This window comes from Empedobacter sp. UBA5924, assembly GCF_002431085.1.
In the GTDB taxonomy this organism is placed as follows: domain Bacteria; phylum Bacteroidota; class Bacteroidia; order Flavobacteriales; family Weeksellaceae; genus Empedobacter; species Empedobacter falsenii_B.
Window position 1 is genome coordinate 1 of sequence record NZ_DJDM01000038.1, and the last position, 115,343, is coordinate 115,343.

A 115,343-nucleotide genomic window follows, 5' to 3' on the forward strand; every position below is an offset into this window, starting at 1 on the left:
TTTTTTAGGGAAGATTACAATTCATTATATTATTTGGATTAATATCTTGTAATAAAAGCAATTATAAAACGATTCAATTTAGAAGTTTTTCTATGGAAATTCCGAAAGATTGGAAAAAAGTGAAATTAGGCGGAATTGATAGTGAAGTTGGAGGAATTATTACTCCAAATAATGATACATTAATTTATGATTATGGTTTACTTGCAGGCGGAGATTTTGATATTAATGCTAAAATTGCAGATAGTATTTTTACAACTATTTTAAATAATAATCCTGATTTAGAATTGGAAAAAATCTCTGAATTATATATCAATAAACTTCATAAAACAAATATTGATTCTATCGTACATTCAAAATACCAGATTTCTTATATTGTTATTGATCATCAAAAAGCAAAACTTATACAATCAAATCATCATAAATTAATTGCAGTTTATATGGATACTATTAAAAACTCAACTTCAAAATTTAATTTTATTGGTTACAATTTAGATGAAAAGTCACAAGAAGAATTTATAAATTCTATTAAAACAATCAAATTCAAAAAATAGATTTAAACTTGCTCAAACGTAGCTAAACAAATATCTTTGCAGCATGCGAATAGATATTATCACTGTTTTACCCGAATTATTAGTTAGTCCATTTTCTGCCTCGATTATGAAACGTGCGCAAGACAAAGGTTTAGCTGAAATTCATGTTCACGATTTGAGAGATTTTGGAAAAGGACGTTATCGTCATGTAGATGATTATCCGTACGGAGGAACTTCTGGAATGGTGATTATGTGCGAGCCTTTGGACAAAATGATTTCGAAATTGAAAGATGAACGAACTTATGATGAAATTATTTATTTGACGCCAGATGGTGAAACGTTGAATCAAACAATTGCGAATGATTTGTCGTTGAAAGGAAATCTTATGATGATTTGTGGACATTACAAGGGAATCGATCAACGTATTCGAGATATGTATGTGACGAGAGAAATTTCGATTGGCGATTATGTGCTTTCTGGTGGAGAATTTGGCGCAATTATTTTGGCTGATTCTATTATTCGTTTATTACCTGGCGTAATTGGTGATGAGACTTCTGCCCTTTCAGATTCGTTTCAAGATGATTTGTTAGCGCCACCAATTTATACGCGTCCTGCCGAATATAAAGGTCTAAAAGTTCCTGATGTTTTACTTTCGGGTAACTTTCCTAAAATTGAAGAATGGTTGCATGAAAAAGCAGTTGAACGTACAAAAGAACGTCGCCCAGATTTGTTAGAAAAAAGATCAAAATAAACTAAAAAAAGCTTNNAAGCTTTTTTTAGTTTATTTTATTTAATTCGATGAATATATTCAATTACTTTATCGTTAAAAATTTGTGGTTGATCGACATTCACAACATGTCCACAATCTTCGATAACAATCAATTCTGAATGTTTGGTATGTGCTTTTATTAATTCCTGAATCGAAGGCAAAAACATATGATCTTCTGCTCCCATCACATATAAAGTCGGAATATTTAATTCAATTTTTCGAAACCATTTTAGCAATGGATTGACATCCGCAGTGAGTTTGAACCATTTCAAAAATTCTTTTTGATACAATTTCTTCGCCTCATTGATAAATAATAGCCTTGACTCTTTGTGCGTATTCTTTGGCATGATAGCGAAAGCAAAAATTCGATACAAGATTAAATAAGGCAACATATGTTTGAATGTATTTCCAACGTTAATCAAAAATTGACATTGAAAATTAATTTTCATAATTGCGCCTCCCATCACCATTGATTTGAATCGCTCCGAATAATCTTCTGCCAATTGTCGAATCACAATCGTTCCCAAAGACATCCCAACAAAATGTGTTTTATCGATATTTAAATGATCTAAAACATCAATCACATCTTTTGAAACTGATTTGAAAGTATAACGTTTTTCGAAAAGCGCTTTCAAGTTTTTCTTAGAACGTCCATGTCCTCTCAAGTCCATTAACAAAACATTGAAATGTTTGCGAAATTCACGCAATTGCTTGAACCAAATCGTAGAACTTCCTCCTGCTCCATGAACAAAAGTCACCCATTCTGTGCTCGTTGGATGATTATATGTAGTGTATGCTAACAATTTTCTAAATAAGTTTTTGCAAAATTAAACTAAAAACTATGCCAAGCATAATAATTTCTAGGTTTTAAGAAATTTTTAATCTTCATCGTCGTCGTCATCTGTAAAAGAACTAGTCTTTTTCAAGTAAAAAACATCGTTCATCACTTCAGCTTTCACGTAATTTAGATTTTCTTGCTCTTTCATTCGATCTGTAAATAACGTTCCTGTTAAATGATCGTATTCGTGCTGAAAAATAACCGCTGTAAAACCTTCAACTGTTTCATCATGAAAATTTCCATCCAAATCATAATATGCCAATCGAAGAACCAAGCTTCTATACACTTTTCCGAAAATATCAGGAATAGACAAACAACCTTCGCGACCGTGACGAACAATGTCCGAATACCACGTGATTTTTGGATTGATAATAAACTCAAAAGGTTCGCCTTCTTTGTCAAAACGTTGCACCCAAACCGCGTTGCGATTAATTCCAATTTGTGGAGCTGCAATACCAACACCTTTACTTGCCTCGTCTTGAACCGTTGCATACATACGATCGGCCAATAATTTGATTAATGGATCTTTTGGATCAATATCAATAGAAGTTGATTTTAAGATTTTTGTATCTGCATCCGAAGTTGTTAATAAAACACGAAAAGGATCATAGGATTTCTTTTCTTTTATTAATGTTAATTCTGCCTTTGCTAATGGCGTATAAACAATGTTTTTCATATTTTTTGATTGAGCAAATAATGCAGAAGAACAAATCAATAAACTATAGGTTAATGTTTTTATCATTTTTTAAGTATCAATTTGTCTAAAGAATATTTTCCTGCGCCTGATAAAAATATAACTAAATAATTGATTAAGTAGAATAATCCCAATTCTTTTTTACCAAAATCATGATCTGCATGCACGATAAATACAGCAACTAACATTGTAATGATTAGTGGAATTACCGCCAAACGAGTAAATAATCCGACCAAAACTAAAAAAGCACAAAGTATTTCCGCAAAAACAGTTAAACCTAAAGAAATTTCTGGTCCAAGTCCAATTGGATCTCCAAATTCGAAATTTCCATTGATTAATTTTTGCAATTTTCCGAATCCGTGTGTAAACATAAATCCACCAGCAGCTAAACGTACTAATAACAATGATAAATCGATAAATGCTGGTTGATTTCCTAAAAGTTTAAATTTTGTGCTCATTTTTTTATTTTTTTTTCAAATATAAGTTCTAGTTTTTACGTTCACCTTTAAATAGATCAAGAAATTTACATTTTTGAATTAATTTTGGTTAATCTTTCTATTCAAGAAAAAAAAAAATACAACATATGTTAAAAAACATTGCTTTAATTACCATATTATTTTCAGGTTTTGCATTTGCTCAAAAATCTGAATTACAACAAAATGATGTTTTAGGAAATCCAACTTTTATCGAAGAATCGATGCAAAAAGCACGTATTCGCATGAAGTTTATTGAAGGTTATGAAACGGAATATTACACAAAATCAACGTATAATAAAGATGGTAATCCGACAAAACGTGATTATTTTGATGAAGCTGGAAATAAAACTTTTGCTGAAATATTTAATTATAATGAATCGAATAAATTGATTTCGAGAGAAATGAAAAACAATGACGAAAGTTTAGTTTTCAATTTTGATTATGAATATACAACAGACGGTTACATTGTCACGAAAAGCGAAAATGATGTCAATGTTTCTAAAACTGAATACAAATTAGACCAAAATCAGAATGTAACTTACGAAAGAGAAACTAATTTATTGGAAGATTCTGATGTTTTTATCGAAAAAACGTTTCAATATCAAAATGGATTTTTAGTCAAAACATTGGTGAAATATAACCAAGGAAATTATACGTTGAATTATAAAAACGACGCGAAAGGCAATCCTATAGAGGAAAATTATGTGGACAAAGACAATAAACAAGTCAATAAATATATTCGCAAATTTGATGAAAACAATAATATTATTGAAGAAACTGTGATTGATGAAGCAGGAAAAGTAAAGAATATTTCCACGATTAAATATCAATATGATAATCATAAAAATTGGGTCAAACGAACACAATTCGTCAAAGATATTGATCAACCAATTTCAAATACAACAAGAACAATACGTTACTAGAAATACAAGAGCCAAGTTAATTTGGCTCTTTTTTATTTGATTATTTAACTAAATGTTTTTAAATTTATTCAAATCAATTATTTAACTTCATCTATTATGATCAATAATGTGCAAGAATTTAATCGACTTTTTCAGTTATACCAAAAAGATAATCGTTTCAATTTGTACATAAATGATTATCCTAAAAATGAATTTTTGTTTCAATTTTATTCAGATGAAATTGAAGATTTAAATTTGGAATATGTTGATATTAATTCAAATTCTATCAAAAAAATGCATGATTATCGTGCAAAATTAAGTGATTTTTTTCAACCCGAAGAACTTCCAACACTAGAGATTAAATCAATTTCAGGTTATTTTAGTCATTTTGATTTTTATTTTATGACAAATGAAAAAACCTTTGTATTTAACTATATTCACCGCGATTTTTTGTCTCAATTAATTGATATTCTTCTTGCTGAATTAGATTGTAATTTTATCAGCCGATTAAAAACTGAACTTTTAATCAATTTGGAGTACGATTAAATTTTTTGTTAAACTTTTTCAGCGATATTTATTCGTTTTGAAAAGATTAATTAAGATTTATTTTTTGCGAAAACTGATCCAAAATATAATGTTTTACCTTTAATTATTATTTTGATGTAAAAGAGAATTTATACCAAGAATTGTGGAAGTCTTATTTTAATTGGACAACAATTGAAACAAGGAAAAATTCGATGTTACTAATCCAAATGATGCCAAAACGCTTTTGGAAACACTTGACAGAGTATAAAATATCAATATTCAGAAAAATATACCTATCAATATAATTATGAGTAAAACTTATTTATCTCCATTTATCCATCTCGAAACGGACTGAGAAAATGTTAGAATATAATCCTAAACCACTGTCTCCAAAGTTTGTCAAAGCATAATCAATCGAGATTCCTTTGTATTTGAAACCTACCCCAACATTTGGCTGAATTTGAGTTTTATCTTTTCCATCAAATTGCGAAATTTTCTGTAAATTATTCAATCCACCACGTACAAAAACCATGTCATCATAACCTAATTCAAGACCAACTTGCGGCGAAATCGAAAATCCTTTTCCAGAAATTGCGGCATTCATTTGTTGAAATTCGATATTCATATCAACCTCTCCCAATAACGAAACTCGTTCATTAAAATCAAAACGTTTTCCAACTCCAAATTGCAATTTAGGCATTGTTAATTCGATATTCTCTCCAGGTAAATCATTCAAAATTGTTGGCTCACCTTCATTATTTGGTTCGTCAATCGTGATTTCTTTTACCTTTTGTTTATTGATACTCCACGCATTGAAAGTTGTTGTAATATCTCGTGCCATCAAACCAAAATACATTTTATTATCGGTACGATATTGCAAACCAAGATCTAAACCGAAACCAAATCCTTGCGCAAATTTCCCAATATGTCGATAAACGATTTTAGCATTTGCACCAAACTGAATATCTTTATTATTAAAGACATTTCCCGCATAAGACATTGTTAAAGCATAGTCTGCTGTAGAAAATTTAGAGATTTTATCGTAATTAATATTTCCTTGATTATCAATCAATTCTGTTGTATTCAAAATATCATCAACACCAAAACGTGTAAACGAAAATGCAATCGTAGAATTACTTTCTCTCAACGGAATTGCAACCGCCGCATAATCAAATTTTGCAATCGACTGAAAATATTCAGCATGCATTGCTGCAGCTTCCCAATCATAGGTAATTTCCGTTAATCCAGCAGGATTCCAATAAGCCGCATTAGCATTTCCAATATTCGCCACAACCGCATTACCCATTGCAAACGAGCGCGCATCTGCACCAATATTCAAAAACTCGTTCGAATATTTGCGTGTGGTTTGAGAAAAAGCAAATTGACTTGCTAGAACAGATAATATAAGGAATGTCTTTTTCAAAATTGATGAATTACGAATATAAAAACTCAAAAATAGTGGTTTTATTGTGTTTAAAAAGGATTCAGATTAATTTTTGTTTGTACTTTTGTGATGAAAAATTCATTTATGAAATTATTTACAATTCCAAATTTTCTAACACTACTTAATCTTTCATGTGGTGTATTATCAGCCATTTTCATGATTTCGAGCAATGCTCAAATCACAACTACCACAGTTACAATTGTGATGGTTTTGATGTTGATTTCATTAGTTGCTGATTTTTTGGACGGAATGGTTGCACGATTAATGAATATTGGTAGCCCGATTGGAAAAGAATTGGATTCTTTGGCAGATTGTATTTCGTTTGGTGTTGTACCAGGATTGATGTTATTTTCGATGTTTAATCATTTTTCAACTGATTTTATTTATGAAAATGAGAATTTAAAAATTGCTGCAATTTCATTATTTGCTTTTTTAGTTCCTGCTTTTTCGGCGTTACGATTAGCAAAATTTAATTTAGATGAAGATCAAGCAACGTATTTCAAAGGTTTGGCAACACCATCAAATACCTTATTTATTTTCTCATTATTTTCTATCTATTACAATAATGGACAAATTATAAATCCATCTGTTGATCCGTATTTATTAATTGCCGTTTCTATTGTATTTAGTGTTTTATTAATTGTCGATTTACCATTATTTGCCTTAAAATTTAAAGGATTGAGTTGGGCAGAAAATTATTATAAATATATTTTCTTAATCATTACATTAGGTTTAGTGGCTTGGTTGCAAGTTGCTGCAATTCCGCTAATCATCTTATTGTACATCCTTATCTCAATCATTTTTAGAAAAGAAATTACAAAATGAAATTAACTAAAAATATCTGTTTCTTTGATTTAGAAACAACTGGAACTAATGTTTCAAAAGACCGTATTGTTGAAATCTCTATCGTGAAAGCTTTGACAGATGGTTCAAAAGAAGTAAAAACTTGGAAAGTTAATCCTGGAATTCCAATTCCACCAGAAACAACTTTAATCCACGGAATTTCTGACGAAGATGTTGCCGATGCGCCTTCTTTCAAAGAACTTGCCCCTGCGATTATGGAAATGATTAAAGATTCTGATTTGGCAGGATATAATTCAAATCGTTTTGATATTCCACTTTTAGCAGAAGAATTATTACGTAATGGTTTTGATTTTGATTTATCAAAACATCGTCCAATTGATGTGCAAGTGATTTATCATAAAATGGAACCTCGCAATTTAAGCGCTGCTTATAAGTATTATTGCGATAAAGATTTGATTGATGCACATTCTGCGGAAGCTGATACAATTGCGACTTACGAAGTTTTGATGGCGCAAATCGAGAAATATGACGAGCTTGAAAATGACAATAAATTTTTGAGCGAATTTTCTTCTCAACGCAAAACGGCTGATTTAGCTGGATTTATTCAGTACAATGATAAAGACCAAGAAATTATTTCGTTTGGCAAGTATAAAGGACAAGTTGTGACGGATATCTTTGCGAAAGATCCAGGTTATTATGCGTGGATTCAGAATGCCGATTTTCCTTTATATACAAAGAAAGTTTTTACTCGAATCAAATTACAAAACGGTTTTTAAGCGATGAAAATTATTTGTGTCGGACGAAATTACGTCGAACATGCAAAAGAATTAGATAATCCAATTCCAGAATCGCCTATGTTTTTTATGAAACCAGATTCGGCCATTTTAAGAAAGGGTTTTCCTTTTGTTATTCCAAGTTTTACGAAAGAAGTTCATTTTGAAACGGAAATTGTAATTAAAATTGATCGAGTTGGAAAAATGATTCAACCTCAATTTGCAGATCGTTATTTTTCAGAAATCGGTTTAGGAATTGATTTTACAGCGCGCGATGTACAACAAGAATTGAAAGAAAAGCGTTTTCCTTGGGAAATTGCGAAAGCTTTTGATGGTTCTGCATTTGCTTCTGATTTTCATCCAAAAGAAAATTTTGATTTAGAAAATCTTACATTCAAATTAGATCGAAATGGAGAAAATGTACAAACAGGAAATTCAAAAGATATGATTTTTCATATCAATACGTTAATTGCGGAATGTTCTAAATATTTTACCTTGAAAAAAGGCGATTTAATTTTTACTGGAACGCCAGCGGGAGTTTCTAAAATCAATTCAAAAGATACGTTAGAAGGTTATTTGAATGATGAAAAAGTATTCGAAATAAAAGTGTTGTAATTCACACAATTATATAAACAACAATTTAAAAGAGCGGAAATTTCGCTCTTTTATTATTTATACCACTACCTTTAATCAGAAATAAAATTAAGAATGGAAAACTATCTGAAAATTGAAGAAAAACTACAAAATGATTTTAATCTTTTAAAGTCAAAAAAGAATAAAATCAGCAATATCAGGCTTGTTGCATTTATTATTTCGGTTGTATTTTTCTTGCTTTACGTCACGTCGAGCAACAATTTATATTTGATTATTTCTTCTATTTTATTTATTGTTTTTATCGTTTTAGTGGTTAAAACTTCTAAAATTTCTTCGCAAATTAATTATTCAATCCAAGCTTTAGAAATTATCAATCAAATAAAATCTGATGATTCTATCGATCCATTTGTTGAAGATAATTCTCAGTTCAATAATGTTTACAACAAAGATTTAGATATTTTGGAAGGAAATTCAATCTTCAATCGGATCAATAAAACGCAAACTCGAATTGGAAATTTACAGTTGAAACATTTTTTATCGAATTTGATTTTAGACAAATCAGAAATTATTGATAGACAAAATGCATTTACAGAATTGGCTGAAAAAAGAAATTGGATAGTGACATTTTTGACATTTACAAAGCGATTAAACATGAATCAATCTTCAATTTTTGTGTTCGAAAATCGTGTATTCAATACTAATTCAATAAAATTACTTCCACTCATCTTTTCTGTTCTGAATATTTTATGTTTTATCGCTTTAGCAATTATTAGTTTTCCGAAAGAAATTGTTTTTTATTGGATTCTAGGCGCAGTTATTATTTCGAATGCAATTTCCATGTTTTATAAACAACAACTTCGACGAATAGCAGCTTATACGACAATGAAAGCAGATGAATTGGATAATTTATATGAAGTTTTTCGACATATTGAAGAAGAAAAATTTGAATCAAAACTAAATGTTGAAATTCAAAATACATTTGTAAATCCTTTCAAATCATCGGATTTAATCAAGACAATTTCTTCAACAAAAGAAACTTTAGATGCAGCAAATTTCCCGATTGTCGGATTTGTGTTGAATACATTTTTCTTGTGGCTATTACATTATTCGATCAAATTTGAAAATGAAGTTCAAAAAACGGTTCATCAAATCAAACCTTGGTTAGATGAATTGGCGAAATTAGAGGCCTTCGTTTCTTTTGCTATTTTCAATGATAAACATACATCATTTACATATCCCGAAATTGTAGATGAACCTTATGCGTTAAAAATTACGAATGGTTTTCACCTTTTATTAGATGAAAAAACAGTTGTGAAAAATGATTTTGAAACCAATCGTCCAAACAATATTGCGATTATTACAGGTGCAAATATGGCTGGAAAAAGTACTTTTTTGAGAACAGTTGGAACAAATTTGGTTTTGGCAATGAATGGCTCAAAAGTGAGTGCAGAAAAAATGTCATTTTATCCAATGGATTTATTTACAAGTATCAGGACAGTCGATAATCTGTCTTCTGGCGATTCTTATTTCAAAAATGAAATTAATAAATTGAAAATTTTGATTGAACGTTTAGAAAATGATCAACCACAAATCATCATTTTAGATGAGATTTTAAAAGGAACAAATTCAGAAGATAAACTAATTGGTTCGCAAAAATTTTTAGAAAAATTGATTAAATCTCCTACAAAATTGATTGGTTTTATCGCGACTCACGATTTAGAATTAACGAAAATGGAAGGTGAAAACCCGGATCATATTATTAATTATTGTTTCGAATTAAAAAACGTGGACAACAATTATTATTCAGATTATAAATTAAGAAAAGGCACAACCAAAATGATGAATGCCATTTTCTTAATGAAACAATTTAAGATTATTGATTAATCTTAAATTGTTAATTCAAATTCTTTAATAAAATTTGCATCAATCGCATTAAAATCATCTACAATACAATTTGCTTTTGAAATATCTTGTTGTTTCGAATTTGCACTTTTGTAACCTAAACAATACAAATTCGCACGGGAAGCCGCTTCCACTCCGTTTTTACTATCTTCGATAACTATACATTCAGCATGTTTAGATTTAGCCAAATCAGCTGCATATAGAAAAATAGCAGGATCTGGTTTTGACTTCGGAAAGTTTTCGCCAGAAATTTTATGTGTAAAATATTGATTCAACTCAAAACGATTAAAAACTCGATCAATTGTCGATTTTGAAGCCGAGGACGCCAAAATCAGTTCGATTCCATTACTGTATAAATCTTTAATCAAACTCTCAACCCCGTCAATCAAATACAAATCAGGTTTTGTGTCAAAAGCTTCATTAAAGATGGTACGTTTTCTCAAAACCAAATCGTTCACTTCTTCTTTCAGATCAAATTTATCTTTCAGAATTTGATAAACATTCTTTGTCGATTGTCCTGTAAATGTAGCAAATAATTCTTCCGTAACTGGAATATTCAGTTCTTTATAATGTTCGAAATAAGCATATTTATGTACTGGTTCTGTATCGACGATTACGCCGTCCATATCGAAAATTACAGTTTTAATCATTATTGTTTTGTTTCTACAAAATTAACTTTTTTAAGAGAATAATGTAAAAGTTTAAACTTTAGAATGATTTTAAATTAACCAAATATCTTACTCATACAAAGCAATATATATAATTATTATTCGATTAAAAATGTTAAAACTTAACATTAAGATAACATTTGCACGCTTTTTGTAAAATAGATGGTATAACAAAGTTAAAAACTGAAAATTTAATAAAAATGAAAAAAGTATTATTAGTTGCTGTAATGGCATTAGGAATTTCTCAAGTAAATGCTCAAAACTATAAAAATGCTTTAGGTGTTGTTGTAGATTTAGGAGATGGAGAAACATTAGTAGGTCCACAATTCAAACACTCTTTTGATGGTAAAAACGCTGGTAATGTACAGGTGATGTTTGGAGATCATGTTACTGTTTTAGGTGCAGATTATACATATAATCAACCTTTTTCTGGTACAAATGGCTTAGGATGGTATGTAGGGGTTGGACCTCAATTAACTTTTGTAGATAAAGGATATTATGAAGATAAAACAATATTTGGTATTCGTCCACAAGCAGGTTTAGAATATAAAATTCCATCTGCTCCTTTGGCTTTACATTTTGATTGGAAGCCTGATTGGAGATTATCAAATGATTCAGATTTTGAAGCTGGTCGTTTTTCTTTAGGATTTAAATATACATTTAACTAATCTAAAGTTAGAAATAATATGAGCCACTCGTTTTGAGTGGCTTTTTTTTATAAGTAAAATCATAAAACATTGGCTTAAATTAATTTTATTCCTATAAATTAATCGCTATTTTTGAAAGATTTTGGATTTTATCTAAGACCAATTATAGATTAGCACTATTATTTGATTATTCAAGATATAATTCCGAATTTTAACTTAGTATTAGATTTAATAACATTTATAAAAGATGAAACAATTAATTGGGACAGGAGTTGCTTTGGTTACGCCTTTTCAACAAGATGGTACCGTAGATTATACTGCATTAGAAAATTTAGTAAACTATAGTATCGATGGCGGTGTTGAGTATTTAGTTATTTTAGGAACTACTGCAGAAGCAGCAACACTTACAAAAGATGAAAAGAAACAGGTAATCGAAACAATAAAGAAGGCGAATGCTAATCGTGTTCCGATGGTTTTGGGTATTGGAGGTAACAATACGGCAGAAGTTATTAATGGATATCAAGAAACAGATTTGAGTGATTATATCGCAGTTCTTACGGTTTCTCCTTATTATAATAAACCAAATCAAGAAGGGATTTATCAACATTATAAAGCGATTGCAGAAAGTACAGACGCCAACATTATTTTGTATAATGTTCCTGGTAGAACGGGTTCTAATATCTCAGCAGATACAACAATTCGTTTAGCAAATGAATTCAAAAATATTGTTGCGATTAAAGAAGCTTCACCAGATTTCTTACAATCAACAGATATTATCCGTAAAAATACACGCGAAGATTTCAATATTATTTCTGGTGATGATGAATTCGCTGTTCCAATGACTTTAGCTGGAGGTTCTGGTGTTATTTCTGTTATTGGACAAGGTGTTCCAACTGTTTTTACAGATATGATTCGCAAAGCAATCAACAAAGAAGTTGTTGCTGCTTACGAAGGTCATTACAAAGTTGTAGAAATTACACGTGCTATCTTCGAGGAAGGAAATCCTTGCGGAATAAAAGCTGTTTTAGATAAAAAAGGAGTTTGTAAACCATTTACAAGATTACCTTTAGTTCCAGCATCAGCTAATTTGACAACAAAAATTAACCAATTATTATCAAACATCTAAAAAAATAAAGCTATGATAAAAGATACAATATTAGACGCATTAAACAAACAAATCAAATTAGAAGGAGATTCTTCTCAATTATATTTAGCTATGGCTTCTTGGGCTGAAGTGAAAGGTTTAGAAGGAACTGCAAATTTCTTGTACTCGCATGCAGACGAAGAACGTATGCATATGTTAAAATTAATTAAATTTATTAACGAAAGAGGCGGAAAAGCGTTTGTTCCACAAATTGAAGAACCAAAACAAGATTTCACAACATTGAAAGAAGTTTTTACTGCAATTTTAAACCACGAATGCTTTGTTTCTGAATCAATTAACGAAATTGTAGGCTTAACATTAGAAGAAAGAGATTATTCAACTCACAATTTCTTGCAATGGTATGTTTCTGAGCAAATTGAAGAAGAAAAATTAGCAAGAAATATCTTAGATAAGCTAGAAATGATTGGATCTGACAAAGGAGGTTTATATCTATTTGATCGTGATATAGTTACATTAAGTACAGACACAACAGCGGAATAAATCAAAACTTTGAGATTTTATTAAGAGGATAAGAAAAAAATATTTTATACTTTAGTCCTCAAATTTTATTAAATTTGCAGAATGTTTAAAAAACTAAGCTTAGTAGTTTTAATTGGCGCTTCTTTAGTGTCTTGTAACAAGACCTATAACAAAGCGATGAAAAGTACGGATAAAGACGAAATCTTTACATTGGCTACACAATTGTATCAAGATGGTAAATATGATTTGGCAAACGAATTGTATGAAAAAATTTCTACATCATTTGTAGGAACAGAAAAATCTGCGGACATTGCCTATAATATGGCACAAGGTAACTTTAACGAAAAAAGTTTCCGTTTAGCAGGACATCAATTCAAAAGCTTTGCAGGAGCTTATCCTATGGATAGCCGTGCAGAAGAAGCTTTATTCAAATCGGCATTTTCTTATTACAAAGATTCGCCAAAATATGACTTGGATCAAACAAGTACGTACACAGCAATCAGTGAGTTACAAGGATTTATCAATTCGTATCCAGAATCAGCACACGTTGCAGAAGCGAATAATTATATTACAGAACTTAGACAAAAATTAGAATTAAAGTCTTTCGAAATTTCTAAAGTTTATTACAAAACAATGAAATATAAGGCTGCTGGAGTTTCTTTTGACAATATGGTTGATGAATATCCAGATTCTAAATTTCGTGAAGAAGCAATGATGTATTCATTACGTTCTAAAACAGAATTGGCGTTAAATTTCTCTCGTATCGAGAACAAAGATTTACGTTTACAAGATGCCAGAACGCAATATCTTTTGTTAACAAGATATTATCCGCAAACAAAATTTAAAGCAGAAGCTGATAAATTGATGGAGAAAATCGACAAAGATATGGTTGAGACTAAAAAACAATTAGCTGATATAGAAGTAGCTAAAAAGAAATTTGAAGCTGATCAAGCTGAATTAAGCAAAGAGCAAAATAATAAATAATAGTAAAATATATAAAATTCTTTCATTATGAATTTCAAGGATATCGGTGCAGCACCAACAACACAAACTTATGATCGTAATAAAATCGATGAGAAAACAGGAAACTTATACGAATCGATTGTAATTATGGGTAAAAGAGCAGAACAAATTAACCAAGAAATGAAAACTGAATTAATTCAGAAATTGGATGAGTTTGCTGCACATACAGATTCTTTAGAAGAAGTTTTTGAAAACAGAGAGCAAATCGAAGTTTCAAAATTCTACGAAAGATTACCAAAACCGACTTCTATTGCGGTTAAGGAATGGTTAGACAATGACGTATATTACAGAAATCCAAATGAGGATAAATAATGTCTGTTTTACATAGTAAAAAAATTCTTTTGGCAGTTTCTGCCGGAATAGCGGCCTACAAAGCCGCTTTTCTTGTTAGAGGGCTTATCAAAAAAGGAGCAGATGTCAAAGTTATTATGACACCAGAAGCTCAAAACTTCGTTACCCCACTTACACTTTCCACGCTTTCCAAACATCCAGTTGAATGGGAGTTTTTTGGCGATAAAGGTGATTGGAATAATCATGTAGAATATGCACTTTGGGCAGATTATATGATTATTGCACCTTGTACAGCAAATACACTTTCTCATATGGCAGATGGAACGTGTGATAATTTGGTTTTAGCTACTTATCTTTCGGCTAAATGTCCTGTATATTTTGCTCCAGCAATGGATTTGGATATGTACAAACATCCATCAACTTTAGAAAATATTGCTAAATTAGAATCTTTCGGAAATATTTGTATTCCTGCCGAAGCTGGTGAATTAGCAAGTGGATTAATTGGAGAAGGTAGAATGGCTGAACCTGAAAACATTATTGCGTTTTTGGAAAGTACAATCGAAGCTACTCTCCCACTTCACGGAAAAAAAGTAGTAGTTTCTGCTGGTCCTACATACGAAAACTTAGATCCTGTTCGTTTTATAGGTAATTATTCTTCGGGAAAAATGGGATTCGAGATTGCAAAAGCTGCTGCTAATTTGGGTGCAAAAGTTACCTTGGTTAGTGGTCCAAGTCACGAATCTGTTACAGGTTTTCCTATCGATCGAATAAATGTTGTTTCTGCTCGTGATATGTACGAAGCGATGTACGCTAATTTTGCTGATGCTGATGCTGTGGTAATGTCAGCGGCTGTTGCAGATTATCGTCCAAAAAAAATGGCTGAGCATAAAATTAAGAAAGAAAACGATGATAATTTAATTATCGAATTGGTGAAAAATCCTGATATTCTAAAATCGTTAGGCGAAATCAAAACACATCAATTATTGGTTGGTTTTGCATTAGAGACGAATAACGAAGAAGAATATGCAAAGAAAAAATTAGCCAAAAAGAATCTTGATTTTATTGTTCTTAATTCGATGCAAGATAAAGAAGCTGGTTTTCAGAAGAATACAAACAAAATTACAATTATTGATAAAGATTTATCGATGCAACAATTTGATGCAAAATCAAAAACAGATGTTGCAAAAGATATTTTGAATGTCATTTTAAATAAGTTATAAAATTTATTATGAAGAAATTAGCCTCAATTTTCTTTTCGTCGTGTTTAGCTATTTCGGCTTTCTCGCAAAATATTATTGCAGATGTAAAAGTCGATTATTCTCAGGTTCAGGGATCTAATACACAGGTTTATCAAACTTTAGAAAGATCATTAAAAACGTTTATTAATTCAACAAAATGGACAAATGATCGTTTAAAAACATACGAAAGAATTGAAGCTAGTTTCGTCATCAATGTAACGGAACGTGAGGGAAACAGAATGAAAGGTACTATTTTGGTACAATCTCGTCGTCCTGTTTTTAACTCAACGTACTATACGCCTGTTCTTAATTTATCTGACGATAATTTTACGTTTCAATACCAAGAATCTGAAGAATTAATTTTCAATGATCGTAAATTCAGTGGAAAAAATTTGACAGATGTATTGACGTATTACATTTATTTAGTTTTGGGATATGATGCAGATACATTTGCGAAAGAAGGCGGAACAGAGTATTTCAAAATGGCGAAGAAAATTGCAGATTTCGGTCAAGCGAACAATAATTTCTCTGGTTGGAGCGAATTAGATGGAATAAAATCGCGTACCGCCTTAATTAACAATATTTTAAAATCGGATAATTCTACACTTCGAAATATCATCTATCAATATCATAGAAACGGCTTAGACATTATGTCTGAGAACGAAGTTCGTGGTAAAAATGCTATTGGAAATACTCTATTGCAGTTAGAATTTTACCAAAGAGGAAATTATTCTCAATTTTATCCTTTAGAACTTTTCTTAACAGCAAAAAATAGCGAAATTAGTCAAGTATTTTCAGGCGGACAGGTTTCTACGGTGAATATCGAGAAACTGAAAGGAATTTTAAATTCAATCGCGCCAAAATACAACGACAATTATTGGAATAAATTGAAAAAGTAAATGTTAAAAACTCTTCGCGTTAATAATTTCGCCATTATCGATCAATTGGAGATTGATTTTCATCAAGGTATGACCACAATTACCGGTGAAACTGGTGCTGGAAAATCGATTTTGTTAGGTGCTTTAAAATTAGTTTTAGGCGAACGTGCCGATTTAAAAGCCTTGAAAAATGTTGATGAAAAATGTATTATCGAAGCTGTTTTTGAGATTAAAAATCTTGAATTAAATGATTTTTTCGAAGAGAATGATTTAGATTATGAAGACGAATCTATTTTGAGAAGAGAATTATTACCTTCTGGAAAATCGCGTGCTTTTATCAATGACACACCTGTTAAAGTCTCTATTTTACAGGAATTATCAGAATTATTGATTGATATTCATTCTCAATTTAATACCCCTAAAATCTTTGAAGCTGATTTTCAACTTTCGATGTTGGATATTTACGGAGAAAACAAAGACTTATTGAAAGAATATAGGAAAGATTTTAACCACTATATTTCAACAAAGAAAAAGATAAAAGATGCTCAAAATTCGTTAGAAAATCAATCGCAAGATTTAGAATATAAATTGCATTTGTGGGAAGAATTGAACAATGCTTCGCTAAAAAATGAGGAATTAGAACAATTGGAAATCGAGATAAAATCTTTATCAAATGTAGAAGAAATTATTTCGATTTTGAATGAAACTTATCAATTTTTGGAGCATCCTGAAATGGGAATAATTTCTCAATTGAATGAAGCAAGCAATAAATTGAATAAAATTTCGGATTATAATTCGCAATACAATTTGATTTACGAGCGATTGATTTCATCAAAAATAGAATTGCAAGATATTTCGGGTGAAATGAGTAGTTTGATAGATTCGACTGAAATTAATCCTGAAAGATTACAAGAAATTACAGATCGCTACGATTTGATTCATAAATTATTACGAAAACATAATGTGATTTCTGTTGAAGAATTAATTGCAAAACGTGATGAATTAGAAAGTCAAACTTCTGGGTTTGATAATTTGAGTGATTTAATTATTCACTTAAATAAAGAATTGAATTCAATTTCAGAAAAACTTGAAAAACAATCAATTAAGATTAGAAAAAATAGATTTTCTTCTATCGAAATTATTAGAAAAAATATCTTGAATACGTTGTCACAATTAGGAATGGAAAATTCTCAATTAACGATTCAATTAAACGAAACAGCAGATTTCACAGCAACTGGAAAAGATGAAGTTTTGTTTTTATTCTCGGCAAATAAAGGAATGGAACCGCGTATTTTCGAGAAATCTGTTTCTGGTGGAGAACGTTCTCGATTGATGTTAGCGATTAAAAAATTATTGGCAACGCATCAACATTTACCAACGTTGATTTTAGATGAAATTGATACAGGAATTTCTGGAAAAGTTGCGAATGAAACAGGAAAAGTAATGCAAACAATGGCTGAAAATATGCAACTTTTAGTAATTACGCATTTGCCACAAGTTGCTTCAAAAGGAAATTATCAGCTAAAAGTTTACAAAGAAGTTGTTGACGAAACGACACAAACAAATGTGATAGAACTTTCTCAACAACAACGTTTAGAAGAAATTGCTCAAATGATTTCTGGTTCAGAATTAACAGATGCAGCAATCAATCAAGCAAAAGAATTAATGAATTTGAATTAAAATTCTTAAATTATATAAAATCAAAAAAGCTCGAGAATTTTCTCGAGCTTTTGTTTTGTATAATTAATTCTGAAATTATTTCGTTAATCTTTCCAACGAATATTCAATCATTGCATCAACTGCTTTGTAAGAATCGGCACTAAATTCACCTAAAATTCTATTCGCAACAATTGCATTTATTGATAACGCTTCGTGTCCCATCATCGCTGATAATCCATAAATTGCAGAAGTTTCCATCTCAAAATTAGAGATTCTTAAACCTTCGTAATTAAAAGTTGTTAAACGCTCATTAATATCAGCTGGATTTGGTTGCAATCTCAAATAACGTCCCTGAGGACCGTAAAAACCACAAGCTGTAGCCGTTATTCCTTGAATTGTTTTTTCAGAAGCCAATTTATCTAACAACAAATCAGATCCTTTTACTAAATATGGACGTGCTTTTTTCGGCGACCAATCAACATGTTTGATAAAAGCATCTTCTGCCTCTTTATTCATCACCGCTTCACTCCCAATATAATAATGCAAAAGTCCATCTAAACCTAAACCATGAGAACCAATAACGAAACTATCAACAGGAATATCCGCTTGCAAAGCTCCAGAAGTTCCCATACGAACAAATGATAATTTTCTGAAATCTTTTTTGATCTCTCCAGTTTCTAAATCGATGTTAGCCAAAGCGTCTAACTCAGATAAAACAATATCAATATTATCCGTTCCCATACCAGTCGAAATAACTGTTAAACGTTTACCATTCAACGTTCCTGTATGCGTTACAATTTCTCTTTTGCTTGCTGTGTGCTCGATTGTATCAAAATGTCTTGAAACTTTTTCGACACGATTTGGATCACCAACAGTTATAATAGTATCTGCTAAATGCTCTGGTCTTATATTACAATGGTAAACACTTCCGTCTGCATTTAAAACTAATTCTGATGCTGCTTTACTCATGATTTTATAATTAAAAATAAGAGAACAATATACAATTTTTATCAGTAATAATTGTAAAGAAATTATTAACCACCTACTCTTTTCACTTTAAATCCTTTATCTTTCAGGAAAGCCATAATCTTGTCGCGATAATCTCCTTGAATGATGATTTGTTCGTCTTTAAAACTCCCTCCAACACCCAAAAATTGCTTAATTTCTTTTGCTAAAAGTTTGAAATCTTCTGTTTCTCCTTCGTAACCTTCTATAATTGTATTTATTTTCCCTTTTCGTTTCTCAAACTTACAAATCAATGGTTCTTTCTGAATCCATAACTCATGTTGTTCTTCATTTGATACTTCTTCTGGCTCAGGTATATGATCAGGAAAAAGATTTTTTAATTGATCTTTTAAATCCATAGTATTTAATGTAATCCTTGTAATATATGGCGTTCTAAATTAGAATTCGTCCATTTGTACCATTATAATTACAAAGATAAAATTTTTATTGCAGTTGTTTTATAAACCAATTTGGAACTTTATCCGAAACTATTTCAAGTTCATTTCTCTTAACTTGTGCAAATAATCTCATTTCTTGAGTTGAATTATCAAAAATATAGCCTTTATCTACAATTTTTAAAGCTGGAAATAAATTCATTAAAGTAGAATGATATCGTTTAATCACCTTTTCATCTGGTACAGCGTGACCACCTTTTTCTACTCTATTTTCAATTCGAGAAATATTAATCAAAGGATCTTCAATACAGACAAAATACATATATGTTTTGAAACCACGATTTTTAGCATCCACTATTTCATCAATTTTAGAAGGATGACTCATTACCGTTTCAAATGAATAAGATTTACCTTTAATCAATAAGTGTTTTCGAATAAATGAAGTAATAAAAGACGCTTCGTAACTATGTGTAGATTTAGATTTATCAACCAAAACATTATTTCGAAACTGCACATCAATTGCTTTTCCTTCGTTATTTGCTTTTTCGAATAATGAAACTGAAGCAGGTTCAGTTTTAAAATCTTCAAAATCTTTTTCGGTAAGTTTTAGTTCATATCGATCCAAATCAATAAAACCTTTTAAAGAAATTTCTTTCTCAATCAAATCTGAATTAATAAAATATCCAGCATTAAATTTTGATGAGATTGAATCGAATAAAGTAGACTTTCCAGATCCATTTGGACCAGCAAAAACGCGCAAACGTTTTATTTTAGACATAATTTAGCTCCTTTTTTCAATTCAGCTGGAACTTTTACTCGATCTATTGTTTTAATCACCTTAATTTCTCCATTAGGTTTTCTCTCGATGATTCGATTTCCTTGAACATATTGAACTGATAAATCTAATGCTTCTGAAACTCTGATTGCAGCTTGCGATGCAGATTTAGCTAAACGATTTAACGCTCCTGCTTCTTCTAATTTTAGTATATCTGATTCTTTGTTCATAATAATAGAAATTAAATTAACAATAATTATTCATCAATAAATATACGCAAATTTAGTGAAACCATTGTAATAATAAAAGCTTGACTTCATTCAAAAGCCTAATCTTTTGAATCTAAATTATATAATTTTTATTAATATTATTTGATTAATTTATTCCTAACAGATTAACAATAATCGATATTCATCTTTATTTTCTTTCGGCGCGCGATGTACACAAGGCAAAACTTTTTGTTCTGGATGATCAACTGCCAATCGCCAAAGATTTCCTAATCCTAAATTAATTGGTTCAACACCTGGACGAATTTGATAATGCAAATCAAAGAAATATTCTTTCAAAAAATCTTCAAAACCATCAATGTATCCATCATATAATTCGAATAGTTTTTCTCTAATTTCTGGAATCAAAATTTTTTGTTCCACATCTTCATTTGCTACAATATCACTGGAAGCGCCATAGTAAGTGCACAAAAAAGTATCCGTAGGAATTGGCGAACGATCAACGTGAAATGAATAAACATCTGTCGAAATAAAATCAAATTCAGTATCGCGTTCGTAACATTTCAGTAAGTTTAAAGTTGGCGAAGCGCCAAAATCAGTTAATTGTTGTAAATCATTGATCAAAATATTTCTCGCTTTAATTCCTTCATTAGATAAATCTAAATCATTCAAATCATCAATAGAAATAACAGTAATATCATCTTTTAAAATCAATTGATTCACAATTTCCTCAAAATCACCTTCTAAATTTCGCCGCCAATTTATCGCATTATTTTTCCCAGAAAAAGCTGTATGTACAAGTTCATCAAACGAAGAAACGACAAGAACTTGTTGTTGATTAGAATTATTTTGAGTAATCATATAGCTGCAAAATTACTATTTATCAAAAAATAATTCAGCCTAAAAATTAAATTATTCCGAATGTAAATTCTCCGTTGCAAAAGTTGTATTTTTACCAAAGATTAAAAGACAATGGAAAAAGAAATTATCACCAAAACATTTACATATAAAGGCCACACCAAAACTTTTAGTGCAGAAGTGCAACCTTTACCACCTTTCAACCCAGAAACGATGGATCGCGTGAAATATGAAGAAACCAAAGAAGCACATTATATGCTTGCCGAAGCGGAAGTTTATAACCAGAAAACAGAATGGTTTTTTAAAATTGAACAAGAATTGCAAAAATAATGAAACGACACTTACGCTAAGTGTCGTTTTTTGTTTAAGTTTAATCCACAAAATTAGAACATGAAACAAATTACTCTAACATTATTTACACTTATTACGCTTTCGGCTTGTACTTCTAGCAAAACGGTTTTTCATAAAAAATGGACAACGAAACAGGCACCAGAAAATTTTGTTGCTCGATTTGAAACAACAAAAGGAAATATTGATATCGAAGTTGAAAGAAAATTATCGCCAAAAGCTGTTGATCGTTTTTATCAATTGGTTAAATACAATTTTTTCGAAGATGGAACTTTTTATCGTGTTGTTCCGAACTTTGTCGCCCAATTTGGAAATACAGACACAATTGTTTCTAATCAATGGAAAAAGTTTATTGTAGAAGATGAACCTGTTATTGCTGGAAATAATAAAGGAGCTTTGAGTTTTGCGCGCGCAGGAAAAAACACAAGAGATTTGGATTTGTTTATTAATCTGAAAGATAATCATCGTTTGGATACAATCAATTCCAATGATGTAGTAGGTTTTCCAAGTTTTGGAAAAGTGGTGAACGGAATGAATGTTGTAGAAAGTTTGTATGATGGTTACGCTGGACAAACAATGGAAGATGAAGAAATTTTTAACAGCACAAAATTAATGCGCGAAAGATATCCAAAGCTTGACAGAATATTGAATGCAAAAATCATTAAACTGAAAAAGAAAAACAAGTAAAACAATGTAACATAAAGTTTTAACATGACACAAAAATCAATTTAAATGTTTTGGCATGTACTTTGTAATACATAATACGTTTTTAAAACATATTTTGTGAAATGAAAAAATCAAAATTCTTTAAAGTCGCTGGAGAAGCAGCAATGGCAGCTCAAAAAGACAAATCTTTTTTTGAAAAAGTAAAGGCTTTTTTCAATATGTTAGGTGATTACAAAAAAGGAAGTTATAAACCTGACAACATGAATTTATTTCTTGGATTTGTAGCAACTTTATACATTATTTCTCCTATTGATATTATTCCAGAAGCGCTATTTGGACCTTTTGGTTTGATAGATGATTTTGGGATTTTACTTTTTGGAATGAAATATTTCAACAAAGAAATTATTAAATATCTTGCATGGAGAGATACGCAAAGAGCCTATGCAAATGTTGAAGATGCAAAAATTATTGAGTAGCAATAAATTAAATAGCTATAAAAAATCCGATTGAATTTTCAGTCGGATTTTTTATTTTTAGATTATTCAAAAAATGCTCTCTTTCTCATAAATAAAATTTATTATCTGACGATTATTTATTAGATTTGAGCAATACAATACTAAAAACTAAAACACCTGAATAATGGTAATTATTAATAATTTCGATGAATACAAAGCTTTCGAAGGTAAAGAAATCGGTAAATCTGACTGGCATATAATAAATCAAGAACAAATCAATCGCTTTGCTGATGCAACTTTAGATCATCAATGGATTCATACAGATCCTGAAAAAGCAGCTAACGAAGGACCTTTCAAAAAAACAATAGCGCATGGTTATTTAACGCTATCTTTAATTCCACATTTGTGGGATCAAATTGCGGAAGTGCGCAACATCAAAATGTTAATCAATTATGGAATTGAAAATTTGAGATTTGGACAAGCTGTTTTGGTTGATAGTGAGGTAAGATTAACTGCAAAATTGAAATCTATTACTAATTTGAGAGGAATTGCAAAAGTTGTCATCGAAGCAAATTTAGAAATTAAAGATAATCCGAAACCTGCTTATACGGCGGATGTTGTTTTCCTTTACCACTTTAATGATTAATTAAAGATCAATATAATTTACAAAGCTTCTATTTTTTATAGAAGCTTTTTCTTTTCATAAAATATCGAAGTATCTTGCGCTCGATTTCATATAACATGCAAAAAATTCAAAATAATAAAACCTTAATTTCTATTGTTGGACCAACTGCAATTGGTAAAACCAATTTGGCAATAGAAGTTGCAAAACATTTTCAATCCGAAATTATTTCTTGTGATAGTCGTCAATTTTTCAAAGAAATGAAGATAGGAACTGCTGTTCCTTCTGAGGAAGAATTGACTGAAGTGAAGCATCATTTTATTCAAAATATTTCTATTCACGAAAAATATTCGGTTGGTGATTTTGAGCGTGATGGCTTAGCTTTTTTGAATAATTATTTCAAAACAAATGACATTTGCGTCATGGTTGGTGGATCTGGTTTATATGAAAAAGCGATCACAGTTGGCTTTGACGAATTTCCTGATGTTAATCCTAAAATTAGAGAAGATTTGAATAATGAGCTTGCTGAATTTGGAATTGAAAAATTGCAAAAAGAATTGCAAGAAGTCGATCCAAAGTATTTTGAAGAAGTTGATATTTTCAATAAACAGCGTGTAACACGTGCTTTAGAAATTTTTAGATCTTCGGGTTTACCTTTCTCTAACTTCAGAAATCAAGATTTGAACAAACATCCATTTAACATAATTAAAATCGGTTTAGAACTTCCTCGCGAAGAAATGTACGACCGAATCAATCGTCGAGTTGATATTATGATGAACGAAGGTTTATTAAATGAAGCAAAAAATTTATTTCCTTTAAAAGATTTGAATGCTTTGCAAACTGTTGGTTATCGAGAATTGTTCGACTTTTTTGAAGAGAAAATTACATTGGATTTTGCGATAGAAGAAATCAAAAAGAATACAAGACGTTTTGCAAAACGTCAAATGACATGGTTCAAAAAAGATGAAACTGTCAATTGGTTTTCTCCTTTCGAACAAGAAAATATCATTAATTTTATATCGAACAAAATATAAATTATGGAAAATTTTGTTGCCATCGATTTCGAAACTGCAAACAATTATCGTAATTCTGCTTGCGCGGTTGGAATTGTAACTGTGACAGATAATGTGATTACAGACGAGTATTACACGTTAATTCAACCACCACAAAATCAATATAATTATCATAATATTTTGGTTCATGGAATTCGTCCCGAAGACACAATTGATGCACCAAGTTTTGAAGACGTCTATTTTGAAATCAAACATCGTTTACAAAATCAGCTTGTTGTTGCACATAACGAATCGTTTGATCGTTCTGTTTTGAAGAATACAATGGAGTTTTATAGCCTCAATTACTCTCAACTTAACCTTGCCGAAAAGTGGGAATGTACATACAGAATTTTCAAACAGAAAGGAATTGTTCCTACAAAATTATCCGATTGTGCTCGCCGATTTAATCTTCAACTCAACCATCATGAAGCTTTATCTGATGCAAAAGTTTGTGCTCAATTATACTTATTAAAATAGTTTTACTAAAAATTTATCTGATTAAACATTTAAAAAACAATTCTACATTAATTATAATAAATTTATATTCAGCAATATATCCATTTACAAATATTTGTAAGTATTTACAAGTATTTAAAATTGATTAATAATAACTTTAATAACTCACTATTTCTAAGAAAATTTAATAAAGCAAAAATTCTATTCTAAATAAGTTGATTTTATGAAATGAATTGAGAATGCAAAATTTTGAAAATTAACTTTCAAAATTTTATAAAATGAAGTATAAACTAAAATTTAGTTCCGATAAATCTTTGCAAGTTGAAAAAAATAATAATTTAAAAAATTGATTTCAATTGTTTTTATCGAAGAAGTAAAATAATCACATTATGTATTTAACATAATAAAGAGGGTTACTCTGGGAACATTAATTTCATAATTGAAAAATTGATACCTCCCTACTCTTTTTAAAAAGATAAAAAAAGGTTGCATTTGCAACCTTTTTTATAACATTATAACGCCTTCTATCTTCGAAACTTCTTTGTAATAATTGATTACTGTATCCGCATCAATCACATAAAGTTTAATCGAAATAGATGTATATTTTCTATTTTTTGAAGCTTTGTAATCAAATTCAGCATTCGTTCCTGCAAAAATATCTTTGATTTTTTCCATCGTTTCTTCACTTGAAGGATAAATGAATTTGAACAAATAATCAGCTGGAAATTTTTGTACATCATCTAATCTTTCTTTGAATTTTGCATAAAAATCTTGCTCATTGTGAGAGCTATCTGGTATTTCTTCGAATGTATAATCTCTATTTGTGTCCATATCTATTATTTTTTTGTTACAATGTCAAAAACAATACCACTTCACATTATTGATAAAATATAGAATTAATAAGACATTTTGACATATTATAAATCTTATAATTTTAATCTCATTAAATAATCTATTTGTTCATCATCACCAAGTCTGAAAATATGTTGATCGAATTTTTCGAAACCATTCTTTAAATAGAAATTAATCGCAGAAATATTCTTTTCCCAAACTCCTAACCAAATTGTATGCAAGTTGAGGTTTTTAGTTATTTCTACAGCTTTATTAAAAAGAATTTGTCCAATTTTCTTTCCTTGAAACAATTCTAACACATAAATTCTTTCAATTTCCAAAGAATTCATATCATAAACTTCTGTTTGAGCATCACCAATATTTAATTTCAGATAACCGACAATTTTTTGGTTAATCATTGCAAAAAAGAACAACGAATTTTGATTCTTCAATTCTTTTAATAATTGATCTTCTGAAAAACTTTCGTTCAAATATTTTTGCATATCCTCTTCTGTGTTAGAAGAAGAAAATGTATCTGCAAATGTCTTTTTAGAGATTTCTTGAAGTTCTGTAATGTGTTTTTCTTCAACTCTTTTTATTGTAATTTCTTCGTTCATTAATGCGAAACAAATTTTAATCCTACAATTGAACTAATTAATGTAAAAATAAAGAATATTCTCCAAAAATTAGCTGGTTCTTTGAATACAAAAATTCCGATTAAAACTGTTCCAACAGCGCCAATTCCAGTCCAAACAGCATAAGCAGTTCCCAAAGGTAAAGTTTGTGTTGCTTTGATTAATAACGTCATACTTGCAACCAAACATATTGCAAAAGCGCCATACCAAATGTACATTTCTGAGCCTGTTGTTTCTTTGGCTTTCCCTAAAGATGATGTAAATCCAATCTCGAATAATCCTCCTAAAATCAATAAAATCCAATTCATTTTGTTAATATTTTGATGCAAAGATGAATTAGAAAAAAATAGATTTTTTTTACATTTGTAAAAAAATTATTCGCTTAAATTTCTGTGCGAATCCTACTTAATGTCACTTGAGAAATTCCTAAATAAGACGCGATATAACCTAATTGCACACGATTAATCAAACTTGGATTTTCTTCTAACAATTTTTTATAACGATCAATCGCCGTTCCTAGTTGCCTAGAAATAAAACGCTCTTCAGTTTTTATCAATTCAATTTCAGCAAGTTTTCTTCCCCAATTTGCAATTTCTAAATTTGTCGCATAAAACAATTGTATGTCTGAAGATTTAATTTCATATAACTCACAATCTTCCATTAATTCGATTGTTTCGTAACTAATTTTATTTTCGACATAACTTCGCATCGATAAAATCAAATCGCCTTCTTTCCCAAACCAAAACGTAATTTCTTTTCCATCGTCTATCGTATACGCGCGAACAATTCCTTTTTTGATGAAATATAACTTTTTCTCAACTTTATCAGCATCAATAAGCGTGGTGTTTTTTGGTAATCGAATCAATTGAATTTTATCTGCTATCAATTGAATAGACTGTGATGAAAGTGGCGAAATTTGATTTAAGATTTGTTCTATTTCCATTATTGAAACTTATCTAGTAAAAGTAAACAAAAAACTCAACCTAAAATAGGCTGAGTCATTCAAATTAAATTAACACCTGAAGTCTACTTTGCATGTAGACCGCATTCTTTTTTACTATTGTCTTCCCACCACCATCTTCCGGCACGAAAATCTTCACCTTCGTTTATAGCACGTGTGCAAGGAGCACAACCAATACTTATAAAACCCTTGTCGTGTAACGGGTTGTAAGGAACTCTATTTTCTTTCAAATATTCGAAACAATCCCCTGTTGTAAAATCAATCAATGGATTGAATTTGAATAATTGTTTTTCTTCGTCAAACTCTATTTCGTGCATATCATGTCGATTATTCGATTGCTCCGCACGCAAACCTGTAATCCAAACTGATGCTTCTTTTAATGCACGATTCAAAGGAATTACTTTTCTGATATAGCAACATTGTTTTCTTAAATCAACCGAATCGTAAAAAGGATTAATTCCATTTTCTTCAACAAAATTTTCTAACTCCTCTGTTGGTGGATAAAATGGTTTAATCTTCGCTTGATATTTAAATTCTGTTTTGTTCCACGTATTGTACGTTTCCTGAAAAACACGACCTGTATCTAAAGTAAAAATCTTAATATTGTCTAATTTTTGACTTAAAATAACATGAGAAATAACTTGATCTTCGAAACCAAAACTTGTCGAAAAAACTATTTTTTCTTTAACGTTGTTATTCAAAAAAAATAATTTTTCTTCTAAACTTACTTGTCCTGTAACTTTTTCTAATATCTCTTTTAGTTGATTCATTTTCTTATATAATATCTATAGTTTTTATAGAGTATTTATTTTAACAAATGTATTAATTCCAATTTTCTAAAACAACACTAATCTCGACTAATTTTATAGATATAATATAATATAGAATCAATAAATTATACAAGCAAATTTTGTTTATACTTAAATCATCTTCGAGAGTGAATTTTCATATTCGTAAAATAGAAGAAAATCAGTCCAAATTGGCATTAAATAAAGGTTTTCATAGAGTATGGATTGCTAATTAATTCGAAAATCAATATAATTATTAAGATAAAAACATTTAAAATGTCTTAAGAATAAATTCTATCTAATCATCTTCGAGAACGAATTATGAATATCACAAAACTAAAAAGTCAAACTTTACAATGTTTGACTTTTTAATTTATATTTTTTGTAATGATAAATTAGGACAAAAATGGATGAAAATAACCAAATCCAATAACCAAAATGTGGTAAATCATATTCATGTATTTGTAAAATATCTAATCTTGTTAAATGATTAATTTCGTATAATGACATTTGAATAACAGCGATAATACCTAATATTCATCCTATTTTTATCTTATAAAAAATCCAAGAAAATAATAATGTAAAGTTCCCTAACCAACAGATAAAATCAATTGGCAACTCTGATATCGTTATATATCCTAATATTAGATATGTAATTCAAATATTCTGTTCTAGAATCTCCAGAATAATATTCAATAAAATCAATACTTAATAAGTGAACAGGCAAAATTAAACTCACCAAATAAGTTAAAATACTTACAAATAAAAACAGATTATTTTTCCAATTTAGCTTCAAACTCTTCTATTTGCTTTTCCAATTTTTTATTCTCTTTTTCCAATTTGTTTTGAGGACTAAACATTGCATAAACCAGCAAGCCTACTCCTACTCCAACAACAGCTCCAATTTTTTCGTTCTTATTAATTGCTTTCGAAATTGCAATTCCTGCTGCTGCTCCAGTTGTTACGATAGAAACTGTATTTTCAAAACCTTTTGATTTTGTGTCCAAAACTTCTAATAAATTATTCATAGTTGATTATTTTTCAATAAACGTTGCAATAAATATTCCTAAATATAAATCATTCCAAATTATTTTAAAAATTGTTCGTATTAATTCAAGTGTTTATCTTTGTTCGGTAACATTTTTAGAATGGAAATACAAGACAAAATTTTAGCGCTTCGAGAAGAGCTTACTCAGCATAATTATAATTATTACGTTTTAGATAATCCGACAATTTCTGATTTCGAATTTGATTTGAAATTGAAAGAATTAAAACGATTAGAAGACGAAAATCCTATCTTTTTTGATGTTAATTCCCCTACACAACGCGTTGGTGGAATGGTTACAAAAAATTTTCCGACGATTACACACGAATTTAGAATGTATTCGTTAGACAATTCATATTCAATTGAAGATTTACAAGATTGGGAAAAACGAATTGAGAAAACGTTAGGTGAAAAAGTAGAATTTGTTTGCGAATTGAAATATGATGGCGCTTCGATTTCTATTTTGTATGAAAATGGAGAATTGACGCAGGCTGTAACGCGTGGAGATGGAACACAAGGTGATGAAATCACGAATAATATACGTACTATACAATCTGTTCCATTGAAATTGAAAGGAAATTATCCTGAACGTTTTTATATGCGTGGCGAAATTACAATTCCGCTCAATAAATTCGCTTCAATTAATGAAGAACGCGCTAATAATGGTTTAGAATTGTATGCAAATCCTCGAAATACCGCTTCTGGATCATTAAAATTACAAGATAATACAGAAGTTGCGAAACGCGGTTTACAATGTTTCCCATATTATTTTATCGGAAATAATTTACCTTATTCTACACAATGGGAAATGCTACAAGCCGCTGATGAATTAGGTTTTAAGATTCCGCATACATCAAAATTATGTACTTCTTTGGAAGAAGTTTTAGCTTTTGTAGATCATTGGGATATCGAACGTAAAAATTTACCTTACGAAACGGACGGAATTGTGATCAAAGTAAATTCTTTTTCGCAACAAGATGAATTAGGTTATACTGCGAAATCTCCACGTTGGGCAATGGCGTATAAATTTAAAGCTGAAGCTGCCGAAACCGAATTATTGAGCATCGATTATCAAGTTGGTCGTACTGGAGCGATTACGCCTGTTGCAAATCTTGCACCTATTTCTTTGGCTGGAACAATCGTAAAACGTGCTTCTGTCCACAACGAAGATATTATTAAAAAGTTGGATATCCGCATTGGTGATATGGTTTATGTGGAAAAAGGCGGCGAAATTATTCCGAAAATTGTTGGTGTTAATACTGATGTTCGCAAACCTGGAACGGAAGAAATCGAATTTATTAAAAATTGTCCTTCTTGCGGAACAGAATTAATTCGTAACGATGGCGAAGCACAGCATTATTGTCCAAATGAAAATGGTTGCGAACCTCAAATAATTGGAAAATTAGAGCATTTTGTTTCTCGAAAAGCAATGGATATTGAGAGTATTGGTGGTGAAACAGCTGTTTTGCTACACAAAGCAAATTTGCTTAATAACATTGCTGATTTTTATACTTTACAAAAAGAAGATATTTTGCCTCTGGAAAGAATGGCTGAAAAATCTGCTCAAAATATTATTAATTCTGTCGAAAAATCTAAAGAGCAACCTTTCGAAAAGGTGTTGTACGCAATTGGAATTCGTCATGTAGGTGAAACGGTTGCAAAAAAATTGGTTAAACATTTTCAAACTATTGATCGTTTGATGAATGCAACAATGGAAGAATTAGTTTCTGTAACGGATGTTGGAGAAAAAATTGCAATTTCGATTAAGGAATATTTTAAAGAAGAACAGCATCAAATTTTGATTCAACGTTTACGTGATTACGGGTTGAATTTCGAGATTGGTGAAGAAGCAAAACCTTTGTCAGATTCTTTGGAAGGCAAAACGTTTTTGTTTACAGGAACTTTGACTAAATTCAATCGAACTGATGCACAAAAAATGGTGGAAGATCATGGTGGAAAAAATATTTCTGCAGTTTCTAAAAACTTAAATTTTTTGGTTGCTGGCGATAAAGCTGGAAGTAAATTGAAAAAAGCAGAAGAAATTGGAACAGTTGTCGTGTTGACCGAGGACGAATTTTTAAATATGATTAACGGCTAATGGAATCAGGATTAATTGCTGTCATTATATTCGGAATTGTATTATTGATTTTGATTCCATTTATATATTATGGATTGAGAATGGCAGGCTACAACAAAGCTGCAATGATAGTTTCGCTTGCGATATTTTTTATTGTGATGATTCCGATGGTGAAATATGGTTACAGAAGTCAAATGTATTCTAATGATGATTTGAAAACCGATTTACACCAAGCTGGAATTGGGTTTAAAGGAAATTTAAAAATTGTTTCGACAGTTATTTCTGGAATTAAAAACATGAAACAAGAAACAGTTTTGATTATGGATTCTGCCGATGTCAATACCATTATTAATCGAATAGAAACTGATCCTCGATTCAAAATTTCTCCAGTAATATTGAGTTTGAAAGAAGAATTAGGTTCAAATGCAAAACATAAAACCAATAGAAATTATCGTTTTAAGGATAATTTTATTTTAGAAACTTACGGAATGTCTGATGATTACACGATTCGATATTCAGAACTGAAATTTAGAAAAGGAAACGACACGGTTTTCTTCAAAAAAGAAGAAGTGTATTAAAAAAATCCGTCAATTGACGGATTTTTTATTAATCTAAAACTTCAAGATTTGCAATATTGATTGGATTTCCTTCAATATAATTCACAACATTTTCAAAAGCTTTTGAGAAATATAATTCGTAACTATTTTCTTCAACGTAACCCAAATGCGGCGTACAAATTACATTCGGATTCGTTAGAAATTCATTATTTTTATCATAAATTGGTTCAGAGTTATATACATCTAAAGCAGCATAAGTTGGTGTATTTTGACTTAAAGCTTTACTTAAATCATTTTTCTTAATTAGTTCAGCTCTAGAAGTATTTACAATAATTGCATCATGTTTCATTAATTTCAAATCTTCAAATTTCACAATACCTTTTGTTTGCTCATTTAATCGAATATGAAGTGTAACAACATCGCTTGTAGAGAAAAAATCTTCTTTAGAATTACTTGCTTGAAAACCATCCTCCAATGCTTTTTGACGAGAATTTTCACTTCCCCAAACTTGCACTTTCGTTCCAAAAGCTTTTGCATATTGTGCAATCATCTGTCCTATTTTTCCATATCCCCAAATTCCAATTGTTTTACCATTTATTGTAGAACCAATATTAGTCTGCCACTCGCCTTTTTTCATCGCTTCGATAGCTTGAGGTATTTTTCGAGTTGCATTCATTATCAACATCCAAGTTAATTCGGCTGGAGCAATAGGAGAACCAATTCCTTCTGACACAGCAACTCCACTACTTGTACAAGCGGCTAAATCTAAATGATTTGAAATTTTGCCTGTTTGACTAATTAATTTCAAATTTGGTAAAAGGGATAATAATTCTTCATTTATTTTCGTACGTTCTCTTATCAAAACTAAAATTTGAACATCCTCAATTTCTTTTGCTAAATCCTTTGTATTTGTATATGAACGATTTAAAACCTTAACATCATAATCTTTTATTAAATCAAAACATTTCAAATACGGTACAGCATTTTGATAATCATCTAATATGGCAATTTTCATTGTTTAATTTTTAATAAATGTAGTTATTTTGATTTATCTAATTACTTTTCTCTTTCTTAATTATCTCATCAAATTCGTCCAAAGTATCTTTACTTTCAGTTTTGTAATTTTTAGATTTTCCTATAAAATGAATCAATTTTCTATCTTCAAAATAATAACGAAATTCTTCAATTTTCGATTTTTTATCATCAAATCCTTTCCAATATAAAGGAAAATTATAAGTTGTACCTTGTTCAAAAACAAAAGACAATTTATCATTTAACAAATAATATTCGGCTAAATATTGACCTGATTTTCCAAATTTTCGAACCACAATTTTTTCTAATTTATCGTTCAAAAAATAATAATTAATAAAACCACCTTCGGTAGAATCATCAGTTTCAATTTCTTTTATTTTTGTCCAAATTTTAATCGAATTAATTCGATTAAAATTTGATTTAATTGGATCTAATTTATTTTTAAAATCTTTTGAAATAATAACTTCAGAACTTTTAGAATCTTTTTGTTTTTGAGCAAATACATTAAATAAACTAAAAATAATAAACGAAATTAATAAAAGAGTTTTCTTCATTGTACTAAAATTATTTCCATAAAATTCAATAAAATAAACTAATTTTCAATCAATAATAATAGTGAATTTTATGCAATTTTGAGTCGCTCGTCATACCAATCAAATCAACTAAATAAAAAAATTCTATACTAAAGTTTTAAATTTTGAAATTCTTGGAGAGTTTCAAAATCATAATGGATATGATGGTATTTTTATTGGAAAACCAGATTTAAACTGGCATCTAAAATTTACAACAACTCACGAAAATATAAATCATCACTTTGATGAAGACAATTGTTTGGTATTTTATCCAACAACACAACAAGAATATGAAAAAATTATTGAGCGTTTATAATTTCATCATATCAAACCAATAAAATCTAAAAATCCATATTGGAATGATAACGGAATTTCTTTCTTAGATCCTGATGGATTTGCTGTCATTGTTTCACCTTTGAGAATTAAATAATTTGAAAAAATTCAAATTCTTAATAATCCGATGAATAAAAAATTAAATCCTTGGTATAAATTACAACAAGGTAAAATTAAAACTCCAAAATGGTTGTTTACAAGTGATGATTGGAAAACGTGGGATTAAACGTCTTTTTAATACAATATTTAGTCTTAATTTTACACCAAATTAATCGCCGTGAATCGAGAAGAAATAGGAAATCAACTGCTAAATGAAGTTTTACAAATTCAACTTGCCAATAAACCAATCAATTTTAAATATTTAGATTTAAAACGTTTGGTTGAAAATATTGCATTTGAGTTGACAAAAAACGAAGCTTTACAGTTTTCTAACTTTTTCTCGAAGCTATCTTTTATCTGTAATCAATACCAAGTTTCCACTAAAATTCATTCCTTTCGTAAAACGGCTCAACGAATTCTGAGCGAGAAATACGAACCGACAGAACACGAATATTTTACACATTATAAATATGTTGCAGATTTTATTTCTTCGATTTATGAAGTAATGATTCCAGCAGAAATTATCTACTATTTTCCTGAAAAAGAATTTTATACAAACAAAATTCTTACTCGAAATCGGGTTAAAAAATTGCGTGTTCAAGTGATTGAAATCAAACGAGATTGTTTGATTTGCGATCATGAAGATAATGAAACAGAAGAAAATATTACAGTTCAAATTGATGAGGATGGCGTAAATGAAAACTTTACTTCTGTTGAGGATTTTTGGGTTGGTGCACAATTAAATTTAGTCAATTCGACGATTGATGAAGAAGGAATTTATCATCCACGTTTTATCATTCTCGAACCAGATTATTTGGTTGATATTTCGGCAATTGCTGAATGTTTTCAGGATTATGGAACTTCTGAATTGCATTATATTCAGAAAAAATTTGAAGAATCGCCAAATAGTAAACACATTCGTTTAGGAAATTTTGCCAATTCAGTAGTCGATCATTTTTCAACAGAAAACATTGAAAACACAGATTTTAATGAGATTTTCAAGAATGATTTCAAAAATTATCCATTAGAATATACGGCTTGCAACGATTTGACGAATCCACAAGACTTGAAAGATTATTATCTGGAAGCAAAAGGTCATTTTGACCGTATTCAAAAAGTGTTGACCGAGGATTTTCCTCAATATGATATTTCGTTGGATCGTGCATTAATAGAGCCTTCATTTTTGTGCGAACAATATGGTATTCAGGGTCGTTTAGATTTATTAGACATTAATCCCGAAGGAAAAAATAAAATTATCGAGCTGAAATCTGGTGGTGCACCTTTTCCTGATGATGGAAAAAGTGTCAAGCCAAATCATGCGACGCAGCTCTTTTTATATTACCAAATTATTGGTGTTTTATATGATTTAGAGTTTAAAGATGTCACAAAAAACACCGAAGGTTATATCTTCTATTCGAAAGTATATCAAGGAAATTTACGTTTTGATGTGCCAACTTTAGCGCGAGTTCAACGTATTTTTGATTTACGAAATCGAATAATTATCAATGAAAATCGGTTAGCAAATCATGCATTAACCGATATTGAATCAACTATTTATTCGATTAAACCTGCCAATTTTATCAAACGAAAAATTAATCCTCGTTTCAAAGAAATTTTAGAAGAACAGTTGGATAAATTTATCTATCCGATCAAAAATAGTTCACCGTTAGAAAAAGCTTATTTTTATTCGTTTACGAATTTCATTGCGAAAGAGCAATATATGGCGAAACTTGGTTTGGGACAATCAACTTCTAACAACGGTTTGGCGAGTTTGTGGCTGAATACTTTCGAAGAAAAAAATAATAATTTCGAGATTATTTATGATTTAGAAATTGTAGAAAATCATATTTCTGATCCAAAACGTGAAATCAAGTTAAAAAGAACTAATCCTGCGAATGATTTTATTTCGATTCGCGAAGGTGATATTTGCATTCTTTATCCAAGAAATAATTTCAAAGATTCGGTTTTAACAAATCAGGTTTTTAAATGTACCATCAAAAGTATTTCGAGAGAATTTATTGTGTTGCGTTTTCGTTATCAGCAGCCCAACACACGCTTTTTTGATTCGTTTGATTCATCAGGAAAATGGGCTTTGGAACGCGATTTTATGGATTCTTCTTTTGTTTCGATGTACCGAAATCTGTATGGATTAATTCATTCTTCTAAAGCAAAAAAAGATTTGATTTTAACGCAATCTATTCCAAGAAATCAAATGGATTATGCGTATTTTAACTCAAATCTTTCGGATGAACAAAATCGAATCTTGAAAAAAGCGCTTTCTTCTAAAGATTATTTCTTGTTGAATGGACCTCCAGGAACAGGAAAAACATCGATTATCATCAAAGAATTGGTGAAAGAAATCTACGAGAAACAAGATTGTAATATTTTGCTTTTGGCGTATACAAATCGTGCGGTTGATGAATTATGTGAATCGATAAATTCGGCTATTTCTGATCAAATTGAACAAAAGTTCATCAGAATTGGGAATGAATTATCTACTTCTCCTGAATTTCATCCTAATTTATTGAATAAAATTATCGAGCAAAAAGATGTTGATTTAGAGCAAAAAGGAGAAAAATTTTCGAGAAAAACAATTCAAGATATTATTCGTAAACAACGCATTTTTGTTTCGACGGTTGCTTCAATTTCGAGTAAAAATGATATTCTGAAATTAAAGAAATTTGATACAATTATTATTGATGAAGCTTCACAAATTTTAGAACCACAAATTGTTGGAATTCTACCAAAAGCAGAACGTTTTATCATGATTGGTGATCACAAACAGTTGCCTGCAATTGTTTTGCAAAATCCTGAATTAGCAAAAACGAACAACGAATTATTAGAAAATATTGGTTTAATCAATCGTAAAAACTCAATTTTCGAACGTTTGTATGAATTTTGTGAGCGTAATAATAACGAAAATTCATTTGACCAATTGACTTATCAAGGAAGAATGCATGCTGAAATTGCAGATTTTCCGAACAATTATTTTTATGATGGAAAATTAAATGTTGCCTATGATATTCCAAATTTGAATGAAGAGATTAAGCAAAGTTTACATCGCCAACGTGCAGATTTACATTTTGAAAATCATAATCAATCAAATGATTTACAAAACTTTATTACGAATCATCGTTTTGCGTTTATCAATGTGGACGAAAATCCTTATTTGCCTTCAACGAATGAGCAAGAAGCCGATTTGATTGTGAAATTTGTACAAGAAATTATTCATTTATACGAAATCAATAAAAAAGAATTTGATGCAAAGAAAACAATTGGAATTATTGCGCCTTTCCGTAATCAAATTGCCTTGATTAAACAAAAATTAGAATTAGCAAATATTCCTAATTACGAGCAAATAACGGTTGATACAGTTGAGCGTTATCAAGGAAGTCAGCGCGATATTATTTTGTATAGTTTTGCGGTAACATATTATTCACAATTGAATGCGTTGGTGAATATGAATGACCAAGGAAATGTTGACCGAAAACTAAATGTGGCGTTAACACGTGCAAAAGAGCAATTATTTTTGATTGGAAATCAAACGATTTTGAAAGAAAATCAATTGATTAAAACATTAATTGAGTATTTAGAAAATAAATCTTCACATAAACTTATAATCTAATCAAAATCACTTCATAATTCATTTAAGATTCAGTAAATTTGTGCAACTATTTTTGTAAAATTATGTTGTATCAAAGAAGTAGCGCATTATTCAAAGACGCGCAAGAATATATTCCAGGAGGTGTAAATTCTCCTGTTCGTGCATTTAAATCTGTTGGAGGAACGCCAATTTTTATCAAAAAAGCCGAAGGTGCTTATATTTATGATGAAGATGGACGTGCTTACGTAGATTACATCAATTCTTGGGGACCAATGATTATTGGACACACAGATCCGCGTGTTTTGAATGCGACTGTTGAGCAGATGAAAAATGGTTTTTCTTTTGGTACACCAACTGAATTGGAAACTGAAATTGCAAAATTAATTACTTCTGTAGTTCCAAACATCGATATGGTTCGTATGGTGAACTCAGGTACAGAAGCTTGTATGTCGTCAATTCGTTTGGCAAGAGGTTATACAAATCGTGATAAAATTGTAAAGTTTGAAGGTTGTTACCATGGACATTCAGATTCATTTTTGATTAAAGCTGGTTCTGGTGCTGCAACTTTCGGAAATCCAAATTCTCCGGGTGTAACACAAGGAACTGCAAAAGATACGTTGTTGGCAGAATACAATAATTTGGAAGATGTAAAAGCTTTATTCGAACAAAATAAAGACGAAATTGCAGCTATTATTGTTGAGCCAATTGCAGGAAACATGGGATGTATTGTTCCAGAAAAAGGTTTCTTAGAAGGATTAAGACAAATTTGTGATGAAAATGGAGCTTTATTAATTTTTGATGAAGTAATGACAGGTTTCCGTCAAGCGATGGGAGGTTCTCAAGAACGTTTAAACATCAATGCAGATATTGTAACATTTGGTAAAGTAATTGGCGGAGGTTTCCCTGTTGGTGCTTTTGCTGCTCGTCGCGAAATCATGAATCACCTTGCTCCTCTTGGCCCTGTTTATCAAGCGGGAACATTATCAGGAAATCCAATTGCTATGCGTGCTGGTATCACAACATTGAATATTATCAATAATGATAGAGCATTATTCAATAGAATTGATAACGCTACAGAAACTTTAGATGTTGAAATTTCTAAAATCTTTGCAGAAAAAGGAATTCCAAATCATATCAATCGTTTAGGGTCGATGATGTCTGTTTTCTTTACAGAGCAAACGGAAATTAAAAACTTTACAGATGTGACCAAATGTAACCACGAAAGATTCAACAAATTTTTCCATCATTTATTAACGAACGAAGTTTACATTGCTCCTTCTGGATACGAAACTTGGTTTATTTCTGATGCAATTAAAGATGCTGAAATTAATAAAACATTAGACGCTGTAAGAAGCTTCGAAGGTTAAACATAAACAAAAAATGCAGTAGAAAAACTACTGCATTTTTTTATTCTATTTTGGAACTACATTTTTGCGTCCATCAATTTTTCTGTTTTATCAGGTGATTTGCCCATTTTAATAACAAACGCTTTGTTTGAATTATAATTTTTCGGAAGTAAAATATCGTAATAGGTATTTTTATCTAAATCGAAACCAATTCTGAAATAATTCAACTAAAGTCAAAAAAACATAAATCAAAAATTGATAACTATACAAATCAATGAAATTATTATATTTACTAAAATTCATAATGATATGATTACAAATTACTTTAAACTACTACTTGCATCTAGTATAATTCTTATTAATTTTGGATGTAAAGATGATGATGGTTTTTCGGAAGAAGATGTAGTTGAGACTTATAATATTGTGTCCTATAAAGCTAATATCCCAGTTGATTTAAACAATGATAAAAAAACATCAACTAATTTGTTGGATGAAATTGAAATTCTTAATAAACAAGAGAACTTTTTAGAAGTTAGACCTAAAGTAAAATTAATCTCCTTTAATTTTCCTCTAACATTAATAAATTATGATTATCCAAGTATACCAAGCGGTTATGCAGATTTTGTAAAATATGGATTTGTAACATCTACAACATTATCGGATAAAGTAATGGTTATAAAAGATAGTAGTTATACAGAAAGCAACTATACTGGTAACAAGGAAAATAAAAAAAATGTTTCTATTGAAAATTTAAAAATTATAGACTACAATCGTCTATCTACAAATATTACAAAGTCATATTATGATTTTAGCACCAAACAATGGATTGAATTGAATATTGAAGTTATTTTTCAAAAAAGAATATAAAAAAAGCTCGAGAATTTTCTCGAGCTTTTGTTTAATTATAATCCCCTATATGTTCCATTTCACTTTCGAAACTTAGTACTTTAGTCGCGTATTTTTGCAAACTTTTTTGTTTAATTTCTGATAAAAAATTATTCTTGAATTTATCTAAAGTCAATTCATCATTCACAAATAATTGCAAAGAATAAGAAACCGCCCCAGGTTCTATATGAGAAGTTATTTTTCCTAAACGAGCACCGATAAAACAATTTGATTTCAAATAATCATTAATATGCTCTTTCTGAATCCACGCAAACCAATCATCATGCACTTCTTGTTCAACAATAAAAGTTGTATTATATAATATCATTCTCTAATTTTTTGCAAAGATACAAAGGTTTTCGCATTATATTTTTCTTGAAAAAGAAAGTCTAATCAAGATTTTATTTTTAAATTTACCTATTATTCATAACAAACAAAAATGAACAATACGCAACAATTTATACAAGAGAATAAACAACGTTTTCTTGATGAATTAATCGAATTACTTAAAATTCCTTCAGTTAGTGCTGATCCAGCCTACACACAAGACGTAAATGATGCTGCCGAGATGGTTGCAAAATATTTAAAAGAAGCAGGTGCTGATAATGTTGAAGTATGCGAAACAGAAGGTTTTCCTGTTGTTTACGGAGAAAAAATAGTTGACGCTTCAAAACCTACTGTTTTAGTTTACGGACATTACGATGTACAACCAGCTGATCCTTTAGAATTATGGGAATCTGGACCATACGAGCCAGTAATCAAAAAGACAGAAATTCATCCTGACGGAGCAATTTTTGCTCGTGGTTCTGCTGATGATAAAGGTCAAATGTTTATGCACGTTAAAGCTTTTGAGGCTTTAAACAAATCAAACGAATTACCTTGTAACGTTAAATTTATGATCGAAGGTGAAGAAGAAGTTGGTTCTCCTTCATTAGTAAATTTCGTTAAAAACAATAAAGAGAAATTAAAAAATGATGTGATTTTGATTTCTGATACTTCTATGATTTCAAACGAACAACCTTCTATTTCTGTTGGTTTACGTGGTTTATCTTATGTAGAAGTTGAGGTAAAAGGAGCTAATCGCGATATGCACTCTGGTGTTTATGGTGGAGCTGTTCCTAATCCGATTAATGTTTTAGCAACAATGATTGGAAAATTAATCAATGAAAAAGGTCACATTACAATTCCAGGTTTCTATGAACCAATTCTTGAATTAACAGAAGACGAAAGAGCTGATTTAGCTAAAATTCCATTTGATGTAGAAGAATACAAGAAATCTATTGGTATTGCTGATATCCAAGGAGAAGAAGGTTTTTCTACAATCGAAAGAGCTTCTATTCGTCCTACTTTAGATGTAAACGGAATTTGGGGAGGATATATTGGCGAAGGTGCTAAAACAGTTATTCCTTCTCATGCGTATGCTAAAATTTCAATGCGTTTGGTTCCTGGACAAGATCCAGAAGTTGTAACAAAACAATTTGCAGATTATTTCCCAACTTTAGCGCCTTCTTCTGTAGAAGTTAAAGTAAAACCACATCATGGAGGTAAACCTTATATTTTACCAACTAATCACCCAGGTTTTATCGCTGCTAAAAAAGCGTTAGCTGAAACTTTTGAAAAAGAAGCGTTAGCCGAAAGAGCTGGTGGATCTATTCCAATTGTTGCTTTATTCGAAGAAGAATTAGGAACAAAATCTGTTTTAATGGGATTCGGATTAAACTCTGACGTTATCCACTCTCCAAACGAACATTATGGTTTATTCAATTTCTACAAAGGAATCGAAACTATTCCATATTTCTACAAATATTTTAACGAACAATAATTTTCGACAAAATAACTTCTAAAAAGCGAATCAAATTGATTCGCTTTTCTTTTTGGTTTATAGTAGAATGATTAATTTTGAACTTTATTTTTATCAATGAGTAAAAAATTCTTAATTGCGGGTGCAGGAATTGCGGGTTTAACTTTAGCAAAAGCTTTGCAAGATTTAAATTATAACTACGAAATTTTCGAGGCTTCTCCAGAAGTTCGAGGAATTGGGGCTGGTTTTGGTTTGGCTTCTAATGCAATGAAAGCATTTGAAATTCTAGGTTTAGCAGAAGAGGTTGCGCCTTTGGGGCATATGTTAGAAGATTTTGAAATTCAAGATTGGAAAGAAAAAACAATTCTGAAAGCGGACACAGAACGATTAAGAAAAAATTACAACAACGAAAATTTTGCCATTCATCGTGCAGATTTACATCATTATTTAGTCTCGAAAATTGATTCGAATAAAATTAAAACGTCAAAAAAAATAAAATTCTTTGAACAAAGTTTTGAGAAAGTTGTCCTTCATTTTGAAGATGGAACTTCTACAGAAGGTGATTATTTAATTGGTGCTGATGGGATAAATTCTACAATTCGTCAACAATTGTTAAAACATTCAACACCTCGTTATGCAGGCTATATTTGTTGGCGTGCTATTGTAGAGGATAAATCTTACAATTCAAAAAAGAGCATCGAAACATGGGGACCAAATGGTCGATTTGGTTTGACGCCATTAATCAATCATCAAATTTATTGGTATGCTTGTGTCAATACAAAACTAAATTCTGAAGTTTACAACTACGCTTTAAGTGATATTAAAAATCAGTTCAAAGATTATTCGGGACAAATCAGAAATACTTTACAAAAAACGAATCCAGAAAGCATCATTGCTACGCCAATTATGGATATAAAACCGATTAATAATTATGCATTTAATCGTGTATTGTTAATTGGAGATGCAGCACATGCAACCACACCAAACATGGGGCAAGGCGCATGCATGGCTGTTGAAGATGTTTGTGTTTTGTATGATGAACTAATCAAAAAAGATACTGATATTTTGTTAGCTTTTGAACATTATAATTTACGTCGTTTGAAACGAACACATTATATTATCGATACTTCTCGTTTGGCTGGAAAAGTTGCTCAAGTCGACAATAAATTTTTGATGAATATACGAAATTTTGCTTTCCGAAATTTACCACAATCTTTGATGCAAAGTCCTTTAGAAGACTTGTTGGAAGAAGATTTTATGAGAGTTTAGGATTATGCAAAACGAATTTTGTAGTGTTTCTTAACGTATATTTCTTGTTGACATAAGAAGTTAACAAATCTCCAAAACTCATATCACGAGTTTCTCTTTGATTAGTTGAAAATAATTTCACAATCTTAATCAAATATTTATTTAAGTCAATCAAATCAAAAGTAAATTCTTTTATCAACCAAAATAGAAAATATAACGGAAGAAAAACTATATTTAAGACAACTTGGAATCCATTCGCTAATTCTCCTTCTGACAAAAAATGTTTTGAATAATCAAATTTAGAAAAATCAATATCATATTTTTCTATAAACGCTATCAAAAGTGATTCATTATCTAATCCTGATAAAAATAAATCTTTCTCAATCAGAACATCAACATTTTCAACTTTTTCTTTTGTTGTTTTTTCTAGAAAATTTTTGACTTCTATATACGATTGTCTCAAAGTTGCGAAATCAACATGTAAAATCTGTTTTTCTTCCATAATCACCTACTTCAACAGCACATTATCTTCTAATTCTTGCTTCGAAATCTGAAAATGTTTATCAAATTCTTGTTCAAAAGATTCTAAATCCATTGTAATTTCCCAATCACCAAATTCATTTTCGAACAAATCAGTCATATGTTCTTTTAAATCATCTAATTTTTGTTGAATAAATTCATTTTGCTGAATATCTTCTGCATCTTTCTTATCTAATACAACTTGTTGATTAATTTTTCTAAGAATCAAAGTATTAATAAATTCTTCATGTGTATTCATAAAATCCTCAATCGTACCTGTAAATTGTGTCATTTTTAATATTTTTTCCTATCACTTTTCGAGAATAAATATAGAACTATTTTATTAACAAACAATTAAATTTAAGATTTCTATAAATGAGTTTTAACATAAGAATTAACGTCTACTAATTATTGAAATTGGTTGTTTTGAGATAAATTTGAATATATAAATATTGAAAAAATGGAAAACTTTAAACTATCAAACGGGATCGAAATTCCTGCAATTGGATTTGGAACATGGTTATTAGAAGGTGAAAAAGTTATAGAACCTCTAAAAATAGCATTAACAAAAGGATATACACATATTGACACGGCAGCAATCTACAAAAATGAAAAAGAAATTGGAACAGTTTTGAAAGCTGAAAATGTAGATCGTAGCAAATTATTCATTACATCTAAATGTTGGAATTCTGAGCGTGGATACGAAAAAGCAATGGCTGCATTTCAGCAAACATTAACGGATTTACAGACAGATTATTTGGATTTATATTTGATTCATTGGCCAGCAAATGAAACGCAATTTCCTGATAATTGGGCAGAATTGAATGCTGGAACTTGGCGAGCTTTTGAGGAAATTTACAAATCTGGAAAAGCAAAAGCGATTGGTGTAAGTAATTTCAATATCAATCATTTAGAAGCTTTATTTGAAACGGCTGAAATCAAACCAATGGTTAATCAAATTGAGATTCATCCAGGACATTCGCAACCAGAATTAGTCGATTTTTGTAGACAAAACGATTTGTTAGTTGAAGCATGGAGTCCACTAGGTTCGGGAAGAATTTTGGAGAACGAATTAATTGTTTCTTTGGCTGATAAATACAATGTTTCAGTTGGTCAGATTTGTATTAATTATTGTTTGGCGAAAGAAATTTTACCACTTCCTCGCTCCTCTTCAGAAAAAAATATTGAAGCGAATTTAACTTCAAATAATTTTAAATTAAGTGTAGAAGATGTAAAAGCGATAGATGAAATGCCAGCTGATGGTTTTTCTGGATTGAATCCTTCAATGGTTGAATTTTAACAAGTTAAACAAATTCACTAAAATAAATTTTAAAAACCTCTGTTTTGCAGAGGTTTTTTCGTTTTAAATCTTCAAAAAATCAATACTTTTACTTTTTAAATGATAAAAAAAATTATTCGATATGAGCCAAAATCCTGAAAATCCATTCAAAACTTATTTTGATCAAACCCTTGAAAGATGTGGTTTTGATGAAGATTTGAAAGCTGGTATTTTATTTTTTTTAGGTGAAAGTATTATTGCTGCGAACACCAATCAATTGATGAATATGTTTGCGGAAGAAGAAAAGATTCAACAAGAATTTCGTCGTTTGTTTACGTTGTATGCTACGCCAAATGCTGACATCAATCCGTTTGAAGCTTTGGATACAGAACCAATAAAGCAAATTATTTATACATACAACGAAATTTATGTCAATGTAATTAGAAATAAATCATTTGATTTTGATAAAGTTATCAATGATAATTTAAAGTCAGAGTTTAAGTTAGATTTTATTAAAGAATTTGAAAATAAACAATATAAATTAGTTACAAATCATAACTTAAATACATCATTTTTCAAACAAATTGGAGCGTATCTTAATCAGTTTGAATTGAGTTATGAGGATATTTATTTGGCTGGAATTAATTATTATCAAACGAATCAGAAAGTAGATTTTGAAGGAATAAATGTATTGAATTTGAACATCATTGATAGTTTTTCGCCTTTGTACACAACATTGTTTCATTATCCATTATTGTACACATATTATCCAGCGAATTTGAACGCAAATCATTTGTTTAGTTCGATTTTGCAGTTTCTTTATTTACATACCAACACGGATATTGCGAAACATGTTCACGCTTTTCACAACCATATTTTTTATGAAAATAATCCGAGAAAAGTTCGTAAAGGTTGGGAATTCGAAGAATTGGAGCGTGGTATTTTGATTTCGCAAACTTTCCATAATGCATTAAACATTCGTAAATCTCCTATTTTTGGAACTCGTCCAGATTTTTTAGCTTCGAATAATTATTTATTAAATGAATTGAAAGATCAAAATATTCCGTTGGAGAATTTTAAGGCCTTGATGACCAAAACAATTGAAGAATATTACGAAGCAGATATTGAAGAAGTAGTTGCTGGAAAGCTAAATCATGCTGAATTTTTACAACTTTTAGCAATTATTTTCTACGAAACTTCTGCTAATGCAATGATTATTAAATCATGGAAAAACTAACAATTAATCAAGAAAATCGAATCAAATTAGAAGAACATTTTGGCGAAATTTTGCCAAGATTACCTTTTGAAATGGTTTCATTTTACGAATCGAGTAATTCGTGGGAAGGACAAATTGAATATAATTTGAATTTGAACACGGGAGAATTGACGTACAATACCATCGAAAATGTAAAACATCAAATCGAAATTTTGCCTGAAATGATGCAACGCATCGAAAGTGAAATTATCTTGATGTTAGAAAATTTATAAACTAATATTTTAAAATCTCACAAATGTGAGATTTTTTTTATCTATTCATCCAATCCATCCAAGCATTAATCTGTGTTTTGCTGATAAAAATAGCTTGTTCAGCTTCTGATTTTGGTTGAAGATGAATTTCAATTTTTTGACTTGAATGTCTTATTATTTCAGTAATTGCATCAATGTGAACAATAAATTTTCGATTGATTTTGAAGAAAATAGTTTCATCCAATTTATTTATAATATCCTTTATTGTATCATCATAAATATAGGTTTGTTCATCTTTCGTTTTTATAAAAAGATGTTTTCCCGAAGCAAAAAAATAAGCAATTTCGTGTTCTTCTACCGAACGTAATTTGTTACCATTCGTTACCAAAAAACGATGCATAATCTCGGACGGTGAATTTTCTAAAACAGCTATCGATTGTAATGTTGGTGAAATATCAAAACTAGTTCGAATAGTCTTGAATTTTTGCAATGCAATATGCAACTCCTCTACTTCAAAGGGTTTCAGAATATAATCTATCGTAAAATGCTTGAAAACTTTCATCGCATATTCATCATAAGCAGTGATAAAAATAATTGGCGTTAGAATCTCAACTTCCTGAAAAATCTCGAAACTTTTCCCATCACCCAAATGAATATCCATGAAGATTAAATCAACCGAATTATCTCTAAAAAACTCCGTTGCTTGCTTTGTTGAGCGCAAAATTGTAATTGAAGAAATATCAACAATCGATTGCTCCTCTAACAGATTTTTTAGATAAGTAACCGCCAATAATTCGTCCTCTACAATTGCAATTTTCATGAATGCAAAAGTATAAAAAAACCGTCTAAATGATGAATAAAGACGGTCTAAAAATGTTATAAATGAGGATTATTGAGCTTAGCTGCTTGTGGAATTTCTATTGTATAACGAACATCATTTTCTTGTAAAATATACTCTTTACCTGAAATTTGATGTATAATTTGTTTTTGATTTGCTCGACGTAAATCGTACCAACGTTGTCCTTCTAACGCAAATTCTCTAAAACGTTCATCTAAAATAAACTTCATCAATTCAGTAGAATTCATCGCAGAAATTTCTGTTTGTAATTTTGCAAAACCAGTTGCTGTATAACGATTTTGTAAAACTGAAAATAAAGTTGCTTTTGCTTGATCTAACTTATTTAATTTCAAATATGATTCAGCTTTGATAAAATATAATTCAGCTACGCGGAAAGACGTTTTGAACTCTGAATTTCCACCTTTGATAACTTTATATTTTGATCCACTTTTCTCAAAATAAAGCGGAAAACGTAGATCATTTTCTGTATCATAACTACTTAACAGTTCTGGTGAAGCATATGACATATACTGAATTGCAGGATTCAATGTATTGTCTAAAGCTAAAATAGATTCGGCAGATGTATAATGATTTGGAACTTGTTTTGTTGTGTTCAGATTCACTAAATCACCTTTGATTTTTAATGTAGAATCAGAAAAATCAATTGCTTTTTGCCATTCATTTTTATACAAAGCGATTCTTGCTTCTAAAGCTTTTAAAGCTGCATTCGAGAATCTATAATTTAATCCAGCTAATTGCTGATTCATTTTCATCAACTTTGTCGCTTGCAATAAATCAGACTCAATATGATTATAAACTTCTTGAACAGATGATGGTTTAAGCGTTGCTTCTAAATCTACTTTTAAATTTAGAGGAACACCTTTGTCTGTACTTGCTGTTGCTGAATTATATGGTTTTCCGTATAAATTCACCAAATCAAAATACGCATACGCACGTAACGCATAAGCTTCTGCTAATAATTGATCTTTTTCAGCAGAGTTTTCCATTGTTTTTGGTCCTTCGTTGATGATTTGATTGGCATAAAAAATCACCGTATAAAAACTAACCCAAGGAAATTGAATTGATATTTGATCTGGATTTGTATCCTTCCATTGTGCAATTTCTCGGTACGAAATAAAGTCATTTGAGTATTCATTCAATGTAACCTCATCCGTACGTAAAGCTGTCAACGACTTGTGTGTTGGATATTTTGAATAAGAATTCGTTAAAACCATACGGTAATCTTCTACCGTTTTTGGAATCACTTTTCCATCTGGTTCAATATCCAAGTAATTGTCACAACTAACTGCTGTAAAGCTAACTGCAACTATGCTTAATAATAAAAATATTTTTTTCATTTGATTTAAAATTTAGAAAGAAACATTAAGTCCTACTGTTACAGATTTAGCAATTGGTTGTGCATAAATATTTCCGTAAGTTTCTGGATCAAAATAACCTTTGTATCCATTACTAAATACAAATAAATTACGTCCTTCTAAGCTAAAACGAGCGCTTTTGAAACCGACAACCTCAACATATTTGTTTGGTAAAGTATAACCAAGACGAATACTACTGATTCGCATATAACTAATTTCTTTCGCCCAAATGTCTAATAAATTGTACGCGTTTGCATTGTTTCCTGCAAACCATTTGTTCGCCATCCAACTATCGTTATCTCCTTTAATTGGACTTGTAATTCCTGGAAGTGTAGAACCTGCCTCGAAAATATCTTGCGTATAATTACGACCTGGATCCAATTCCATTCCACGATAAGAAGGTGTTTTCATCACCGTTTGTTTTAAATTGAATGCTGCAGAAATCGTTAAATCAAAATTGTGAATTTTGAAATTATTGATAATACCTCCTGTAAATTTAGGATCGCGATCTCCGATATAAGTAAATAATTTACGTTTTTCTTCGCTTGTTAATTTAGAATCCACAATTTCTCCTGGTAAAAAATCTTCGTATAAGTCATATAAAGCAAAGAATTCTTTTGCAGAAACTTTTTCATCTCCTTTCCAAAACATTGGATTTCCGTATTCGTCAAATCCAGCTGTTTTTAAAGCAAAAATTGCATTTACAGGTAAACCTTCACGAGATGGAATTAAACTATTTTCACGTTGTTGCTCTTTAAGAACTTTACTTTTGTTGTGCGCAAAATTAATTGTTGTCGACCATTTAAAGTTTTTCTTATCAATGTTGCGAGTTGTTAAAGCAATCTCGAAACCTTTGTTTGTTAATTCTCCCCAATTCACCATTGTATATTCAAAACCTGTTTCTAATGGTGTTTCGCGCATACTAATCATATCTGTTCCTTTACGATTGTAAACATCAACAGCAAGGTTGATACGATTTTTGAAAAGACCTAAATCTAACCCAACATTTGTATTCGTTGTTTTTTCCCAACGCAACAAATCATTTGGTAAATTAATCGCATTGATAATATCTTCTTTATTACCTGGTAAAATTGTTGCATCATTATATTCACCAATAAAGAAAGGTGAAGTATTACGATCAATATTTCCTTGTAAACCATAAGAAGCGCGTAAACGAAGATTCGAAATAAAATCGATGTTCTCCATAAACGATTCTTTTGAAACTAACCAAGAAGCAGAAACTGCCCAAATTGGTAAGTATTTATATTTTTTATTAACACCGAATAAATTTGTACCATCATAACGAACACTACCAAAAACTGTATATTTTCTGTCTAATGTATACGAAGCGGTTGCAAATGTAGATACATAAGCATTTTCTTCCGTTGGCATTTCTCTATACGTTTCGTAACGTTTTTCTGCTGCAAAACTTGAATTTGGGAAAACGATTGGCGTTCCTGTTTTCGTCGTTTTATTGTAACCAAAAGCACGTGTTAAAGTCGTTTCGTTTTGTGTATGACGAATTTCTGTCCCAGCCATCAAATCAATTTCGTGACGATTGTTAATCGTAGTACTATATGTTCCTTGTAACTTCCAGTTATATTGAAAAAATTCGTTATCCCAATTTTGTTTAACTCCTCCGTCAGGTAAGAAATACAAATATTGTCCAGATTTATAATAACGCGTTCCTTCTTTCATTTTACGCGTAAAATAAGTTTCTTGCTCAGCGTATTTTTCTGTTTTGTTACTATCGTACTGAATTCCGAATTGAGATGTTAATTTTAAACCTTTTGCTAATTGATAATTAAGATCAATAATACCTTTTAACGAACGGTTTTTTAATGTATAATTTGTGTTTTCTCTTTCTTCGATAAAATTGAATGGAACAGAACGATCTTCAAATCCATCAATATCGTTGTCATAACGATAAGAACCATCTGCATTGAATGGAGATAAATATGGATTCGCATTTCGTGAATAATTAATCGGATTGATAGACGCATCTGCATCTGTTACAAAAGATTTTTTATCACTTGAAGTTGCAAAAATAGAAATCCCTACATCTAATTTATCGTTAAGTTTATAATTGTTTTTTAAAGTAAGATTATAACGTTCAAAACCTGTTCCGATCGTTGTTCCTTGCTCATCATAATATCCTAATGAGAAGTAATAATCAGAACGATCATTTCCTCCTGAAATACTCAAACCGTATTGTGTATTAATTGCATTACGATACAATAATTTTCCCCAATCGGTTGTGTTATTTCGTAAAGAATTAATTTGATTTTGCGTGATAAGATCTAAAGAATTAAAACCTCCATTTCGTAAAGCATTTAATTGACCATTCTTTTGCAAAATTCGCATTACTTCGCCTTTATCAGTACGATACGTTAAATCATCGCGACTAGCAAGCATTAATTCAAGATCAACTTTCTGAGAAGCATTTAGTAAATTTAAACGACCAAAATCTGGACGAGCTGTTACAAATGTATTCGCAGAAAAATTAACCGTCATAGCGCCTTTTTTACCGCGTTTTGTTGTAATCGAAATTACACCATTTGCAGCTCTTGCACCATAAATAGCTGTTGCAGCAGCATCTTTAAGGATTGTAATATCTTCGATATCGTTTGGATTTAATCCAGCGATAGAAAAGTTTTGCAATTGATCGATGTTATCTTTATCGTTAAAGTTTGGCACATCATTTCCTTCTAATGGTAAACCATCAATCACCCATAACGGATCTTGTGGACCAGAAAGAGAAGCCGTACCACGAATTCTAATTTTACTTGGTGAACCAGGCGAACCAGTTTCTGTAGAAACAGCTACACCAGCAATTTGTCCGCTTAACAATTGATCAACACTAGCAACACCAGCTTGTTGAATATCATCCATTTTTACAGTTGATACTGCCGATGTTAGTTTCCGTTTTTCAATTTTTTGATAACCTGTAACAACAACTTCTTTTAAATCATTATTTTCTGGAAGAACTTCACCTAAAGTTGATTTTAAGCTTACATGATATGTTGATAAATCTGTAGAAAGTTCAACTAATTTAGAATCGTAACCTAAATAACTAATTAATACAGATTTTGTACCTGCAGGTACTTCTAATGAAAAGAAACCATCTTCATCTGTAACAGTACCAACCGTTACACTTTCTATAATTCCTTTTTGATCTGTTTTTGTCGAAATTGATTGAGCTTCAATTTTAACAGACGCACCAGCAATTCCAACCAACGATTTTTCGTCTTGAACCGAACCTGTAATCACTCTCTTTTCTTGAGAAAACGCAATACTTGCCGCAAAAAGTGGCAAAAGAATGAGTGTCTTTTTCATTTCTATATCTTACTTTAAAGCTTCTTTAATACGAATAATTAAATCAGCATAATGCGCTTTTGTAGACGCATCTCCATTATTCTTTTTCTTGTTTAACAAAGTCAAAACACGTTGCAATTCTGCTCTTTTATAGGTTGTCACTTCCGACACTCTTTTCATAGAAGAATAGTTAATGTTACGCGCCATTTTTTCTTCGTCTAAATAATTACAGATAGTTGGTACTTGTAGGTTTTGGTCAATTGTAAGTCCTGCTACAGTTGTTTTTTCAAATAATTTGTTTGTTGAAACGATTAAGGCATCAACGTAATTTTTTTGAGTCATTTTTTCAAGAATAGTTAAGTTTGATTTTTTATCAAAAGCTGCACTTCTTACTTGATCAAATAAATTTTCAACTGTATAAATTTTTTCATTAGATTTTAATTCTTGGTGTTTCAATTCATTTTCTAACATGCGCAATAAGCGATCGTCAGTAAATAAATTATAAATCAATCCATATTGCATTTCTCTCGCTAATGTATACGGCGTTTGCTCGTAAGGTCCCATTGGCGAATTTTTGATTGCATACGTTTTATCTAAAATATCATTAAAGAATAACCATTTTGGTAATTGAATCACATTTTCGTTTAAATAATTAACTGCTTTACGTTGCATATCTGCAGGAACTGGTTCGTATGCTTTTTTATCAATTCCGAAATAAGTGTTGTTTAAATAAATCCCACCAACATTTGCTAAAACATGATTAGAATATAAATCCCACTGCCCTATTGTTTGGTAATAAAGTTTCCCTGTGTTGATATAGCTTTTTCCATCTTCGTACGTCCATTTCAAGATATTTTCTGAAACACGTTTTAGATTTTTCATTCCATATTCACTTGCCAAAACAGCATCATCACCTAAATCTTCTGATTGAGAACGCGGATCAATTGTACTTAAATAGCTTTGTTGTTCACCATAAAAATACATTGGATCATCTTCGTGCTTTTCAATCATTTTACGAAGCGATGCTTTTTCTGTTTCTTGATTTGGAAACCAACGATATCCCCATTCGATTGCATATTTATCATACAAACCGATTTTTGGCGTAATTGCTGTAACACCATCTTCTGGCTGTGCCACATAATTATAACGCGCATAATCCATAATAGACGGTGCAGTTCCACCCATTTTATCTGTAAATTCTTTCGAACGTAAAGATTCTACTGGATAAGAAAAAGAAGCGCCCATATTATGTTTCAGACCAAATGTATGTCCTACTTCATGAGAAGACACAAAACGAATTGCTTCTCCCATGTGTTCATCACTAAATTTATTTCCTCTTGCTTTTGGATCAATTGGACCTGTTTGAATACGCATCCAATCATGCAAAGAAGTCATTACATTGTGCCACCAAATAATATCCGCCTCTAAAATTTCACCACTACGCGGATCAACCACAGAAGGTCCCATTGCATTTGACTTTGGTGAAGCTGCATACGTAATTACTGAGTAACGTACATCATCAATATCAAAATCTTTGTCATCAGCAGTTGGTTCTTTTGCTATAATCGCATTTTTGAAACCAGCTTGCTCAAAAGCAACTTGCCAATCGTGTACACCAGCAATAATTTTTTGGCGCCATTGTTTTGGTGTCGAAGGATCGATGTAATAAATAATTGGTTTCTTAGGTTCTACTAATTCACCTTTTAGATATTTTTCCTTATCCTCGTCTTTTGGTTCCAAACGCCATTTTGTAATAAAGCGTTGATCTTCCATTTTGTGTTGAGCATCATTAAAAAACCAATGTTTTTCTGTGAAATATCCCACACGATTATCTGCTAACCTAGGTTGCATAGGAGTTGTCGAAAGTAAAACAATATTACTTGTAACACCTAAGGTAACAGCCAAATCTACCCCTCCTTCATTTACACTTGTCGTTAACTGAGACTTAACCACAATGTTTTCTGGAAATGTTTTCACATTTTCCACATACGATAGATTTGCCTTTACCGAACCTCCTAAACCTATGTTCGTTAATACATCATTAAAACTTTTTTGATTTCCATCAAAAATTTTGTTCACTTTAATCGCAACAGCTGTAGAATCATTATTTTGAGCTTCTATATCAAAAACCTCAATAATCGATTCTGAGAAATTATCCTTTACAGAAGCTGTGATTGCGTCATTTTTAGGTGAAGAAACTTGTGGAACAATTGTTTTGACCCACACTTTTTTAGCTACTTTATCATGATAAAAAGAAATCACTTTGTTTTCGTAATTCATTCCTTTGTTCAAGCCCGCTTCGTTAACTTCCATTGGAACTTGAGACAATTTATTCACAACCAAAAATTGGCGTCCAAATAAACTATCTGGAATTTCGAAATAGATATCAGTTTTTACTTGAATGGTATTAAACAAACCTTTCTTGTAGCTTCCTTTCTTGATTAATTCATCTATTTTTTTAACTTTCGTTACAGTAGAATCCTTTTTCTCTGTTTTATCTTTTTCAGCTTTTTTATCCTCTTTCTTTTGTCCATAAACAACAGCCGAAGACATTGCCAAACCAAGATATAGTGCTAATTTATAATTCTTTCTTTCCTTATTATGACTCATTCGAACATTAAATTATCATTAATTATGGCATAAACTTAAGCGCAGTTTTCTTATAATAATAGTTTTTTGGAGTGAGTGGTTAGTTTTTTGGAGTGAATGGATATTTTGGTTCGATATAAGGTAAAAAACAAATAAATTCTTCATTTTCTACTTTTGTTGAGAAATTATCAATTTGATAAAAATGATAGATTTTTTGTAAATAGTTTAAACCAAATTTCTCATTTTCTGTCGCTTTATTTTTTTTCTGAAAAGTATTTTTGACGATAATCAAATCAGATTTTACAACAATATTTATAGTCAAAGGTTGATCAATTGTAGCAATATTATGTTTTATTGCATTTTCTACAACAATCTGTAATGCCAAATATGGAATGTTTTTTTCTAAGCTTTTCGAATCTTCGATTTGTAAATCAAAAATCAATTCTTCCGAAAATCTACTTTTATGCAAATCCATGTATTGTGCAATAAAATCTAATTCCTTTTTTACAAGCACTATATTTTCCTTTGGCGGAACAATAAGATATCGGTAAATTTTAGAAAGATTCATCGTGAATTTCTGCGCATTCTCTTTGTTCAAACCAATTAACATATAAAGTGAATTCAACGAATTGAATAAAAAATGTGGATTAATCTGATTCTTTAATTGTTGTAATTGCGTTAGAGTATTCGCATTTTTAATCTTTTCATTTTCAATTGATAACCTATTTTTTTCTTCGATTACAAACGCTTTTTCCTTGTATGTTTTAGATGTTATTTTATTGAATAACAAAAAGATAATGATAATTAAAAAAACAGTTCCCAAGAAAATAAAACCTACATAAAATTTAGTTCGTTCTACATTTTCATCAATGATATAACTCAAATGATTCACGACAATATATCCATCAAAATTCTTGGTGTGTAAAGGTTTTATAAAACGTTTGATATCCGTATCTTTTATAAACTCGGACGAAGCATCATTCAACGTATATAAATCTTGCGAAAAATTAGAATTAATTGTGCTCGTTATCGTATCGCTTGGCTGAATATCTGTAAAATCGAAAACATTTTTCCCAATAAATTTTTCATTAGGATGCGTAATACAAATTCCATCTTTATTGAAAACATACATATAATTGGACGAAGTTGCATCTACTGTCGTAAAAAAATTATACAAATCAAACAGATTAATCGTCGAACCGTAATACATATTTTGTCCATTAGACAACTTGATAGAATCGTAATTTACCCAATACAACGTGTCTTTATAATCCAATAAAAAATTATCAATCTGTTGATTTTTTGTAGTATATATCGATTGAAATTCTTTAATATTTGGTTGATTGATAGCTTTTGAAAGGATTGATTCATCAGGAAAATAATTTGTTTCTGGAGAATGAATAGAAAACCAATCATGGCGAATTAACTTTCGATTTGAATTTAATTCATTCAAAACCAAAAAATGATCTGCTACATTTTTTTCATTTGTCTTTTTAACAACTTTTTTTAAAACTTCTTGATATTCTTCGATGTTTTTAAACTCAAATTCAACTGCTTCATATTTCCTCAAAAAACTTTTTTTGACAAACTCATCATTATTTTTTTGACTTTCTTTATTAATTAAAAAACTCAATATAACAAGAGCAAAAACAGCAATAACACTTACAATAAGCGCTATAACATAAATGGATTTATTAGATAAATGGACTCGAAATCGAAAAGACAAACTATTTTTTTTGCAAAACTAAGGGAAGCTTTTTAATCAAAAAAATAAGAGAACATTTATCATAAAATGATAATTTTCAAATATTTGACAATATTATATAAACTAAAATCTCCCAAAAGGGAGATTTTTTTATCTTTTTAATCTTATAAGCGTCATTTAGAACTTAACATTAAAACAATTCGATTAAAGCTTGACGAATCGTATCATAAATATAATTTAGATCATCAGTCGAAATACAATAAGGAGGAACTAAATAAATAATATTCCCTAAAGGACGCAATAATATACCTTTCTCTAAAAAGTAAGGATATAGCTTTTCGTGTATATCACTAAAATAAGATGTTTCTTCATTTGTATTCCATTCCAACGCCAAAATAGTGCCGCATTGTCTTATCACTTTTACTTTAGGATGATCTTGAATAGACACAACAAAATGTTGATGTTGATGTACAATATTTGCTATTTGCTGTTGTATAGAAGTCTGTAATAACAAATCAAGACTTGCTAACGCAGCGGTACACGCTAATGGACTTGCCGTAAAAGAATGCCCGTGAAATAACGTCTTATTCAAATCATCAGCATAAAAGGCTTGGTAAATTCTATCTGTACAAGTTGTAACGCCCAAAGGCAAAGTACCACCTGTTAAACCTTTCGAAAAACACATAATATCTGGAACTTCTGTCAAATGATTTACTGCAAATAATTTACCTGTACGACCAAATCCTACAAAAATCTCATCTTGAATCATTAAAATATGATATGCTCTACAGCAACTCATCAATTGATCTAAATATTCAGCCTCATGCATCAACATCCCCGAAGCTCCTTGAACCAAAGGTTCGTAAATAAAACACGCTACTTTAGTTGCAACTTCTTTTATTTGCGATTTAATCGCTTCTATATTTTCTGCATTCGGCGTATCAATAAATATAACATCAAAAAGCTTTTCACTAAAAGGTTCTGTCCAAATTCCTCTTCCACTTACAGACATCGCGCCAAAAGTATCACCATGATAGGCATTTTTGAACGCTAAAATCACAGGTCTATCTTCTTTTTTATTGAAATGATATTGTAAACACATTTTTAATGCTACCTCAATCGCTGTTGATCCATTGTCGCTATAAAATGCTTTCTTTTGATTTTGAGGTAAAAGAGCCAACAAACGTTCAGACAATTCAATTGCAGGTCGATGCGTAAATCCTGCAAAAATAACATGTTCCAAAGTTGTTAGCTGTTCGTGCATTTTTTGTGCAATATACGGATGCGCATGTCCATGCAGCGTTACCCACCACGATGAAACAGCGTCAATATATTGTTTGTTATTTTCATCGTAAATATAACTTCCTTCTCCTCTTACAATTGGAATAATATTATTGGCTTTTTTCATCTGCGTATAAGGATGCCAATTCACCAACTGATCGCGTTCTTTTAATGTGTACATGTCTGAGTTGTTTCTTGTTTAACCATTGGTATTAAACCTAAATTTTCAAACATTTTCATATCCTCTGTTACCCCAGGATTAGGCGTTACCAGTAAGGATTCACGCTCTCCTGTAAAAATCGAATTCGCTCCAGCCATAAAACACCAAGCTTGCTCAACTTCTGTCATTTCTATTCGACCAGCACTTAAACGCACAATCGAAGAAGGCATCACAATACGAGCTGTAGCAATCATACGAACCATATCCCAAATATCTACTTTCGGATTATTTTCTAAAGGTGTTCCTTTTACTCTTGCTAAAGCATTTACAGGTACAGATTCTGGATGTTTTGACATTGTTGCCAAAGTTAATAGCATAGAAATTCGATCTTGATGCGTTTCTCCTAAGCCAATAATTCCACCCGAACAAACTGTAATCCCAGCCTTTCGCACATTTTGTATCGTATTGATTCGATTATCAAATTTACGAGTAGAAATAATCTCATCGTAATAAGCTTCGGAAGTATCTAAATTATGATTATAAGCATGTAAACCTGCTTCTTGCAAACGAATTGCCTGCTCTTCTGTCAACATTCCTAATGTACAACATACTTCTAATCCCAATTCATTTACACCTTTAACCATCTCGATTATTTCGTACTTCTCGCCAAGCAGCTGCCATGCAAAAACGTGATGAGCCCGCTTCTTTTGCTTTCTTTGCATGTGCTAATACTGTTGCAGTTGGTAACAAAGCTTCTACTTTAATATCGGTATGATAACGCGCTGCTTGTCCGCAATATGAGCAATCTTCGGGACAACCACCTGTTTTTACAGATAACAAGGTGCATACTTGTACTTCTCTTGCATTGTGCCATTCTCGATGTTTTTTGGATGCGTGATATACTAAATCTAATAATGGTTGATGATAGATTTTTTCGATTTCTTCTTTCGTCCAATCATGGCGTGTTTCGTTTGATACTTTCATTGTATTTTAAATATTAAATTGATACTTAATTGTTTCTGCTATATTTCTCACTTCGCTTGAGTTTATTGAATTGAGTTTTGGTATAATGATGATAGAAATATCCGGAGACAAATGATTTTTTATAACACGAGAAGTGTCTTCATCAAACTCTCCATTAAACACAAAATATTCGATAGCGATATTTCTTAATTTCAGTATTTCAATCGTTAATAATGTATGATTAATACAACCCAAGTAATTCGTTGTAACCATAACTACTGGAAGATTAAACTGCTGAATAAGATCAATCATAAAATCTTCTTCATTAATAGGAACAAATAATCCTCCTGCTCCTTCAACAATAAGAGAATTGGTTGTTTTGGGAAATTCAAAATCATTTAAATTAATCTCAATATCTTCTTCTTTTGCAGATTGATGAGGCGAAGCGGCTTTTTGCAAGCGATAACGTTCTTGATGAATTTTCAGTTCTGGAGAAGTTAACGATTTTACCAACAAACTATCTGATGAATCTAAATCTCCCGATTGTATTGGTTTCCAATAATCAGCTTGTAAAACTTCAGTTAATATTGCTGAAACCATCGTTTTCCCAACTTCTGTTCCTATCCCTGTAACAAATAATTGTTTAGACATTTTCTTTTATCTTTTCTATTAATTGATTAATTTCTTCTTGTGTGTTAAAAGCATGCAAACAGATTCTTAAGCGCTCTTCTGCTACTGTAGGCGGAAATACTGCAAAAGTGTTTATTCCTGCCTCTTCTAATTGATTTTGGATTTTGGTTAATTGACTCCTAGACTCAAACTTTAGAATTTGAATTGGACTATTTTTATTTGAAGAACTCGTTAAGCCACTATTTCTAAAATGTGAGATATTATATTGTAAACTTTCTTGAAGCGATTTATTTTCTTTGATAAACTGATAACCTTTTCGTAAACCTGTCACATGAAAATCAGCAATAGCTGTGGTGTAAATAAAAGGTGAAGCATAATTAATGAGATAATCAATCACTAACTGATTAGCTAAAATCGTGGCACCGCTCATTCCCATCGCTTTTCCATAAGTTACAACCGTTGCAAACACTTTGCATTGTAAACCGAATTGATGAACCAATCCGTAACCAAAAACACCAAAAGCATGAGCTTCATCTACCACTAATTCTGCATTGTATTTATTGGCTAATTCAACCAGTTCAATTAATGGAGCACAATCACCATCCATCGAATACAAACTTTCTACCGCGATAAAACAACGCTCTTTTACTCTTTGCAATAGTTTCTCTAAATGATCTAAATCGTTATGTTTAAACTTTATTTTTTTTGCGTTGGATAATTTAATCCCGTCATGTACTGATCGATGTATATTTTCATCAACTAAAACAACATCATGTCGAGTTAAAAGTGCAGAAAAAAGTGCTAAATTGGCATTATATCCAGATGAAAAAAGTAATGCAGCTTCCACTTTATGTTCATTTGCTATCATCTCTTCCGTTTCACTTAGATAATCAGAATTCCCACTAATCAAACGTGCTCCAGTAGAACCATAAAGTAAAGATGGTTGCGCTATAAACTCATTTAAAATCTGCTGATGTAAGATTTCATTTTTAGCTAATCCTAAATAATCATTACTATAAAAATCAATTCCAGAAGAACGAACTTTTAATGTTCTTTTAATTCCTTTTTGTTCTCTTTCAAATAGAGATAGTCGCAATGAATTAAAAAATTTCGACATTATTCAGTTCATTTTCAATTGCAGAAATCCAATTCATAAATAACACTTCTTCTAGTTGTATCACTTGATTTGCATAGATTTTCCATTCTCTATGAAATTCTTTTAATTGTGAAATCATTTCTTCAAGATGACCTTCTTCTTCAACAATAATAGATTTTACCATCACTTTTTGTTGATGCGCCGTCAAAATATCTTGATATATTGGATACAATTCATCTGCCCTCACTTCTATAGCGTAAGTCACAAACAAATAAGCTGCGTATTTTAAATCTTCCCCATCAAGATTAAATTCTTTCTTCAACAAACGACAAACCTGAATATCTAATTGATGTAAATAATACATTGTTGCTTTTGGTGCTAAAAGATAAATAGGCTCATAATTGACACAAGCATCTGGAATTAATTTTATAATTTGCTTTTTCAAATAATAAGCATGGCGATGTTCCTCAGCTGCATGTTTCAATTGGATAAGATTCACAAAAGTTTTGTGCTCACATGCCGAAATCTTTCGTGCTCCTGCATTTTCCATAAACGAAAGTGTATTAAGCCACTTTACATGTAATTTTGGTTCTAAAACAATATGATTTAATAATTTTTTCAATTGATTTTATTTTTGACCAAAATTATAAGTCCAACGGATTGTATATACATTCCACTTTTATAATAAATGATAGTCCGGATATATTAAACCCATTCTAAAATCTCTGAAAAAGGTTGTAGAATCATCACTATAAAGAAGTTGAATAATGAAAACTATTATTACAGAAAAATTCATTATTCATGTATTAATTCTATCTTTTACGATTAGATTTTTCTAAATAGCTACTTTAATCTTATTTTTGCAAAAATTTTTAAATTGAGTACTCGAGAAAATTGGATAAGTTGCAAGAATTGTAATGGACTTGGAAAAAAAAGTCAAGGAGTTTCGAAAAGGAAACTATCGCGTTATGAATCAGCTGTTGCTCAATCTAAAAAGAATGAAAATTTTATTACTCCAAATAAACCAAAAAGTTCGATGCAGATCTGTACTGTCTGCTCAGGAACCGGTTTGACAACTACAAATGAACATCCATCACCCAACGAAAAAAAATATCCTCATGTTGCAATTGTCGGAGCTGGAATTGGTGGAATTGCATTAGCATTAGCGTGTTTACATCGTCAAATTCCTTTTACACTTTTTGAACGTGATCGAGCTTTCAACGATCGTTCCCAAGGTTATGGACTAACGTTACAGCAAGCTAGTAAAGAATTAAAAAAATTTGGAATCCAAACTTTAGAGGAAGGAATCGTTTCTACATTGCATTTAGCACATACTATAGAAGGAAATGTGATTGGCGAATGGGGAATAAGAAAATTGCAAGATAAAGAAGCGATTGAAGCTAAAAACAAAAATAAACATACCAATATTCACATTGCGAGACAATCTTTACGCTTAGCTTTTTTAAATCAATTAGGTGGCAATAATCAAGTTTTATGGAATCATCAATTAGTCGATTTTAATGTTGATGATAAAATAGAATTAACGTTTGATGTTGATGGAATTCAAAAACACTTTAAAGCTGATTTACTTGTTGGTGCTGATGGCATACGAAGTATAGTTCGTCGATTGATTATAAATGAGGAAAATACTCCATTACGTTATTTGGGGTGTATTGTTATTTTAGGTATTTGTAAACTGGATGCTTTAACTAATTTAGAAAATCATTTGTTGGATGGAGCAACGGTATTTCAAACAGCAAATGGAACTGAACGAATGTATATGATGCCTTATGACAAAGATTCGGTTATGTGGCAATTTAGTTTTCCAATGTTAGAAAATGAAGCGATAGCTTTGAGTAAAAAAGGTTCAGAGGCTTTAAAAATAGAAGTTGCTAAAAGAACGCATTGGCACTCTCCTATTCCTGAAATTATTGCAGCTACAGAACCCAAACAAATCACTGGATACCCCGTTTATGATCGAGATTTATTAATGTCAAATTTACTAGAAAATGCTGGCTCTGTCACTTTAATTGGCGATGCAGCTCATCCTATGAGTCCTTTTAAAGGACAAGGTGCAAATCAAGCTTTATTAGATGCTTTATTGTTAGCACAAAAAATAACATCAGCTTATAATAATATTCAAAATAAACAGATTAATTTACGTGAAGAAGTTTTACAACAATATGAAAAAGAGATGATGGAACGAAGTAGCGTTAAAGTGAAAAAGTCAGCAGATGCCGCAAAATTTTTACATTCAGATATTGTACTTCAAGAAGGTAACGTAACGTTTGGTTCTAAGTGGTCTTCTACTTTATAATTAATTATTCTAGATTTACTCATTCATAATCAATAAAAAAGGAGTTTTTACCTTTTGATAAAAACTCCTTTATATAAAACAACTACACAAATTATTTCAGGAATTTCTGTTGATATTCTTTTCTATATGCATAATAAAATACAACTGGAAGAATTGTAAAGGATAAGATTAAACAAATAATTAATCCTCCTACAATCATAATTGCCAAAGGCTTTTGAATTTCTGATCCCATTCCGGTAGAAAGTGCTGCTGGTAATAATCCCATCGATCCCATAAGCGCAATCATCACAACAGGGCGTATTCTACTTTTAACACCATTGACTATTGCTTCTTTTAATTGCATTTTATGCTTTAAATTATCTCGAATAACACCAATTAGAACAATTCCATCAATCGTTGCTACTCCAAAAAGAATAATAAAACCTATTCCCGCAGATATACCAAAAATGGTTCCTGTTACCCAAAGCGAAATAAATCCTCCAATAAAAGCAAAAGGCAGTGTTAATGCAGCTATCGCTGTGTCTTTTACATTTCCGAAATTGGTATACAATAATAATAAAATCAAAACTAACGAAATCGGAACGACCATTGCTAATTGTTTTGCTGCACGCTCTTTACTTTCGAATTCACCAGCCCATTCCATGTAATTTTCTTTCGGTAATTTAACTTCTTTCGCCACTACTTTCTTCGCTTCATCGATTGTACTTCCTAAATCACGACCTTCTATACTGAATCCTACACCGATATATCGACTATTTCCTTCTCGATAAATAAAAGCAGGTCCTGTTTGATAACCAATTGTAGCTATTTCCTGCAAAGGAACATTGTTCCCATTACTTGTTGGAATCAAAATATTTCCAATTTTCTCAGGAGTATCTCTATAAGCTTCCTGAAAACGAAGAATAACATCAAACTGTCGATCATTTTCATAAAACTTAGTAGCTGCTTGTCCACCAATTGTCATTTCAATTACTGCCTGAACATCCGCTGTACTAATACCATATTTCGCCATTTTTGAATCACTCAATTCTATTCTAAGTTCAGGTAAACCAATATTTTTATAAACATTGATATCCGTTATTCCATTTACTTTTTCGATAGAAGTAGCGACCTTGTTTGCATATTTTTCTAAATCATACAAATCATCACCAAAAATCTTAATAACTAATGAACTTTTTACACCAGCTACATATTCTTCGACATTATCTTGAATGGGTTGCGAAAATCCAAATACAATTCCTGGATAATGATTTAGTTTATCTCGCATCTCTTGAATAATCTCTTCTTTTGAAATCTTGCGCTTCCAATCTTTTTCATCTTTTAATTGAACATTAAACTCAATATTAAAGAATCCTGTTGGATCTGTTCCATCATTTGGACGACCTGTTTGTGTTAAAATAAAATCAATTTCATCACAATCTTTCTGCATCAACTCTTTCATCTCTTTTGTTAATCGAGTTGATTCTTGTAAATTGACACTATTTGGTAAAGTTGCACGAATGTAAATTGCTCCTTCATTCAGTTTTGGAAGAAATTCTGATCCATAATGCGAGAACTTAAACAAACAAAGAGCTAAAATTCCTAAAAAGATTCCTATTGTTGCCTTTTTATAACGAAATGCAGTTTCATATAATCCAAAAATAGTTTTCTGAAAAAATCGAGTAATAAAGTTCTCTTTCTCCTCCATATTTTTCTTAAAAAGCAACTTACACATTGCAGGAACATAAGTTAGACTTAATATTAAAGATCCTAATAATGCGTATCCTAATGTAAATGCTAAAGGAGAGAACATTTTACCTTCCACTTTTTGGAATGAAAATATCGGTAATAAAGCAACAATAAGAATAAGTAAGGCAAAGAAAATATAAGAAGCTACACTTCCTGCACTTTTCTTTATAACACCCATTTTACTCATTTTTGCGAAACGTTCTGCTCCTACTTTATGTTGCATTGTAGCTAAAGCAACAAAAACTGTTTCTACAATTACCAAAGTTCCTTCTAACAACAATCCAAAATCCAGTGACCCCATTGAAATTAAATTCGCTGGTAATCCTTGTATTTTCAACATGATAATTGCGAACAAAAATGAAAGCGGAATAACCGAAGCTACAATAAATGTTGATTTCCAATTATATAAAAAAACAAAAACAATTAATGATACCAATAAAATACCTTCAATAATATTTTTAGAAACCGTATGTACTGTATTATCCACCAATTTGGTACGATCTACAACTGTTTCAATTTTCACATTATCTGGTAAAGTTCTTGTATTCAATTCTTCAATCTTCGCTTTCAGATTTTCAATGACTTCGGATGGATTTTCACCACGCAACATCACAACAATTCCTTCTACCATATCATCATGCTTATTGTAACCAACTTGCCCCAAACGTGGTTTATTCGAAATGACAACATCTGCCACATTTTTGATCAAAATTGGTGTAGAACCATTTAGAGCGACAGTAATATTTCCGATATCCTCTATCTTATCTAGTAAACCAACACCACGAATTACATAAGCTTGATCTCCTTGCTGAATCACATCTCCACCAACATTTATATTTGATTTAGAAACTGCTTCATAAACATCTAAAGGCGATAAATTATAATTCTTTAATTCTGTTGGATTAATTTTAATTTCATACGTTTTTTCTTCTCCACCAAAACTTACAACATCTGCAACTCCTGATACAGAAAGCAATTCACGTTCTATTACCCAATCTTGTATCGCGGTAACTTCCTTGATCGGTAAATCACTTTTGATCACATAACGAAAAATCTCTCCTGTAGCACCAGAAGGCGGTTCAATATCTGCATCAGCTCCTTCTGGTAAATCAACTCCACTCAATTTATTCGATACATATTGTTGTGCATAAAAATCATCTACTCCATCTTCAAACTGAACCGTTACAACAGATAATCCGAAAAGAGAAATTGAACGAATATTAGATTTATGCGGAATACTATTCATTACTTTTGAAACTGGTAGAGTCACCAATTTTTCCATTTCCTCAGCACTTCTTCCTGGCCATTGTGTTATAATACGAGCTCTAGTATTTGTTACATCCGGAAATGCCTCTATTGGTGTATGTTTTAAAGAAAATATACCTGCAAAGAGTAATGCAAATACAGCAAATAAAACAAAGGTTGTATTTCGTAACGAAAAAGTTACGACTGATTGTACTAACTTTTTCATTTATTATTTATTTAATTCCTCAAATATCATTAGAGCGTTTCGAGAAATAACTTTCTCATTTGGAGCAAACTTTTCGCTAACAAATGTGAATTCTTCATTCTGACCAATCGTCGTAATTTTTCGAATATCCATTGTACAATCATTTTTATATACCACCACATATTCCTTGTTGTTCTCAAAAACTTTGGCTTTGTTTGGTATCGCAAATGCATTTCCTACAATATTTTGTTTATCGATAATAATATCTGCACTCAAACCTGGCATCAAGTTCAAATCTTGATTTTCTAACACAACACGCGCTTTCAAAACGTGTTCATTTTCATCAAACACATTGTATATTTTATCAATTTTTCCAACATAAATTCGATCAGGATACGCCATAGATTTCACTTTTACAGCATCTCCTTTTTTTACATATTGCAGATTATTGGCGTAAATATTTACCATTACCCAAACTTGTTTCAAATTAGAAATAGAAAATAAATTATCTTCTGAATCTGAAATAATAGATTGACCAACGCTCATGTTTTTCTGAACGATATAACCATTTTTAGGTGATAAAATCTGGAATTGACCATTGCCAACCGCACGATACATTCTCAAGGTTGCATTGATTTTATCAATTTCAATTTGCGTTGATTGTAATTCGTGTTCTGCCTCTGTAACTTCGGGTTGAGAAGCCATTCCATCATTCAACAATTCTTTTTTCGACTTGATTTGTTTTCGAATCAAATCCATTTGATTTTGATGATAACGCTTTTGCTGTACCAAATCCAACACTTCGTTCGATTTTACAACTGCCAAAACTTGACCTTGACGCACATAATCACCTAATTCAAAATTCACTTTATCTACCACTCCTTGCAGCAAACTTTTAAAACCAACCAAGTCATTTTCGTTGTATTCAATTTTTCCTGACAAGGTTAATTGTTCGTGAATCGGCTGCTCTAAAACAGCTACAATTTCAGTTGACTTTTTCAATTGTTCGTTCAAACAAAATTTGTCTTCTTTTACCGCTTCTTTCGGGGCTTCTTGCTTGTTACAACTACTTAAAACCAAAGTAAAAGCAGCTAAAAAATAAAAACTTTTTTTCATCATTTTATAAATCTTGTCCAACGATATAATTTAGTTCTTCGAATGTGTTTTGATAATTTTCCAATAAATCCAAATAAGCTTTTTGAGATTCGCGATAAGCCTGCGTAAAATCAATAAATTCTAATAAAGTGATTTGTTTATTTTGGAGATGTTTTTTGTAATTGTCAATCATGGTTAGTTGCTCTTGATTGTTCAATTTTTTCCACTGAATAAGAGCTTTATCCAATTGACTAATTTGATTTTGAAGTCGATCGATCGAAATATCTAACTCAGAATGTAGCGCATTTTTCGTAATTTGTTGTTGATTCAGTACAATTTCTGAAGCTTTGATGTTTCCTTTATTCGTATTGAAAATCGGTAAATCAATGCTTACACCTACACCTACAAAATCGCGCATAATATTTCCACCACGATCATAATTTACCTGAAAAGCCAAATCTGGTGTACGTTGCGCTTTTTCTAAAATCAATTGTTTTTCAGCTAAATTGATTTCATTTTCTTGTTTTTTTAACGCTATATTTTGCTCTTTTGCTAATTGTTTAGCATTGAATGGGATTGATTTGGAATGAGAATTGAATCTTGAAAAATCGATTTCATTTACATTTAAATCTGAGTTTTGCGTTAACAATCGAAGTTTATTAATGTATTCAATTTCTTGATTTTCTAGCTCAATTTGATCTTTTTGTAAACCGATTAATTCTGTTTGAAGTCTGTAAAAATCTGCTTTCGGAACATTTTTTAAATCTGCTTGTCGCTGATATTGCGTCATCATCTGTTCAAATAAATCAATACTATTTTGCAATTCTTTCTTTTCAGATTGAATACGCGCCAACGAAAAATATGTTTGTCTCAATTCTTTTTTCAGCTCACGCAACAATTCCTCATACTCAAAAAGTGCCGAATTCTTTTCTAATTCTTTAATCGCAACACGCTTTTTTCGTTTACCTGCCGTTTCAATTAATTGCTCTAATTCGACAGAAATTTGTTGATTTTTCCCGTATTTACCGAATAAATAAGGCTGTTCTTCTACATTATAAGTTTTCCAAAGATTAACCTCAGAAATACTCAACGTTGGATTTTGCCATAATTTCTCCTGAATAATTTCAGCATCAATTCTGTCAACATTGAATTTATTCGCAATGAGTGCATAATTTTTTTGTAAAAACGCGGCTTCTAGATTGTCCAACGTTACGTTTTGCGCCTGTGTTTGCATCGCAAAAATAATTGGAATTGCAGTATAATAGATCTTCTTCACTTCTACTCTTTTTGAAAATTCAAAAGTAAAAGTGTAAGATTAAGGCGAGTTTTAAGTTAGATTAAAAGTAGATTAGAAAATGAGTTTAACAATCGTTCCTTTAGGTTTATTTGGAACAATTTCGATATCAATTTGATGAAGTGTAAAAATAATATTCGCCATCGAAAGTCCAATACCTTTTCCTTGAAAATCTTGCGTGTTTTTTCCTCGAAAAAAGTTTTGTTTAATTTGTTTGATATCGGTTTCTAAAATACCAATTCCCAAATCGGAAATATGAATTTGTAAACGATGATTGATTTCCAAAAACTGTACTAAAATCGGTTGATTGTTCGAATATTTTATCGCGTTACTTACTAAATTATTCAAAGCTACTTCTAATAATTTTTCGTTTCCTTGAATGGTTAACAATTGATTATTTTCGACTTGTAAATCCACATTTATACGTGCTTGATGATACAAAATAGCATTTTCAATCACTTGCCAAACTACCTCATCAATTCGAATTTGACTAAATTCAAAACTCGTTTTTGCACCCGAAAGCAACATCATTTGATCTAACGTTTCTTGCAAATCATTCGTATATTGTTTCAATTGCACAATCACGTTTTCATATTCTTCGAGCGTTCTTTTTTTATGATTAGTTACCTCTAAAGTCCCTAATAATGCTGTAATTGGAGTTCGTAATTCGTGCGAAACATAATCGATAAAATTCTTTTGTACATTAAAAGTTTGCGCTATTCGATCAATAAAATGATTGTAGGTTTTGATTAAATCTTCAATCTCCGCATACGATTTATTGAGCTTTAAAGGTTCAGTAAAATTCTTTGCATCACGCTCTTTTATTTGCTCAATAATTTTTGTAATCGGTTCATAAGCAATTACTCCTAAAAAATTAGAAAATAGATAAATAAAAATCAACCCAACCAATGAAACCGAAATCAAAATTTGAAGTAACGATTGCATTTGTTCGTTAAATTCTTGTTTAGATTCACGCGTGATTACAACAAAATCACCTTCATTATCACGATAAAAAATTCCGTTATAAAAGAAATCTTTACTTGTAAAAAAATCTGATTTATTGGCACGAATATTTTCTATAAAATTGGTTGAAATATCTTTATTAGACGACATATTTCCATTGTATTTTTTGTTGTTATGATCAACAATTAAAATATTTTTTCGGGAAATCGTCTTCTCTAATTGATTTTTGATATTATTATGTTCTAAAACAGGTAATTCGTCCTTTTCTAAATAATAAATAGAAGCCAAAAGTGTCTTATTCTGCAATGATTTGATCTCTTTTTTCTCCATTTCGGTATAAAAAGAAAAATAAATAATTGTAGAAACAATCAAAATAATGATACTAAAAATAATGACTGAATAAAGCGCTAATCGATGTTTTAACTTCATAATTTAAGCTTTAAACATATAACCAACGCCTTTTACTGTATGAATATATTTCATACCATTTTTCTCTATTTTATTACGCAAATACGAAATGTAAACATCCACAACATTGGTGTGATTATCGAATGTTATTCCCCAAACAGCATTTAAAATTTGGATACGAGTAACGGTTTTATCTATATTTTCGATTAAATAATTCAACAACTTAAATTCACGAGGAGAAAGCTCTGTTTCTTCTTGATTGACAAAAACTTTGTATTGATCCAAATCGATTTCTAAGTCATCAAAAATCAATTTATTTTCAGGAATTTCTTGTGAACGAAACTGATTACGACGCGTTAAAGCTTTGATTCGCGATAATAATTCGTCGAAATGAAATGGTTTTGTAATGTAATCATCTGCACCATAGTCCAAAGCCGAAACTTTATCTTGAACTGTATTTAATGCACTTAACATCAAAATTGGAGTGAATATTTTTTTGTAACGAAGTGTCTGTACAAGCTGAATTCCATCCATTTTTGGTAACATAATGTCACAAATAATCAAATCAAACTGAATCGTAAGAAATTCATCTAAAACAGTTTCCGCATCTTTACAAAGCGTAACCAAATGTCCATTTTCTTCTAATCCTTTGATTAAAAAATCGCTAATTCGCTTATCATCTTCGATTACTAAAATTTGCATATACTTTCCATTTTTCCAAAATTAATGAAATTGATCAAGATGAGATGAATATAGCAAATTTTCTAATTGGATTTTAATTTAAAAAGAACAAAATTCAATAAAAAACGAGCAATAAATTGCTCGTTTTTTATATTCAATAATTCGAAGTCTAATCTCCTTCTCCACTATTTTTCATCGCAGTCAAAAGATAATATGCTCCTTTCGAAACATAGACTTTTCCTGAATTTTGAGGAGATTTTATTTCAATCATTTTATTCGCAGAACCTCCTATTTCTACAGGAACTAATCGAAACTGATTTATAGTTTGTCTTTCGAACACATAATCTTTTCCTTCAAACTGAATTACAGCTTCTTCTGGTAAAACATTTGCGTTAAGCGAATTCACCTGCAATTCGATATTGAAATACATATTCGCTGTTAATCGCGTTCCATTCGCATTCGTAATTCGTGCAAAAACATCAACCGTTCCATCTTCATTCACTTGATTAGAAATTGAGGTGATTTGCGCATCTAACTTTTGATCTGGTTTTGCATTGGTATAAGCTTTCAAAAATTGACCAATCTGAATGTTACTTAGATCTTTTTCAAACACTTTTACGTTCAACAAAGAACGATCAGGATTAATAATTTCTAACATCGCATCTGCTGGCGAAATATATTGTCCTGTATTCGCAAAAACCTGACTCACCATTCCGCTAATTGGTGCATAAACATTGATGGTACGTCTAATATTACTCAACGAGACTGAAGAAGGATTAATATTCATTAACCTAAGTTTCTGTTCCAACGAACTTTTCTTTACCATCAACGATTGACGTGTTGCTTTAGCCTGTTGCATCACTTTGTCACTTGCTGCTTGCTCTGCATTCAAATCCTTTTGACGAACATAATCTGCACTAGCCTGCTCTAACAAAGCTTTTGTTGTGAGATAATCTTCTTGCATTTGAATATACTGCGGATCTTCTAAAACCACTAAAACTTGTCCTTTATTCACATAATTTCCTGGAATTAGTGCAATTCGTTTCACATAACCACCAAAAGCATTGGTGATAGAAATAGTATTCTCTGGGGTTACAGCCGTCTTTGCATTCAGCCGAATAGTTGTAGGTAAATTCTGATGACGTAAAGAGATAGTATCAATTTCAAAATTCTTTAATTGAGCATCTGTCAACTTTAATATTGAGGTAGAAATAGTTGCTTTTTGCTCTACTTCGGGTTTTGTTTCTTCTTTGTTACAACTCATCACAACAAGAGATGTACAAAGCATTAAGATATATTTTTTCATATTATTGTGCAGTATAAAAAGTCATTGCGGCATAAGCCTGATTACGTAGATTCTTTGCTTCTAAAAACTTTGTTTTCACTTCGATGATTTGATTATTCAGAATCACCCAATCCAAAAAATTAATCTCTCCTTCTAGTAATTGACGATTAATTGTTTTTTGTAAATCATTCGCAGCAGGAAGTTGAGTTTGCTCAAAATCCCCTACCATTTCTTCGTAAGCATTTACTTTATTTTTTAATACATCAAAATCTTGTTGCAACTTCGATTGTTGTAAAGTATACGCTTGTTTTGCAAGATCAGTTTTAACTTTTGAGGCTTCGATTGACGAATTAATTCCTCTATTAAACAAAGGTAAGCCAACTCCTACTTGAAAAGAATTGTATCGATTTTGGTCCAAATCAGAAAAGCTTTGATTTGAATATCCAACTGTTAAAACTGGAACTTTTTTCGATTTCTCAACTTCAGTTTCCAGCGTTGAAGTCTGAATATTTTCTTCCGCTAATTTTAACATTGGATGTGCATCTGAAACAGATAATCCTGCAATTTCATTCCAATTCACACCATCTTTTGTTGGATAAATTTTGAATGATGAATTAGTTAAAAATTGAATTTGTCTTGATTCATTTTCTAATTCATTCTCAACTAATCTCAATTGATTTTGAATCGATTTCAATTGAATAATAGCCGTTGAAACCTCACTTCGGTTTGATTCACCTTTCTTCAAACGTAAATTTGCTTTCTTCAAAAACTCTTGGTAAATCAATTCATTTTCTTTCAATAAATCTTGTTGATATTCTGTATTTTGCATATTGACATACAAATTGGCTAATCGTTGTTTAATTTCAACTTTCGTCAATTGTTCATTTGCTTTAGAAGTACTGATCATTTGTTCGTTCAAAGCTTTTTGACGTTTAAAAACCACAGGAAATTGAAACGATTGTGAAATAGTAAATTTGTTATCAAATTCACCCGAATTCACTTGTCCAAATTCCGCAGCTATATCTAAAGGTGAAAGCGAACGATTGGCAAATACATTTTTCTCGTGATAAACAGTAGTCAATTCTGCTTGTTTAATTTCGAGGTTATTCGCGTCAGCTAATTTTACAACCTCATCAAAACTCATACGTTCTTGCGCATTGGCAGTTGCTCCAAACAAAACTAAAACTAATAAAATAGCTGTAGGAATTGATTTATGACGAGTTGATTTCTTTTTAAAATGAATATTTTCGAACATAACATATAAAATTGGTAAAACAAATAAAGTAAGGAAAGTCGCGCCCATTAATCCTCCAATAACAACAGTTGCTAATGGACGTTGAACTTCTGCGCCCGAACCATTACTAAGAGCCATTGGTAAGAAACCTAAAGAGGCTACGGCAGCTGTCATTAGAACGGGACGAAGACGAGTTCGTGTTCCCATAATAACAATTCGAGTTGTATTTTTAATTCCGTTATCACGTAGACGATTGTATTCTGATATTAATACAATTCCGTTTAGAACGGCAATTCCAAAAAGTGCGATAAATCCAACTCCAGCACTAATACTAAAAGGCATATCTCGCGCAGCTAAGAATAGTATTCCACCGATTGAAGAAAGCGGAATGGCTGTATAAATTAATAAACTTTCTTTGATTGATTTGAATGCAAAAAATAACAAGACAAAAATCAAAACCAAGGCGACTGGAACAGCGATACCTAAACGAGCTTTAGCATGATTCAAATTTTCGAAAGCTCCACCATAGGTTGTATAATAACCTGTAGGAAGTTTTATTTGAGCATCAACTTTTTGTTGTAATTCTTGTACAACACTTTCTATGTCGCGTCCTTTTACGTTAAATCCAACAACAATTCTACGTTTTGCATCTTCGCGCTGAATTTGATTTGGCGTATTTTTATAATCTACTTTTGCTAATTGATTCAATGGAATCTGAATTCCAGAAGCAGTAGGAATCAATAAATTTCGAATATCTTCGATATTCTCGCGTTTGTCTTCTGCTAAACGAACCACCATATCAAAACGTTTTTCACCTTCGAAAACCATTCCAGTAGATTGTCCTGCAAAAGCCATATTAATAATTCGATTTGCTTCTCCAATACTCAATCCATATTGCGCTAATAAAGCACGATCAAATTCAATCACAACTTGTGGAATTCCATTAATTGGTTCGATATACAAATCTTGCGCTCCTTTTACAGTATTGATTATTTTTCCTAATTTCTCTGCATTATTGGCTAAACTATCTAAATTTTCACCAAATATTTTCACCACCACATCTTGTCGTGCTCCTGTCATTAATTCATTAAAACGCATCTGAACAGGAAATTGAAATCCCGTTGAAAGTCCTGGAACATCTTCCAAAGCTTTACTCATTTTATCCGATAATTCTGGAAAAGTTGTGGCAGAAGTCCATTCTTTTTTAGGTTTCAAAACAATAATCATATCTCCTGCATCCATTGGCATTGGCTCGGTAGGAATCTCTCCACTCCCAATTTTCGTGACAACCATTTCAACTTCAGGGAAACGATCTTTCAGTATTTTAGCTGCCTTATTTGTGTATTCTATTGTTGTCGTAATATTACTTCCTGGTAAAATACGCGCTTCTACAGCAAAATCTCCTTCTTCTAAGGCAGGAATAAATTCTCCACCTAAACGAGACATCACAAAAACAGCAATAGTGAAAAGTGAAAGTACAACAGCTAGAATAATAGTACGAACTTTTAAGGCTTTGATTAAATATTTCTGATGGAAAATCTCAATTTTAGCCATTACACGATCCGATAAATTTGGTTTGACTTTCTTCTTTTTACTTAAGAATAAAGTAGTCATCATCGGAACATAAGTCAACGAAAGAATAAATGCACCAATCAGAGCAAAAGCAACTGTTTGCGCCATTGGTTTGAACATCTTTCCTTCTATTCCTTGTAAAGTAAAAATTGGTAAATAAACGATTAGAATAATAATTTGACCAAAAACAGCCGAATTCACCATTTTTTTAGCTGAAGAACCAACTGTTTGATCCATTTCAGTTTGCGTTAATTTATTCTTCAACCCAAATTTTTTGTTGTGTGCTAACTGATGCATCGCCGCTTCTACAATAATCACAGCACCATCGACAATCAATCCAAAATCTAATGCGCCTAAACTCATCAAGTTTCCACCTACACCAAAAATATTCATCATAATAATCGCGAATAATAAGGCCAGAGGAATGACAGAAGCTACAATAAAACCAGCACGTAAATTACCTAAGAAAAGTACCAAAATAAAGACAACGATTAAGGCTCCTTCAAGTAAATTCGTTTCAACCGTATGAATAGTATTGTCAACCATTTTTTTACGGTCTAAGAAAGGTTCAATAACAACTCCATCAGGTAATGTCTTTTTGATTTCTTCGATACGTTGTTGTACATTCTTAACCACTTCGTTACTATTTGCTCCTTTCAACATCATAACAATTGCACCAGAAACTTCACCTGTATCGTTATATGTCATTGCACCATAGCGCGTAGCAAAGCCAGTTTTTACGTCTGCAACATCTCTCAATAAAATAGGTGTTCCACTTTGCGAACGTTTGACCAAAATATTTTCGATATCTTCGATGTTACCAATTAAACCTTCAGAACGGATGAATAAAGAAGTAGGACCTTTTTCGATATAAGCTCCACCTGTATTTTGATTATTCTCACTCAGTGCATCAAATAAATCATTAATTGTCAGACTAAAAGATTGTAAACGTTGCGGATCAATTGCAATTTCGTATTGCTTCAATTTTCCTCCGAAACTACTCACATCTGCCACACCAGGAACGCCTAAAAGTTGACGACGAACAATCCAGTCTTGAATTGTTCTTAATTCAGTTTCATCATATTGATCTTCGTAACCTTCGGCGGGACGAACAACATATTGATAGATTTCGCCCAAACCTGTCGAAATTGGACCAAGTTGTGGTTCTCCAATACCTTCGGGAATCTCATTTTGAACCTGAATCAATCGTTCACTTACTTGTTGTCGCGCCCAATAAACATCTGTATTGTCATCAAAAACAATGGTTACCAATGATAATCCAAAACGAGAAAAACTACGAATTTCGGTAATCCCACCAATATTAGAATTAGCTTGTTCGATAGGAAAAGTCACTAAACGCTCAATATCTTCTGCACTAAAAGAAGGCGCTACAGTGATAATTTGAACCTGATTAGATGTAATATCAGGTTGTGCATCAATGGGTAATTTTGTCGCATCGTAAATACCAAATATCAACAAAGCCAACGTAAACAAACCCACGATAAATTTATTCTTGATTGAAAAATCAATAATTTTATTTAACATCGTAAAATTGTATAGATTAAAAATGTGCTAAATACAAGTTGTAAATAGCTGAAATTGGATAAATTGAAAGAATCAATCTATCGTAAAATCTAAAAAAATCACGCTTGTTTTGGCGGTTGCCAAATAGAATCTAAATAATGAGTATATAAGAAATCTTCATCAAATGTTTTGATTGAAGTCGTAGAAATTTCTTTATCTAAGTGTAAAACATCAAAGAGTTTTATGGGAGAGAAAAAAAAGTCGATATGAACAAACTCAACTTTCATGAAAGGTAATTTTTGGTCAGTTTCCCAATCCGCATCAACCTCATGTCCACCATAATGATGAACTAAAAAAGTTTTCATTTCATCCAAAAAGTCTCCTCCTTTATCATGTTCAATAAAATGAGAAATAAACACAGGCAATTTATATAACTGACACAATTGAGTTGAAGTTGTTATATATAAAAAAATTAAAATTTTAGTTGCCCATAGTTTCACGACCCAAATGTACAGTCAATTTTGCTTTCTTTCAAATTTAATTAATGGAAAAATCTCGTTAAACTTACTTAGAAACCTCTTTCTTCGTAAATAAATGAGAAATTACTTCGAGTTTATCATGATCGAATAAACACAAACCTTCAACATAGAAAGGTGTAAAATGAAAACTTTGTTGATCTACGATTCCAAATTCTTTCAGTTTTGGTTCGTAAACGACAAAACCTGTACGCAAGAATGGTTTTTTAGAGACTTTATACAACACAATATCATTGGTAAATAATCGTCGATTTCGTTTATCCAATATATCTATTCCAATATCTATGGTATCAAATTGTAAAGCATTTTCGTGCCAAGAAAACTCGTTATAACCTTTAAAATAGGTCACTCCATCTATCTCCTTCGCAAAACCTTCTACTTTATTTTTGTTTCGTAATCGATAATATCCAATCGTTTTCATCTGGCAAATTTGCAATAAAAAAATTTAAAATAGAAACGAGCAATATTAAAATAGATGATTAAATTTATCATCCGAAAACAACTAACACAATGTACAAAATATATCCACAAAAAAGATACAATGAAACCTTAGCTTTGCTGAAACAATTTGCTCAACCTACTGATAAAATTCTTGATTTAGGAATCAAAAATCCTTTTACAGATGTGATGTTGGAAAATGGTTTTGATGTAAAAAATACAAATGGCGACGATTTGGACTATTATTATAAGGATTTGCAAAATTATGATGCTAACTTTGTAACGGCTTTAGAAATTTTAGAACATTTGGTAAATCCAATGGAAGTGCTAAGAAATTTGCCTGGAGATAAATTATTAGCTTCAATTCCGATGCGTTTGTGGTTTTCGCCTGCTTATCGTAATCAAAATGATGCGCGAGATGTACATTATCACGAATTTGAAGATTGGCAATTTGACATGTTAATGGAAAAAGCTGGATGGAATGTAATACATCGTCACAAATGGACGCATCCATCAAACAAACTGGGAATAAGACCCTTATTAAGAAGAATTACACCAAGATATTATGCTGTCTACGCAGAACGAAAAAAAGACTTTACTTACTAAATACTCTATTGTTATACCTGCACATAACGAAGAAGATTTTATTGCGATTACGCTAAATTCTCTCGTTAATCAAACTGTTTTACCATATGAAGTGATTGTTGTAAATGATCATTCAACCGATAAAACACAACAAATTGTAGAAGAATTTACAGCTAAATATCCGTTCATCAAATTAAGAAATATCTTATCAAAAGGTGAACATCAGCCAGGAAGCAAAGTGATACAAGCTTTCTTGAAAGGTTACGAAATCATTGATCCTAATTATGATATTATTGTTAAATTGGATGCTGATTTAGATATTCCTTTCAATTATTTTGAGACTATTTTAACTCATTTTAATCATGAGGAAGATATTGCAATGGTTGGTGGTTTTGCGTATATTGATAAGGACGGAAAATGGATTCTTGAAAATCTGACAGATAAAGACCATATTCGTGGCGCATTTAAGGCGTATAGAAAAAATTGTTACGAAAAAATTGGTGGATTACGCGCACATATGGGTTGGGATACAGTAGACGAATTGTTGTGTAAATATTATGGTTGGAAAGTTGTTACAGACGAATCTTTACACATCAAACATCTAAAACCAACTGGCGCGAGTTACAATAAATCGGCGCTTTACAAACAAGGTGCGGCTTATTATGCATTAGGTTATGGATTTTGGATTACATTAATTGCTGGCACAAAATTGGCTTTACGTAAAAAGAAACCCACATATATTTTGTATTATTTGAAAGGTTTTTTTGAAGCTAAAATTAATGGTACAAAAAAAATGGTAAATCGAGATCAAGAAAAATTCATCCGAAATTATCGTTGGTCGAAAATGAAACAAAAAATAAAAGGTTAAATCTAACATGCGATATTGGTTAACATACACACTATTTATATTTCCATTCATCAGCTTTGCACAAAATAAGTTGATTACTGGTTCTGTGGTTGTAGACGAAGGAAACGATTATATTTCCTCAGTTTCTGGTGCTCGTATAGAAAATCTGACGTCAGAAAGTAAGACATGTACAAGCTCTTCGGGTTATTATTCTATCCAAGCAAATGTTGGCGATACAATTTTGTTTGAAGCAGATTTTTTGATTCCAAGAAAAATTGTAGTCAATCAAAATATTTACAACAAAGGTTTTTTACAAGCACATTTGGATATTGAAACAATTGAATTGAGTGGTGCTACAATTGGTAAAGGCCCTTTACAACCTAAATATCACAAGGATAATAAAACAGATTTGTACGATAAAATGGGACTTGATCAACGTTTACGAGATTTAGAACCTAAAAGAGATATTGCAAAATTCAAGCCAATGGATGTTTTAAATCCTGTTCGATTGATTGGTCATATGAATGGATTTTATCGTGAGCAACGTCGTGTACGTAATTACGAAACAAAACTTTCTCTCGTTCAAGAAGTTAAACATTATTATCCTACAGATTTTTATACAAATCAATTACAAATTCCTGAATATAAAATAGAAGAATTTTTATATTATGTTAATGCGCGTTATCCGCTTCAAGAAAAAGTTTTGAGCAGACAATTTGGTACGATAATGATTGATTTAGAATCTTATGCGAAAGATTATTTGAATGAATTAAATCAAAACAAAAATCAATAATTCTTAATAGATTTTTAAAATTTAGCCAATAAACGTTAACAAAATTGATGCTAATTTATTAAGACTTATCTTCGTACAAATAATTAAACGTATAATCACGAACAATTGAAATCACTATTTACCATTCTAATATTGCTGTTGTCGAATTTTATTTTCGCACAAGAAAAATGGATTCAGGGAAACATTATCATTGATGATTCTGACGATACAGCAGAAGGAGTTTACGTTACAAATCTGAGAACAAATCATACAACAATTTCTAATTTTACAGGAACTTTTCTTATTCAAGCAAAAGTAAATGACACGCTAAAAATACAATCTGATTGGTACGAAAATCGACTAATTATCTTAAGACCAAATTTGTTCAATAAACAAACAATTGTAGTGCATTTAGCTGTACAGACAATTCAATTGAATACCGCATATATTGGTCAAAAATTGACAGGAATTCTTGAAAAAGATGTCAAAAATGGAAAAAAAGCTGATGTTGTAACAAAACTTTATAAAAGTCTTGGTGTTAATCCTGATATCAAACCTATAAAAGACACATCTTCGTTGAAAGCTGGATTTTTGAGTGGAGATATTACGTTGACGAGATTGGATATTGGGCGTATTTATGATGTTTTTTCTGGTAAAGCCAAACAACGAAAAGCATTGCTTGATTATGAAGATAAATACGATAAAATTACAAAAATTAAGAATTATTTTGGTGAAGATTATTTCACAAATGATTTAAAAATTCCGAAATTCAAAATCAGAGATTTCATTGAAAATGCATTAACAAATACCGAATCTAAAATAGAATTGAATGATGTAAATTATTTCAAATTACTTCAATTATTTAATTCTTACAGTAAAATATACCTCGACTTTTTATACGGAAAAGTACCAAATAATACGAAAATCATCAAAAAAGATACGATAGACGATTAAAAAAAGAGCTTGATAAATCAAGCTCTTTTTTTGGTTTTATAAATTGTGTGAAATTAGTTTTTGTAAGAAATCCATTTTACCATTTCTTTCACAGTTGGTTTTTTACCATAAATTAAAATCCCAATTCTATAGATTTTTCCAGCAATGTAAACCATAAATATGGTGCTGATTAATAGCAAAAATAAGGATAAAGCTAATTGCCAAATCGGAACATCAAACGGAATTCGAGTAATCATTGATATAGGTGAAGTCAATGGAATCATTGATAACCAAAAAGCAACTGGACCATCAGGATTTTCGAAAGTTGTCATACTTCCATAAAGTCCAATCATCATCGGAACTAAAGGAAAATATGTGAATTGTTGTGTATCAGTATCATTATCAACAGCAGAACCAATTGCCGCAAAAACAGAGCTGTAGAATAAATATCCTAAGATAAAATAAGCAATAAAAGCAAAAATGATTAACGGATAATTAAACGTCAACAACACTTCGCTAATTTCTGTTACTTTTTGCATCATATCCGGGTTAGTTTCCGCTAATTGTGCTTGATTCATCATTTGTTGTGACATATCCATTCTCGATGCTGCAATTGCAGGAAATAAAATCAATAAACCCATTGTCATTCCAATCCATATTGCAAATTGCGTCACAGCAACCATTGTCGTTCCTAAAATTTTACCCATCATCAATTCGAAAGGTTTTACAGAAGAAATGATAATTTCGACCACGCGATTATTCTTTTCTTCAACAACCGAACGCATAACTTTTACGCCATAAATCATCACAAACATGAAAATAATATAAGTTAAAAACATCGATAATCCGATTTTCAACTCCATTCCTTTATCTTCTTTTCCGTCTGTAACATTGAAAACATTCAAGTTAACGCGAGCCTTAGAAGCTTCTAAAGCAGCTTTATCAATACCAGATTTTGCTTGTTTTTCTTTTTCAATCTTATCACTAATTGTTCTCGAAAGTTTTTCTCGATCAGTAATTCCAAGATTTCCATTTGTAATTAATTCTGTATTTTTCTCGATATTATCATAATTTCCATCTGTATTTTTTGGAATATGAAGAATCGCATTCAAATACTCGCTTCCTTTCAACGTGTCCTTAATTGATTGCAATTCTTGAGGCGTGTAAATACTGAACATCATTTGTTTAGTCGATTTAAACGAGGTTACAAACTCTGTACTTTCATCTACAATTGCAATGTTTTTCACTTCGGAATTATTCGCAGAACTCAAAAAGAAAATCACCGCTCCTGCTCCAACAATTAACAAAGGCGAAAGAAAAGTCATAACAATAAACGCTTTGTTTTTTACTTGAGAAAAGAACTCGCGTTGTGCAACTAAAAATATATTTTTCATTTGAAAATTAGCTTAAAGATTAGGAATTGAACTTTGTTTAACGGCTTCCAAAAACACATCATTCATCGAAGGAATAATCTCTTTGAATTGATGAACTTGTCCAACTTGCATCAATTTATCTAAAATCACATTGGTTGGAGTTTCTTTATTATACAATAAATTAAATTCAGTTCGTTGATTAATGTTTCGTACATCCGAAATCTCAAATTCATTGGCTAAATTTTGAAGAGAATCAACAGGAATTTCATTCAATTGAATCGAAAATTTCCCTGTCTTAAATTGATTTCTAACTTCTTCGATTGTTCCGTCTAAAACTTTATTCGATTGATTAATCAATGCCACATAATCACACATTTCCTCTACAGATTCCATACGATGTGTTGAGAAAATAATTGTTGTTCCTTTATCTCTTAATTCAAGAATTTCATTCGCAATAATTTGTGCATTTACAGGATCAAAACCACTAAAAGGCTCATCGAAAATCAGCAAAGAAGGATTGTGAATAACGGTGATCACAAACTGAACTTTTTGTCCCATTCCTTTCGACAACTCGCTCAATTTCTTGTTCCACCAAGACATCATATCAAGTTTCTCGAACCAATATTCGGTACGTTTTTTAGCTTCCGCAGAAGAAAGACCTTTCAGTTTTGCAAAATACAGTGCCTGTTCTCCAACCTTCATATTCTTATACAAACCACGTTCTTCTGGCATATAACCAACTTGCCCAATTGATTTTTTTGTCAAGGGTTCTCCATTTAGCAAAATAGTTCCACTATCTGGCGCCGTAATTTGATTGACAATACGAATAAAAGTTGTTTTTCCAGCACCATTTGGTCCCAAAAGTCCATAAATAGAACCTTGTGGAATATTGATACTAAAATTATTAAGCGCAACTTTATCTTTATATTTTCTTGTTAAGCCTTGAGCTTGCAATAAAAATTCCATTTTCTATATCATTTGATTTGTAAAATTAGTAAGAAGAAAGTAAATTTTGTTACAGATTTTAATGAGATTCATTCGGATCCCATACAATTTCTTTAAAATTAATTACTTTATCATTTATAATCTCTACACCTTCATTTTCTAACAATTGTTGCATCAGACTCGAAGGATTAAAATGATGTTTTCCAGTTAACAAACCATTTCTGTTTACAACACGGTGCGCAGGAACGTCTTCTCTATTATGTGCATGATTCATTGCATAACCAACCACGCGAGCCGAAAATTTTTCTCCTATATATTTTGCAATCAATCCATAAGTAGAAACACGTCCTTCGGGAATTTGACGAACGATTTCGTAAATTTTCTCATAAGTATCAGAAATGATTTTTGTCATAATCTAAAGATTTATTGTAAATTTAAAGAAAGTAATAGAATATGAGCCAAAAAGTTCCAATTAAATCTCTTTTAAGCCGACCACGATTTAAGGTTTTTACACATTTATCAAAACAAGAATTTATTGATTTAATCAAAAAACATCTTGAAACTAATTCTACTGAATACGGAGGTTATGCCAATCAGGAAGTTGCGATGATTCGTGTCCGCAAAGACAAGGATAAATATTGGCACCCGCAATTACAAATCAGAATTGAAGATGACGATGATCATCCTAACTATTTGGTTGTAAGAGGAATTATTGGTCCGCCTTCTAATGTTTGGACATTTTTCGCATTTTTGTATGGTTTGAGCGGAGCTATTTTTATCACCTTAGGCTCTTATGCGGTTTCCGAATATATTGTACAAGGAAATAGTGTATGGATTTGGAGTATTCCTATTGCATTATTGATTACTTTAGGAACCTATTTAGCGAGTTTATATGGTCATTATTTGGCAAAATATCAGCTAGGAAGATTGTATCATTTCGTGAATGAATTGCTTCGTGATGCAGAGTTTTATCAAAATAGCGACGAAATCAAAGAATAAAAAAAGCGACCTAAATAGGTCGCTTACAAGAAATATGTTGAGATAATATATTAATTAGATTACTTTCACATTAACGGCGTTGATGCCTTTTTTTCCTTGTTCTAAGTCAAAAGATACTTTATCGTTTTGAGCTACTTTGTCTGTTAAACCAGAAACGTGTACGAAGTACTCTTTTCCTGATTCGTCATCTTTAATAAATCCGTATCCTTTTTCTTCATTAAAGAATTTTACAGTTCCTTTATTCATAGTATTTTATTTTCGTTGATAAAGATATAAGATTTATTTACAAAACCAATATTAATTTTTAGTTTTTTTTATAACAATTTTTTTAGCCTATAATTTCATTATAATTTTGCTTCAAATCATAATATTTTGGCAGGAATTTATATTCATATCCCGTTTTGTAAACAAAAATGCAGCTATTGCGACTTTCATTTTTCGACAAATCTTCAACATAAATCAAATTTAATTCAAGCAATTAATAAAGAACTTGAGATCAGAAAAGATGAAATTTCAACACCTTTAGAAACGATTTATTTTGGAGGAGGAACACCTTCTATCCTGTCCGAAATTGAATTAGAAAGTATTTTCGAAACGATTTATAAAAATTATTCAACCAAAAATTTAAAGGAAATTACACTCGAAGCGAATCCTGATGATTTGAATAAAGAAAAACTTAATTTCTTAAAATCAACTCCGATTAATCGTTTTTCGATTGGTGTTCAATCATTTTTTGAAGAAGATTTGAAATTAATGAATCGCGCACATAATGCACAAGAAGCTGAAACTTCGATAAAATTGGCGCAAGATTTTGGTTTCGAAAATATCACTATTGATTTGATTTATGGTTCTACGACCACAACCAACGAAATGTGGAAGCAAAATTTGCAAAAAGCAATTGAGCTGAATGTTCCACATATTTCTTCTTATGCGTTAACAGTCGAAGAAAAAACAATTTTAGATCATCAAATCAAAAAAGGAATCACAAAACCGGTTGATGAAGATCGTCAAAACGAACAATTTCAACTTTTAGTTGACACTTTAACTTCGAATGATTTTATTCAATATGAAATCTCCAATTTCGGAAAAGAAGAGTATTTTTCTTTACACAATTCTAATTATTGGAAAGGAATTCATTATTTAGGAATTGGACCTTCTGCGCATTCTTATAACGGAAAAACTCGTGCTTGGAACATTGCAAATAATTCTAAATACATACAAGCTATCAACGAAAATAATCTACCTCAAGAAATTGAAGTTTTAAATGAAGTAGAAAAATTTAATGAAATGATAATGATAGGATTGAGAACAATTTATGGAATAGATTTAAATCGAATTAATTCAGAATTTTCTCAACCTTTAGTTAATTCTTTTCATCAAGAACTCAATCAATTAATCAACGAAAATTTAGTCGAAAAGAAAGAAAATAAAATTATTTTGAAACCCGAAGCAAAATTTTTCGCAGACGGAATTGCTTCTAGATTATTTTACATCAATTAATTTGTTAAATTTGCGATATGAATGATAACAGACCAATTGGTGTTTTCGACTCTGGAGTTGGTGGTTTGACGTTTGCAAAAGAAATAAAACGTCTGCTACCAAACGAAAGTTTGATCTATTTTGGCGATACTCAAAATTTGCCTTATGGAGAAAAATCGAAAGAAGCGATTACACAATTTTCGGTAGACATTACTAATTTTTTAATAGACAATAATTGTAAAGCGATTTTAGTTGCATGTAATTCTGCAACCGCTAATTCGTTGAAAGAAATTAGAGAAGCTGCAGGAAAAGATGTTCCTGTTATCGATGTTATTTCGCCTGTTGCGGAGAAAGTTTCGTTCGAATTAAGAGAAAAGATAGGTGTTATTGCAACAAAAGCAACTGTAAATTCGGGCGCGTACAAGAAAGCAATTCGTCGTCGAAATAAACATATTACGGTTATTGAAATGGCTACTCCTCTCTTAGTACCTGTTATCGAAGAGGGTTTTACAAATTCTACGATTTCTAAAGCAGTTTTAGAAACGTATTTATTGAACAAAAAATTAGAAGGAATTGATTCGATTATTTTAGGATGTACGCATTATACACATCTGGAAAAAGAAATCAATCAAGTATTTGAAGGAAAAGTTGATATCGTAAATTCACCTTTAATTGTCGTGAATCAAGTAATTTATCAATTGGCAAAAGAAGGAAAATTGGCTGCGAAAGATACTGTTGCAAACTATACATTTTATATTTCTGACAATACAGATAATATTATAAAAGTGGCAAAAAAATTCTTTGGAAAAGATATTCAATTAATTGAGAAAAATTTAGAAACGAAATAGAACCGACCATTATTTGTCGGTTTTTTTATAAAATATTACGAACAAACAAAAACAAATCATTACATGGAAAAATCAGCAGAATTAATTGCATTAGAAGAAAAATACGGAGCGCATAACTATCACCCACTTCCAGTTGTATTGGAAAAAGGTGAAGGTGTTTACGTTTGGGATGTTGATGGAAAAAAATATTTCGACTTTTTATCAGCTTATTCAGCTGTTAATCAAGGTCACTGTCATCCTAGAATTATTAAAGCGTTGAAAGATCAAGCCGAAAAATTAACGTTAACTTCTCGTGCTTTTTATAATGCGGAATTAGGAAAATACGAAAAATTTATCACAGAATTATTCGGTTTCGATAAAGTATTGCCAATGAATACGGGTGCAGAAGCTGTAGAAACAGCGCTAAAAATTGCTCGTAAATGGGGTTACGAAAAGAAAGGAATTCCAACTGGTGAAGCGATTATTGTAGTATGTAAAGACAATTTCCATGGTCGTACAACTACTATTATTTCTTTCTCGAATGATGAAGATGCACGTAAAAATTTCAATCCTTACACAAGTGGTTTCGAAGCTGTAGAATACAATGATGTTGAAGCTTTGAAACAAATTTTAGAAGAAAAAGCAGATAAAATTTGTGGATTCTTAGTAGAACCAATTCAAGGAGAAGCTGGTGTTAATGTACCTTCTGAAGGATATTTGAAAGCTTGTGAAGAATTATGTAAACAACATAATGTTTTATTTATCGCGGACGAAATTCAAACAGGAATCGCACGTACAGGAAAAATGTTAGCAATCGATCACGAAAATATTGATGCTGATGTTTTAATCTTAGGTAAAGCCGTTTCAGGTGGAGCTTATCCAGTATCTGCAGTTTTAGCAAATGATGAAATAATGAATGTCATCAAACCAGGACAACACGGTTCTACTTATGGAGGTAATCCATTAGCTGCGGCTGTTGCTACAGAAGCTTTGCAAGTTGTTTTGGACGAAAAATTAGCTGAAAATTCTGAAAAATTAGGACAAATTTTTAGAACAGAAATCACGAAAATGGCTGAAGAATTTCCATTATTCAAATCAGTTCGTGGAAAAGGTTTATTAAATGCAATTTTAATCAACGATACACCAGAATCTGAAACAGCATGGAATTTCTGTGTTGCAATGAAAGACAACGGATTATTAGCCAAACCTACACACGGAAACATCATTCGTTTCGCTCCTCCTTTAGTGATGAACGAAGAACAATTACACGAATGTTTAGCGATTATTCGTAAAACTGCACAAGAGTTTAATAAATAATCAACAATAAAATGATATAGAAAAAACCTGATGAAATTTCATCAGGTTTTTTTATATTCGAAACTTTAATTAACACTATGAATTCTTTTAAAATAAACGTTTCCGAAACGTACAAAAAGGCGCAAAAAAAATCGGCAGTATGGATTGCTCTTTTCTTGATTACTCTCTTCTTTTCTACAATTTTGAGCATCATCATTTTCATAATTTGTGTTTGTGGAGGAATCGCTATCGTCATTGCTAAACCAATGTGGATTACCATTTTTTTAGGTTTGGGACTGTTGGCTTTAGGAGGTTTAATCGTTTACTATAATATTAAATTTATTCTAAATATTTTCAAAAAAACAGCTACAAATGGAATTGAAATTTTTGAAACGGATCAACCAGAATTATTCAAATTAATAAAAGCAACCGCAGATAAAGTTGGCACAAAACATCCCAAAAAAGTATTTATTATTGATGATGTAAATGCATATGTTTCCTATTCGAACAATTTGCAAAGTTTAGTTTTTCCAACAAGAAAAAACTTATCCATTGGCGTTGGTTTGCTTCATGGTATTTCTCAAAATGAGTTAAAAGGAATTATTGCGCACGAATTTGGGCATTTTTCTCAAAAATCAATGACAATTGGTAGCCATGTTGGAAATGCGACCAAAATTATGGAAGATATTTTATACAGTAATCAAACCTTAAAATTTGATGTTGATAATTTAGGCCAAATTAATGGAATTGTTGGTTTTATTTCAATGGGCGCTGTTGCTTACAATAAAATGATTGAATCTATTTTGAAAATAATTCACAAAAAATTAGAATTCAATTATCTAAAATTAAGTCGAGAAATGGAATTTCATGCTGATCAAATTGCAACAAATGTTGTGGGAATTGAGACGATGAGCAAACCATTATTGAGAATAGAATTGTATCAATTTGTTTACCAAGAATTAGCTAATTTTTATACAAATTTACAAGATGATAAAAAGTTTTCGACTAATATTTATCAAAACATGAATCAATTAGTTGACTTTTATATCGATGATTACGAACTTTTTTTAGAAAATAATTTAGCTATTGTTGGAATTAATGAATTTAATCAAAATCATTCTTTACTACAATTTGAAGATTTATGGTCGACACATCCAGAAATGGACAAACGTTTGGCAAATATAGCGTCTACAAATCATCATTCTGAAATAGATAAATCTCCAAAAGCAATTACATTACTTCAAAAAAATAATGAATTTGAAGAAGAATTTACATTCAATTTTTTCTTTCAATTAAATTTATACCGTGTTAATGAAATAAATAATTCAGAATTTATTGAAACGTTTAAAACCATTTATAATAAATACAATTACCCTAAAGTTTACAATCATTTTTTTACAAATTATGATTTACCTTTTGATCGAATTAAAGAAGTTGATTTAACGAATAAACAACAAAATATTCCTACGAATGAATTGTTTTCGGATGAAAATATTTTAGTTGCAAAACAATATTTAGCTTTACAAATTGATTTACTTCAATTAGATTTTTTTACTGGTCAAAAAAAGCCGCAACCATTCAAATACAACAATGTTGTTTACAATAAAAAACAAGATGTACTGAAAGTTAAAGAAGAATTAGAGCAAATAAATAAGGAAAAAGAAGCTGAGTTCTCAGAATATTTAGACAATATCAAAATATTTTTCAAATCTAATTTAGATGAACAAAAAACTATTTTGTTAGAAGATTGCATCAAAGTTGAAGCAGATTTATCAGCAAATATTCAATTGGTAAATGAAATTAGAACTCATATTAATTTTGCAACAAAACCCATTCATGAAAAGCTAAGAATCGAAGCTTTAACAGTTTTGAATAATCAAATAGAGCAACTTAAAAATGTAACAAAAGATATTCTACAAAGTGAAATCGCAAAGGAAAAAATAACTATTCGAGAAATTGAAAATGCACAATATTTTATAGATGAAGATTGGATTTTCTTTTTTGACTCTACAGGTTATAACAACAATGCTTTTGAAAATTTAATCGAAAATTTATACTTTGTAGATCAAGTTTCAAATAACTTATTGTTTCAAAAAAAAGCTGCTTTCCTAAAAGAATACGAACCATTATTAGACTATACATCAAAAACAAAAGCCTCTTAATTAGAGGCTTTTGTTTTATATCTTAAGGTGCTAAACGCTCTTTTTTCCAATCAAAATCGTCTTGTAAAACATAACGAACTCTATCGTGTAAACGACTTGGACGTCCTTGCCAAAACTCTATCTCAGTTGGACGAATCAAGAAACCTCCCCAATGTGCTGGACGAGGAATTTCTTTTCCTTCGTATTTTTTTTCTAATTCCAATTCCTCTGTCGCTAAATCTTCGTGCTCATCAATCACAGAACTTTGCGCCGAAATCCAAGCGCCTAACTGGCTACTTCTTGGACGTGTTTCGAAATATCCATCCGAATTATTATCCGAAGTTTTTTCAGCCACACCTTTTATAATAATCTGTCTTTCTAGAAATGGCCAAAAAAATGACAAACAAACTTTCGGATTTTCTAATAAAGCTTTTCCTTTCTGACTGTTGTAATTCGTATAAAAAATAAAACCTTCGTCCGTATATCTTTTCAATAAAACAACACGCGTTCTCGGAAATCCATCTTCACCAATCGTTGCAACAGACATCGCATTTGCTTCATCCACTCCATCCGATTCTTCAGCTTGCAGAAACCAATCACGAAATTGTTCGATCGGATTTTCTCTTAACGAATCAAAATTCATCGACTGTTTTTCGTAAACTTTTCTTTTATAACTTAAATCTTGTTTCATTAATGATTATTTTATATTTTTAAACAGCTAATTGTATATTTCGTTAAGATTTCACGTAACAAAACCGAAACAAAAATGTCTATCAAAAGTATAAAAAAAGGAGTTATTTTGGTCGCAAAACCAACATTAAGTAACGATATTTTTCAGAGAAGTGTAATTTTAATTACAGAACACTTAGAATCTGGAAGTATTGGTTTTATTCTTAATCATTCTTCTCATATTCCGATTAGTATTTTTGTATCTGAAATGGAGTCTGCATCTATTGTTTTTGAAGGTGGACCTGTCGATAAAGAAAACATCTATTATATTCACAAACGACCTGATTTAATCAGAAATAGTGAAAAAATTACTAAAAATTTATATTGGTCTGGCGTATATGAAGATGTGCGTGATGCAGTAAATCAGAATTTGATTAGTCAAGATGAAATCAAGTTTTTTATTGGATATTGTGGTTGGGCACCAAAGCAAATCAAAGATGAATTAAACAATAATTCGTGGGCTGTAACGGATTTGGATTTTGATATTTTTGAGCGTTGGGATGCTGATTTGTGGAAAAAATTGATGAAACAGCTTGGAGGTGAGAACTTAATTTGGCTAAACACCCCCGCTGATCCTTCTATGAATTAATCAATTATAAATACTTAAAAATCGATTTTGTTTTGTCTAAAGTGTATTCTTTTTTACGATTTTTGGTAATTGGTAAAATTCCAATTCCATCAATCAAAATGAAAACTTCTTCTGCCTTCTGAATTTCAAATGGAAAAATTTCGACTTCTTCTACTTTAAATTCTTCGGCTTTATTAATTTTTGTAATGAAATTATTTCTCAAAACACTAGTAATAACACCTTCTTCTTTTTTCGGTGTACGAATCGTTTCTCCATTCACAACAAAAATATTTCCTCGTAAAGAACGCGCCATTTTTTTGTTTGCATTTAGCAAAATAATATCAGCATAATCATTCTCTAAACGATAGATTTCTGCAATATTTTCTTCTGGACGATACGTATTCACAAGTGAATAAAATGCAGTATTGATCGCATAATCTTTGTAAACATCAATTTCGTTTTCAGCTTGTAAAAACTCCCAATCATTTTCACTATTTTCAATGGAAATCAAATAATTGATGGATGCTTTTAGATAATCTTCCTCATCATTTCTGAACGCAAAAAATTCTACTTTCCCTGATTTGGTCTGATTTGCTTCTGCTAATAAATTGATTTGTTCTTGAAAAAATTCTGGTGTAAAATCTAACGGAATATTCATGCGGTAAATACGCATAGAAGCCATTAAATTGAAATAATGATCTTCCCAATCAATAATTTCACCATTTACAAATCGCAAAATTTCTTTTACAGCATCACCATTACGAAAAGCTCTGTTCTGAATTCCTATTTCTGCATTTGCTTTTTCGACAATAACGCCACCTAAGTTAATTTTCAAAATAATAGATTTTAAACAGATCCTAAGATTTTTTTTAGATCTTCAATTTGACTTTCCCACAATTGTTTTGATTCTTCTACTTCGTCTTCATCAGCAAAATCTGTAATAACTAATGATACATCGTTCGTTAAATCGTCTTCTACAATTGTTAATTCGAAGAAATATTTTGTATCTTCATCATATTCCCATTGAAAGCGCACGTATCCATCTTGCTTAGATTTCATCAAAAATGCAGATTCTTCGTGTCCATCCCAAATAAAAGTATATTTTTCTCCACGAGAATTTACGTTATCTGCAAACCATTCTGATAAACCAGAAGGGTTTGAAATATAGTTATATAGCAAAGACGGTGAAGACTTGATTGAAAATTCTACTTGATATTTCTTTTTTGGCATAATTCTATTTTATTGAAGTCGCAAGATATAAAATGAATTGTATCTACCAAAGAAAATCAAAATAAGTTTTGTTATAAAATCAAAAAAAAATTACCTTTGCAAAAATTAAAATTTAGGCGAGGTAGCTCAGATGGTTAGAGCGCAGGATTCATAACCCTGAGGTCGGCAGTTCGATTCTGCTCTTCGCTACAAATAAAAAGCCCAAACAGACAATCTGTTTGGGCTTTTACTTAACTACTAAAACCTATACTAATCTAAATAACCTACTACTTGATAAGCTCTTGTTCCTCTATTGTAAATTTTTTGGTACAAAACACCTCCAAATTCATACAGATATTCTCCTCCATAATCTACTCTTTCATATCCTGCTGGTAACGCATATACGATAGCACCTAGTGGAGCTTGAACTACTTCATAATAATTTCTATTTGGGCTGTAATAAACACCTTCGTAGAAATAATATGGATTTCTATTACCAATATTAATTGTTACATAACCTACTGGTAAAATATTAATTCTAAATCCTACATATGGCATATATCTCACATATCCATTGTTATAAGGACGATAGTAAATACCATTGTTTCCGTAGAAGTTATAACTGTTATACGAATACTTGTTATAGTTTCTTACATTCACATTAGAAACTGGTCGGTTTCCTCTGTTGTATGAGCTAGAATTTATACGAACTGGATTGTTGTAGAAATCTCTGTTTTTTAAACTCTCAGATCTATTGCCTTGATTTCCTTGGCTATTTCTACTATTATTCCAATCTTTATTAGAACTTGGTCTGCTACCTACAATAGCAGTATTATTTCTATCTATACGTGTACTCGTTTCACGTTCTGTTCTATTTGTAGAGTTTTTCCAAGATTCATTCGTAGAATTTCCGCGATCTATTCTTTCTGTTCTATTTCCTTGAATACGACTAGTTCTATTTTCTGTTCTAGCCATTTCAGAGCGTCCATTCCCTTGACTTCTTGAAGTCGCTTCTCTTGAAGAAGAACTTCTCTCACCACCTCTTTGACCTCTATCTTGAGCATTTACACCAACAGCTAACATGGCTGTAAAAGCTATTCCTAAAAGTGTAAATCTAATTTTTTTCATCATCCAACTTTTTAATAAATTAAGACATCTCTCTAAATACTATTTCCGTGCCATAATTATAAATTTTAACCATACAAAATCAATAAATCATCAAAATAATTTATAAGTGATTAATATTCAATGAATTGTATTAACAATTTTGTTTGACAATTTTGTTAAATATTTTTATTCTTGACATCGTTTGTATTGATTTCTGAATTGATTACTTTTGTTTTTAAGAAATTATATAAAATGATTGACGTTAAAAATGCTTACATCGCCTTTATTAGTTTACAAAAAGTTGGACATAAAGTTCGAGAAGAAGCTAACATTTTTGCCGATAAAACACTAGAATACGATGAATCTAAGGAAGAACAATTGGTTCCTTTCTTATTAAGTCCGTTCAAAAAAACACTCGAAATTAATCGTTTCACGCATTATACAGAAAAATTAGAATTTAATGTTTTGTACAATCAATGCAAGCAAATGTTTGATGAAGAAATAGATTTTATCGATTTTTCGCAAGAAGTTTTAAGTCATTTATACGAGAAATCATTACATCCGCAGATCAAAAGTGGTGAAGTTTTTATTGCCCTTTTCGAAAATATGATGTTCGACGGAATTCCTTGCCGTGGAATTGGAATTTATAAATTAGAGAATAAGAAGAAATTCTTGCGTTTTGACGAATCACGTGGTTTAGATTACAACATTTGGAAAGGTTATAAGCTAGAAGGAATCGACAAAGCCTGTCTTATTCTTGATGCTTATCGCGACGAAGGTTTCCGCGTCTACTCTATCGATGATAAAAATGTGGAGTCAGAATATTGGAAGAAAAATTTCTTGGAAATTGATTTGATTAAGGATAACAATTACCATACGAAGAAATATATGGAGTTGATTACAGATTTCTCGAATGATTTTCTTTTGGATAAAACAGACAAAAAACAACAAGCAGAATTTATCTCAAATTCGATAAATGTGTTGAATTCGAATGAAGTTGTAACGAATGAAATTTTTGAAGATCAAGTTTTGAAACCTTTCGAAATTATTGATGAATTCAAAGAATATAAGAAAGATTATAGCGAAAATAATCGTGTTGAATTTGTGGAAGCTTTCGAAGTTTCAGTTCCAACTTTGATGAAAGAATCTAAGAAAATTAAAAGTGAAATTAAATTAGATACAAAGATTAACATCAAATTAGATTTGACAAATCCTGATGCAGCTGAAGAATATTTGGAGCGTGGTTTTGACGAAGAAAAGAAAATGTATTATTATAAAGTCTATTTCAATTCTGAACAATAAATTAAAGGCTCCTATTTTGGAGCTTTTTTTTTGATATTAATTCAATTTCAAAATACATTGATGATTCAAAATCTCAAAACCATTTTTCAGCCAAAAACCTTTTGCAAATTGATTTTCAGCTGTAAATTCTAATTCAATATATGCTTGATCGTTCAAGAAATTTATCGCTTCTTTAACCAATTTAGAAGCGATGTTTTGATTGCGATAATTTGCATCAACATACAACGAATCTATTCTTCCTTTTGATTTAATCACAAAATATTTCGGACGAAGATGTTTCGAACAAATAATATATCCCGTCAACTGATTTTCTATTTCGGCTACAAATATTTTTATATTCTGTTGATGTAAAATTCCCTTGAAAAAATCATCAATATCATGTTTGTAGGTCAAATCTATTTGATACAATGCATTAAACTCTTGATGATGTTGTAACAATTTTATCATCATTCTTTTCAGTTCAGGAATATCATTTTCTACGGCAATTCTTATCATATCTAAAAATAAAAAAATCCAGTTAAAAAACTCTAACTGGATTTACTAAAAACTATTGTTTATCTAGTTTTATTTTGTCTTGACCTTGTTGCAATTGATACAACTCTATAATATCCTCAATTGGATAATTAAACCAATCAACTTGTTTTTTGATTTTCGAATTTTGATCTAAATACAAATATGTCGTGAATTTCATCGCTGGAAACTTCATTCCATTATAGGTATAAGGCGAAAATTCTCCGTTTGCAATAATCATCGAATCGTTAGAAAATAATTCATTTACTTTCAATAATTTATTATTTTCATATTGCATCGTTTGATCACTCCAACGAATAATATCATTCAATAAATAACGCGGGTCTACCGTAGAACCTCCCGAATATTGTGCTACATTTTCATATACCAAACTATCATTGTAAAAAGACAACATTTTCTTGTAATCTTTTCGAGATGAATAATTTTCGAAAAAACGTTTTCCTAATTCATCATTTTTACTGGCTGAAGAAGAATTACAACTTACTAAAAAAGTAATTGCAATAAGACTTAAAATCCATGTAAATTTTATTTTCATTTGTCTGAAATTCTTGTTAAATAATTTTCACCATTATCATCAGCCATTCCATCTTCATTGAGAATCATAATCTCCGAATTGTCCGACCAACGTAAAAATTGAAAAGGTAATTTTTTCTTTTTTGAATCAATCTCCATCAACGATCCATCATCTTTTTTGAATAATTCTCCGTTATAAGATTGACCTTTGTATTCAGCAGTAAATTTATCATCTGCTAATTTCAAAACAATTTTATCCCCAAAATATTTTCCTTCAAAAACACCCTTATAAACAAGCGTTTCATTTGTAAAAACAGAATTTTTTTCTAAAGACAATACATCTTCATGCGATAAGCTATCTGAACTTTTATCCACTTCTACATTGTCCTTTTTACAAGAAAATAAAAAGAGTTGACTGATAAATAGCAAAAAGAAAATCTTTTTCATCTGAGATGAATTATTTTTTCACGAATTGTTCAACATCTTTTCTCGAAATTGGATCATCACCCAAAATCAATAAACGTTCAACAACATTTCTTAACTCACGAATATTTCCTGACCAATCTAATTCTTTCAAAGCATCATACGCTGAATTATCAAAAGATTTTTGACTTGTTGTATCAGTAATAAAATGTTCAACCAAAGCAGGAATATCATCTTTACGATCATTAAGTGCTGGAACATTAATGATAATTACCGCTAAACGATGGTATAAATCCTCGCGAAAACGACCTTCCTCAATCTCTTTTCGTAAGTCTTTATTTGTTGCAGCAATTACACGAACATTTACATTAATCTCTTTCTCAGAACCAACTGGCGAAACTTTTCCTTCTTGTAGCGCACGCAAAACTTTTGCTTGAGCAGAAAGACTCATATCCCCTATTTCATCTAAAAAAATTGTTCCTCCATTTGCCAATTCAAACTTACCTTGCTTGTCTTTAACAGCTCCAGTAAACGATCCTTTCACATGACCAAACAATTCACTTTCGATTAATTCAGCTGGAATTGCCGCACAATTCACTTCAACCAAAGGTTTTACATTACGATTACTTTTCTCGTGTAAATGATGAGCAACCAACTCTTTACCTGTTCCATTTGGACCAAGAATCAATACACGAGCGTCTGTAGCAGCCACTTTATCTATAATTTGTTTTACTTCTGCAATTGCAGGAGCATCACCAATCATTTCATATTTTTTAGCAACTTTTTTCTTTAAAGCTTTATTTTCTTTCTTCAATTCTTTATTCGAAGACAGCAACGATTTACGGTCTAAAGCATTACGAACAGTCGTCAATAATTTATTAAGATCTGGTGGTTTTGAAATAAAATCGTACGCACCTTTTTTGATCGCATCTACAGCCAAATCAACATCTCCGTGCCCCGTTATCATCACCATTGTTAAATCAGGATTGTATTCCATCGCTTCCGATAAAACTTCCATCCCATCTTTCAACGGCATTTTTATATCACTTATAATTAAGTCGTATTCTTTTTCTTTTATTTTTTCAAGCCCTATAGCTCCGTTTTCAGCTTCATCCACATTCCATTTTGGATTTTCGTCCATTAAAATGCTTTTCAAAACGTTGCGAATTGCCTGTTCATCTTCGATTAATAAGATATTTGACATCGTTTAGATCGTTTATTTTTGTAAAATTAAAATAGACTCAAAGATAATTGAAATTATTATTTTTGAGTCTACTTTTGATATAGATTTTAATACTTTTTTTAAGATGTTTTCACTTTTCGTGCATTTTCTAAACCTAATTCTTTTATAGAAACTTCTCTCATTTCTATTTTTCGAATTTTCCCTGAGATAGTCATAGGGAATTCTTGTACAAACTTCCAATATTTAGGACGTTTGAAATGAGCAATGGATAAACAATAAGCCTTCAATTCGTCTTCTGTTACACTAATACCATCTTTCACTTTCACCCAAGCCATTACTTCTTCTCCATATTTGATACTTGGAACGCCAATAATTTGAACATCAGAAATTGATTCATGTTCGTACAAAAAATCTTCAATCTCTTTTGGTGAAATATTTTCTCCTCCTCTGATAATAATATCTTTAATTCGTCCAGTAATATTAATATAACCATCAACATCCATAGTCGCTAAATCACCAGTATGCAACCAATTATTTTCGTCAATAACTTGCGCAGTTGCTTCCGGATTGTTCCAATATTTTTGCATGACGGAATAACCTCTTGTACAAAATTCACCAGCAATTCCACGAGGTAAAATATCTCCTGTTTGCGGATCAATAATCTTAATTTCTAAATGATCTTGAACTGTTCCAACCGTCGAAACTTGCTTTTCTAAAGGTGTTCCGATAATAGTTTGTGTAGAAACTGGCGAAGTTTCTGTCATCCCATAACAAATCGAAACTTCTTTCATATTCATTTTAGCTTGCACTTTCTTCATAATTTCAATCGGACAAGGCGAACCAGCCATTACACCAGTTCTCAAAGATGTTAAATCGAAACGATCAAAATTTGGTAATTCTAATTCCGCAATAAACATCGTCGGAACTCCATAAAGTGATGTACACTTTTCCATTTCGACTGCATTTAAAGTCTTTGCAGGATCAAAACTATCCGAAGGAATTACCATACAAGCGCCATGCGAAGTACACGCCATATTACCAATTACCATTCCGAAACAATGATAAAATGGAACAGGAATACAAACACGATCACGATGCGTATAATTTAATCGAACACCAATAAAAAAACCATTGTTCAATAAATTATGATGCGTTAAAGTTACTCCTTTTGGAAAGCCTGTTGTTCCAGATGTATATTGAATATTTACAGCATCATCAAACTGAACAGATTGCTCTATTTGATGCACTTCTGAAGTCGAAATTTCTTCTCCTTTAATCAAAAAATCATCCCAATTTTCTTCAAAAATAATGATATGTTTTAGTAATTTCGCATTCTCTTTTACATTATTCAACATCACTTTATACTCACTTGTTTTGAAGCTTAAAGAAGCAAAAACTGCAGAAATTTCAGCTTGATTTAATACAAATTCGAGTTCATTTTCACGATAAGCAGGATTCAAATTAACCAAAATCATTCCCACACGGGCCGTTGCATATTGTAACAATGTCCATTCCGCACGATTTGGCGCCCAAATACCTACGCGATCTCCTTTTTGCAAACCAATTGCAATCAATGATTTTGCTATTTGTTCGGTTTGTGAATAAAATTCTGTATACGTCGCTCTATAATTTTGATCTACGCAAACCAAAGCCTCTTGTTGCGGATATTTTGCAACTGTATTTCGTAAATTTTCGCCAATTGTTTCTCCTAAAAGAGGATATTGTGATGCACCACTTGAGTATGATAAGTTAGAAATCATGCGCTTATATTCTATGTTTTTAAAATTACTTTCCAACTCAAACTTAACAACGATTTTCAGGAAAATAAATTTATCAAATACAAGATTTATGATTTCTAAAAGAATCGTATTTTTTTATTAAAATCAAAAATGAATTCAAAAAAATGAAGGTTTATTTTTAACAAATACTTAAAATAACTCCATCAAATTATCCTTAAATTGTAAAAAATTACTGAAAAATGAATACAATAAACCACGACAATTATACTTCTATTTACGATGGAATAGAAGTTGTAGATGCTTTACAGACACGTATTGCTGACATCAAGAAAACATTAATAATTGTAACAGAATTAGATAAATGGGATTATGCATATGCAGAAGGTAAATGGACGATCAAAGAAATGATACAACATTGTATAGATTGCGAACGTATTTTTTCTTATCGTGCGCAACATATTGCGAGAGAAGATTCACAAACATTAAATTTCTTCGATGAAAACGCCTATGTATTGACTTCGAATGCAAATGAAAGAAAGCCTGAAGAATTAATAAAAGAATGGACTAATTTGATGAAAGCAACTTACTTTCAGTTTGAATCTTTTAATGATCAAACTTTAAACAAAATAGGAAAAGTTGGTAATCGAGAGTATTCTGTTGAGAAAATCGGTTATGTAATGGCTGGTCATTCCATCCATCATATGAATGTAATTAATGAACGATATTTATAAAAAAAGTCAGCTTCTAAAAAGCTGACTTTTTTATTTCGGCATCACATTATAAGTTGGATCTTCTTCGATATTTACCTCAATAACGCTTTTTGCATTTTCTAATAATCGAATAGAATCTTTACTCAAATGTCGCAAAATTACAATTTTATCTTGTTGTGCATATTTAGATGTAATAATATGTAAAGATTCAATTGCACTCATATCAACTATTCTACTCTCTTTCAAATCTATAACAATTATTCTTGGATCAGAATTAATTTCAAATTTCTCTAAAAAAGTAGAAGTCGAACCAAAGAAAAGTGGTCCATAAATCTCATATATTTTTCGTCCATTTTCATCAACAAATTTACGTGCTCGAATACGTTTAGCATTATCCCAAGCAAAAACCAAAGCCGAAACAATAACACCTACAAAAACAGCCAAAGCAAGGTTATGTAACACAATCGTGATAATCGCCACCAAAATACTTACAAACACATCCGATTTTGGCATTTTAGTTATCAATTTAAAAAATCCCCATTTAAAAGTCGAAATCGCAACCATCATCATTACACCAACAAGTGCTGCCATCGGAATTTTCTCAATCACTGGAGCACCAATTAGAATAATAATCAAGATTGTAATTGCACCAATTGCTGGTCCTAATCTAGAACGAGAACCTGCATCTAAATTAACAAATGTCTGAGCAATCATTGCACAACCTCCCATTCCACCGAAAAAACCATTTGTAATATTTGCAGCACCTTGCGCCAAACATTCTTTATTCGACGAACCTTTCGTTTCAGTCACCTCATCCACCAAAGTAAGCGTTAGCAAAGTTTCAATTAACCCAACCGAACCCATAATAATCGAATAAGGCAAAATAATTTTCAAGGTTTCTAACGTAAACGGAACACTCGGAATATGAAAACTTGGCAATTCTCCTTTGATACTCGCAATATCACCAACAGTCTTTGTATCAATATGAAATCCAATTACCAATAGAAAAGTCACAAGAATTGCAACCAAAGAAGCTGGAATAATTTTCGTTAATTTCGGAAAGAAATAAACTATCAGAACTGTAATTAGCGTCAATCCAGCCATCGTATAAAAAGGTGTACCACTCAACCAACTCGTTATTCCATTCGTAGTTGATTTGAATTGTTCTATTTGTGACATAAAAATAACAACCGCCAAACCATTTAGAAAGCCATACATAACAGGTTGAGGAATTAAACGAACAAATCTTCCTAATTTGAAAACACCAACTACTATCTGGAAAACTCCTGCTAAAGCAACCGCAGCAAAAATATATTGCTCACCATACGTAGCATTCAACGCGATTAAAGTGATAACGGTAGCACCTGCTCCACCCGCAACCATCGCTGGTCTTCCTCCAAAAACCGCCGTTACAATTCCCATGATAAATGCACCATATAAACCTATTAAAGGTGATAAACCAGCTAAAATTGCAAACGAAAGCGATTCAGGAATCATTGTCATAGCAACAGTTAAGCCGGCTAATATTTCGTTTTTATAATTTATTTTTTGATTGAATTTTAAATATTCAGCAATCGACATCAGAAGTTTTATTTCATGCAAAAGTAACAATTACTACGCATCTAAAATTAGTAAAAAGCTAGATTAAATATCAAATTACATACTAATCATTGAAGTAATTTTATAATTGTTAAATATTTCTTAATAAATATTTAACAATTAAGATATATAGCAAGTGTATTTTTGACGAAATTTAATTTCTAATGAAACATCTTTTAAAACTCTCCTTATTCATTCTAGGTCCATTCGTTTTGGCTCAAAGCGGTGTTATCTCAGGAAAAGTTGTAGATTCTAACGATCAATTTTCGTTACCAGGAGCTACAATTCGCATCGAGAATTCCAATAAATATACTGTATCTGACCAAAATGGTAATTATCAATTTCTAAATCTTACGCCTGGTATTTATACCATTTATATTGATTATTTGGGATACGAAACCATTTCAAAACAAATAGAAGTTACCGAAAATAAAACAGCCGTTATTGATTTTTCTCTAAACGCAGGTTACAATGAACTAAATGAAGTTGTTATAGTTGGAGATTATTTAAAAGGGCAAGCAAAAGCATTGAATCAACAAAAAAATAACGGAAATATTACCAATATTATTTCTTCAGATCAAGTTGGTCGTTTTCCAGATTCTAACATCGGAGATGCGTTAAAACGTGTGACTGGAGTTACAATGCAAAACGATCAAGGTGAAGCCAGAAACATTATCATTAGAGGTTTATCGCCTGAATTAAATTCGGTCATGTTAAATGGAGATCGTATTCCATCTGCCGAAGGTGATAACCGAAATGTACAAATGGATTTGATTCCTGCGGAAATGATTTCATCTATCGAAGTGAACAAAACTTTGACACCAGATATGGATGCAGACGCAATTGGTGGAGCTGTAAATTTGATTACGCGTGCTGTTCCAAACAAAGAGCGTATTTCTATAACGGCTTCTGGTGGTTATGCACCAATTCGCGAAAAAGGCTTGTACAATTCAGCTTTTTTATATGGAAATAGATTCTTTGACAAGAAATTAGGTGTGGTTGTTTCAGGAAGTTATCAGGTTCAAAATTTTGGTTCGGATAATATCGAAGCAGTTTGGGACAAAGATGAAAATAAAACCTATTTGTCACAATTTCAGATTCGTAAATATGACATTCAACGCGTAAGAAGAAGTGCGTCTTTTTCGGCAGATTATAAGTTTAATGAAAACAATAGAATTGATCTTTCTGCTATTTACAATTGGCGTGACGACCGAGAAAATCGTTATAGAGTAACTTATCGCGATTTATAATTTGATGAAAAAACAGGAACTTACAAAGGAAATATACGTCGCCAAACAAAAGGTGGAATTGATAATAACCGCAATAAAAATACGCGTTTAGAAGATCAACGTGTTTACAATGTTTCGTTACGAGGAGAGCATTTATTATCACCAAAAATCGATATGGATTGGGCTGTTTCTTACTCAAAAGCGAGCGAAGACAGACCAAATGAGCGCTACATTGATTATCGTGCAAAAGGTGTTACGTTTAATGAAGATTTATCTGATGCAAAATATCCAAATGTAACAACAACTTCTGCAGAAGATTTGACCAAATTCAAAGTTAGTTCGTTATCAGAACAGCACAATTATACAGATGAAACAGAATTTGGTGCAAAGCTTAATTTCAGAGTTCCCTTAAGTGTTATCCCAAATCAGAAAGGACGTTTACGTTTTGGTGGTCGCCTTCGATTGAAAGACAAAGTGCGCGAAAATATTTTCTATTCGTACGAAAGCATAGATGGAATGGGAAATTTGAGTACTCAAAATCCTGTAAATTGGTCAAGCAATCGTTTCAATGCTGGTAAAAAATATCAAGCTGGATATTTCTATTCAAATCATCAATTAGGAAATTTAGATTTAAACAATACAAATCTATTCAAATCTAACTTAGAGCCTTCTAAATATCTAGCCTCTAACTATAAAGCGAAAGAATATATTTCGGCAGGATATATTCGTTGGGATCAAGATTTATCATCTAAAACATCTTTAATAGTTGGTGTTCGTATCGAAAATACTTCGATAGATTATACAGGGAATTATGTACAAGATGAAGAAGATTTAATTGGAGAAATCAAGCACAAAAACGATTATACCAATGTTTTACCAAGTCTTTCTTTGAAACATAAATTTACAAATGATTTTATTCTGAGAGCAGCTTTCACAACAAGTATTGCACGACCAAATTATTACAGTTTAGCGCCTTTTGTAAGTGTTTTGAAAGAAGATGCAGAGCTTTTTGCAGGTAACCCAAATCTGAAAGCGACCTATGCCATGAATTATGATTTGATGGTTGAAAACTATTTCGAAAATATCGGAATTGTTTCGGGAGGATTTTTCTACAAAAAATTAAACGATTTCATCTATACCTACAAAAACAATACATTTACAACAAATGATTTCCAAACGCTTTTTCCTGACATAGCAAACCCAGTTCCTGCTGGAGAAAATTGGAAAATGACACAAGCTAGAAATGGAGATCACGTGAATGTTTTCGGATTTGAGGTAGCATTTCAGCGTCAATTAGATTTTATTCCAGGCGAATTTTTCAAACATTTGGGAATTTATCTTAACTATACATACACCGATTCAAAAGCGAAAGGAATTACCAATGAAGATGGTGATTTGAGAAAAGATCTTGATTTACCTAAAACAGCTCCACACATGTTCAATGGTTCGTTAGCATTCGAGAACAAAAAGTTTTCTGCACGTGTTTCGGTTAATTATACTGCCGCTTATTTAGACGAGATTGGTGGAAATGCTTTCGAGGATAGTTACTATGACAAACAATTATTTTTAGATGCAAATGCGTCGTATAAATTCTCGAAGCAATTACGAATTTTTGCTGAAGCAAACAATTTAACAAATCAACCTTTACGTTACTACCAAGGAGTTTCGAGTCAAACAATGCAACTCGAATATTATCAACCACGTTTTACTTTAGGTCTAAAATTTGATTTCTAAACAATTATGAAAAAAATATTCATCACATTATCACTCTTCACTATTCTATTTTCTTGTGAATCCTCTAAACTGGCTCCAGTTCCTACAAATGCAGTAAAACCAACTGTTACAACAGAGCAAACACCAAATGACACTGATGATCCTGCAATTTGGATCAATTATCAGAATCCTGAAAAATCACTTATTATTGGAACAGACAAACAAGAAGAAACGGGCGGTTTATATGCCTATGATTTGAATGGTAAAATCGTAAACCAAATCGTTCCACTTAATCGTCCAAATAATGTAGATGTTATGTACGGTTTTCCTCTGAATGGAAAAAACGTAGACATTGCAGTACTTACCGAACGTGCAAACAATAAAATTAGAATTGTTTCGCTTCCAGATTTTAAATTGATTGACGATGGCGGAGTCGAAGTTTTCAAAGACGAAACATTACGAGACCCAATGGGAATTGCGCTCTACAAAAGCAAAAACAACAAGTTTTATGCAATCGTTGGTCGTAAAGACGGTGTAAGTGGCGAATACCTACATCAATATGCATTAGAAAACAAGAACGGAAAAATAGAAGCAACTTTAGTACGCAAATTTGGAAATTATTCGGGTAATAAAGAGATTGAAGCCATTGCAGTTGACGAAGAATTAGGCTTTATTTATTATGCTGACGAAACAGCAGGAATTAGAAAATATTATGCTGATCCAGAAAAAGGAAACGAAGAAATTGCATTTTTTGGGCAAAAAGATTTTAAACGCGACCACGAAGGAATTGCAATTTATAAAACCAATGCAACAGATGGCTATATCTTAATTTCGGATCAACAAGCAAATTATTTTAATGTATACAAACGACAAGGTGAAGCTTCAAATCCGAATGAACACAAATTGATTGCTAAAATCCCAGTTTCTACTATCGAATGTGACGGAGCTGATGCTATAAACTTCAATTTTGGAACTAAATTCCCAAAAGGTTTCTTTGTTGCTATGAGCAATGGAAAAACATTCCAAATCTATGATTGGCAAATAATTCAAAACGAAATTGATAAACAAGCAAAATAATTATACATTCACACATAAAAAATCCGAGCTCATAGCTCGGATTTTTTAGTTATATAGCAGCACCTTTTTTGTCAATATAACATCATTTGCACTTATATTTTTTTGTAAACAAAGCCAATCAAAACAAACTTTATGAAAATTTTCTACATATTTTCTACATAAAAACTTCTACTCCACTTCATCGAACAAACATCGAACAAACATCGAAGAACAAATATAGAATAGATATAAAACCATCGAAGAACTATCGAAGAATCATCGAAAAAACAAACACATAAAAACAGTACATAACTTATAATCAATTGATAATCAATTAATAGAAAAGACAAAAACAGATAACCAAGGAAAAAGAAAGAAAAATAAGGAAAAAACCTGACAATTAGAGAAATTTTAAGAAAATAGAATTTTTGTCAATATATATTGCTGAACTTTAGCATAATAACCCCTAAAAAAATAAAACAATGGGAAAAATTTATGATTCACTTTTAGCAGGCTCTTCAGGACGCACAGGGCGTATAGTTGTAGCAAATGTAAATGGTCACGAGATTTCAAGAATCAGACCTAAAAAAAGAACCAAAGCACCATCAGAAAAACAATTACTCGTTCAGCAAAGAATGAAACTTGCCATAGACTTTATGACCTCATACAGAGCCTATGCTTGCAAACACTATGGTTATCGTACAGGCATGCGATCTTCTTACAATCAAGCGTTTACCAACATCACAACAAACCTTGTAATAGACTATTCAACAGCCACTATAACACCAAATTACCAAAATATTTGTTTCTCCAAAGGTGCATTATTAGCCGCCATTCCATTATCTATTACTTTAGTATCAGCCGCAATGGTCGAGATAAACTGGCAGAACAATGCTTCACCCACATCAGACACAGCTACAGATATGTTGCAAATATTAGTAGCAGTAGAAAACGAAAACAATACATTTTTTATTGAAAATGCAACAGAACGAATGAACGAAACTTACACTTTAAGCCTATCCAACTTTCAAATAGGTAAAACCCTACACTTTTGGATTGCCTTCCGTTCACAAACAGAAGACCAAGTGTCAAACTCAGTTTATTTAGGTGCCATTAGTACTTAAAAACATATTCCTAAGGCTAAAATAATCTAATCATATTTAGCCTTAGGAATATTAAAGTTAAATGACCCACATAAAATTGTCAATCATTATACCTCTTCAAAATATCCAAAAACAATAAACTCCTCAAATAGTAGTTCTTAGAACCTAATCTAAAAAACTTAATCTCACCTTTTTTGCGACACCTATCCAGAGTCTTTTCAGATATACCAAACAATTCAGCAACCTCTTGATCCGTCATCAACTCATCTTTAGTCAATTTAAAATCCTTTGTACTATAACGTTCTACAAACTCCGCATAGATTTGCTGAAGTTCCAAAAATGTAAATTCTGTTTCCTTCATACTACAGCTTTTATAAAAACAATACACATTGGTAATTATTTAATAATGACTAATTTACAAATAAATAAAATATAATACCATATATTAAGCATTTAACTCACAAAGCTTGTTGTATAAATGAAGAAAATAGCCTCTCAAGAAGATAATAAGGCTGTAATCATCCAAGACTCTAAAATCACAAAATGAAAAGAATCTTTTTACATGAAAAATGCACAACTGAAATAAATTTAGTTAACCAAAAAAAAATCCTATTCGAAACAAATAGGATGTATTCTGCTAAATATTTTAATAAAATTACTTGTAGTTAATGAATTGCGAAGGATAATCTGTTTCAATAATATCTGGTCGAGAAATTAAATGCTGAATATAACCCCTTGCCCTTTCTATATCGGTTGGCAATTTATCCGTAGAAGGCGCAATGGCAATCATCACCATAACACCTTTTTTACGCAAATAAGCTATCATTTCTTTTTGTTCTTCTTTCACTTCCAAACCAATCCAAGCAATCATTCTATCATACGAAACATTTAGTTTCTCAAAACTTTCAACATCTTTCATCGAATGAAAAGGTTTCATAAACATTACATACTCAAGATGTTTTGCATAATAAGCAACCTCATCATCTTTTCGCAAACCTAAAACTACATTAGGATAAGGATTTTCTTTCAGAAATTTCACATAAGTTGCATACGGAACACCTTTATTATCCAATTGAAAAATAGTTTTTCCTTGACTCCAATCCAAAGCTTCTTTTAGTGTCGGAATTTTAAAATCAGTCAACTTTCCTTCCCTATCTTTTAATTTCGCATGTTTTATTTCAGCATAGGTATAATCTTTTACCTTTCCTTGCATATTTGTCGTACGATTCAAGGTATCATCGTGCATCAAAATAAGAACAGAATCTTTTGTAAGTTGAGGATCTATCTCAAAAAAAGAAGGCATAATAGACAAGGTTTTCTCAAAAGCCTCAATACTATTTTCTGGATAACCAGGCATCATTCCTCCTCTATGCCCCGAAATTATAATAGGTTTATTTTGATCTTGTTCAAAATATGATTTCAACTCATCAAAATTCTTAATATCAACCGTATGCAACTGAGCATTAGCCACAGCAACTGTGGCTAAAACACTCAATAAACTAATTATTCTTTTCATAAAAATGATAATTAAAAACTATATCTAAATCCTATCTGAATTTGATAAGGACTAAACGCATAACTTGTTTTTCCTGTATTAGTATTTACATTATATACAAAATGCTTCTCTGTCGCATCAAAACTTTTAATTGAATAAATATTTTGCTTTCCAATACGAGGACCAACACCCCAATCTTTACTCAATAAATTCGCTACATTGAAAATATCAAAACCAACTTCAAATTTATGCTTCTCAACAATATTGAACTTCTTTGTTAAACGCAAATCAAACGTTCCAGCAAACCCATTAATACCTCCATTTCTTTCTGCTATTTTTCCAAAACTTTTGCGGATATAATCTTTTGTATGTTTTTCTACTTCTGGATTATCTAAAATTGCCTGAATTCCTTTCTTTAAATAATCTGGTGTTGATGCACTATTTGGATCATAGATATAAGCCAAATCATTCGAATTCACAAAATCTCCATTCATGTTACCATTCACTGCCAACGAATAACGAGTTCCTCCTATTCCACTAAAACGAATACCAGCAGTCATTCCCCAAAAAGTTGGTGATTGTCCATACACAACCAGTTTATGACGGAAATGTGTATCAGAATAATTCATTTTACTTAAATTTCGAGGATCTTCAGCAACCATCAAACTCAACGTCGCTGTATTCGCAACATTACCATTATAAGAAGTATTATCTTTCGAATCATTCCAAGTATATGAAACAGAAATCTGTCCATCCTTGAAATAACGATACATACCATCTAACACAAATGCATATTGATCTTTTTTACCATCACTAATTAATTCTAAAACACGACCCAAGTCTTTCGTTTTACGTCCATTTACCCAATTGGCAGCTCCATTTGTAGGGTTTATTGTTGACGCTGGCACATAAACACCACGATTCGCCTCTTCTGCAATTCTAAAAAATGGTTCATCAACCATATTACGATCCACATACATATAGTTGTTACGCGCCCAGTTAGCATAAGCACTAATTCCTACACGCAAACGATCACTAAAAAAATGGTTATAAGAAGCATTTAACTTATACACCGTTGGCACTTTCGCATCTTTACTATTCGCATTTATTGTGATTAATTTTTCAATATTAGGATTATTGAACAAATCTTTTCCTGGAGCAGTATCAGGATTTTGTCTATAACCAATAAAATCTGGCGTTGGCACTAAAGCACCTTCAATATCTACCGCAGCAACCTTTGTTCCATCAAACAACATATTATTAATCATAGAATAAGGATTAAGTGAAGAACCAAAAATACCTCCACCAAATTTTACGAAATCTTTTCTATTTTGATTAACATCCCAAGTCAATTGAAAACGAGGTTGAATTTGCCACGTATTAATCTTATTATCAGTTCTAACACCCAATTGTTTATCAGCAATTTCATTGTAGTTTGCACCATTCAAGTATTGCATATTCTCTACACGCAAACCAGCCATTAAGTCTAAACCAGGAGAAAGCTCTGTTTCCATTTGTCCATAAACCGCAGAACTTAGTTGATTAATAACTGTAGAAGGATCATCCGTCAATCTAATCTCTCTTGCATAACGATAAGGTGTCATGTTCTTAAAATTGTCCATACCAGTAAAATAAAAACGTCCGTTCATTTCACTACCATACACATTTACCATTCTGTAATACGAGAAATCTCCACCAAAAGTATATTTGATATTATTTCGGTTGATATAAATATTATTCACCAATTGCACAACATCTCCTTTAAACCATTCTGGAGAAAAGCGTTGTCCACCTAACTGAATATTTGTAAACTGATTTTTACCATTAATCGTAGAACTAATTCCTTCTACAATCGCACGCGGAATAGATGCAGTTGGTAATTCCTTTGATGCTAATACAGATTGGTTCTCTAAAAAATACTGAACTTTTAATTCATTTGTAATATCATCATTAATATCAGTTCTCAACGATAACATCAAACTATTATCAGTTTTCTTACGATCAATATACGATTCGTACATATTGATTCTTGTATTATCACCTTCTGATAATAAATCTTTTTCGTGTACAAAATTATTACGAAGCGTTAATAAATTTCTTGCATTAATCTGCCAATCTAAACGTAAAAATGCAGCATTTGTATCTTTATTCTTGTTAAATGATCCAAATTGAGGATTATTTGAAACGCCATATTTTTCACGCGCAATACTCAAAAATTGATCTAAAGTAGATTGTGTTACATTAAATAAAGCTTCGTCACTTTCATTATTAATATTTGCAATGAATAATGGACGTTTATCAACTTGTCGATCCCAAGCAACAAAAAAGTGCGCTTTATCTTTCTTAATTGGTCCTCCCAAAGAAAAACCATATTGATAAGTAGAGAACTCATTATCTCGTTTATTTCCACGAATATCATACGGACTCGAAAGCCAATCTGTACGACCATACAAAAATGCACTTCCTTGCATTTTATTCGTCCCAGACTTTGTAACAGTACTAATTGTTCCACCACCAGCACGCCCGTTTGTTACATCATATTCATTTGTTACCACTTTAAACTCACGAATCGCTTCCATCGAAATAGAATAAGAAGACGAAGTAGAACCTCCTGCAATAGTACCTCTATTAGACATTCCATCTATCGTATAATCAACAGACGAAGATAATTGACCACCAATACTTGTTCCATTGCTCAACGGAGATAAATCTATTAAAGAAGTGAAATTTCGTCCATTTACAGGTAAAGTTTGTAAATCTTTTGCCGATACAGAAGTAGACGCACCAACTTGTTTAATAGAACTTTTTAAAGTTTGCCCACTTACCATCACTTCATTCAATTCAGTCGTTCCATTTGTAAATTTGAACGGAACCCAAATTAAATCTCCTTGATTCAAACTATATCCTTCTAAGATCTCCTCACCATGTTCTTCCGAAATAATAGTAACTGTATAAGGAGAACCTAATGGCAACTGCTTTAAGTTATACTCTCCTTTTTCATTCGTTTTCGTAGAAGCTGTAAATCCTGTCGATTCATTTTTCACAACAATGGTTACATTGTGCAAATCCGAACCATTAGCATCAGTAATTTTTCCCGATATACCTGCTAAATCTCCCTGTGCATAAACTGCAGTAGTTGCTCCCATCACAAAAACAACTGCTGATAGTTGAAATAAATTAAGTTTCATGTATATGTTTTATTTGAAACCCAAAATTATTTTTTACCTCACAATATGGTGTTACTTAATAATTAAGAAAGCTTTAACTAAAAGTCATAAAAAAGGTAATAGTTACAAGAAATTTAAACGTTTAATAAACCTTAAGAATTTGGTTTTAAGATTTAAAAGAGTATTTAAAGAAAATAATATGTTAAAAATCCGAGCATTCGCTCGGATTTAATTATACGATTATAGCTTTTTTTCGTGTAGATTTCTTCATTCTATACATAACGTAAATAATTACAGATAATAGAAATGAAAAAATAAAGTATCGGATTGCTAACCCATTTTGAGTATCAACTTTACCAGTACTTGAGATAATAAAACTTGTAAGCGAAGTAATAATATACGTCATTCCTCCCATCAAACCACCAGCAACACCAGCATTTTTAGGAAAAGCCATCATATTTGAAGTAAAGAATGATGTGAATAAAATTCCCGAACAAATATGAATGAAAAACGCAAAGAATAATAAAACAAATAGATTTTGAACAAAGAAACCTGCGATAATCAAAAGAGAAATCAAAACTAATTGTACAATAATAGGTAAAGCTATACTTTCTTTAAAGTCAAGATGCATTCTTTTCTTTCCTACAAATCCGCCAATCATCCACGAAAAACCTAAAATTAAAGTTGAATAACCAATCACTACAGAATTAAAATGATAGGTATTTTCAATTAAAAACGGACCAATAATATTGAAAATCATTACAATAGAATAAGCAACAGCCTGTATCATAATTCCAACTATAAATAATTGATTGCTAAGCATCATTCTATAAGTATCAATAACGTTTTTCAAATTCAATTTAGTCTTTTCAACAATACTTTCCCCACTAAAAATCAATTCAAAAATTAAAATTAAAGCAGCGTAAATAGCTAAAAAATAAAAATTCGCATGCCAATTGAACAACTTTTCTAAATATCCACCTAAAAATGGAGCCAAAATAGGTCCGCATGACCAAACAATCGTGAAATAACCTAAATAATGTTTCGCCTTTTCTGGTGTATGAATATCAATAAAAAGTGCTCGAGTTGCAATAACAATAATCGCAACTGAAATTCCTTGAATAATTCGAAGAAAACAAATCAACAAAATGCTATCTGTACTCGCGATAACTAAACTTGTGATTAATACGACAAATAATGCTACAATTTTTGGATAATATCGTCCAATTGCATCCAAAATACTTCCAATAAACAATTGAGATAAACCATAACTCAATAAAAAACAAGTCAGAGTTAATTGAATACTACTTTCTGGAACTATCAACGATTTTGCCATCGACGGAAATGACGGCAAATAGATATCTGTTACAAATCCCGAAATTGGAATCGAAAAGAAACCAAGTATACTTATAATTTTTTTCCTTTTTTCTGATGCTTCTCTCAACATAAATCATTTTTTACTATGCAAAAGTAAAATGAATGTGAAATTGAGGAATTAAAAAAGACAAATAAAAAATTACAAAAATCAAATAAATTAATTTTCTTGTTTAAATTTTAATGGAGAAGTTAAAGTATGTTTTTTAAAAAAATTATTAAAATGAGCAGGTTCCTCAAAACCTAATGTATAACCAACTTGCGCAATATCCCAATCAGTATACAACAACAGGTTTTTAGCTTCTTCAACTATTTTCTGTTTAATAATTTGTGTCGTTGTTTGTTTTGTTACAGATTTCACAGATGAGTTGAGATGATTTACATGAATATTTAATTTCGTTGCAAAATCAGCGGGTGTTTTCAAAATAAGTGGATGAGCAGGTGAATCTAGTGGAAATTGTTTATTTAATAATTCATCAAACTTCTTATACAATCTCACATTTGATGGCAATTCAACCGCATGTATTTCATCAACTTTTTGTTCTAAAACATAATGAAAAATAGCAGATAAATGATTACGAATACTAAAATATCTCAATTGATAATTGGATTGATTAAGACGATACATTTCCTGAAAATAAGACAAAATCAAAGGCAATTGTTCATCAGAAATCTCAATAAAAGGAGAACTCCAATCTTTAAACAAAGATGTTTTTTTGAAGACATCAAACTCTTTATTTTCAGAAAAAAATTGTTGATTGAATAAACAAAAATAACCTTCTTGCAAACTCGATTTACATTCCCAAGTATAAGAAATATGCGGAGATGGAAGAAATAAAACCGGTTTAGAAATATATCTTTCATTATTTCCATATTTAAAAATTCCTTCACCAATCAACAAACTGATTTTGTAATAATCTCGCCGACTATATGGACTTTTAAAACTACAATATTTACGCAAAGAAATATTAAAATGCGCTTTATCGTGTTCAAAGTTAGCAGAATTCATCAATTCGGCTTGTTCTAAACTAATTTTATTATAATAATCTGCAATAGTTTCTAATTCTTGACTCATCTTTATTCTTACAAAATTCAAATAAACGACATTTTAGAATAATTATATGTTAAAAACTACATTAATCATAATATTACCTATTGTGCATTTTGATAATTTTAGCAATTAAACCGTCAATTCGAGTAAAATTCTTTTAGAATTTTTATTCATTTCATTTCTTCAAATCACTCGAACTGACAAATTTTTATTCAAAATACACAGTGGATTAAGTATTATAAAATTTCATTAACTTTAATCACATTCAAAACTCAATAAAATGCCTTGGAATCCCGAAAGATATAATCAATTCAAAAATATTCGTTATCAACCTTTTTATGATTTAGCGGATTTAATTTCTACTAATAATTTGAAAAATTGCATAGATGTAGGTTGTGGAACTGGCGAACAAACAGCAATTCTCGCTAATAAATTTGAACATGCTAATTTTTTAGGAATTGATTCTTCTAAGGAAATGCTCGAAAAGTCAAAAGAATTTGATTTAGCCAATCTTACATTTCAACAACAAACGATTGAAAATTTTGCAAATTCAGATACAACTTGGGATTTAATTTTTAGTAATGCAGCGTTACAATGGTCGGATAATCATGAAGAATTGTTTCCTAAATTAATCTCAAAACTGAATGTTAATGGACAATTTGCAGTGCAAATGCCTTGTCAAAAAGATAATGTATTGAATGTTATTTTGAGTGATTTAGCACGAGAAAAACCTTTTGCGGATTATTTGAATAATTTTCATCGAGATTCTCCTTTGTTAACGATAGATGATTATGCGAAAATCATATTTGATAATGGATTGAAGGATTTGAACATAAACATGAAAGTTTATCCAATTTACGGAAATGACGAAACAGAATTTTATAATTTCATTTCTGGTTCTGCTTTGATTCCTTATATGGAGCGTTTAACGACTAAACATCAAGAATTATTTACGACAGAATTTAAAACGAGAATTAAGAAATATTATAAGACTTTTCCTGCAATTTATTCCTTTAAGAGAATATTGTTGTATGGAAGAAAGAGTTAAACAAAAAGAGAATCAATTATGATTCTCTTTTTTGTTTATTAAAATTTAATCTAAATCGTCTAATACAGATTTTAAGATATCACAACCTTTTATAATATCTTCATCCGAAATATTAATTGGCGGTGTAATTCGTAAATTCTCGATGCTATACATTAAAAAGAAAAGAATCAAGCCTCTATTCATACATTCTTGCTGAACGCGCAACGTATATTCTGGCGATGATAACTCAGGAGCTAACATCAAACCTTTTCCGTGAATTTTCTTAATTTTTGGATGCTGAAGATTTTCTCTGAATAATTGTTCTTTACGATCAATATCATCCATTAATTTCTCTTCTTCTATAACATTTAGTAATTCTAAAGCTGCAGCTGCAATCACAGGATTTCCTCCGAAAGTCGTAATATGTCCCAATTGAGGATTTTGCTTAAGAGAACTCATAATTTTATCAGAAGTCATAAACGCACCAACAGGTAAACCACTTGCCATACCTTTTCCCATTGCCACAATATCTGGCACAACACCAAAATGCTCGAAACCAAACAATTTCCCTGTACGTCCAAATCCTGGCTGAATTTCGTCCATAATCAATAATGCACCAACTTCTTCGCAACGCTTTTTCAACTTGATAAAGAAATCATTTTCTGGTAATCTAAAACCAGAAGCACCACGAATACTTTCTACAATAACACCAGCCGTTTCTTTGGTAATTTTTTGTAAATCTTCTTCGTTATTAAAATCGATGAAATAAACTTCTGGTAACAATGGTCGGAAAGCAGCTTTCTTACGTTCATCACCCGAAACACTTAATGAACCATGTGTATTCCCATGATAGGCATTACGAAAAGAAATCAATTGACGACGACCTGTAAAACGTTTCGCTAATTTAAGCGAAGCTTCAATCGCTTCTGTCCCAGAATTCACCAAATAAACTTGATCCAATCCTTCTGGTGTTAAATCAACCAATCGCTTACATAATTCAACTGGTTTTTCTTGCGCATATTCACCATAAACAGCGACATGCATATATTTGTTTACCTGATCTATAATCGCTTGATTGATGCGCGGATGGCTATGTCCAAGTGTATTCACCGAAACGCCAGCCACAAAATCAAGATAGGCTCTTCCATCCTTTCCATAGATATAAGAGCCCTTTGCGTAATCGACTTCAAAACCAGATGCAAAATTTGTTGTTTGCGCCTGATATTTGAAAAATCCTTCTTTTAATGTTCCCATTTTATTTTAATAAAAAAAGTACAGCTGCACCGCCCATTGCATAAGCTGCAACAGTAAGAGCATCTGATTTACCTTTCGAAAATTTTCTTATTTTGAACGATGAAATATCATTTTTATGAAACTTCAATTCTTTTTCTGTTCCTTTTACAACAGCATATAAAGTATCAGCTTTCCATTGCTTCGCCTCTATTGTATATTCTTTTCCTTGTGCATCTACTTTATAAAATTGATCGGGTTTGATAACATCCGAAATTTTAATTGTAGAAGGATCTATCGCTACTTTCTCTTCTTTATTCTCTTGTTTCTTTGCTTTTAATGCAGCTAATTCTTCTTGACTTTCTGAAAGAGATGAACTAATTGCATTTTCAT

General features: G+C 31.0%; 110 protein-coding genes, 1 tRNA gene and 3 pseudogenes (1 of these 114 running past the window's edge). 53 read left to right on the forward strand and 61 right to left on the reverse strand.

Translation table 11 applies throughout. The features are described 5' to 3' along the window. Positions 1-92: 92 nt before the first annotated feature. Together B3792_RS10770 and trmD are read left to right on the forward strand one after the other, a co-directional pair. Entirely contained in the window at positions 93-551 is a 459-nt protein-coding gene (locus tag B3792_RS10770) for a hypothetical protein (RefSeq protein ID WP_291048257.1), read from the forward strand. 43 nt (positions 552-594) lie between these two features. Further along, complete coding sequence (gene trmD, locus B3792_RS10775; protein ID WP_125349373.1) at positions 595-1,281, forward strand: tRNA (guanosine(37)-N1)-methyltransferase TrmD; 687 nt, start codon at positions 595-597, stop codon at positions 1,279-1,281. Between the two features lie 35 nt (positions 1,282-1,316). Here the strand turns inward: trmD and B3792_RS10780 are convergent, their stop codons facing one another. The 3 genes from B3792_RS10780 to B3792_RS10790 form a co-directional block, all read right to left on the reverse strand. Beyond that, complete coding sequence (locus B3792_RS10780; protein WP_291048260.1) at positions 1,317-2,102, reverse strand: alpha/beta fold hydrolase; 786 nt, start codon at positions 2,100-2,102, stop codon at positions 1,317-1,319. A gap of 75 nt (positions 2,103-2,177) precedes the next feature. Beyond that, a complete protein-coding gene (def, locus tag B3792_RS10785; protein ID WP_219034603.1) occupies positions 2,178-2,879 on the reverse strand; it encodes a peptide deformylase in 702 nt (233 codons plus the stop codon). After that, positions 2,876-3,289 (reverse strand): DoxX family protein, encoded by a 414-nt coding sequence (locus B3792_RS10790; protein ID WP_180904370.1) that lies wholly within the window; start codon positions 3,287-3,289, stop codon positions 2,876-2,878. The genes def and B3792_RS10790 overlap by 4 nt, the downstream gene beginning before the upstream one ends. A gap of 125 nt (positions 3,290-3,414) precedes the next feature. Here B3792_RS10790 and B3792_RS10795 point away from each other — a divergent pair, with 125 nt between their 5' ends. From B3792_RS10795 to B3792_RS14135, 3 genes and pseudogenes are all read left to right on the forward strand, one after another. Further along, the gene (locus B3792_RS10795) at positions 3,415-4,230 is read left to right on the forward strand and encodes a hypothetical protein (RefSeq protein WP_038335805.1); all 816 of its coding nucleotides are present in this window, start codon (positions 3,415-3,417) and stop codon (positions 4,228-4,230) included. A gap of 96 nt (positions 4,231-4,326) precedes the next feature. Continuing rightward, positions 4,327-4,755 (forward strand): hypothetical protein, encoded by a 429-nt coding sequence (locus B3792_RS10800; protein WP_286494833.1) that lies wholly within the window; start codon positions 4,327-4,329, stop codon positions 4,753-4,755. Positions 4,756-4,877: 122 nt separating this feature from the next. Next, positions 4,878-5,039: pseudogene (locus B3792_RS14135) on the forward strand (DUF4130 domain-containing protein); the annotation flags it as partial. 17 nt (positions 5,040-5,056) lie between these two features. Here B3792_RS14135 and B3792_RS10805 read toward each other — a convergent pair. Further along, the gene (locus B3792_RS10805; RefSeq protein WP_291069577.1) at positions 5,057-6,157 is read right to left on the reverse strand and encodes a PorV/PorQ family protein; all 1,101 of its coding nucleotides are present in this window, start codon (positions 6,155-6,157) and stop codon (positions 5,057-5,059) included. 105 nt (positions 6,158-6,262) lie between these two features. Here B3792_RS10805 and B3792_RS10810 point away from each other — a divergent pair, with 105 nt between their 5' ends. From B3792_RS10810 to B3792_RS10825, 4 genes are all read left to right on the forward strand, one after another. Continuing rightward, entirely contained in the window at positions 6,263-7,003 is a 741-nt protein-coding gene (locus B3792_RS10810) for a CDP-alcohol phosphatidyltransferase family protein (protein WP_260509556.1), read from the forward strand. Then, on the forward strand, positions 7,000-7,758 hold the full coding sequence (locus B3792_RS10815; protein ID WP_038334216.1) for a 3'-5' exonuclease: 759 nt from the start codon (positions 7,000-7,002) through the stop codon (positions 7,756-7,758). Before B3792_RS10810 ends, B3792_RS10815 begins: the two co-directional genes overlap by 4 nt. Before the next feature lie 3 nt (positions 7,759-7,761). After that, positions 7,762-8,370, forward strand: a complete 609-nt coding sequence (locus B3792_RS10820) for a fumarylacetoacetate hydrolase family protein (RefSeq protein WP_115000569.1) — start codon at positions 7,762-7,764, stop codon at positions 8,368-8,370. Positions 8,371-8,463: 93 nt separating this feature from the next. Then, positions 8,464-10,233, forward strand: coding sequence for a MutS-related protein (locus B3792_RS10825; RefSeq protein WP_291069580.1), 1,770 nt, complete (start codon positions 8,464-8,466; stop codon positions 10,231-10,233). Positions 10,234-10,235: 2 nt separating this feature from the next. On the opposite strand, the gene B3792_RS10830 is transcribed toward B3792_RS10825, so the two are convergent. After that, positions 10,236-10,901, reverse strand: coding sequence for an HAD family hydrolase (locus tag B3792_RS10830; protein ID WP_221854475.1), 666 nt, complete (start codon positions 10,899-10,901; stop codon positions 10,236-10,238). Between the two features lie 218 nt (positions 10,902-11,119). On the opposite strand from B3792_RS10830, the gene B3792_RS10835 reads away from it, so the two are divergent. From B3792_RS10835 to recN, 8 genes are all read left to right on the forward strand, one after another. Further along, positions 11,120-11,587, forward strand: coding sequence for a hypothetical protein (locus tag B3792_RS10835; protein ID WP_038334238.1), 468 nt, complete (start codon positions 11,120-11,122; stop codon positions 11,585-11,587). Between the two features lie 226 nt (positions 11,588-11,813). Then, complete coding sequence (gene dapA / locus B3792_RS10840; protein ID WP_115000572.1) at positions 11,814-12,692, forward strand: 4-hydroxy-tetrahydrodipicolinate synthase; 879 nt, start codon at positions 11,814-11,816, stop codon at positions 12,690-12,692. A 12-nt stretch (positions 12,693-12,704) separates the two neighbouring features. After that, positions 12,705-13,211, forward strand: a complete 507-nt coding sequence (locus tag B3792_RS10845; RefSeq protein ID WP_038334248.1) for a ferritin — start codon at positions 12,705-12,707, stop codon at positions 13,209-13,211. An 81-nt stretch (positions 13,212-13,292) separates the two neighbouring features. Then, positions 13,293-14,174, forward strand: coding sequence for an outer membrane protein assembly factor BamD (locus B3792_RS10850; protein ID WP_038334250.1), 882 nt, complete (start codon positions 13,293-13,295; stop codon positions 14,172-14,174). A gap of 27 nt (positions 14,175-14,201) precedes the next feature. Continuing rightward, positions 14,202-14,525, forward strand: a complete 324-nt coding sequence (locus tag B3792_RS10855) for a DNA-directed RNA polymerase subunit omega (protein ID WP_019973784.1) — start codon at positions 14,202-14,204, stop codon at positions 14,523-14,525. Continuing rightward, positions 14,525-15,724 (forward strand): bifunctional phosphopantothenoylcysteine decarboxylase/phosphopantothenate--cysteine ligase CoaBC, encoded by a 1,200-nt coding sequence (gene coaBC / locus B3792_RS10860; protein WP_286494839.1) that lies wholly within the window; start codon positions 14,525-14,527, stop codon positions 15,722-15,724. The genes B3792_RS10855 and coaBC overlap by 1 nt, the downstream gene beginning before the upstream one ends. Before the next feature lie 8 nt (positions 15,725-15,732). Further along, a complete protein-coding gene (locus tag B3792_RS10865) occupies positions 15,733-16,641 on the forward strand; it encodes a DUF4835 family protein (RefSeq protein ID WP_115000576.1) in 909 nt (302 codons plus the stop codon). Next, positions 16,642-18,300, forward strand: coding sequence for a DNA repair protein RecN (gene recN / locus B3792_RS10870; protein WP_291069582.1), 1,659 nt, complete (start codon positions 16,642-16,644; stop codon positions 18,298-18,300). It abuts the gene before it with no gap. Positions 18,301-18,375: 75 nt separating this feature from the next. Here the strand turns inward: recN and B3792_RS10875 are convergent, their stop codons facing one another. The 5 genes from B3792_RS10875 to B3792_RS10895 form a co-directional block, all read right to left on the reverse strand. Beyond that, entirely contained in the window at positions 18,376-19,248 is an 873-nt protein-coding gene (locus B3792_RS10875) for a nucleoside phosphorylase (RefSeq protein WP_291048300.1), read from the reverse strand. A gap of 65 nt (positions 19,249-19,313) precedes the next feature. Next, positions 19,314-19,643, reverse strand: coding sequence for a translation initiation factor (locus tag B3792_RS10880; RefSeq protein WP_291048303.1), 330 nt, complete (start codon positions 19,641-19,643; stop codon positions 19,314-19,316). Positions 19,644-19,728: 85 nt separating this feature from the next. Continuing rightward, positions 19,729-20,457, reverse strand: coding sequence for a hypothetical protein (locus B3792_RS10885; RefSeq protein ID WP_221854480.1), 729 nt, complete (start codon positions 20,455-20,457; stop codon positions 19,729-19,731). Beyond that, a complete protein-coding gene (locus B3792_RS10890; protein WP_291048307.1) occupies positions 20,445-20,684 on the reverse strand; it encodes a hypothetical protein in 240 nt (79 codons plus the stop codon). Before B3792_RS10890 ends, B3792_RS10885 begins: the two co-directional genes overlap by 13 nt. 156 nt (positions 20,685-20,840) lie before the next feature. Then, entirely contained in the window at positions 20,841-21,542 is a 702-nt protein-coding gene (locus tag B3792_RS10895; RefSeq protein WP_219034616.1) for a DUF1826 domain-containing protein, read from the reverse strand. 111 nt (positions 21,543-21,653) lie between these two features. Here B3792_RS10895 and B3792_RS10900 point away from each other — a divergent pair, with 111 nt between their 5' ends. The 6 genes from B3792_RS10900 (at position 21,654) to B3792_RS10925 (ending at position 25,159) form a co-directional block, all read left to right on the forward strand. After that, positions 21,654-21,869, forward strand: a complete 216-nt coding sequence (locus B3792_RS10900; protein WP_038334324.1) for a hypothetical protein — start codon at positions 21,654-21,656, stop codon at positions 21,867-21,869. 60 nt (positions 21,870-21,929) lie between these two features. Continuing rightward, entirely contained in the window at positions 21,930-22,574 is a 645-nt protein-coding gene (locus B3792_RS10905) for a peptidylprolyl isomerase (protein WP_221854483.1), read from the forward strand. Positions 22,575-22,675: 101 nt separating this feature from the next. Continuing rightward, a complete protein-coding gene (locus B3792_RS10910) occupies positions 22,676-23,029 on the forward strand; it encodes a YkvA family protein (protein ID WP_115000587.1) in 354 nt (117 codons plus the stop codon). A 163-nt stretch (positions 23,030-23,192) separates the two neighbouring features. After that, complete coding sequence (locus B3792_RS10915) at positions 23,193-23,654, forward strand: MaoC family dehydratase (RefSeq protein ID WP_038334338.1); 462 nt, start codon at positions 23,193-23,195, stop codon at positions 23,652-23,654. A 95-nt stretch (positions 23,655-23,749) separates the two neighbouring features. After that, complete coding sequence (miaA, locus tag B3792_RS10920) at positions 23,750-24,664, forward strand: tRNA (adenosine(37)-N6)-dimethylallyltransferase MiaA (protein ID WP_286494844.1); 915 nt, start codon at positions 23,750-23,752, stop codon at positions 24,662-24,664. A 3-nt stretch (positions 24,665-24,667) separates the two neighbouring features. Beyond that, the gene (locus tag B3792_RS10925) at positions 24,668-25,159 is read left to right on the forward strand and encodes a 3'-5' exonuclease (protein ID WP_038334348.1); all 492 of its coding nucleotides are present in this window, start codon (positions 24,668-24,670) and stop codon (positions 25,157-25,159) included. 483 nt (positions 25,160-25,642) lie between these two features. Here the strand turns inward: B3792_RS10925 and B3792_RS10930 are convergent, their stop codons facing one another. The 6 genes from B3792_RS10930 to B3792_RS10955 form a co-directional block, all read right to left on the reverse strand. Next, positions 25,643-25,969 (reverse strand): DUF493 family protein, encoded by a 327-nt coding sequence (locus tag B3792_RS10930; RefSeq protein ID WP_219034621.1) that lies wholly within the window; start codon positions 25,967-25,969, stop codon positions 25,643-25,645. 95 nt (positions 25,970-26,064) lie between these two features. Then, positions 26,065-26,586 (reverse strand): GNAT family N-acetyltransferase, encoded by a 522-nt coding sequence (locus B3792_RS10935; RefSeq protein ID WP_221854488.1) that lies wholly within the window; start codon positions 26,584-26,586, stop codon positions 26,065-26,067. After that, a complete protein-coding gene (locus tag B3792_RS10940; protein ID WP_219034623.1) occupies positions 26,586-26,912 on the reverse strand; it encodes a DMT family transporter in 327 nt (108 codons plus the stop codon). Before B3792_RS10940 ends, B3792_RS10935 begins: the two co-directional genes overlap by 1 nt. A 74-nt stretch (positions 26,913-26,986) precedes the next feature. Then, positions 26,987-27,547: a Crp/Fnr family transcriptional regulator gene (locus tag B3792_RS10945; RefSeq protein ID WP_219034624.1), complete on the reverse strand. Its 561-nt coding sequence runs from the start codon at positions 27,545-27,547 to the stop codon at positions 26,987-26,989. A gap of 83 nt (positions 27,548-27,630) precedes the next feature. Next, positions 27,631-28,335 carry a phosphoadenylyl-sulfate reductase gene (locus B3792_RS10950; RefSeq protein ID WP_115000595.1) on the reverse strand — a complete coding sequence of 235 codons (705 nt, stop codon included), beginning with the start codon at positions 28,333-28,335 and terminating at the stop codon, positions 27,631-27,633. A gap of 791 nt (positions 28,336-29,126) precedes the next feature. Then, positions 29,127-29,381, reverse strand: coding sequence for a hypothetical protein (locus B3792_RS10955; RefSeq protein WP_038334370.1), 255 nt, complete (start codon positions 29,379-29,381; stop codon positions 29,127-29,129). Between the two features lie 120 nt (positions 29,382-29,501). On the opposite strand from B3792_RS10955, the gene ligA reads away from it, so the two are divergent. Further along, entirely contained in the window at positions 29,502-31,496 is a 1,995-nt protein-coding gene (gene ligA, locus B3792_RS10960) for an NAD-dependent DNA ligase LigA (RefSeq protein ID WP_291048327.1), read from the forward strand. Continuing rightward, on the forward strand, positions 31,496-32,053 hold the full coding sequence (locus tag B3792_RS10965; RefSeq protein WP_291048330.1) for a hypothetical protein: 558 nt from the start codon (positions 31,496-31,498) through the stop codon (positions 32,051-32,053). Before ligA ends, B3792_RS10965 begins: the two co-directional genes overlap by 1 nt. A 28-nt stretch (positions 32,054-32,081) precedes the next feature. Here the strand turns inward: B3792_RS10965 and B3792_RS10970 are convergent, their stop codons facing one another. Further along, positions 32,082-33,047, reverse strand: coding sequence for a D-2-hydroxyacid dehydrogenase family protein (locus tag B3792_RS10970; RefSeq protein ID WP_221854490.1), 966 nt, complete (start codon positions 33,045-33,047; stop codon positions 32,082-32,084). A gap of 37 nt (positions 33,048-33,084) precedes the next feature. Beyond that, entirely contained in the window at positions 33,085-33,618 is a 534-nt protein-coding gene (locus B3792_RS10975) for a hypothetical protein (protein WP_291048334.1), read from the reverse strand. A gap of 112 nt (positions 33,619-33,730) precedes the next feature. Here B3792_RS10975 and B3792_RS14140 point away from each other — a divergent pair, with 112 nt between their 5' ends. From B3792_RS14140 to B3792_RS10990, 5 genes are all read left to right on the forward strand, one after another. Next, positions 33,731-33,952 carry a hypothetical protein gene (locus B3792_RS14140; protein ID WP_371875736.1) on the forward strand — a complete coding sequence of 74 codons (222 nt, stop codon included), beginning with the start codon at positions 33,731-33,733 and terminating at the stop codon, positions 33,950-33,952. Positions 33,953-33,970: 18 nt separating this feature from the next. Continuing rightward, positions 33,971-34,066, forward strand: coding sequence for a hypothetical protein (locus tag B3792_RS14145; protein WP_371875737.1), 96 nt, complete (start codon positions 33,971-33,973; stop codon positions 34,064-34,066). A gap of 180 nt (positions 34,067-34,246) precedes the next feature. Next, a complete protein-coding gene (locus tag B3792_RS10980; RefSeq protein ID WP_219034629.1) occupies positions 34,247-37,693 on the forward strand; it encodes an ATP-dependent helicase in 3,447 nt (1,148 codons plus the stop codon). 62 nt (positions 37,694-37,755) lie between these two features. After that, positions 37,756-39,039 (forward strand): glutamate-1-semialdehyde 2,1-aminomutase, encoded by a 1,284-nt coding sequence (gene hemL / locus B3792_RS10985; protein WP_125349521.1) that lies wholly within the window; start codon positions 37,756-37,758, stop codon positions 39,037-39,039. Positions 39,040-39,327: 288 nt separating this feature from the next. Further along, the gene (locus B3792_RS10990) at positions 39,328-39,885 is read left to right on the forward strand and encodes a hypothetical protein (protein ID WP_291048342.1); all 558 of its coding nucleotides are present in this window, start codon (positions 39,328-39,330) and stop codon (positions 39,883-39,885) included. Between the two features lie 31 nt (positions 39,886-39,916). Here the strand turns inward: B3792_RS10990 and B3792_RS10995 are convergent, their stop codons facing one another. Then, complete coding sequence (locus tag B3792_RS10995) at positions 39,917-40,231, reverse strand: DUF4286 family protein (RefSeq protein ID WP_284583689.1); 315 nt, start codon at positions 40,229-40,231, stop codon at positions 39,917-39,919. Between the two features lie 111 nt (positions 40,232-40,342). Here B3792_RS10995 and B3792_RS11000 point away from each other — a divergent pair, with 111 nt between their 5' ends. Together B3792_RS11000 and B3792_RS11005 are read left to right on the forward strand one after the other, a co-directional pair. Further along, positions 40,343-41,725, forward strand: coding sequence for a dipeptidase (locus B3792_RS11000; RefSeq protein ID WP_038334410.1), 1,383 nt, complete (start codon positions 40,343-40,345; stop codon positions 41,723-41,725). Between the two features lie 96 nt (positions 41,726-41,821). After that, the gene (locus B3792_RS11005; protein WP_286494860.1) at positions 41,822-42,973 is read left to right on the forward strand and encodes an FAD-dependent monooxygenase; all 1,152 of its coding nucleotides are present in this window, start codon (positions 41,822-41,824) and stop codon (positions 42,971-42,973) included. Here B3792_RS11005 and B3792_RS11010 read toward each other — a convergent pair. Together B3792_RS11010 and B3792_RS11015 are read right to left on the reverse strand one after the other, a co-directional pair. Next, positions 42,960-43,454, reverse strand: coding sequence for a hypothetical protein (locus B3792_RS11010; RefSeq protein WP_286494861.1), 495 nt, complete (start codon positions 43,452-43,454; stop codon positions 42,960-42,962). The genes B3792_RS11005 and B3792_RS11010 overlap by 14 nt on opposite strands. 6 nt (positions 43,455-43,460) lie before the next feature. Then, complete coding sequence (locus B3792_RS11015) at positions 43,461-43,763, reverse strand: hypothetical protein (protein WP_291069585.1); 303 nt, start codon at positions 43,761-43,763, stop codon at positions 43,461-43,463. A 168-nt stretch (positions 43,764-43,931) separates the two neighbouring features. Here B3792_RS11015 and B3792_RS11020 point away from each other — a divergent pair, with 168 nt between their 5' ends. The 3 genes from B3792_RS11020 to B3792_RS11030 all read left to right on the forward strand — a co-directional run bounded on the left by B3792_RS11020 (position 43,932) and on the right by B3792_RS11030 (position 46,238). Further along, complete coding sequence (locus tag B3792_RS11020) at positions 43,932-44,771, forward strand: aldo/keto reductase (protein ID WP_280050924.1); 840 nt, start codon at positions 43,932-43,934, stop codon at positions 44,769-44,771. Between the two features lie 121 nt (positions 44,772-44,892). Further along, positions 44,893-45,987, forward strand: coding sequence for a hypothetical protein (locus tag B3792_RS11025; RefSeq protein ID WP_291069588.1), 1,095 nt, complete (start codon positions 44,893-44,895; stop codon positions 45,985-45,987). Then, the gene (locus B3792_RS11030; RefSeq protein WP_125349508.1) at positions 45,975-46,238 is read left to right on the forward strand and encodes a hypothetical protein; all 264 of its coding nucleotides are present in this window, start codon (positions 45,975-45,977) and stop codon (positions 46,236-46,238) included. Before B3792_RS11025 ends, B3792_RS11030 begins: the two co-directional genes overlap by 13 nt. Positions 46,239-46,275: 37 nt before the next feature. On the opposite strand, the gene B3792_RS11035 is transcribed toward B3792_RS11030, so the two are convergent. The 10 genes and pseudogenes from B3792_RS11035 to B3792_RS11080 form a co-directional block, all read right to left on the reverse strand. Next, entirely contained in the window at positions 46,276-47,037 is a 762-nt protein-coding gene (locus B3792_RS11035; RefSeq protein WP_221856184.1) for a LytR/AlgR family response regulator transcription factor, read from the reverse strand. A 56-nt stretch (positions 47,038-47,093) separates the two neighbouring features. Beyond that, complete coding sequence (locus B3792_RS11040; RefSeq protein WP_221856182.1) at positions 47,094-48,413, reverse strand: RagB/SusD family nutrient uptake outer membrane protein; 1,320 nt, start codon at positions 48,411-48,413, stop codon at positions 47,094-47,096. A gap of 12 nt (positions 48,414-48,425) precedes the next feature. Then, positions 48,426-51,767 carry a SusC/RagA family TonB-linked outer membrane protein gene (locus tag B3792_RS11045; RefSeq protein ID WP_286494865.1) on the reverse strand — a complete coding sequence of 1,114 codons (3,342 nt, stop codon included), beginning with the start codon at positions 51,765-51,767 and terminating at the stop codon, positions 48,426-48,428. 9 nt (positions 51,768-51,776) lie between these two features. Then, positions 51,777-54,356, reverse strand: a complete 2,580-nt coding sequence (locus B3792_RS11050; RefSeq protein WP_038335737.1) for a zinc-dependent metalloprotease — start codon at positions 54,354-54,356, stop codon at positions 51,777-51,779. 79 nt (positions 54,357-54,435) lie between these two features. Then, complete coding sequence (locus B3792_RS11055; protein WP_291069590.1) at positions 54,436-55,905, reverse strand: histidine kinase; 1,470 nt, start codon at positions 55,903-55,905, stop codon at positions 54,436-54,438. Positions 55,906-56,230: 325 nt separating this feature from the next. Next, positions 56,231-57,502, reverse strand: a complete 1,272-nt coding sequence (bioA, locus tag B3792_RS11060; RefSeq protein WP_125349503.1) for an adenosylmethionine--8-amino-7-oxononanoate transaminase — start codon at positions 57,500-57,502, stop codon at positions 56,231-56,233. Continuing rightward, a pseudogene (gene bioB / locus B3792_RS11065) lies at positions 57,490-58,465 on the reverse strand (biotin synthase BioB). Before bioB ends, bioA begins: the two are co-directional and overlap by 13 nt. 6 nt (positions 58,466-58,471) lie before the next feature. Beyond that, the gene (gene bioD, locus B3792_RS11070) at positions 58,472-59,095 is read right to left on the reverse strand and encodes a dethiobiotin synthase (RefSeq protein ID WP_286494869.1); all 624 of its coding nucleotides are present in this window, start codon (positions 59,093-59,095) and stop codon (positions 58,472-58,474) included. Next, positions 59,088-60,191: an aminotransferase class I/II-fold pyridoxal phosphate-dependent enzyme gene (locus B3792_RS11075; protein WP_291069592.1), complete on the reverse strand. Its 1,104-nt coding sequence runs from the start codon at positions 60,189-60,191 to the stop codon at positions 59,088-59,090. Before B3792_RS11075 ends, bioD begins: the two co-directional genes overlap by 8 nt. Beyond that, complete coding sequence (locus tag B3792_RS11080) at positions 60,175-60,792, reverse strand: hypothetical protein (RefSeq protein WP_286494872.1); 618 nt, start codon at positions 60,790-60,792, stop codon at positions 60,175-60,177. The genes B3792_RS11075 and B3792_RS11080 overlap by 17 nt, the downstream gene beginning before the upstream one ends. Before the next feature lie 246 nt (positions 60,793-61,038). Between B3792_RS11080 and B3792_RS11085 the strand changes: the two genes are divergently transcribed. After that, a complete protein-coding gene (locus B3792_RS11085) occupies positions 61,039-62,487 on the forward strand; it encodes an FAD-dependent oxidoreductase (protein WP_409410628.1) in 1,449 nt (482 codons plus the stop codon). Positions 62,488-62,578: 91 nt separating this feature from the next. On the opposite strand, the gene B3792_RS11090 is transcribed toward B3792_RS11085, so the two are convergent. The 9 genes from B3792_RS11090 to B3792_RS11130 form a co-directional block, all read right to left on the reverse strand. Then, positions 62,579-65,686, reverse strand: coding sequence for an efflux RND transporter permease subunit (locus tag B3792_RS11090; protein ID WP_291069594.1), 3,108 nt, complete (start codon positions 65,684-65,686; stop codon positions 62,579-62,581). Between the two features lie 3 nt (positions 65,687-65,689). Beyond that, the gene (locus tag B3792_RS11095) at positions 65,690-66,781 is read right to left on the reverse strand and encodes an efflux RND transporter periplasmic adaptor subunit (RefSeq protein ID WP_291048383.1); all 1,092 of its coding nucleotides are present in this window, start codon (positions 66,779-66,781) and stop codon (positions 65,690-65,692) included. A 4-nt stretch (positions 66,782-66,785) separates the two neighbouring features. After that, positions 66,786-68,036 (reverse strand): TolC family protein, encoded by a 1,251-nt coding sequence (locus tag B3792_RS11100; RefSeq protein WP_291048386.1) that lies wholly within the window; start codon positions 68,034-68,036, stop codon positions 66,786-66,788. 72 nt (positions 68,037-68,108) lie between these two features. Next, positions 68,109-69,446, reverse strand: a complete 1,338-nt coding sequence (locus B3792_RS11105; protein WP_291048389.1) for a sensor histidine kinase — start codon at positions 69,444-69,446, stop codon at positions 68,109-68,111. Positions 69,447-69,449: 3 nt separating this feature from the next. Further along, positions 69,450-70,127 (reverse strand): response regulator transcription factor, encoded by a 678-nt coding sequence (locus B3792_RS11110; protein WP_125349494.1) that lies wholly within the window; start codon positions 70,125-70,127, stop codon positions 69,450-69,452. 148 nt (positions 70,128-70,275) lie between these two features. After that, positions 70,276-71,412 carry an efflux RND transporter periplasmic adaptor subunit gene (locus B3792_RS11115; protein ID WP_291069596.1) on the reverse strand — a complete coding sequence of 379 codons (1,137 nt, stop codon included), beginning with the start codon at positions 71,410-71,412 and terminating at the stop codon, positions 70,276-70,278. 1 nt (position 71,413) lies between these two features. Further along, positions 71,414-75,742: a CusA/CzcA family heavy metal efflux RND transporter gene (locus tag B3792_RS11120; protein WP_291069598.1), complete on the reverse strand. Its 4,329-nt coding sequence runs from the start codon at positions 75,740-75,742 to the stop codon at positions 71,414-71,416. A 98-nt stretch (positions 75,743-75,840) separates the two neighbouring features. Next, complete coding sequence (locus tag B3792_RS11125) at positions 75,841-76,146, reverse strand: hypothetical protein (protein WP_152606051.1); 306 nt, start codon at positions 76,144-76,146, stop codon at positions 75,841-75,843. 139 nt (positions 76,147-76,285) lie between these two features. After that, positions 76,286-76,678: a hypothetical protein gene (locus B3792_RS11130; protein WP_125349490.1), complete on the reverse strand. Its 393-nt coding sequence runs from the start codon at positions 76,676-76,678 to the stop codon at positions 76,286-76,288. Positions 76,679-76,767: 89 nt separating this feature from the next. Here B3792_RS11130 and B3792_RS11135 point away from each other — a divergent pair, with 89 nt between their 5' ends. The 4 genes from B3792_RS11135 (at position 76,768) to B3792_RS11150 (ending at position 79,853) form a co-directional block, all read left to right on the forward strand. After that, a complete protein-coding gene (locus tag B3792_RS11135; protein WP_125349489.1) occupies positions 76,768-77,301 on the forward strand; it encodes a methyltransferase in 534 nt (177 codons plus the stop codon). Next, the gene (locus B3792_RS11140; protein WP_286494880.1) at positions 77,261-78,148 is read left to right on the forward strand and encodes a glycosyltransferase; all 888 of its coding nucleotides are present in this window, start codon (positions 77,261-77,263) and stop codon (positions 78,146-78,148) included. The genes B3792_RS11135 and B3792_RS11140 overlap by 41 nt, the downstream gene beginning before the upstream one ends. A gap of 7 nt (positions 78,149-78,155) precedes the next feature. Next, positions 78,156-78,920: a hypothetical protein gene (locus B3792_RS11145; protein WP_280035617.1), complete on the forward strand. Its 765-nt coding sequence runs from the start codon at positions 78,156-78,158 to the stop codon at positions 78,918-78,920. A gap of 138 nt (positions 78,921-79,058) precedes the next feature. Further along, positions 79,059-79,853 carry a hypothetical protein gene (locus B3792_RS11150; RefSeq protein ID WP_260392525.1) on the forward strand — a complete coding sequence of 265 codons (795 nt, stop codon included), beginning with the start codon at positions 79,059-79,061 and terminating at the stop codon, positions 79,851-79,853. 53 nt (positions 79,854-79,906) lie between these two features. On the opposite strand, the gene B3792_RS11155 is transcribed toward B3792_RS11150, so the two are convergent. From B3792_RS11155 to B3792_RS11165, 3 genes are read right to left on the reverse strand one after another with little or no spacing between them, the layout of a single operon-like run. After that, a complete protein-coding gene (locus B3792_RS11155; RefSeq protein ID WP_291069600.1) occupies positions 79,907-81,226 on the reverse strand; it encodes an ABC transporter permease in 1,320 nt (439 codons plus the stop codon). Between the two features lie 12 nt (positions 81,227-81,238). Continuing rightward, on the reverse strand, positions 81,239-82,171 hold the full coding sequence (locus B3792_RS11160; RefSeq protein WP_291069602.1) for an ABC transporter ATP-binding protein: 933 nt from the start codon (positions 82,169-82,171) through the stop codon (positions 81,239-81,241). Between the two features lie 58 nt (positions 82,172-82,229). Further along, on the reverse strand, positions 82,230-82,562 hold the full coding sequence (locus tag B3792_RS11165) for an MGMT family protein (RefSeq protein ID WP_115000393.1): 333 nt from the start codon (positions 82,560-82,562) through the stop codon (positions 82,230-82,232). A gap of 41 nt (positions 82,563-82,603) precedes the next feature. Between B3792_RS11165 and B3792_RS11170 the strand changes: the two genes are divergently transcribed. Further along, a complete protein-coding gene (locus B3792_RS11170) occupies positions 82,604-83,149 on the forward strand; it encodes a hypothetical protein (protein WP_115000395.1) in 546 nt (181 codons plus the stop codon). 54 nt (positions 83,150-83,203) lie between these two features. Here the strand turns inward: B3792_RS11170 and B3792_RS11175 are convergent, their stop codons facing one another. Further along, on the reverse strand, positions 83,204-83,395 hold the full coding sequence (locus B3792_RS11175) for a cold-shock protein (RefSeq protein WP_038330556.1): 192 nt from the start codon (positions 83,393-83,395) through the stop codon (positions 83,204-83,206). Between the two features lie 126 nt (positions 83,396-83,521). Between B3792_RS11175 and hemW the strand changes: the two genes are divergently transcribed. The 4 genes from hemW (at position 83,522) to B3792_RS11195 (ending at position 88,913) form a co-directional block, all read left to right on the forward strand. After that, positions 83,522-84,649 carry a radical SAM family heme chaperone HemW gene (gene hemW, locus B3792_RS11180; RefSeq protein ID WP_115000397.1) on the forward strand — a complete coding sequence of 376 codons (1,128 nt, stop codon included), beginning with the start codon at positions 83,522-83,524 and terminating at the stop codon, positions 84,647-84,649. 17 nt (positions 84,650-84,666) lie between these two features. Continuing rightward, positions 84,667-85,476: a glutamate racemase gene (gene murI, locus B3792_RS11185; RefSeq protein ID WP_125349482.1), complete on the forward strand. Its 810-nt coding sequence runs from the start codon at positions 84,667-84,669 to the stop codon at positions 85,474-85,476. 63 nt (positions 85,477-85,539) lie between these two features. Continuing rightward, on the forward strand, positions 85,540-86,772 hold the full coding sequence (gene rocD, locus B3792_RS11190; RefSeq protein WP_115000400.1) for an ornithine--oxo-acid transaminase: 1,233 nt from the start codon (positions 85,540-85,542) through the stop codon (positions 86,770-86,772). A 77-nt stretch (positions 86,773-86,849) separates the two neighbouring features. After that, complete coding sequence (locus tag B3792_RS11195; RefSeq protein ID WP_221855226.1) at positions 86,850-88,913, forward strand: M48 family metalloprotease; 2,064 nt, start codon at positions 86,850-86,852, stop codon at positions 88,911-88,913. A gap of 22 nt (positions 88,914-88,935) precedes the next feature. On the opposite strand, the gene pdxH is transcribed toward B3792_RS11195, so the two are convergent. After that, the gene (pdxH, locus tag B3792_RS11200) at positions 88,936-89,583 is read right to left on the reverse strand and encodes a pyridoxamine 5'-phosphate oxidase (protein WP_221855228.1); all 648 of its coding nucleotides are present in this window, start codon (positions 89,581-89,583) and stop codon (positions 88,936-88,938) included. A 75-nt stretch (positions 89,584-89,658) separates the two neighbouring features. Between pdxH and B3792_RS11205 the strand changes: the two genes are divergently transcribed. Beyond that, the gene (locus B3792_RS11205) at positions 89,659-90,210 is read left to right on the forward strand and encodes a YqgE/AlgH family protein (protein ID WP_291048426.1); all 552 of its coding nucleotides are present in this window, start codon (positions 89,659-89,661) and stop codon (positions 90,208-90,210) included. A 4-nt stretch (positions 90,211-90,214) separates the two neighbouring features. On the opposite strand, the gene B3792_RS11210 is transcribed toward B3792_RS11205, so the two are convergent. After that, positions 90,215-91,024 (reverse strand): aminotransferase class IV, encoded by an 810-nt coding sequence (locus tag B3792_RS11210; protein WP_221855234.1) that lies wholly within the window; start codon positions 91,022-91,024, stop codon positions 90,215-90,217. Positions 91,025-91,035: 11 nt separating this feature from the next. Beyond that, on the reverse strand, positions 91,036-91,419 hold the full coding sequence (locus B3792_RS11215) for an START-like domain-containing protein (RefSeq protein ID WP_038330532.1): 384 nt from the start codon (positions 91,417-91,419) through the stop codon (positions 91,036-91,038). 115 nt (positions 91,420-91,534) lie between these two features. Between B3792_RS11215 and B3792_RS11220 the strand changes: the two genes are divergently transcribed. After that, positions 91,535-91,608: transfer RNA gene (locus tag B3792_RS11220), tRNA-Met, on the forward strand. A 60-nt stretch (positions 91,609-91,668) separates the two neighbouring features. Here the strand turns inward: B3792_RS11220 and B3792_RS11225 are convergent. Beyond that, positions 91,669-92,526 (reverse strand): DUF6515 family protein, encoded by an 858-nt coding sequence (locus B3792_RS11225; protein ID WP_291069605.1) that lies wholly within the window; start codon positions 92,524-92,526, stop codon positions 91,669-91,671. A 231-nt stretch (positions 92,527-92,757) separates the two neighbouring features. Here B3792_RS11225 and B3792_RS11230 point away from each other — a divergent pair, with 231 nt between their 5' ends. Next, positions 92,758-93,807, forward strand: a complete 1,050-nt coding sequence (locus B3792_RS11230; protein WP_038330727.1) for a nucleoid-associated protein — start codon at positions 92,758-92,760, stop codon at positions 93,805-93,807. A gap of 36 nt (positions 93,808-93,843) precedes the next feature. Here the strand turns inward: B3792_RS11230 and B3792_RS11235 are convergent, their stop codons facing one another. From B3792_RS11235 to B3792_RS11255, 5 genes are all read right to left on the reverse strand, one after another. Next, complete coding sequence (locus B3792_RS11235) at positions 93,844-94,302, reverse strand: GNAT family N-acetyltransferase (RefSeq protein WP_038330524.1); 459 nt, start codon at positions 94,300-94,302, stop codon at positions 93,844-93,846. Positions 94,303-94,354: 52 nt separating this feature from the next. Next, positions 94,355-94,873 (reverse strand): hypothetical protein, encoded by a 519-nt coding sequence (locus B3792_RS11240; protein ID WP_038330521.1) that lies wholly within the window; start codon positions 94,871-94,873, stop codon positions 94,355-94,357. Then, positions 94,870-95,298, reverse strand: a complete 429-nt coding sequence (locus tag B3792_RS11245; protein WP_038330520.1) for a hypothetical protein — start codon at positions 95,296-95,298, stop codon at positions 94,870-94,872. Before B3792_RS11245 ends, B3792_RS11240 begins: the two co-directional genes overlap by 4 nt. A 10-nt stretch (positions 95,299-95,308) precedes the next feature. Then, positions 95,309-96,478 (reverse strand): sigma-54-dependent transcriptional regulator, encoded by a 1,170-nt coding sequence (locus tag B3792_RS11250; RefSeq protein WP_125349474.1) that lies wholly within the window; start codon positions 96,476-96,478, stop codon positions 95,309-95,311. A 98-nt stretch (positions 96,479-96,576) separates the two neighbouring features. Further along, entirely contained in the window at positions 96,577-98,217 is a 1,641-nt protein-coding gene (locus tag B3792_RS11255; protein ID WP_038330517.1) for an AMP-binding protein, read from the reverse strand. 218 nt (positions 98,218-98,435) lie between these two features. On the opposite strand from B3792_RS11255, the gene B3792_RS11260 reads away from it, so the two are divergent. After that, positions 98,436-98,927: a DinB family protein gene (locus tag B3792_RS11260; protein ID WP_084106811.1), complete on the forward strand. Its 492-nt coding sequence runs from the start codon at positions 98,436-98,438 to the stop codon at positions 98,925-98,927. A gap of 30 nt (positions 98,928-98,957) precedes the next feature. Here B3792_RS11260 and B3792_RS11265 read toward each other — a convergent pair whose 3' ends face one another. Next, the gene (locus B3792_RS11265; RefSeq protein WP_115000408.1) at positions 98,958-100,487 is read right to left on the reverse strand and encodes a SulP family inorganic anion transporter; all 1,530 of its coding nucleotides are present in this window, start codon (positions 100,485-100,487) and stop codon (positions 98,958-98,960) included. 182 nt (positions 100,488-100,669) lie between these two features. Between B3792_RS11265 and B3792_RS11270 the strand changes: the two are divergent. From B3792_RS11270 to B3792_RS11280, 3 genes and pseudogenes are all read left to right on the forward strand, one after another. Then, a pseudogene (locus B3792_RS11270) lies at positions 100,670-103,468 on the forward strand (TonB-dependent receptor). Positions 103,469-103,474: 6 nt separating this feature from the next. Next, the gene (locus tag B3792_RS11275; RefSeq protein ID WP_291069607.1) at positions 103,475-104,524 is read left to right on the forward strand and encodes a phytase; all 1,050 of its coding nucleotides are present in this window, start codon (positions 103,475-103,477) and stop codon (positions 104,522-104,524) included. Positions 104,525-104,985: 461 nt separating this feature from the next. Next, positions 104,986-105,627, forward strand: a complete 642-nt coding sequence (locus B3792_RS11280; protein ID WP_125349470.1) for a DUF6266 family protein — start codon at positions 104,986-104,988, stop codon at positions 105,625-105,627. Positions 105,628-105,706: 79 nt separating this feature from the next. Here B3792_RS11280 and B3792_RS11285 read toward each other — a convergent pair whose 3' ends face one another. From B3792_RS11285 to B3792_RS11305, 5 genes are all read right to left on the reverse strand, one after another. Further along, a complete protein-coding gene (locus tag B3792_RS11285; RefSeq protein WP_125349469.1) occupies positions 105,707-105,967 on the reverse strand; it encodes a helix-turn-helix domain-containing protein in 261 nt (86 codons plus the stop codon). 294 nt (positions 105,968-106,261) lie between these two features. Next, positions 106,262-107,122: a glycerophosphodiester phosphodiesterase family protein gene (locus tag B3792_RS11290; protein ID WP_280048907.1), complete on the reverse strand. Its 861-nt coding sequence runs from the start codon at positions 107,120-107,122 to the stop codon at positions 106,262-106,264. An 11-nt stretch (positions 107,123-107,133) separates the two neighbouring features. Next, positions 107,134-110,289: a TonB-dependent receptor gene (locus tag B3792_RS11295; RefSeq protein ID WP_291069610.1), complete on the reverse strand. Its 3,156-nt coding sequence runs from the start codon at positions 110,287-110,289 to the stop codon at positions 107,134-107,136. 211 nt (positions 110,290-110,500) lie between these two features. Next, positions 110,501-111,715: an MFS transporter gene (locus B3792_RS11300; RefSeq protein ID WP_291048458.1), complete on the reverse strand. Its 1,215-nt coding sequence runs from the start codon at positions 111,713-111,715 to the stop codon at positions 110,501-110,503. A gap of 87 nt (positions 111,716-111,802) precedes the next feature. Next, entirely contained in the window at positions 111,803-112,717 is a 915-nt protein-coding gene (locus B3792_RS11305; protein WP_125349466.1) for a helix-turn-helix domain-containing protein, read from the reverse strand. Between the two features lie 256 nt (positions 112,718-112,973). Here B3792_RS11305 and B3792_RS11310 point away from each other — a divergent pair, with 256 nt between their 5' ends. After that, complete coding sequence (locus tag B3792_RS11310; protein WP_291048463.1) at positions 112,974-113,741, forward strand: methyltransferase domain-containing protein; 768 nt, start codon at positions 112,974-112,976, stop codon at positions 113,739-113,741. 45 nt (positions 113,742-113,786) lie between these two features. On the opposite strand, the gene B3792_RS11315 is transcribed toward B3792_RS11310, so the two are convergent. After that, the gene (locus B3792_RS11315; protein ID WP_221856827.1) at positions 113,787-114,974 is read right to left on the reverse strand and encodes an aspartate aminotransferase family protein; all 1,188 of its coding nucleotides are present in this window, start codon (positions 114,972-114,974) and stop codon (positions 113,787-113,789) included. Between the two features lies 1 nt (position 114,975). Beyond that, positions 114,976-115,343 carry the 3' portion of a hypothetical protein gene (locus B3792_RS11320; protein ID WP_152606083.1) on the reverse strand. Its footprint extends 190 nt past the window's final position, so the window shows 368 of its 558 coding nt (coding positions 191-558); the start codon falls outside the window, past its right edge; the stop codon is at positions 114,976-114,978.

What these genes read in the sequence shown, in the direction of transcription:
- B3792_RS10965 (WP_291048330.1), top strand. Translation starts at nt 31,496, where the DNA reads ATGGAATCAGGATTAATTGCTGTCATTATATTCGGAATTGTATTATTG.
- B3792_RS11235 (WP_038330524.1), bottom strand. Translation starts at nt 94,302, where the DNA reads ATGATAAGAATTGCCGTAGAAAATGATATTCCTGAACTGAAAAGAATG.
- B3792_RS10885 (WP_221854480.1), bottom strand. Translation starts at nt 20,457, where the DNA reads ATGTCTAAAATAAAACGTTTGCGCGTTTTTGCTGGTCCAAATGGATCT.
- hemL (WP_125349521.1), top strand. Translation starts at nt 37,756, where the DNA reads ATGTTGTATCAAAGAAGTAGCGCATTATTCAAAGACGCGCAAGAATAT.
- B3792_RS11205 (WP_291048426.1), top strand. Translation starts at nt 89,659, where the DNA reads ATGTCTATCAAAAGTATAAAAAAAGGAGTTATTTTGGTCGCAAAACCA.
- B3792_RS10905 (WP_221854483.1), top strand. Translation starts at nt 21,930, where the DNA reads ATGAAACAAATTACTCTAACATTATTTACACTTATTACGCTTTCGGCT.
- B3792_RS11260 (WP_084106811.1), top strand. Translation starts at nt 98,436, where the DNA reads ATGAATACAATAAACCACGACAATTATACTTCTATTTACGATGGAATA.
- ligA (WP_291048327.1), top strand. Translation starts at nt 29,502, where the DNA reads ATGGAAATACAAGACAAAATTTTAGCGCTTCGAGAAGAGCTTACTCAG.
- B3792_RS10950 (WP_115000595.1), bottom strand. Translation starts at nt 28,335, where the DNA reads ATGAATCAACTAAAAGAGATATTAGAAAAAGTTACAGGACAAGTAAGT.
- B3792_RS11075 (WP_291069592.1), bottom strand. Translation starts at nt 60,191, where the DNA reads ATGTCGAAATTTTTTAATTCATTGCGACTATCTCTATTTGAAAGAGAA.
- B3792_RS11030 (WP_125349508.1), top strand. Translation starts at nt 45,975, where the DNA reads ATGGAAAAACTAACAATTAATCAAGAAAATCGAATCAAATTAGAAGAA.
- B3792_RS11225 (WP_291069605.1), bottom strand. Translation starts at nt 92,526, where the DNA reads ATGAAAAAAATTAGATTTACACTTTTAGGAATAGCTTTTACAGCCATG.
- B3792_RS11175 (WP_038330556.1), bottom strand. Translation starts at nt 83,395, where the DNA reads ATGAATAAAGGAACTGTAAAATTCTTTAATGAAGAAAAAGGATACGGA.
- B3792_RS11310 (WP_291048463.1), top strand. Translation starts at nt 112,974, where the DNA reads ATGCCTTGGAATCCCGAAAGATATAATCAATTCAAAAATATTCGTTAT.
- B3792_RS10925 (WP_038334348.1), top strand. Translation starts at nt 24,668, where the DNA reads ATGGAAAATTTTGTTGCCATCGATTTCGAAACTGCAAACAATTATCGT.
- B3792_RS10770 (WP_291048257.1), top strand. Translation starts at nt 93, where the DNA reads ATGGAAATTCCGAAAGATTGGAAAAAAGTGAAATTAGGCGGAATTGAT.
- B3792_RS10865 (WP_115000576.1), top strand. Translation starts at nt 15,733, where the DNA reads ATGAAGAAATTAGCCTCAATTTTCTTTTCGTCGTGTTTAGCTATTTCG.
- B3792_RS11280 (WP_125349470.1), top strand. Translation starts at nt 104,986, where the DNA reads ATGGGAAAAATTTATGATTCACTTTTAGCAGGCTCTTCAGGACGCACA.
- B3792_RS11010 (WP_286494861.1), bottom strand. Translation starts at nt 43,454, where the DNA reads ATGGAAGAAAAACAGATTTTACATGTTGATTTCGCAACTTTGAGACAA.
- B3792_RS10790 (WP_180904370.1), bottom strand. Translation starts at nt 3,289, where the DNA reads ATGAGCACAAAATTTAAACTTTTAGGAAATCAACCAGCATTTATCGAT.
- B3792_RS11130 (WP_125349490.1), bottom strand. Translation starts at nt 76,678, where the DNA reads ATGAAAACGATTGGATATTATCGATTACGAAACAAAAATAAAGTAGAA.
- B3792_RS11295 (WP_291069610.1), bottom strand. Translation starts at nt 110,289, where the DNA reads ATGAAACTTAATTTATTTCAACTATCAGCAGTTGTTTTTGTGATGGGA.
- B3792_RS10810 (WP_260509556.1), top strand. Translation starts at nt 6,263, where the DNA reads ATGAAATTATTTACAATTCCAAATTTTCTAACACTACTTAATCTTTCA.
- B3792_RS11215 (WP_038330532.1), bottom strand. Translation starts at nt 91,419, where the DNA reads ATGCCAAAAAAGAAATATCAAGTAGAATTTTCAATCAAGTCTTCACCG.
- B3792_RS11250 (WP_125349474.1), bottom strand. Translation starts at nt 96,478, where the DNA reads ATGTCAAATATCTTATTAATCGAAGATGAACAGGCAATTCGCAACGTT.
- B3792_RS10955 (WP_038334370.1), bottom strand. Translation starts at nt 29,381, where the DNA reads ATGAATAATTTATTAGAAGTTTTGGACACAAAATCAAAAGGTTTTGAA.
- B3792_RS10930 (WP_219034621.1), bottom strand. Translation starts at nt 25,969, where the DNA reads ATGGACACAAATAGAGATTATACATTCGAAGAAATACCAGATAGCTCT.
- B3792_RS11095 (WP_291048383.1), bottom strand. Translation starts at nt 66,781, where the DNA reads ATGAAAAAAAGTTTTTATTTTTTAGCTGCTTTTACTTTGGTTTTAAGT.
- B3792_RS10800 (WP_286494833.1), top strand. Translation starts at nt 4,327, where the DNA reads ATGATCAATAATGTGCAAGAATTTAATCGACTTTTTCAGTTATACCAA.
- B3792_RS10875 (WP_291048300.1), bottom strand. Translation starts at nt 19,248, where the DNA reads ATGAGTAAAGCAGCATCAGAATTAGTTTTAAATGCAGACGGAAGTGTT.
- bioA (WP_125349503.1), bottom strand. Translation starts at nt 57,502, where the DNA reads ATGTACACATTAAAAGAACGCGATCAGTTGGTGAATTGGCATCCTTAT.
- B3792_RS11195 (WP_221855226.1), top strand. Translation starts at nt 86,850, where the DNA reads ATGAATTCTTTTAAAATAAACGTTTCCGAAACGTACAAAAAGGCGCAA.
- B3792_RS10895 (WP_219034616.1), bottom strand. Translation starts at nt 21,542, where the DNA reads ATGATTACTCAAAATAATTCTAATCAACAACAAGTTCTTGTCGTTTCT.
- B3792_RS11240 (WP_038330521.1), bottom strand. Translation starts at nt 94,873, where the DNA reads ATGAAAATAAAATTTACATGGATTTTAAGTCTTATTGCAATTACTTTT.
- B3792_RS10935 (WP_221854488.1), bottom strand. Translation starts at nt 26,586, where the DNA reads ATGAACGAAGAAATTACAATAAAAAGAGTTGAAGAAAAACACATTACA.
- B3792_RS10850 (WP_038334250.1), top strand. Translation starts at nt 13,293, where the DNA reads ATGTTTAAAAAACTAAGCTTAGTAGTTTTAATTGGCGCTTCTTTAGTG.
- murI (WP_125349482.1), top strand. Translation starts at nt 84,667, where the DNA reads ATGAATGATAACAGACCAATTGGTGTTTTCGACTCTGGAGTTGGTGGT.
- B3792_RS10855 (WP_019973784.1), top strand. Translation starts at nt 14,202, where the DNA reads ATGAATTTCAAGGATATCGGTGCAGCACCAACAACACAAACTTATGAT.
- B3792_RS11230 (WP_038330727.1), top strand. Translation starts at nt 92,758, where the DNA reads ATGATTGACGTTAAAAATGCTTACATCGCCTTTATTAGTTTACAAAAA.
- B3792_RS10835 (WP_038334238.1), top strand. Translation starts at nt 11,120, where the DNA reads ATGAAAAAAGTATTATTAGTTGCTGTAATGGCATTAGGAATTTCTCAA.
- B3792_RS11135 (WP_125349489.1), top strand. Translation starts at nt 76,768, where the DNA reads ATGTACAAAATATATCCACAAAAAAGATACAATGAAACCTTAGCTTTG.
- B3792_RS11155 (WP_291069600.1), bottom strand. Translation starts at nt 81,226, where the DNA reads ATGAAAAATATATTTTTAGTTGCACAACGCGAGTTCTTTTCTCAAGTA.
- B3792_RS11300 (WP_291048458.1), bottom strand. Translation starts at nt 111,715, where the DNA reads ATGTTGAGAGAAGCATCAGAAAAAAGGAAAAAAATTATAAGTATACTT.
- B3792_RS10825 (WP_291069580.1), top strand. Translation starts at nt 8,464, where the DNA reads ATGGAAAACTATCTGAAAATTGAAGAAAAACTACAAAATGATTTTAAT.
- B3792_RS10910 (WP_115000587.1), top strand. Translation starts at nt 22,676, where the DNA reads ATGAAAAAATCAAAATTCTTTAAAGTCGCTGGAGAAGCAGCAATGGCA.
- B3792_RS10995 (WP_284583689.1), bottom strand. Translation starts at nt 40,231, where the DNA reads ATGATATTATATAATACAACTTTTATTGTTGAACAAGAAGTGCATGAT.
- B3792_RS11255 (WP_038330517.1), bottom strand. Translation starts at nt 98,217, where the DNA reads ATGATTTCTAACTTATCATACTCAAGTGGTGCATCACAATATCCTCTT.
- B3792_RS10975 (WP_291048334.1), bottom strand. Translation starts at nt 33,618, where the DNA reads ATGAAGAAAACTCTTTTATTAATTTCGTTTATTATTTTTAGTTTATTT.
- B3792_RS11025 (WP_291069588.1), top strand. Translation starts at nt 44,893, where the DNA reads ATGAGCCAAAATCCTGAAAATCCATTCAAAACTTATTTTGATCAAACC.
- B3792_RS11115 (WP_291069596.1), bottom strand. Translation starts at nt 71,412, where the DNA reads ATGAAAAAATATATCTTAATGCTTTGTACATCTCTTGTTGTGATGAGT.
- trmD (WP_125349373.1), top strand. Translation starts at nt 595, where the DNA reads ATGCGAATAGATATTATCACTGTTTTACCCGAATTATTAGTTAGTCCA.
- B3792_RS10820 (WP_115000569.1), top strand. Translation starts at nt 7,762, where the DNA reads ATGAAAATTATTTGTGTCGGACGAAATTACGTCGAACATGCAAAAGAA.
- bioD (WP_286494869.1), bottom strand. Translation starts at nt 59,095, where the DNA reads ATGTCTAAACAATTATTTGTTACAGGGATAGGAACAGAAGTTGGGAAA.
- pdxH (WP_221855228.1), bottom strand. Translation starts at nt 89,583, where the DNA reads ATGAAACAAGATTTAAGTTATAAAAGAAAAGTTTACGAAAAACAGTCG.
- B3792_RS11140 (WP_286494880.1), top strand. Translation starts at nt 77,261, where the DNA reads ATGCTGTCTACGCAGAACGAAAAAAAGACTTTACTTACTAAATACTCT.
- B3792_RS11005 (WP_286494860.1), top strand. Translation starts at nt 41,822, where the DNA reads ATGAGTAAAAAATTCTTAATTGCGGGTGCAGGAATTGCGGGTTTAACT.
- B3792_RS11050 (WP_038335737.1), bottom strand. Translation starts at nt 54,356, where the DNA reads ATGAGTCATAATAAGGAAAGAAAGAATTATAAATTAGCACTATATCTT.
- B3792_RS10795 (WP_038335805.1), top strand. Translation starts at nt 3,415, where the DNA reads ATGTTAAAAAACATTGCTTTAATTACCATATTATTTTCAGGTTTTGCA.
- B3792_RS11290 (WP_280048907.1), bottom strand. Translation starts at nt 107,122, where the DNA reads ATGAAAAGAATAATTAGTTTATTGAGTGTTTTAGCCACAGTTGCTGTG.
- B3792_RS10880 (WP_291048303.1), bottom strand. Translation starts at nt 19,643, where the DNA reads ATGGATTTAAAAGATCAATTAAAAAATCTTTTTCCTGATCATATACCT.
- B3792_RS11020 (WP_280050924.1), top strand. Translation starts at nt 43,932, where the DNA reads ATGGAAAACTTTAAACTATCAAACGGGATCGAAATTCCTGCAATTGGA.
- B3792_RS11000 (WP_038334410.1), top strand. Translation starts at nt 40,343, where the DNA reads ATGAACAATACGCAACAATTTATACAAGAGAATAAACAACGTTTTCTT.
- B3792_RS11045 (WP_286494865.1), bottom strand. Translation starts at nt 51,767, where the DNA reads ATGAAAAAGACACTCATTCTTTTGCCACTTTTTGCGGCAAGTATTGCG.
- miaA (WP_286494844.1), top strand. Translation starts at nt 23,750, where the DNA reads ATGCAAAAAATTCAAAATAATAAAACCTTAATTTCTATTGTTGGACCA.
- B3792_RS11170 (WP_115000395.1), top strand. Translation starts at nt 82,604, where the DNA reads ATGAGCCAAAAAGTTCCAATTAAATCTCTTTTAAGCCGACCACGATTT.
- recN (WP_291069582.1), top strand. Translation starts at nt 16,642, where the DNA reads ATGTTAAAAACTCTTCGCGTTAATAATTTCGCCATTATCGATCAATTG.
- def (WP_219034603.1), bottom strand. Translation starts at nt 2,879, where the DNA reads ATGATAAAAACATTAACCTATAGTTTATTGATTTGTTCTTCTGCATTA.
- rocD (WP_115000400.1), top strand. Translation starts at nt 85,540, where the DNA reads ATGGAAAAATCAGCAGAATTAATTGCATTAGAAGAAAAATACGGAGCG.
- B3792_RS11265 (WP_115000408.1), bottom strand. Translation starts at nt 100,487, where the DNA reads ATGTCGATTGCTGAATATTTAAAATTCAATCAAAAAATAAATTATAAA.
- B3792_RS10830 (WP_221854475.1), bottom strand. Translation starts at nt 10,901, where the DNA reads ATGATTAAAACTGTAATTTTCGATATGGACGGCGTAATCGTCGATACA.
- B3792_RS11035 (WP_221856184.1), bottom strand. Translation starts at nt 47,037, where the DNA reads ATGAAAATTGCAATTGTAGAGGACGAATTATTGGCGGTTACTTATCTA.
- B3792_RS11245 (WP_038330520.1), bottom strand. Translation starts at nt 95,298, where the DNA reads ATGAAAAAGATTTTCTTTTTGCTATTTATCAGTCAACTCTTTTTATTT.
- dapA (WP_115000572.1), top strand. Translation starts at nt 11,814, where the DNA reads ATGAAACAATTAATTGGGACAGGAGTTGCTTTGGTTACGCCTTTTCAA.
- B3792_RS11165 (WP_115000393.1), bottom strand. Translation starts at nt 82,562, where the DNA reads ATGACAAAAATCATTTCTGATACTTATGAGAAAATTTACGAAATCGTT.
- B3792_RS10815 (WP_038334216.1), top strand. Translation starts at nt 7,000, where the DNA reads ATGAAATTAACTAAAAATATCTGTTTCTTTGATTTAGAAACAACTGGA.
- B3792_RS11315 (WP_221856827.1), bottom strand. Translation starts at nt 114,974, where the DNA reads ATGGGAACATTAAAAGAAGGATTTTTCAAATATCAGGCGCAAACAACA.
- B3792_RS10915 (WP_038334338.1), top strand. Translation starts at nt 23,193, where the DNA reads ATGGTAATTATTAATAATTTCGATGAATACAAAGCTTTCGAAGGTAAA.
- B3792_RS11275 (WP_291069607.1), top strand. Translation starts at nt 103,475, where the DNA reads ATGAAAAAAATATTCATCACATTATCACTCTTCACTATTCTATTTTCT.
- B3792_RS11285 (WP_125349469.1), bottom strand. Translation starts at nt 105,967, where the DNA reads ATGAAGGAAACAGAATTTACATTTTTGGAACTTCAGCAAATCTATGCG.
- B3792_RS10970 (WP_221854490.1), bottom strand. Translation starts at nt 33,047, where the DNA reads ATGAAAATTGCCATATTAGATGATTATCAAAATGCTGTACCGTATTTG.
- B3792_RS11145 (WP_280035617.1), top strand. Translation starts at nt 78,156, where the DNA reads ATGCGATATTGGTTAACATACACACTATTTATATTTCCATTCATCAGC.
- B3792_RS11120 (WP_291069598.1), bottom strand. Translation starts at nt 75,742, where the DNA reads ATGTTAAATAAAATTATTGATTTTTCAATCAAGAATAAATTTATCGTG.
- B3792_RS11040 (WP_221856182.1), bottom strand. Translation starts at nt 48,413, where the DNA reads ATGAAAAAAATATTTTTATTATTAAGCATAGTTGCAGTTAGCTTTACA.
- B3792_RS11105 (WP_291048389.1), bottom strand. Translation starts at nt 69,446, where the DNA reads ATGAAGTTAAAACATCGATTAGCGCTTTATTCAGTCATTATTTTTAGT.
- B3792_RS11015 (WP_291069585.1), bottom strand. Translation starts at nt 43,763, where the DNA reads ATGACACAATTTACAGGTACGATTGAGGATTTTATGAATACACATGAA.
- B3792_RS11305 (WP_125349466.1), bottom strand. Translation starts at nt 112,717, where the DNA reads ATGAGTCAAGAATTAGAAACTATTGCAGATTATTATAATAAAATTAGT.
- B3792_RS10890 (WP_291048307.1), bottom strand. Translation starts at nt 20,684, where the DNA reads ATGAACAAAGAATCAGATATACTAAAATTAGAAGAAGCAGGAGCGTTA.
- B3792_RS11090 (WP_291069594.1), bottom strand. Translation starts at nt 65,686, where the DNA reads ATGAAAAAGTTAGTACAATCAGTCGTAACTTTTTCGTTACGAAATACA.
- B3792_RS10900 (WP_038334324.1), top strand. Translation starts at nt 21,654, where the DNA reads ATGGAAAAAGAAATTATCACCAAAACATTTACATATAAAGGCCACACC.
- B3792_RS11160 (WP_291069602.1), bottom strand. Translation starts at nt 82,171, where the DNA reads ATGGAATTTTTATTGCAAGCTCAAGGCTTAACAAGAAAATATAAAGAT.
- coaBC (WP_286494839.1), top strand. Translation starts at nt 14,525, where the DNA reads ATGTCTGTTTTACATAGTAAAAAAATTCTTTTGGCAGTTTCTGCCGGA.
- B3792_RS10940 (WP_219034623.1), bottom strand. Translation starts at nt 26,912, where the DNA reads ATGAATTGGATTTTATTGATTTTAGGAGGATTATTCGAGATTGGATTT.
- B3792_RS10990 (WP_291048342.1), top strand. Translation starts at nt 39,328, where the DNA reads ATGATTACAAATTACTTTAAACTACTACTTGCATCTAGTATAATTCTT.
- B3792_RS11110 (WP_125349494.1), bottom strand. Translation starts at nt 70,127, where the DNA reads ATGCAAATTTTAGTAATCGAAGATGATAAGCGAATTAGCGATTTTTTA.
- B3792_RS10845 (WP_038334248.1), top strand. Translation starts at nt 12,705, where the DNA reads ATGATAAAAGATACAATATTAGACGCATTAAACAAACAAATCAAATTA.
- B3792_RS10945 (WP_219034624.1), bottom strand. Translation starts at nt 27,547, where the DNA reads ATGGAAATAGAACAAATCTTAAATCAAATTTCGCCACTTTCATCACAG.